96 protein-coding genes, 2 pseudogenes and 2 riboswitches (2 of these 100 only partly in view) are annotated in these 115,343 nt (G+C 73.9%); of the genes and pseudogenes, 44 read left to right on the top strand and 54 right to left on the bottom strand.

All coding sequences use genetic code 11. The annotated features are described in order from the left end of the window. From ACZ6X9_RS08010 to ACZ6X9_RS07955, 12 genes are all read right to left on the bottom strand, one after another. Window positions 1-1,053, bottom strand: partial view of an MFS transporter gene (locus ACZ6X9_RS08010; RefSeq protein ID WP_469777083.1) — the 5' portion only. 321 nt of this gene lie to the left of the window's left edge; the window shows 1,053 of its 1,374 coding nt (coding positions 1-1,053); its start codon is at window positions 1,051-1,053; the stop codon falls past the left edge of the window. A gap of 104 nt (window positions 1,054-1,157) precedes the next feature. Continuing rightward, entirely contained in the window at window positions 1,158-1,475 is a 318-nt protein-coding gene (locus ACZ6X9_RS08005; RefSeq protein ID WP_469777082.1) for an STAS domain-containing protein, read from the bottom strand. Between the two features lie 16 nt (window positions 1,476-1,491). After that, a complete protein-coding gene (locus ACZ6X9_RS08000) occupies window positions 1,492-2,841 on the bottom strand; it encodes a PP2C family protein-serine/threonine phosphatase (RefSeq protein WP_469777081.1) in 1,350 nt (449 codons plus the stop codon). Further along, window positions 2,838-3,641 carry an alpha/beta fold hydrolase gene (locus ACZ6X9_RS07995; RefSeq protein ID WP_469777080.1) on the bottom strand — a complete coding sequence of 268 codons (804 nt, stop codon included), beginning with the start codon at window positions 3,639-3,641 and terminating at the stop codon, window positions 2,838-2,840. The genes ACZ6X9_RS08000 and ACZ6X9_RS07995 overlap by 4 nt, the downstream gene beginning before the upstream one ends. A gap of 83 nt (window positions 3,642-3,724) precedes the next feature. After that, window positions 3,725-4,288: a phosphatase PAP2 family protein gene (locus tag ACZ6X9_RS07990; protein WP_469777079.1), complete on the bottom strand. Its 564-nt coding sequence runs from the start codon at window positions 4,286-4,288 to the stop codon at window positions 3,725-3,727. Between the two features lie 111 nt (window positions 4,289-4,399). Further along, window positions 4,400-6,931: a SpoIIE family protein phosphatase gene (locus tag ACZ6X9_RS07985; RefSeq protein ID WP_469777650.1), complete on the bottom strand. Its 2,532-nt coding sequence runs from the start codon at window positions 6,929-6,931 to the stop codon at window positions 4,400-4,402. 119 nt (window positions 6,932-7,050) lie between these two features. Next, on the bottom strand, window positions 7,051-11,301 hold the full coding sequence (locus ACZ6X9_RS07980) for a HAMP domain-containing protein (protein ID WP_469777649.1): 4,251 nt from the start codon (window positions 11,299-11,301) through the stop codon (window positions 7,051-7,053). Between the two features lie 837 nt (window positions 11,302-12,138). Next, the gene (locus tag ACZ6X9_RS07975; protein WP_469777078.1) at window positions 12,139-12,927 is read right to left on the bottom strand and encodes a hypothetical protein; all 789 of its coding nucleotides are present in this window, start codon (window positions 12,925-12,927) and stop codon (window positions 12,139-12,141) included. A gap of 422 nt (window positions 12,928-13,349) precedes the next feature. Continuing rightward, a complete protein-coding gene (locus ACZ6X9_RS07970) occupies window positions 13,350-13,616 on the bottom strand; it encodes a hypothetical protein (protein ID WP_469777077.1) in 267 nt (88 codons plus the stop codon). 64 nt (window positions 13,617-13,680) lie between these two features. Continuing rightward, entirely contained in the window at window positions 13,681-14,265 is a 585-nt protein-coding gene (locus tag ACZ6X9_RS07965; protein ID WP_469777076.1) for an isochorismatase family protein, read from the bottom strand. A 96-nt stretch (window positions 14,266-14,361) separates the two neighbouring features. Next, a complete protein-coding gene (locus ACZ6X9_RS07960; protein ID WP_469777075.1) occupies window positions 14,362-15,732 on the bottom strand; it encodes an MFS transporter in 1,371 nt (456 codons plus the stop codon). Window positions 15,733-15,792: 60 nt separating this feature from the next. Then, on the bottom strand, window positions 15,793-16,227 hold the full coding sequence (locus ACZ6X9_RS07955; protein WP_469777074.1) for a MarR family winged helix-turn-helix transcriptional regulator: 435 nt from the start codon (window positions 16,225-16,227) through the stop codon (window positions 15,793-15,795). Window positions 16,228-16,642: 415 nt separating this feature from the next. Between ACZ6X9_RS07955 and ACZ6X9_RS07950 the strand changes: the two genes are divergently transcribed. Beyond that, window positions 16,643-16,885, top strand: a complete 243-nt coding sequence (locus ACZ6X9_RS07950) for a hypothetical protein (RefSeq protein WP_469777073.1) — start codon at window positions 16,643-16,645, stop codon at window positions 16,883-16,885. Window positions 16,886-17,617: 732 nt separating this feature from the next. On the opposite strand, the gene ACZ6X9_RS07945 is transcribed toward ACZ6X9_RS07950, so the two are convergent. From ACZ6X9_RS07945 to ACZ6X9_RS07915, 7 genes are all read right to left on the bottom strand, one after another. Beyond that, the gene (locus ACZ6X9_RS07945; protein ID WP_469777072.1) at window positions 17,618-18,448 is read right to left on the bottom strand and encodes an MBL fold metallo-hydrolase; all 831 of its coding nucleotides are present in this window, start codon (window positions 18,446-18,448) and stop codon (window positions 17,618-17,620) included. Further along, entirely contained in the window at window positions 18,441-19,313 is an 873-nt protein-coding gene (locus ACZ6X9_RS07940; RefSeq protein WP_469777071.1) for an NAD-dependent epimerase/dehydratase family protein, read from the bottom strand. The genes ACZ6X9_RS07945 and ACZ6X9_RS07940 overlap by 8 nt, the downstream gene beginning before the upstream one ends. Before the next feature lie 74 nt (window positions 19,314-19,387). Then, on the bottom strand, window positions 19,388-20,440 hold the full coding sequence (locus ACZ6X9_RS07935) for a helix-turn-helix domain-containing protein (protein WP_469777070.1): 1,053 nt from the start codon (window positions 20,438-20,440) through the stop codon (window positions 19,388-19,390). Between the two features lie 347 nt (window positions 20,441-20,787). Further along, window positions 20,788-21,210, bottom strand: a complete 423-nt coding sequence (locus ACZ6X9_RS07930; RefSeq protein WP_469777069.1) for a nuclear transport factor 2 family protein — start codon at window positions 21,208-21,210, stop codon at window positions 20,788-20,790. Window positions 21,211-21,375: 165 nt separating this feature from the next. After that, window positions 21,376-21,642 carry an SDR family NAD(P)-dependent oxidoreductase gene (locus ACZ6X9_RS07925; RefSeq protein WP_469777068.1) on the bottom strand — a complete coding sequence of 89 codons (267 nt, stop codon included), beginning with the start codon at window positions 21,640-21,642 and terminating at the stop codon, window positions 21,376-21,378. A 216-nt stretch (window positions 21,643-21,858) separates the two neighbouring features. Next, entirely contained in the window at window positions 21,859-23,052 is a 1,194-nt protein-coding gene (locus ACZ6X9_RS07920) for an MFS transporter (protein WP_469777067.1), read from the bottom strand. After that, window positions 23,049-23,624 (bottom strand): SgcJ/EcaC family oxidoreductase, encoded by a 576-nt coding sequence (locus tag ACZ6X9_RS07915; RefSeq protein WP_469777066.1) that lies wholly within the window; start codon window positions 23,622-23,624, stop codon window positions 23,049-23,051. The genes ACZ6X9_RS07920 and ACZ6X9_RS07915 overlap by 4 nt, the downstream gene beginning before the upstream one ends. Window positions 23,625-23,889: 265 nt before the next feature. On the opposite strand from ACZ6X9_RS07915, the gene ACZ6X9_RS07910 reads away from it, so the two are divergent. Beyond that, on the top strand, window positions 23,890-24,777 hold the full coding sequence (locus ACZ6X9_RS07910) for a LysR family transcriptional regulator (protein WP_469777648.1): 888 nt from the start codon (window positions 23,890-23,892) through the stop codon (window positions 24,775-24,777). Window positions 24,778-24,912: 135 nt separating this feature from the next. On the opposite strand, the gene ACZ6X9_RS07905 is transcribed toward ACZ6X9_RS07910, so the two are convergent. The 5 genes from ACZ6X9_RS07905 to ACZ6X9_RS07885 form a co-directional block, all read right to left on the bottom strand. Further along, window positions 24,913-25,914 carry a terpene synthase family protein gene (locus tag ACZ6X9_RS07905; protein WP_469777065.1) on the bottom strand — a complete coding sequence of 334 codons (1,002 nt, stop codon included), beginning with the start codon at window positions 25,912-25,914 and terminating at the stop codon, window positions 24,913-24,915. A gap of 2 nt (window positions 25,915-25,916) precedes the next feature. Beyond that, window positions 25,917-26,924 (bottom strand): terpene synthase family protein, encoded by a 1,008-nt coding sequence (locus tag ACZ6X9_RS07900; protein WP_469777064.1) that lies wholly within the window; start codon window positions 26,922-26,924, stop codon window positions 25,917-25,919. A gap of 377 nt (window positions 26,925-27,301) precedes the next feature. Continuing rightward, entirely contained in the window at window positions 27,302-28,195 is an 894-nt protein-coding gene (locus ACZ6X9_RS07895; RefSeq protein ID WP_469777063.1) for an SAM-dependent methyltransferase, read from the bottom strand. 871 nt (window positions 28,196-29,066) lie between these two features. Beyond that, window positions 29,067-29,660 (bottom strand): class F sortase, encoded by a 594-nt coding sequence (locus tag ACZ6X9_RS07890; RefSeq protein WP_469777062.1) that lies wholly within the window; start codon window positions 29,658-29,660, stop codon window positions 29,067-29,069. Between the two features lie 22 nt (window positions 29,661-29,682). Then, the gene (locus tag ACZ6X9_RS07885; protein ID WP_469777061.1) at window positions 29,683-30,405 is read right to left on the bottom strand and encodes a DUF4142 domain-containing protein; all 723 of its coding nucleotides are present in this window, start codon (window positions 30,403-30,405) and stop codon (window positions 29,683-29,685) included. 449 nt (window positions 30,406-30,854) lie between these two features. Here ACZ6X9_RS07885 and ACZ6X9_RS07880 point away from each other — a divergent pair, with 449 nt between their 5' ends. Both ACZ6X9_RS07880 and panD read left to right on the top strand, forming a co-directional pair. After that, complete coding sequence (locus ACZ6X9_RS07880) at window positions 30,855-32,090, top strand: PP2C family protein-serine/threonine phosphatase (RefSeq protein WP_469777060.1); 1,236 nt, start codon at window positions 30,855-30,857, stop codon at window positions 32,088-32,090. Window positions 32,091-32,303: 213 nt separating this feature from the next. Further along, window positions 32,304-32,720: an aspartate 1-decarboxylase gene (gene panD / locus ACZ6X9_RS07875; protein WP_469777059.1), complete on the top strand. Its 417-nt coding sequence runs from the start codon at window positions 32,304-32,306 to the stop codon at window positions 32,718-32,720. 33 nt (window positions 32,721-32,753) lie between these two features. Here panD and ACZ6X9_RS07870 read toward each other — a convergent pair whose 3' ends face one another. Then, entirely contained in the window at window positions 32,754-33,506 is a 753-nt protein-coding gene (locus ACZ6X9_RS07870; RefSeq protein ID WP_469777058.1) for an alpha/beta hydrolase, read from the bottom strand. Between the two features lie 483 nt (window positions 33,507-33,989). Here ACZ6X9_RS07870 and ACZ6X9_RS07865 point away from each other — a divergent pair, with 483 nt between their 5' ends. The 4 genes from ACZ6X9_RS07865 (at window position 33,990) to ACZ6X9_RS07850 (ending at window position 37,729) form a co-directional block, all read left to right on the top strand. Beyond that, window positions 33,990-34,733, top strand: a complete 744-nt coding sequence (locus ACZ6X9_RS07865; RefSeq protein ID WP_469777057.1) for a class I SAM-dependent methyltransferase — start codon at window positions 33,990-33,992, stop codon at window positions 34,731-34,733. Between the two features lie 310 nt (window positions 34,734-35,043). Further along, entirely contained in the window at window positions 35,044-36,312 is a 1,269-nt protein-coding gene (locus tag ACZ6X9_RS07860; RefSeq protein ID WP_469777056.1) for a cytochrome P450, read from the top strand. Window positions 36,313-36,590: 278 nt separating this feature from the next. Continuing rightward, on the top strand, window positions 36,591-37,373 hold the full coding sequence (locus ACZ6X9_RS07855; protein ID WP_469777055.1) for a sigma-70 family RNA polymerase sigma factor: 783 nt from the start codon (window positions 36,591-36,593) through the stop codon (window positions 37,371-37,373). A gap of 107 nt (window positions 37,374-37,480) precedes the next feature. Further along, window positions 37,481-37,729 (top strand): hypothetical protein, encoded by a 249-nt coding sequence (locus tag ACZ6X9_RS07850; protein ID WP_469777054.1) that lies wholly within the window; start codon window positions 37,481-37,483, stop codon window positions 37,727-37,729. A 55-nt stretch (window positions 37,730-37,784) separates the two neighbouring features. On the opposite strand, the gene ACZ6X9_RS07845 is transcribed toward ACZ6X9_RS07850, so the two are convergent. Continuing rightward, window positions 37,785-38,024, bottom strand: a complete 240-nt coding sequence (locus ACZ6X9_RS07845) for a chaplin (RefSeq protein ID WP_469777053.1) — start codon at window positions 38,022-38,024, stop codon at window positions 37,785-37,787. A 298-nt stretch (window positions 38,025-38,322) separates the two neighbouring features. Between ACZ6X9_RS07845 and ACZ6X9_RS07840 the strand changes: the two genes are divergently transcribed. Beyond that, window positions 38,323-39,804: an SDR family NAD(P)-dependent oxidoreductase gene (locus tag ACZ6X9_RS07840; RefSeq protein ID WP_469777052.1), complete on the top strand. Its 1,482-nt coding sequence runs from the start codon at window positions 38,323-38,325 to the stop codon at window positions 39,802-39,804. Between the two features lie 348 nt (window positions 39,805-40,152). Here the strand turns inward: ACZ6X9_RS07840 and ACZ6X9_RS07835 are convergent, their stop codons facing one another. Then, window positions 40,153-40,572, bottom strand: coding sequence for a hypothetical protein (locus tag ACZ6X9_RS07835; RefSeq protein ID WP_469777051.1), 420 nt, complete (start codon window positions 40,570-40,572; stop codon window positions 40,153-40,155). Between the two features lie 65 nt (window positions 40,573-40,637). Then, window positions 40,638-41,693, bottom strand: coding sequence for a tRNA (adenosine(37)-N6)-threonylcarbamoyltransferase complex transferase subunit TsaD (gene tsaD / locus ACZ6X9_RS07830; protein ID WP_469777647.1), 1,056 nt, complete (start codon window positions 41,691-41,693; stop codon window positions 40,638-40,640). Window positions 41,694-42,329: 636 nt separating this feature from the next. Between tsaD and cbiE the strand changes: the two genes are divergently transcribed. After that, window positions 42,330-43,805: a precorrin-6y C5,15-methyltransferase (decarboxylating) subunit CbiE gene (cbiE, locus tag ACZ6X9_RS07825; protein ID WP_469777050.1), complete on the top strand. Its 1,476-nt coding sequence runs from the start codon at window positions 42,330-42,332 to the stop codon at window positions 43,803-43,805. Between the two features lie 33 nt (window positions 43,806-43,838). Continuing rightward, window positions 43,839-44,603 carry a precorrin-4 C(11)-methyltransferase gene (gene cobM / locus ACZ6X9_RS07820; RefSeq protein WP_469777049.1) on the top strand — a complete coding sequence of 255 codons (765 nt, stop codon included), beginning with the start codon at window positions 43,839-43,841 and terminating at the stop codon, window positions 44,601-44,603. Window positions 44,604-44,612: 9 nt separating this feature from the next. Here the strand turns inward: cobM and ACZ6X9_RS07815 are convergent, their stop codons facing one another. Next, on the bottom strand, window positions 44,613-44,879 hold the full coding sequence (locus tag ACZ6X9_RS07815; RefSeq protein ID WP_469777048.1) for a dsRBD fold-containing protein: 267 nt from the start codon (window positions 44,877-44,879) through the stop codon (window positions 44,613-44,615). Between the two features lie 161 nt (window positions 44,880-45,040). Here ACZ6X9_RS07815 and ACZ6X9_RS07810 point away from each other — a divergent pair, with 161 nt between their 5' ends. The 3 genes from ACZ6X9_RS07810 to ACZ6X9_RS07800 all read left to right on the top strand — a co-directional run bounded on the left by ACZ6X9_RS07810 (window position 45,041) and on the right by ACZ6X9_RS07800 (window position 49,894). Beyond that, a complete protein-coding gene (locus tag ACZ6X9_RS07810; RefSeq protein ID WP_469777646.1) occupies window positions 45,041-45,862 on the top strand; it encodes a MerR family transcriptional regulator in 822 nt (273 codons plus the stop codon). Window positions 45,863-46,147: 285 nt separating this feature from the next. Beyond that, complete coding sequence (locus ACZ6X9_RS07805; RefSeq protein ID WP_469777047.1) at window positions 46,148-46,756, top strand: hypothetical protein; 609 nt, start codon at window positions 46,148-46,150, stop codon at window positions 46,754-46,756. 384 nt (window positions 46,757-47,140) lie between these two features. After that, entirely contained in the window at window positions 47,141-49,894 is a 2,754-nt protein-coding gene (locus ACZ6X9_RS07800; RefSeq protein WP_469777046.1) for an AAA family ATPase, read from the top strand. 96 nt (window positions 49,895-49,990) lie between these two features. On the opposite strand, the gene ACZ6X9_RS07795 is transcribed toward ACZ6X9_RS07800, so the two are convergent. Then, a complete protein-coding gene (locus ACZ6X9_RS07795) occupies window positions 49,991-51,196 on the bottom strand; it encodes a cobalt-precorrin-5B (C(1))-methyltransferase (RefSeq protein WP_469777645.1) in 1,206 nt (401 codons plus the stop codon). A gap of 89 nt (window positions 51,197-51,285) precedes the next feature. On the opposite strand from ACZ6X9_RS07795, the gene ACZ6X9_RS07790 reads away from it, so the two are divergent. Both ACZ6X9_RS07790 and ACZ6X9_RS07785 read left to right on the top strand, forming a co-directional pair. Then, complete coding sequence (locus tag ACZ6X9_RS07790) at window positions 51,286-52,044, top strand: cobalt-precorrin-6A reductase (protein ID WP_469777045.1); 759 nt, start codon at window positions 51,286-51,288, stop codon at window positions 52,042-52,044. A 359-nt stretch (window positions 52,045-52,403) separates the two neighbouring features. Further along, window positions 52,404-53,717, top strand: a complete 1,314-nt coding sequence (locus tag ACZ6X9_RS07785; RefSeq protein ID WP_469777044.1) for an NDP-hexose 2,3-dehydratase family protein — start codon at window positions 52,404-52,406, stop codon at window positions 53,715-53,717. Window positions 53,718-53,819: 102 nt separating this feature from the next. On the opposite strand, the gene ACZ6X9_RS07780 is transcribed toward ACZ6X9_RS07785, so the two are convergent. The 3 genes from ACZ6X9_RS07780 to ACZ6X9_RS07770 form a co-directional block, all read right to left on the bottom strand. Then, window positions 53,820-55,439 (bottom strand): precorrin-2 C(20)-methyltransferase, encoded by a 1,620-nt coding sequence (locus ACZ6X9_RS07780; protein ID WP_469777043.1) that lies wholly within the window; start codon window positions 55,437-55,439, stop codon window positions 53,820-53,822. After that, on the bottom strand, window positions 55,436-56,062 hold the full coding sequence (locus ACZ6X9_RS07775; RefSeq protein WP_469777644.1) for a precorrin-8X methylmutase: 627 nt from the start codon (window positions 56,060-56,062) through the stop codon (window positions 55,436-55,438). The genes ACZ6X9_RS07780 and ACZ6X9_RS07775 overlap by 4 nt, the downstream gene beginning before the upstream one ends. A gap of 234 nt (window positions 56,063-56,296) precedes the next feature. Then, complete coding sequence (locus ACZ6X9_RS07770; protein WP_469777042.1) at window positions 56,297-57,643, bottom strand: cobalamin biosynthesis protein CobG; 1,347 nt, start codon at window positions 57,641-57,643, stop codon at window positions 56,297-56,299. Window positions 57,644-57,978: 335 nt separating this feature from the next. Continuing rightward, window positions 57,979-58,057: riboswitch (cobalamin riboswitch) on the top strand. 50 nt (window positions 58,058-58,107) lie between these two features. On the opposite strand from ACZ6X9_RS07770, the gene cobN reads away from it, so the two are divergent. From cobN to ACZ6X9_RS07730, 8 genes are all read left to right on the top strand, one after another. Beyond that, on the top strand, window positions 58,108-61,737 hold the full coding sequence (cobN, locus tag ACZ6X9_RS07765) for a cobaltochelatase subunit CobN (protein WP_469777041.1): 3,630 nt from the start codon (window positions 58,108-58,110) through the stop codon (window positions 61,735-61,737). A gap of 99 nt (window positions 61,738-61,836) precedes the next feature. Continuing rightward, window positions 61,837-62,541 (top strand): Crp/Fnr family transcriptional regulator, encoded by a 705-nt coding sequence (locus ACZ6X9_RS07760; RefSeq protein WP_469777040.1) that lies wholly within the window; start codon window positions 61,837-61,839, stop codon window positions 62,539-62,541. Window positions 62,542-62,694: 153 nt separating this feature from the next. After that, entirely contained in the window at window positions 62,695-63,597 is a 903-nt protein-coding gene (locus ACZ6X9_RS07755; RefSeq protein WP_469777039.1) for a hypothetical protein, read from the top strand. After that, window positions 63,594-65,819, top strand: coding sequence for a hypothetical protein (locus tag ACZ6X9_RS07750; protein ID WP_469777038.1), 2,226 nt, complete (start codon window positions 63,594-63,596; stop codon window positions 65,817-65,819). Before ACZ6X9_RS07755 ends, ACZ6X9_RS07750 begins: the two co-directional genes overlap by 4 nt. 32 nt (window positions 65,820-65,851) lie before the next feature. Then, a complete protein-coding gene (locus tag ACZ6X9_RS07745; RefSeq protein WP_469777037.1) occupies window positions 65,852-66,706 on the top strand; it encodes a hypothetical protein in 855 nt (284 codons plus the stop codon). Between the two features lie 73 nt (window positions 66,707-66,779). Further along, window positions 66,780-67,544 carry a hypothetical protein gene (locus tag ACZ6X9_RS07740; protein WP_469777036.1) on the top strand — a complete coding sequence of 255 codons (765 nt, stop codon included), beginning with the start codon at window positions 66,780-66,782 and terminating at the stop codon, window positions 67,542-67,544. A 167-nt stretch (window positions 67,545-67,711) separates the two neighbouring features. Next, on the top strand, window positions 67,712-68,980 hold the full coding sequence (locus ACZ6X9_RS07735; RefSeq protein ID WP_469777035.1) for a VWA domain-containing protein: 1,269 nt from the start codon (window positions 67,712-67,714) through the stop codon (window positions 68,978-68,980). Continuing rightward, complete coding sequence (locus ACZ6X9_RS07730) at window positions 68,980-69,720, top strand: hypothetical protein (RefSeq protein ID WP_469777034.1); 741 nt, start codon at window positions 68,980-68,982, stop codon at window positions 69,718-69,720. Before ACZ6X9_RS07735 ends, ACZ6X9_RS07730 begins: the two co-directional genes overlap by 1 nt. 90 nt (window positions 69,721-69,810) lie before the next feature. Here the strand turns inward: ACZ6X9_RS07730 and ACZ6X9_RS07725 are convergent, their stop codons facing one another. Both ACZ6X9_RS07725 and ACZ6X9_RS07720 read right to left on the bottom strand, forming a co-directional pair. After that, window positions 69,811-70,158, bottom strand: coding sequence for a hypothetical protein (locus ACZ6X9_RS07725; RefSeq protein ID WP_469777033.1), 348 nt, complete (start codon window positions 70,156-70,158; stop codon window positions 69,811-69,813). A 124-nt stretch (window positions 70,159-70,282) separates the two neighbouring features. Continuing rightward, entirely contained in the window at window positions 70,283-71,224 is a 942-nt protein-coding gene (locus ACZ6X9_RS07720; protein WP_469777032.1) for a serine protease family protein, read from the bottom strand. Window positions 71,225-71,538: 314 nt separating this feature from the next. Between ACZ6X9_RS07720 and ACZ6X9_RS07715 the strand changes: the two genes are divergently transcribed. The 4 genes from ACZ6X9_RS07715 (at window position 71,539) to ACZ6X9_RS07700 (ending at window position 75,451) form a co-directional block, all read left to right on the top strand. After that, window positions 71,539-72,024, top strand: a complete 486-nt coding sequence (locus ACZ6X9_RS07715) for a helix-turn-helix domain-containing protein (RefSeq protein WP_469777031.1) — start codon at window positions 71,539-71,541, stop codon at window positions 72,022-72,024. Next, a complete protein-coding gene (locus ACZ6X9_RS07710; protein WP_469777030.1) occupies window positions 72,021-72,671 on the top strand; it encodes a hypothetical protein in 651 nt (216 codons plus the stop codon). Before ACZ6X9_RS07715 ends, ACZ6X9_RS07710 begins: the two co-directional genes overlap by 4 nt. Then, window positions 72,664-73,878, top strand: a complete 1,215-nt coding sequence (locus tag ACZ6X9_RS07705; RefSeq protein ID WP_469777029.1) for an MAB_1171c family putative transporter — start codon at window positions 72,664-72,666, stop codon at window positions 73,876-73,878. Before ACZ6X9_RS07710 ends, ACZ6X9_RS07705 begins: the two co-directional genes overlap by 8 nt. 370 nt (window positions 73,879-74,248) lie before the next feature. Then, window positions 74,249-75,451, top strand: coding sequence for a cytochrome P450 family protein (locus ACZ6X9_RS07700; RefSeq protein ID WP_469777028.1), 1,203 nt, complete (start codon window positions 74,249-74,251; stop codon window positions 75,449-75,451). Between the two features lie 167 nt (window positions 75,452-75,618). Here the strand turns inward: ACZ6X9_RS07700 and ACZ6X9_RS07695 are convergent, their stop codons facing one another. Both ACZ6X9_RS07695 and ACZ6X9_RS07690 read right to left on the bottom strand, forming a co-directional pair. Next, a complete protein-coding gene (locus ACZ6X9_RS07695) occupies window positions 75,619-76,209 on the bottom strand; it encodes a YIP1 family protein (RefSeq protein WP_469777027.1) in 591 nt (196 codons plus the stop codon). 95 nt (window positions 76,210-76,304) lie between these two features. Next, a complete protein-coding gene (locus ACZ6X9_RS07690) occupies window positions 76,305-77,813 on the bottom strand; it encodes an APC family permease (protein ID WP_469777026.1) in 1,509 nt (502 codons plus the stop codon). Between the two features lie 306 nt (window positions 77,814-78,119). After that, window positions 78,120-78,346, top strand: a riboswitch (cobalamin riboswitch). Between the two features lie 33 nt (window positions 78,347-78,379). Between ACZ6X9_RS07690 and nicT the strand changes: the two genes are divergently transcribed. Together nicT and ACZ6X9_RS07680 are read left to right on the top strand one after the other, a co-directional pair. Beyond that, window positions 78,380-79,510: a Nickel transporter NicT gene (gene nicT / locus ACZ6X9_RS07685; protein ID WP_469777643.1), complete on the top strand. Its 1,131-nt coding sequence runs from the start codon at window positions 78,380-78,382 to the stop codon at window positions 79,508-79,510. Between the two features lie 122 nt (window positions 79,511-79,632). Next, on the top strand, window positions 79,633-80,466 hold the full coding sequence (locus tag ACZ6X9_RS07680; protein WP_469777025.1) for a class I SAM-dependent methyltransferase: 834 nt from the start codon (window positions 79,633-79,635) through the stop codon (window positions 80,464-80,466). 160 nt (window positions 80,467-80,626) lie between these two features. Here ACZ6X9_RS07680 and ACZ6X9_RS07675 read toward each other — a convergent pair whose 3' ends face one another. Beyond that, window positions 80,627-81,871, bottom strand: coding sequence for an alpha/beta hydrolase family protein (locus tag ACZ6X9_RS07675; RefSeq protein ID WP_469777024.1), 1,245 nt, complete (start codon window positions 81,869-81,871; stop codon window positions 80,627-80,629). Here ACZ6X9_RS07675 and ACZ6X9_RS07670 point away from each other — a divergent pair. Beyond that, the gene (locus ACZ6X9_RS07670) at window positions 81,852-83,078 is read left to right on the top strand and encodes an ArsR/SmtB family transcription factor (RefSeq protein ID WP_469777023.1); all 1,227 of its coding nucleotides are present in this window, start codon (window positions 81,852-81,854) and stop codon (window positions 83,076-83,078) included. The genes ACZ6X9_RS07675 and ACZ6X9_RS07670 overlap by 20 nt on opposite strands. Before the next feature lie 146 nt (window positions 83,079-83,224). Here the strand turns inward: ACZ6X9_RS07670 and ACZ6X9_RS07665 are convergent, their stop codons facing one another. Then, window positions 83,225-83,371, bottom strand: a complete 147-nt coding sequence (locus ACZ6X9_RS07665; protein WP_469777022.1) for a hypothetical protein — start codon at window positions 83,369-83,371, stop codon at window positions 83,225-83,227. A 70-nt stretch (window positions 83,372-83,441) separates the two neighbouring features. Between ACZ6X9_RS07665 and ACZ6X9_RS07660 the strand changes: the two genes are divergently transcribed. After that, complete coding sequence (locus ACZ6X9_RS07660; protein ID WP_469777021.1) at window positions 83,442-84,305, top strand: Fpg/Nei family DNA glycosylase; 864 nt, start codon at window positions 83,442-83,444, stop codon at window positions 84,303-84,305. 9 nt (window positions 84,306-84,314) lie between these two features. Here the strand turns inward: ACZ6X9_RS07660 and ACZ6X9_RS07655 are convergent, their stop codons facing one another. After that, window positions 84,315-85,757 (bottom strand): amino acid permease, encoded by a 1,443-nt coding sequence (locus ACZ6X9_RS07655; protein ID WP_469777020.1) that lies wholly within the window; start codon window positions 85,755-85,757, stop codon window positions 84,315-84,317. Between the two features lie 212 nt (window positions 85,758-85,969). Next, entirely contained in the window at window positions 85,970-88,369 is a 2,400-nt protein-coding gene (locus ACZ6X9_RS07650; RefSeq protein WP_469777019.1) for a GH92 family glycosyl hydrolase, read from the bottom strand. 727 nt (window positions 88,370-89,096) lie between these two features. Between ACZ6X9_RS07650 and ACZ6X9_RS07645 the strand changes: the two genes are divergently transcribed. Together ACZ6X9_RS07645 and ACZ6X9_RS07640 are read left to right on the top strand one after the other, a co-directional pair. Next, window positions 89,097-90,662 carry a prenyltransferase/squalene oxidase repeat-containing protein gene (locus tag ACZ6X9_RS07645; protein ID WP_469777018.1) on the top strand — a complete coding sequence of 522 codons (1,566 nt, stop codon included), beginning with the start codon at window positions 89,097-89,099 and terminating at the stop codon, window positions 90,660-90,662. Window positions 90,663-90,816: 154 nt separating this feature from the next. Then, window positions 90,817-91,560, top strand: coding sequence for a (2Fe-2S)-binding protein (locus ACZ6X9_RS07640; protein WP_469777017.1), 744 nt, complete (start codon window positions 90,817-90,819; stop codon window positions 91,558-91,560). 17 nt (window positions 91,561-91,577) lie between these two features. On the opposite strand, the gene ACZ6X9_RS07635 is transcribed toward ACZ6X9_RS07640, so the two are convergent. Continuing rightward, window positions 91,578-92,177 (bottom strand): helix-turn-helix domain-containing protein, encoded by a 600-nt coding sequence (locus tag ACZ6X9_RS07635; protein ID WP_469777016.1) that lies wholly within the window; start codon window positions 92,175-92,177, stop codon window positions 91,578-91,580. Between the two features lie 443 nt (window positions 92,178-92,620). Continuing rightward, on the bottom strand, window positions 92,621-93,274 hold the full coding sequence (locus ACZ6X9_RS07630; protein WP_469777015.1) for a TetR/AcrR family transcriptional regulator: 654 nt from the start codon (window positions 93,272-93,274) through the stop codon (window positions 92,621-92,623). Window positions 93,275-93,404: 130 nt separating this feature from the next. Here ACZ6X9_RS07630 and ACZ6X9_RS07625 point away from each other — a divergent pair, with 130 nt between their 5' ends. From ACZ6X9_RS07625 to ACZ6X9_RS07615, 3 genes are all read left to right on the top strand, one after another. Beyond that, window positions 93,405-94,364: an alpha/beta hydrolase gene (locus ACZ6X9_RS07625; protein ID WP_469777014.1), complete on the top strand. Its 960-nt coding sequence runs from the start codon at window positions 93,405-93,407 to the stop codon at window positions 94,362-94,364. Window positions 94,365-94,375: 11 nt separating this feature from the next. Beyond that, complete coding sequence (locus ACZ6X9_RS07620; protein WP_469777013.1) at window positions 94,376-95,353, top strand: aldo/keto reductase; 978 nt, start codon at window positions 94,376-94,378, stop codon at window positions 95,351-95,353. A 201-nt stretch (window positions 95,354-95,554) separates the two neighbouring features. Beyond that, complete coding sequence (locus ACZ6X9_RS07615) at window positions 95,555-96,700, top strand: MalY/PatB family protein (RefSeq protein WP_469777012.1); 1,146 nt, start codon at window positions 95,555-95,557, stop codon at window positions 96,698-96,700. A gap of 366 nt (window positions 96,701-97,066) precedes the next feature. Here the strand turns inward: ACZ6X9_RS07615 and ACZ6X9_RS07610 are convergent, their stop codons facing one another. After that, window positions 97,067-97,759, bottom strand: a complete 693-nt coding sequence (locus ACZ6X9_RS07610; RefSeq protein ID WP_469777011.1) for a TetR/AcrR family transcriptional regulator — start codon at window positions 97,757-97,759, stop codon at window positions 97,067-97,069. 161 nt (window positions 97,760-97,920) lie between these two features. On the opposite strand from ACZ6X9_RS07610, the gene ACZ6X9_RS07605 reads away from it, so the two are divergent. The 5 genes and pseudogenes from ACZ6X9_RS07605 to ACZ6X9_RS07585 all read left to right on the top strand — a co-directional run bounded on the left by ACZ6X9_RS07605 (window position 97,921) and on the right by ACZ6X9_RS07585 (window position 102,201). Beyond that, on the top strand, window positions 97,921-99,399 hold the full coding sequence (locus ACZ6X9_RS07605; protein WP_469777010.1) for a carboxylesterase/lipase family protein: 1,479 nt from the start codon (window positions 97,921-97,923) through the stop codon (window positions 99,397-99,399). A gap of 84 nt (window positions 99,400-99,483) precedes the next feature. Then, window positions 99,484-99,882, top strand: coding sequence for a DUF4180 domain-containing protein (locus tag ACZ6X9_RS07600; protein ID WP_469777642.1), 399 nt, complete (start codon window positions 99,484-99,486; stop codon window positions 99,880-99,882). 36 nt (window positions 99,883-99,918) lie between these two features. Beyond that, window positions 99,919-100,137 (top strand): annotated as a pseudogene (locus ACZ6X9_RS07595) (DUF5403 family protein); the annotation flags it as partial. An 11-nt stretch (window positions 100,138-100,148) separates the two neighbouring features. Beyond that, a pseudogene (locus ACZ6X9_RS07590) lies at window positions 100,149-100,562 on the top strand (phage tail termination protein); the annotation flags it as partial. 1,288 nt (window positions 100,563-101,850) lie between these two features. Beyond that, a complete protein-coding gene (locus tag ACZ6X9_RS07585) occupies window positions 101,851-102,201 on the top strand; it encodes a hypothetical protein (protein WP_469777009.1) in 351 nt (116 codons plus the stop codon). A gap of 204 nt (window positions 102,202-102,405) precedes the next feature. Here ACZ6X9_RS07585 and ACZ6X9_RS07580 read toward each other — a convergent pair whose 3' ends face one another. The 10 genes from ACZ6X9_RS07580 to ACZ6X9_RS07535 all read right to left on the bottom strand — a co-directional run bounded on the left by ACZ6X9_RS07580 (window position 102,406) and on the right by ACZ6X9_RS07535 (window position 113,898). After that, entirely contained in the window at window positions 102,406-102,624 is a 219-nt protein-coding gene (locus tag ACZ6X9_RS07580) for a dodecin (RefSeq protein ID WP_469777008.1), read from the bottom strand. Between the two features lie 139 nt (window positions 102,625-102,763). Continuing rightward, window positions 102,764-104,464: a hypothetical protein gene (locus tag ACZ6X9_RS07575; protein ID WP_469777007.1), complete on the bottom strand. Its 1,701-nt coding sequence runs from the start codon at window positions 104,462-104,464 to the stop codon at window positions 102,764-102,766. Then, entirely contained in the window at window positions 104,457-105,161 is a 705-nt protein-coding gene (locus ACZ6X9_RS07570; protein WP_469777006.1) for an ABC transporter ATP-binding protein, read from the bottom strand. Before ACZ6X9_RS07570 ends, ACZ6X9_RS07575 begins: the two co-directional genes overlap by 8 nt. Before the next feature lie 179 nt (window positions 105,162-105,340). Beyond that, the gene (locus ACZ6X9_RS07565; protein WP_469777005.1) at window positions 105,341-105,832 is read right to left on the bottom strand and encodes a universal stress protein; all 492 of its coding nucleotides are present in this window, start codon (window positions 105,830-105,832) and stop codon (window positions 105,341-105,343) included. Between the two features lie 171 nt (window positions 105,833-106,003). Then, complete coding sequence (gene egtD, locus ACZ6X9_RS07560; RefSeq protein ID WP_469777004.1) at window positions 106,004-106,963, bottom strand: L-histidine N(alpha)-methyltransferase; 960 nt, start codon at window positions 106,961-106,963, stop codon at window positions 106,004-106,006. Window positions 106,964-107,149: 186 nt separating this feature from the next. Next, window positions 107,150-107,890: an ergothioneine biosynthesis protein EgtC gene (gene egtC / locus ACZ6X9_RS07555; RefSeq protein ID WP_469777003.1), complete on the bottom strand. Its 741-nt coding sequence runs from the start codon at window positions 107,888-107,890 to the stop codon at window positions 107,150-107,152. Beyond that, window positions 107,890-109,182, bottom strand: coding sequence for an ergothioneine biosynthesis protein EgtB (egtB, locus tag ACZ6X9_RS07550; protein WP_469777641.1), 1,293 nt, complete (start codon window positions 109,180-109,182; stop codon window positions 107,890-107,892). Before egtB ends, egtC begins: the two co-directional genes overlap by 1 nt. A 149-nt stretch (window positions 109,183-109,331) precedes the next feature. Next, on the bottom strand, window positions 109,332-110,576 hold the full coding sequence (gene egtA, locus ACZ6X9_RS07545; RefSeq protein ID WP_469777640.1) for an ergothioneine biosynthesis glutamate--cysteine ligase EgtA: 1,245 nt from the start codon (window positions 110,574-110,576) through the stop codon (window positions 109,332-109,334). A 526-nt stretch (window positions 110,577-111,102) separates the two neighbouring features. Continuing rightward, the gene (locus tag ACZ6X9_RS07540; protein ID WP_469777002.1) at window positions 111,103-111,858 is read right to left on the bottom strand and encodes a bestrophin-like domain; all 756 of its coding nucleotides are present in this window, start codon (window positions 111,856-111,858) and stop codon (window positions 111,103-111,105) included. Window positions 111,859-112,254: 396 nt separating this feature from the next. Then, the gene (locus tag ACZ6X9_RS07535; protein WP_469777001.1) at window positions 112,255-113,898 is read right to left on the bottom strand and encodes an acyl-CoA dehydrogenase family protein; all 1,644 of its coding nucleotides are present in this window, start codon (window positions 113,896-113,898) and stop codon (window positions 112,255-112,257) included. A gap of 258 nt (window positions 113,899-114,156) precedes the next feature. On the opposite strand from ACZ6X9_RS07535, the gene ACZ6X9_RS07530 reads away from it, so the two are divergent. Next, window positions 114,157-114,852 (top strand): response regulator, encoded by a 696-nt coding sequence (locus tag ACZ6X9_RS07530; RefSeq protein ID WP_469777000.1) that lies wholly within the window; start codon window positions 114,157-114,159, stop codon window positions 114,850-114,852. After that, on the top strand, window positions 114,849-115,343 hold the start of the coding sequence (locus tag ACZ6X9_RS07525) for an ATP-binding protein (protein ID WP_469776999.1). 1,032 nt of this gene lie beyond the right edge of the window; only the first 495 of its 1,527 coding nucleotides appear in the window; it begins with the start codon at window positions 114,849-114,851; its stop codon lies off the right edge, out of view. Before ACZ6X9_RS07530 ends, ACZ6X9_RS07525 begins: the two co-directional genes overlap by 4 nt.

Genomic DNA, 115,343 nt, shown 5'->3' with positions numbered 1-115,343 from the left:
GCACAGCGCCGACAGCAGCCACATCGGCGCGTGCGCCCCCGGCCAGCCCAGCACCGCCGCCCAGGTCAGCGCGGTCGCGGCCACCGTGCCGAGCGCCACTGCCGTACGGGCGGCGGGACGGCGGGAGATCACCTGGCCGTACACCGGTCCGACCGCCATCGCGGACACCGCGGACAGGGCGAGCAGCCCGCCGGCCGCCTCCCGGGACAGGCCCTGCGCCTGGACGAGGAAGGGCAGCCCCCACAGCAGCATGAACACGGTCGCCGGGAACTGGGCCGTGAAGTGCACCCACATGCCCAGTCGGGTGCCCGGCTCCCGCCACGCCGCGGTGATCTGCCGCCGCACGGACGCGACCCCCGCGGCGGGCGCCGGCGCCGGCGCCTGCCCCTCCGGGTGGTCCCTGAGGAAGAGCAGGGTCAGCAGCAGCACCACGGCACCGGCCGCCGCGCTGCCCGCGAAGGTCACGGTCCAGCCGAGACCGTGCAGCGCCCGGGGGATGACGAGCGTGGAGATCAGGTTGCCGACCGTGCCGAACAGGGCCGCCACCTGTGAGATCACCGGCGCCCGGTGGGCGGGGAACCAGCGTGAGCCCAGCCGCAGCACACTGATGAACGTCATGGCGTCGCCGCAGCCGAGCAGGGCGCGCGACGCCAGCGCCGTGCCGTACGTCGGGCTCAGCGCGAAGCCGAGCTGGCCGGCGGTGAACAGCGCGGCGCCGAGCATGAGGACCCGCTTGGTGCCGAGCCGGTCGATCATCAGCCCGACGGGGATCTGCATGGCCGCGTAGATCAGCAACTGGAGGATCGAGAACGTCGAGAGCGCGGACGCGTTGATGTGGAAGCGGTCCGCGGCGTCGAGCCCCGCGACGCCGAGGCTGGTCCGGAAGACGATCGCGACGAGGTACACGCACACGCCGACGCCCCACACCGCCATGGCCCGCCGCCCGCCGGGAGCCCCCTCGCCGGAAGCCGGAGCGAAGGAAGGTGAAGCAGGAGAAGAAGTGACGGGAGTCGGAACGCGGGCAGGGCGGGGCAGGGCGGGGGCGGAGGGCATCCATACAGCTTAAGGTGGTCAATAAGCTGAAAAGTCCGTTTTGGGCGGTGAGTTCGCTCACGCGACGGCGGCCGTGCGGTCCGCTCCACGCCCCGGCCCGCCCCTCAGCCCTCCCGGATCGTGAACACCCGGTCGAGCCCGACGACGCGCAGGACCCGCAGGGTGTTGGCGGGAACGCCGCTCAGGGCGATGTCGGCGCCGGCGGCGAGGGCGCGCTGGCGGGCGGCGAGGAGCGCGGTGATGCCCGTGGAGTCGCAGAACTCCAGGCCGGACAGGTCGACGACCAGGCACTGGCCCGGCCGCAGGTCGAGACCGTCCGCCTGGCGGCGCAGGCCGGGGGCCTGCTCGTAGTCGAGGTCGCCGGCCACGTGCAGGACGGGGCCGGTGGCGGTGTCGCGTCGGGTGATGTGCAGAAGGCTCATGGTGTGTGCGGAGGACTCACGAAGCGGTGGACGGAGCGGGTCGGGTGGGGGCGGGGGAGACGGCGGGGACACCAAGGGCGAGGAGCGCGGTGTCGTCGTCCAGGCCGTCGCCGAAACTCTCCAGCAGCCCGGTCAGCGCGGTGATCGTCTCCTGGGGCGAGGCCGGTGCGCAATCGGCGGCGAAGGCGCGCAGGGCGTCCTCCCCGTACAGGTCGTCACGGCCGGCCCCGGTGCGCGCCTCGGTCAGGCCGTCCGTGTAGAGCAGGAGGGTCTCGCCGGGCCCGAGGACGGTCCGGGCGGTGCCGACCGGGGCGGTGGGCAGGATGCCGACGAGCAGCCCGCCGGGGGTCGGCAGGTAGTCGGCGCGGCCGTCGGCGCGCAGCACCAGGGCCGGGGGGTGGCCGCCGGAGGCGAGGTGGACGGCCGCGCCCTCGCCGTCGGCGCCGGGTTCGACCACGCCGAAGATCGCGGTGCAGTAGCGGGGGTCGCCGCCGCCCGAGTACCGCTCGTGGAGGACGGCGTTGAGCGTGGTCAGCGCCGCCGCGGGGTCCGGGTCGTGGAGGGCGGCGGCGCGCAGCGTGTACCGGGTGAGCGAGGTCAGGGACGCGGCCTGCGGGCCCTTGCCGCACACGTCGCCGAGGAAGAAGGCCCAGCGTTTGCCGTCGAGCGGGAACAGGTCGTAGAAGTCGCCGCCGAGCCGGTCGGCCGAGGCGGTGTGGTAGTAGACGGCCGTCTCCAGCCCGGGGACCGCGGGCAGGGAGTCGGGCAGCAGCGACCGCTGGAGCACGGCGAGCGCGTCGGCCAGCCGGGCCCGGTCGGCCTCGGCCTGCCGGCGGGCCTCCTCGGCCTCCGCGCGGGCGCGCTCGGCCTCGGCACGGGCCCGCTCGGCGTCCTGCCGGCGGCGCAACAGCTCCTCTTCGTACGCGCGCCGGTCGCGCGCGTCGAAGACGGTGGTGCGCACCAGCAGCGGCTGGCCCGCGCTGCCGAACTTGATCACGGAGGAGACCAGCACCGGCAGCCGGCCGCCGTCGGCGGTCTTCATCTCCAGCGCGATGCCCCGGAGTTCGCCCTGCATCCGCAGCAGCGGCGCGAAGTGCGTCTCGTGGTACAGCTTCCCGCCGACGGTGAGCAGATCGGTGAAGCGCCGGCGCCCCACCACGGCCTCCCGCTCCAGGCCGAGCCAGTTCAGCAGCGTCGTGTTGACCTTGGCGATCGTGCCGTCCATCAGCGTCGACAGGTAGCCGCAGGGGGCCGACTCGTAGAGTTCCTCCGCGCTGTCCTCCAGCAGCGCGCTGAACACCGCGTCGGTGTTGGCCCGGTCTCCGGCGCCGGACCGGTCCGGGCCCTCGCCCCTGGGGCGGTTCACGCCAGGTCCGCCAGGAAGCCGAGGATGGCCTCCGCGGTGGCCTCCGGGGCGCTCAACTGCGGGCAGTGCCCGGTGGCGTCCAGGGTGACCAGACGGGACGACGGGATCGCCGCGTGCACGAAGGCGCCGACCTCGCGCGGCGCGATGACGTCCTCGGAGCACTCCAGCACCAGCGTCGGGACGTCCACACCCTTGAGGTCCTCGCGGCTGTCGGACAGGAAGGTGGTCCGGGCGAAGACGCGGGCGATGTCCGGGTCGGTGGCGCAGAAGCTGTTGGTCAGCTCCCGGCCCAGTTCCGGACGGTCCGGATTGCCCATGATCACCGGAGCCATGACGGAGGACCAGCCCAGGTAGTTGGACTCCAGCGAGGCCAGCAGCTCCTCGATGTCCTCCGCGCCGAATCCGCCGCGGTAGCCGTCGCCGTCGACGTAGCACGGCGAGGGGCCGACCATCACCAGCGCCCCGATCCGCTCGGGAGCCGCCCGCGCCGCCAGCACCCCGACCATGGCGCTGACCGAGTGCCCGACGAACACCGCCCGCTCCAGGCCCAGCTCCTCGCACACCTCGACGACGTCGCGGGCGTAGCCGTCCAGCGAGGAGTACCGCTCCTCGCTCCAGGCGGACAGGTCCGAGCCGCCGGAGCCGACGTAGTCGAACAGCACCACCCGGTACCGCTCGGCCAGGGCCGGCACGATCAGGCGCCACATGTTCTGGTCGCACCCGAAACCGTGCGCGAGCACCACCACCGGCCCGTCGGCCGGGCCGGTGGTCGTCACGTTGTTCCTGCGCTGGATGTGCATACCAACCATCTTCACATCCCGTCGCAGACGTCCGTCCGGCGGGACCGGCGGAACGGTGCCCGCGCCGCCTTCCGCCGGACCCGTCAGAACGGGAGCAGGTGCCGCGCCAGGCGCACCGAGAGCCTGGGCAGCCGGCCCAGGGCCCAGGCGGAGGCCGCGCCCAGGGCCGCGCCGGCGGCGACGTCGCTCGGATAGTGCGCGCCGCTGTGCACCCGCTCGACGGCGACCAGCGCGGCCGGAACGGCGCACAGCGCGCCCGCGCGCGGCCAGGCGCGGGCGACGGCGGTGGTGAAGGCGACGGCGGCCGCGGTGTGCCCGGAGGGGAACGACGAGCTGTCGGGACGGTCGTCGACGTCGTCGTGCGGGATCAGTTCCCTGGGCGGACGCCGCCGCCGGCCCAGCGGTTTGACGACGCCGTTGGAGAGCAGCTCCGCCGCCCCCATGGCCGCCAGCCCGGCCACGGCGGCCCGCCGGCCCCGCCGACCGCCGCAGGCGGCCATGGCGAGGGCCGCTCCCCACCACAGCTTGGTGTGCTCCGCCGCCTCGCCGACGACGGGCCGGGCCCGCTCGACGAGGGGATGGCGACAGGCGGCCGCGCGGTGGGTCAGATGCCGCTCGACCGCGCTGAGGTCTTCCACGTTTCCCATGGTCCCACGGTTGCCCGCGCCGGCCCGGCGCGATGCGCGGTCGCCACCGGCGCGGGCCCGGCCGCCGGACGGGCGGCGTCCGGGGTCCGTCAGCTCGCCGGATCCGGCCCGTCAGCTCACCGGATCCGGCGAGCGCAGCCGCACACCGACCACGCACGTGTCGTCGTCGGTGTCCGAACCGCTGTGCGTCAGCAGGCGGTCCAGCCGCTGCTCCAGGGTGGCGCCGCCGCGGGCCGCGGTCGCCACCAACTGGTCCAGGCTGTCCTGGAGGGAGCGGTCCTTCCGCTCGATCAGCCCGTCGGTGTACAGCAGCAGGATGTCGTCCTGTTCGAGCTGGATCTCGCCCTCCTCGTACTCCGTCTCGCCGATGGCACCGAGCAGCAGCCCCTGTACCAGCGGGACGGTCTCCGCCCGGCCCCCGCGGATCAGCACCGGCGGCAGGTGGCCCGCGCGCGCCCACTTCAGCACCCGGGTCTCCGTGTCGTACAGCGCGCAGATCGCCGTCGCGGTCACCTGGTCGGTGAGGTGGTGGGCGACGAGGTTGAGCCAGCCCAGCAACTGGGCCGGACCGGCGCCCGTCGTGGCCAGGCCCCGCAGCGCGTTGCGCAGGGCCACCATGCCCGTGGCCGCCTCGATGCCGTGCCCGGCGACGTCCCCCACCGACAACAGCACCCGCTTGGACGGCAGCACGATCGCGTCGTACCAGTCGCCGCCGACCAGGCTCTCGTCCTCGGCCGGCCGGTAGCGCACCGCGATGTCCAGGTCCGGGGCGTCGATCGGGCCGTGCGCGGGCGGCATGATGGCCTGCTGGAGCTGGCGCGCGAGCCGGTTCCGCTCGGCCGTCCGCTGCTCGCTGTACGCGAGCTGGTCGCGGGTCGCCGCGAGCGCCACCTCCGTCCAGTGCTGGGCTGAGATGTCCTGGAACGCGCCGCGTACCGCGACGAGCCGGCCGTCCGCGTCCAGCACCGGCTCGGCGACGACGCGGATGTGCCGCGTGATGCCGTCGGCCCGCTGCAGGCGGAACGCGGTCGATCCGGGCCTGCGGTGATGCAGGACGGTCCGCAGGAAGCGGCCGATGGCGGCGGTGTCGTCGGGGTGGGCCAGGCCCGCGAGCTGCTCCAACGGGACCGCGGGCGCGTTCGCGGGCAGCCCGTGCAGGGAGAAGAGCTGCTCGCTCCAGAGGATCCGGCCGGTGACGTGGTCCTCTTCGAAGCCGCCGATCCGGCCCAGCCGCTGCGCGTGCCGCAGCAGGTGGGCGAGACGGGCCGGCTCGCCGGCGGGCCGCCAGACGAGCAGCACCTCGCCGCCGTGCCGGCTGATGCTCACGTCCGTCGTGGTGGGCACCCGCACCTGCCCGACGATCGCGGTGAACGGCATGCCCTCGGCACGGAACGGCTCGCCGGTGGCGTGGACGTGCTCCACCTTGGCGAACAGCCCGTTCTCCTCGGCCGCGAGGGGATACGCCTCCAGCAGCAGCGCACCGGCGACCGCGCCGCGCGGCCGGCCGGCCGGGTCGGTGAAGCGCGGATTGGCGTGCCGGATGCGGAAGTCGACCAGGCGCCCCTGCGCGTCGGTCTCGGCCCGCAGCACCAGCGCCGGGTCGTAGAGGCTGTCGGCCAGCTCGGTGAGCTCGGGGCCGTGGCCGGCGGGCACCGGCTCCCGTCGGCCGGCGGGAACGGCCGGCAGCGTCTCCAGGGTGTGCGCGACGAGCTCGGCGAGCGCGTCGATCTGCCGCCGGACCGCGGGCAGGCGCCGGCCCGGTGCGCCGGGCCAGCAGATCTCCAGCACGCCGAGGATGCGCCCCTGCGTCTCGACCGGCACCACCACCCGGCCGCCGCCCGGCAGCAGGCGGTGGGCCACGGACGGCAGCCCGGTGGCGGACAGGTCCTCGAACCACAACTGGTCCCGGGCGGCGAGCGCCCGCCGGGCGGGCGTCGCCACCCCCGGCGGTACGTAGTGCCAGCGCACGGCCTCGTCCGCCGGGATGCCCGCGTACCCCGCCAGGTGCAGGGCACCGCCGGAGCCGGTCGTCCAGATCGCGACGGCCGTCGCGCCGAGCGGCGTCAGGGCGTGCTCCAGCAGCGAGTGGGCGACGGCCTGGGTGTCGCCCGCGGCGAGCGCGCCGCTCTCGGCCGTGCGCAGCCGCACCGCGACCGAGGCACCGGCCGCGTCACCCCCCGCCTCCCCGGCGTTCCTGGTGTCCCCGACGGTTTCGGCGTCCCCGGCCGTCCGGGTGAGGAAGTCGTGGGCCGCCTCGGAGAGCCGGTCCCGCGCCGCCTGGTTGACGATGTCGGCGGCGAGCTCCAGCGGGGACACCCCCGCGGCCCCGGCGAGCTCGACCAGTTGCCGCGCGGCCTGGACCGGGCTCAGCCGCAACCGCTCGACCAGCACGCCCTTGGCCATCTCCAGCAGCGCCCGCCCGTCCGCCTCGGCGTGGGCGCGCCGCACCTCCTCGCGCAGCCGCGCCACCGTGGCGGCCAGCCGCCCGAGCTCCGAGGCGCTCTCCGCGTCGTCCCCCTCGGGCGCCCGGGCCGCGTAGGACGCGGGCACGAGCGCACCCGGGCCCCCACCCGGCACACCCCCGCCGCCGGGCGCGGACCCGACGGCGGGCAGGGGGCCCGTACCGGACCGCGGTGCCGGCACCGGACCGGCCGGAGCGGCGCCGCTCGGGGGCGGGCCGTCGTCGCGGGAGTCGACGTCCCCTCGGTGACTCTCCACTGACGACGCTCCTCGCTGACGGGACGGGCGGTGGGGGCCGGGCCTCACGGCGCCAGCCGGCGGCGGATACGGGCGACCAGGTCGTCGGCGTCGACCGGCTTGGTGACGTAGTCGCTCGCCCCCGACGCCATGGTCTTCTCCTCGTCGCCCGGCATCGCCTTGGCGGTGACCGCGATGATGGGCAGCTCCGCGTAGGCGGGCATGGCGCGGATGGCGGCGGTGGCCGTGTATCCGTCCATCTCCGGCATCATCACGTCCATCAGCACGATGTCCACCTCGGGGTGGGTGGTGAGCGCCTCGATGCCGGCCCGCCCGTTCTCGGCGTGCAGCACCGTCATCCCCTGCAGTTCGAGCATGCCGGTGAGCGCGTAGAGGTTGCGCGCGTCGTCGTCTACGACCAGGGCCGTCCGCCCGGCGAGCACCGGGTCCTGGGCCCGGGTCCCCGCGATGGCCGGGCGCGTCCCCCGGCTCGCGGACGCCGGCGGCGGGACGTCGCCGGGCCGGTCGGCCGACAGGTGCAGGGCGATCCGCTGCCGGAGCTCGTCGAGGCTGGACAGCAGGTCCAGCGGACGGCCGCCGAACCGCTCCTGGAACTCGCGCTCGCGCGCCGCCCCCACGGTCCTGCTGTTGTGCGCCAGCACCGGCACCGTGCGCAGCGCCGGGTCGGCGCTCAGCGCCTCCACGAACCGCAGCACCTCCTCGTCCGGCATGTCGAGGTCCAGCACGACGCAGTGGCAGACCTCCGTGGCGAGCACGGTCGCCGCCTCCTGCGCGCCGACGGCGCTGATGATGTCGACCGTGTCCGGCGCCGTCCCGCCCTCGGCGGGCACCAGACCGGCGCGGGCGCTCTCGGCCACCATCGACAGCAGCCCGCGCGGCTGCTGTTCGATGACCAGCAGCCGCCGGTGGCGCGGTACGGGCGGGGCGCTGTCCGGCAGGGCGGGCCGCGTCCCGTCCGCGTCCGCCGCGCCGGCCCCGGCGGACGGCTCGCCGTCGGGGGAGGGGGCCGCCAGCTCATGGAAGTCGGGCCGGGCGACCGGCAGGTAGAGGGTGAACGTACTGCCCTCGCCCGGCACGCTCTGGGCGGTGATCGAGCCGCCGAGCAGGTACGCGATCTCCCGGCTGATCGACAGGCCGAGGCCGGTCCCGCCGTACTTGCGGCTGGTGGTGCCGTCCGCCTGCTGGAACGCGCCGAAGATGGCCTCGAGCTGGTGCTCGGCGATGCCGATGCCGGTGTCCCGCACCCGGAAGGCGACCGCCGCGCCGTGGCGCCGCACGGCGGGCGGCAGTTCGGAGCCGGTGACGGGCTCGATGCTCAGCTCCACCTGGCCGGTCTCGGTGAACTTCACCGCGTTGGACAGCAGGTTGCGCAGCACCTGGCGGAGCCGCGAGTCGTCCGTCAGCAGGGCGACGGGCACACCGGGCTCGGTCAGCACGTCGAAGCCGAGCCCCTTCTGGCCGGTCATCGGGCGGAACGTCGACTCCACGTAGGCGAGCAGCCGGGGCAGCGGCACCCACTCCGGGGAGATGTCCATCTTCCCCGCCTCGACCTTCGACAGGTCGAGGATGTCGTTGATGAGCTGGAGCAGATCGGAGCCGGCCGAGTGGATGATCTCCGCGTACTCCACCTGCTTGCCGGTGAGGTTGCCGCTCGGGTTCTGGGACAGCAACTGCGCGAGGATGAGCAGGCTGTTGAGCGGGGTGCGCAGCTCGTGGCTCATGTTGGCCAGGAACTCCGACTTGTACTTGGAGGCCAGCGCGAGCTCCTGCGCGCGGGTCTCCAGCTCCTGGCGGGCCTGCTCGATCTCCAGGTTCTTGGTCTCGATGTCCCGGTTCTGGCGGGCGAGCAGCGCCGCCTTCTCCTCCAGCTCGGCGTTGGAACGCTGGAGTTCCTCCTGCCGCACCTGGAGCTCCTCGGAGCGGGCCTGCAGCTCCGCCGTCAGCCGCTGCGACTCGTCGAGGAGCTCGTCGGTCCGGGCGTTGGCGACGATGGTGTTGACGTTGACGCCGATGGTCTCCCGCAGTTGCTCCAGGAAGTCCCGCTGCACGGGCGTGAACCGGTGGACGGAGGCCAGCTCGATGACGCCGAGCACCTGGTCCTCGACCACGATCGGCAGGACCACCAGGTGCGACGGCTCGATCGTCCCGAAGCCGGACGGCACGGTGACCGACCCGGGCGGCAGGTTCTCCACCGCGATCGTCCGGCGTCCGGCGGCCGCCTGCCCGACGAGCGACTGCCCGAAGGCGAAGCTGGGTTTGTCGCCGCCCTCGGGATGCCCGTACGAACCGATCATGCGCAGCGACGGGCCGTCCTCCGCCTCCTCGGCGAGGTAGAAGCCGCCGTACTGGGCGCCGACGAGCGGAGCCAGCTCCTCCATGATCAGGCGGGCGACCAGGGTCAGGTCGCGGTGCCCCTGCATCATCCCGGAGGTACGGGCCAGGTTGGACTTCAGCCAGTCCTGCTCCTGGTTGGCCCGGGTGGTCTCGCGCAGCGAGCGGACCATCGCGTTGATGTTGTCCTTCAGGTCGGCGACCTCGCCGGACGCCTCGACGGTGATCGACCGCGTCAGGTCGCCCTCCGCGACCGCGCTGGTCACCTCGGCGATGGCACGCACCTGACGGGTCAGGTTGCCCGCCAGCTCGTTGACGTTCTCGGTAAGCCGCTTCCAGGTGCCCGAGACGCCCTCGACCTCCGCCTGACCGCCCAGCCGGCCCTCGCTGCCGACCTCCCGGGCGACGCGGGTGACCTCGGCGGCGAACGACGAGAGCTGGTCGACCATCGTGTTGATGGTGGTCTTCAGCTCCAGGATCTCGCCGCGGGCGTCCACGTCGATCTTCCGGGTCAGGTCACCGTTGGCGACGGCCGTGGTGACCTGCGCGATGTTGCGGACCTGGCCGGTGAGGTTGTTCGCCATCGAGTTGACGTTGTCGGTGAGGTCCTTCCAGGTGCCCGCGACATTGGGCACCCGCGCCTGGCCGCCGAGCATCCCCTCGGTGCCCACCTCGCGGGCGACCCGGGTGACCTCGTCGGCGAACGCGGACAGCGTGTCGACCATCCGGTTGATCACGTCGGCGAGCGCGGCGACCTCGCCCTTCGCCGCCACGTCGATCTTCTGTGACAGGTCGCCCCGGGCCACCGCCGCCGCCACCTGGGCGATCGAGCGGACCTGGCCGGTCAGGTTGGACGCCATCACGTTGACGTTGTCGGTGAGGTCCTTCCAGGTGCCCGAGACACCGCGCACGGTCGCCTGGCCGCCCAGGTTCCCCTCGGTGCCGACCTCGCGGGCGACGCGGGTGACCTCGTCCGCGAAGGAGGACAACTGGTCGACCATCGTGTTGATGGTCTCCTTGAGCTCCTGAATCTCGCCCCGGGCCCCGACGTTGATCTTCTGGGAGAGGTCGCCCTTGGCCACCGCCGTCGTGACCTGGGCGATCGACCGCACCTGCGCGGTGAGGTTGTCGGCCATCACGTTGACCGACTCGGTGAGGTTCTTCCACGTCCCCGAGATGCCCTTGACGTCGGCCTGGCCGCCGAGGCGTCCTTCGGTGCCGACTTCCCGGGCGACGCGGGTGACTTCGTCGGCGAAGGCGGAGAGCTGGTCGACCATCGTATTGATGGTGTTCTTCAGGGCGAGGATCTCGCCCCGGGCGTCGACCGTGATCTTCTGCGAGAGGTCGCCCTTGGCCACCGCGGTCGCCACTTGGGCGATCGACCGCACCTGCGCGGTGAGGTTCCCCGCCATGAAGTTGACGGAGTCCGTCAGATCACGCCAGGTGCCCAGCACCCCCTTGACGTCGGCCTGGCCGCCGAGGCGTCCTTCGGTGCCGACTTCCCGGGCGACGCGGGTGACCTCGTCGGCGAAGGCGGAGAGCTGGTCGACCATCGTATTGATGGTGTTCTTCAGGGCCAGGATCTCGCCCCGGGCGTCCACCGTGATCTTCTGCGACAGATCGCCCCGGGCCACCGCCGTGGTGACCTGCGCGATGTTGCGGACCTGGGCGGTGAGGTTGCCGGCCATGAAGTTGACCGAATCGGTCAGATCCCGCCACACCCCGCCCACGCCCGGCACCTGCGCCTGGCCGCCGAGCCGTCCCTCGCTGCCGACTTCCCGGGCGACGCGGGTGACCTCGTCGGCGAAGGCGGAGAGCTGGTCGACCATCGTGTTGACGGTGTTCTTCAGCTCCAGGATCTCGCCCTGGGCCGCCACGTCGATCTTCTGCGACAGGTCGCCCTTGGCCACCGCGGTGGCCACCTGCGCGATGTCGCGGACCTGCGTGGTCAGGTTGCCCGCCATCGCGTTCACCGAGTCGGTGAGGTCCTTCCAGGTGCCGGACACCCCCGGCACCTGCGCCTGACCGCCGAGCCGTCCCTCGCTGCCGACCTCGCGGGCGACCCGGGTGACCTCGGAGGTGAACAGGGAGAGCTGGTCCGTCATGCCGTTGAAGACGGTCGCGATCTCGCCGAGCAGCCCGTCGGCGTCCTCGGGCAGCCGGATGCCGAAGTCGCCGTCGCGCACGGCGGTCAGGCCGGCCAGCAACTGCCGCAGCTCGGCGTCGCCGATGTCGGGCCCCTCGCCGTCGCCCCGCCTGCGGCCCGGTACCGCGGTCATCGCCGCTCCGGCCGTGGACTCGCTCATCTTGCCTCTCCCACCCGCCGGCACACCATGGGCGGCACACGCGGAGGTACCGCCCGCGCTGCCTGCCGCCCGTAGTCGGCCGTTCGCCTGTTGCCCGGCACGTCGATCCGCTTCGTCGCTCCGTACAGGGGCTGTACGGCCGTGGGGAAGGATACTCGGACCGCGTCAATCCCGGTCGACCCGGCGGGGGCTTCCGTACACGGGGGCGTGCGCGGGGGCGGCGCGGAGGCGGGTGGCGCCGCTGCCGGCACTCGCTGTCCGAGGAGTCCGACGTGTCCAAAAGTGTCGGATGTCTCCGGCCCACGGCGCGCGGCCCTCGGCGCGCGGCGGTGGGAAACCGCGCCTCGGGGGGGCGTCACCCGAGCCGCCGGACGGTCGGGTGAGGGGCGTGTGGCCGGTGCGGCCGGCCAGGGGCAAGCCGGCCACCTGCCCACCGGGACACCGTCGACCGCCGGGGCACCGCCGCCCACCGCTACACCGCCGATCACCCGGCGGTCAGCACAGCCACTGCAGCACGCCGGTCATCCCGTTGTGGACGAGGGTGACCACGCGCAGCGGGTGGTCTTCGGGCGCCTTGTCGTCCACCGCCATGACGTGGTGGAACACGGCACGCTCCGACGCCCCGGTGGAGCGCAGCGGCGTCACCCACAACGAGACGCCTCCGGCGGTGACCGGACGCCCGGTGGCCTCCACCACGCCTGACGCGTCGAGACAGCCTCGGTCGAACGCCGCGCGTACCCTCCTGCCGGCCCGGTTGTTCTGTTTCCGGTCCTGTCGGAAAACGGTGTAGAGGCCGACGCCGGGGAGGAACACCCGGGGATCCGCCGGAGTGCGGTGCACGAACCAGTCGGTGGGTTCGGTGACGGCGACGCTGCGCACGGGCGGGACGGCCCGGGTCAGCCACTTGGGGTGGGCCGGTTCGGTCGTCGGAGCTCCGCAACTGCCCTGGATCACGGCGAGTTCGAAGTTCCGCCGCACGCCGTCGTAAAGGAAGTGACGGGTCCGTTTGGGGTCGGTGCCGTCGACCCGGGTGTTGGCCGCCTCGATGAAGTAGACGGGACCCCGGACCTCATCGCCGACGGTCAACGGCGTCACGGCGAACCGGAACCCCGCCTCCTCCGTCAGGCACCTCTCGGCGGGAACCTCTCCCCGCTCGTCGAGCACCGCCTGATGGAAGAGGAGGCGAACGGCCTTCGTCGCCTCGATGTCGTCGAACCACTCCCTGACGGCGTTCTGTACCAGCTTCTGCGCGACCATCGTGCCGACGAACTTGGCGATCCCCACCCAGCCCATGCCACACCCCCGTGGGTTACCTGGTGGACAGGTGTCCAGTGGGTTGTGAGATTACGGGGAGTGAAGCTCGGCCCGTCAGGGCGCTTTTCAGTACACGGGAGCGCGAGACCGCCCCCCTCGCAACCCCCGCTCCGCCCTTCCCTCAGGCCCGGCGTGCAGGTCCCTCAGGACCCGGCGTACAAAGCCCGTCGCCCTGGTTGGGAGCCCCGGCCGGCTTCGGCGGGCGTCGCGGGCATCACGGGCACCATGCGGAGGCTGTCGAGATCCCGGGCGATCGGTGAGCCGGTCGACCATGGGAGCGAAGGCGGGCAGCGCGTCCTTTGGGCGGGACGCGGAGCGAACAGGACCGCCGGCGTCCATGCGACACCGCGCCCTGCCGACGGGAACGCCCGCGCGCGCCGCCCCGGCTCCCGTCAGACGCCGGAACGCCGTTCGGCGGACCGCGCTCGGGCGCCCGCGGGGATGGCCGAGCGCGGGACGGCCGGGCCTGGCGCGGCCCCGGCGCCGGCCGGGGTGCCGTCGCCGGGCACCGGTGCGGCCGGCTCGGGGAAGGCGGCCGCCGCCCGTCGCCTGCCGCCTGCCGACCGGTGGCCTGGTGGCCTGGTGGCTTGGTGGCCGGGTGCGGCGGCGTCCTTGAGATCGACGACCGCGGCGTCGACGACCACGGCGTCGATGACCACGGCGTCGGTTCCGCCGGTGAGGGCCGTGACGAACCCACGACAGTCCGAGGTGCCGTGGACGCGCTTACTTCCGCGTGGACTCGAGTGCGGCGAGCACCGAGGCCGTGGTGTCGACACGGGCGATGAGCGGCAGGATCCGCTTGGTGGCGAACTCCTGGTGCTCCGCGGAGAAGGTGCTGGTCGCGTCCTCCGCGACGATGACGTGGTAGCCGTGCTCGTAGGCGAAACGGGCTGTGGACTCCACCGCCAGGTTGGTGGCGACACCGGTGAGCACGAGCTCGTCCACGCCCCGGCGGCGCATCTGGAGGTCCAGTTCGGTGCCGGTGAAGGCGCCCCACTGGCGCTTGGTGATCAGCAGGTCGTCGGGGTGCGGCTCCAGCTCGGGAGCGAGCCGGGAGAACTCCGGGTGGAGCGCCGGCGGGTTGTGGGGGACGTCGGCGCGGGGCCGGAGGGCGGCACCGCCGTCGGGGCCGTGGGCCACGTTGACGAGCACGACGGGCAGCCCCGCCGCGCGGAAGGCGCGGGCCAGAAGGGCGCTGTTCTCCACGACCCGCGTGGCCGGGTGCGGCTGGAGGGGCAGGCCGAGGATGCCCTGCTGGAGGTCGAGTACGACCAGGGCGGCCTTGGGGCTGAGTTCCACGACGGGCATGACGGGTTCCTTTCCGGCGTGCCGCGCGGGTGCGCGGCACACGATGGGCGGGGCGCGCGAGGGCGCGGCCCGTGGGGGGGGGATCGGGTGGTGAGGTCAGCCGTGTTCGCCGGCACCGCGCAGGTGCCGGGAGGTGGCGGCGTTGAGGAGGAGCACGAGGCTGATGCCGGTGATCACGACGGCCAGCAGCCGGAATCCGGGGCCGTCGGCGTCGCGGCCGACCGCGATGCCGACGAGCGCGGAGGCGAGGTTCGCGCCGATGTACTGGGCGGTGCGGTAGAGACCGGAGGCCGTGCCGATCTGCTCCGCGGGCGCCGTGCGGTACATCAGCGTCTGGTTGCCCAGGCTGTTGAAGCCGTTGGGCAGTCCGAGCACCGCGGCGATGAGGAGCACTTCCCAGATGGGCACGTCCGACCCGAACAGGGCCAGCGCGGCGCTGCCGACGCAGAGGGCGCCGGAGCCTACGACGAGGACGGTGCGCAGCCTGCGTTCGACGAGTCGGGTGGCCCACATCGTGGTGACGAAGCCGAGGGCCGCCACGGGCAGCATCACCAGGCCCGCCTGGGATTCCGAGAGGCCGCGGCCCTGTTCGAGCCACTGGGGCAGGGCGTAGGTGACGGAGTAGAAGACCACGTAGGTGGCCATGCAGCGCAGATAGGTCGCGGCGAGCGGCCCGTTGCGGTAGATCATGCGCAGGTCCACGAAGGGCCGGCGGGCCCGCAGCTCGCGCCGGACCAGTGCGGCGGTGAGCACGGCGAAGGCCGCCAGGGCCCACCACCGGGGGTGATCGGGGAGCGAGAGCAGGAAGAGCATCAGCCCGGACAGCTCACCGGTGAACAGGGCCATGCCCCACAGGTCCAACTGCCGCACCGCGGTGCCGGCCTCGCGACCCACCGGCTTGTCGGCGGGCAGCCACACCAGGGCCATGGCCAGGGCCGCCAGGGTGAGCGGTACGTTGACCCAGAAGATCGCCCGCCAGCCCGCGAGCTGGACGAGCACCCCGCCCAGCGGCGGACCGAGGGCGACGGCGGCCTGCGACGCGGCGGAGATGGCGCCGAGCCCGCCGGTGGGGGCGGAACCGTCCGGGCTGTGGGCCGTGGCCCAGGCCCGGATCATCGACATGCCGGCCGGGTACGCGGCCGAGGTGCCGATGCCGAGCACGACCCGGGCGGCGATCAGCCAGCCGAGGGTCGGAGCGAAGGGCGCGGCCGCGCCCGACACCAGGACGAGCACCAAGCCGAGGCAGAAGACCCGGCGGGCGCCGAACGCGTCGGCCAGCCGGCCCATCGTCGGCTGGGCGACGGCGGTGGCCAGATAGAGGGCGGACACCAGCCAGATGACCTCGGCGCCGGCGTGGAACGCGTCCTGGACGGAGAGCAACGCCACGGCGATCATCGAGGAGTTGAGGGCGTTGAGCAGGGTCCCCAGGACGATCGGGGTGAGGAAACCGAGTGGGACACGAGGCACCGCGGCCCGCGTGGTCGCGGTCTGCGTGGACTTCAAAGGCAAGGTGCCCCCCGGGGTTCCCTAGGTTTCGGACAGCAAATCCAGCAATTTGTTCGCGGCGGCGAGGACTTCCCGCTCGACCGGCGTCAGGCGTTCGGCGATGGCCTGGGCGAGCCACGCGTCGCGCGTCCGCCGGTCGTCCTCCACCAGCCGGCGGCCGGTGTCGGTGATCTCCATGAGGACCTGGCGGCCGTCACGGTCGTGCGGCCGCCGCGTGATGAGCCCGCGTTCCTCCAGGGAGGCGAGCTGACGGGTCAGCGACTGCGGCTGCACGCCCTCGTGGCCGGCCAGTTCCTTGGGACTGAGGGCTCCCACGCGGTCCAGCCGGCTCAGCACCGAGGTGCTGGTCAGCCCCAGACCGTGGGCGGGGCGTTCCTGCCGCATGCGCCGGGCCAGTGCGGACACGCTGTCGCGGGTCTGCGTGGCCAGGTCGACGAGGTCTTGATTGTTATCCACGAACGCAGCGTAGCTTACAAGCTCGGCTTACTATCCTGTCAAGATCCAGAGTGGGCCATGGGTTCGGTGGTGGAGTGTCCGCTCTCGATAAACGCCTTGATGTGGGCGGTTTTGGTGTGCCGTCCCAGACGCGGCGGTCAAGGGTTCGGCAGGCCCTCTTGTGTGTGACACGGCGCGCATTTACTTCGCTGGGCTTAGTAATGTTCCCTGTGAGGCATGACCCTCAAGACCGCCCCGCCGCGTCCCCGGCGCGCTGGACACCGTGCGCAGGCCTGGCGTCACCTGCCGCCCCTCGGCCCCGGGGCCGTATGTCGGCCCCGCTCTCGGCTGGGCGGGCAACGCGCGGCACACGTCCTCGGCTCCTCGGCTCCGCCGAGACGCTCGCCGTGGCAAGCTGCGAGCGTTCAGCACGGTTGTGCGCCGCACGACCGGCGAGCCGGCAGCGGGCCGACGCCGCTCCGGCTGGTTCGACGGCTTCACCGACGCCGCCGCGCGGGACCCGGCCCGCAGCGCGCTCGCGGTCGCCGCCCGCCGCGTCCCCGGCCCGGACCTCGACCCGCGGCTCCCCACTCCCGGCTGCCGGCGCCCCTCCGGGTACGCACCGGCGACGACGAGACGCATGAAGTGCGCGTCGACCCCGGCAAGGGGGCCCGGATGAGCCGCTCACCCGCATCCGCCGTCAACGGAAGTTGCGCCTTCCGGCCGGCCCCGCGCCCCCGCCGGGGTACGTCGAGGAGGTGCCGAGCACCGTACGGTCCCCGACCGAGGGCGCCCCCGCCGTGACGTTCCGGCCCGGTCAGGCGGCGGACACCTCGACGACGCCCCCGGCCGCCTGACCCGGCGGGGCCCGACCGGCCCGGACGACAGCGCCAGGCCGTGCCTTCCCCCTTCGCTTCCGGGGGAGGGAACGACCTGACCATGGGGCCCGACGGAACCGCCTGCCGCACCGACTCCTTCGTCCCAGCGATTTACAGATGCACCCCGCGGCGGCTCGCCACCGCGGGAACCCCGACACGGCACCGGCAACCCGGCGCGGCGTCACCCGGATCCCAGCCGCCCACACTCAACCCCGACGGCACTCACCACCTACGGCACTCAACGCCTACGGCGGCGGCGTTGCCGGCCGACGACACGCACCCCCGCCCCCTCACCCTCGCCAGGGCCGACGGCTCCCGATCCCCGCCGGTACCACCCTGTTCAGCGGCGCCGAAGGCGGGTGACCGTGGCCCACGAGGCTTCGGCCCGCCGGTCGGCGGCGGCCGGGCCCGCCGCACCGCCACCGACCGCACGTCCACCCGCACCGGCCCCGAGCCCGGCGGCCGAACTCATCGGCCTTGCCGAGCGCCTCGCCCCTCGCGCCGCACAGGTCGGCGGGCGGGTGCGGAGGCGGTCACGAGCCGCTCTTCTCCGGCGGTCCCTGTGTGAAGCGCAGGTAGCGGTCGACGGACCGGGCCAGGACCTCGTTGCCGTCGGAGGTGACGACGCGGTCCCACCAGGCGCCGTAGATGCGGTCGAAGCGGTAGCCGGCGAGCAGTTCCCCGGCGGCGCGGACGGCGTCGGGGCGCTCGGGGATGTGGTTGGCGTAGCTGTACATGACGGTGACCCAGCGGCGGTCCGGGCAGACGTTGACGACGTCGCCGGTGAACAGGGCGCCCCCGTCGACGTTCCGGTGCATGACCGTGCTGCCCGGGAAGTGGATGCCCGGGTTGATCAGCGTCAGCTCGTCGGTGAGCCGGTGCGTCCGTCCGCTCCAGAAGCGCAGGGCGGGGTCGGGGCGGCCGACCCAGCGGCGGTCCGCCTCGTGCAGGTACACGGGGGCGTCGAAGGCGTGCGCCCAGTCGACCATGGCGGAGTAGAAGTGCGGGTGGCTGACGGCGATCGCGGTGATGCCGCCGAGTTCCCGTATCTCGCGGATCATCGCGTCGTCGAGGTAGGGCACGCAGTCCCACAGCACGTTGCCGGCGGCCGTGCGCAGCAGCAGGGCGCGCTGGCCGATGGCGAACTCGGGGGTGCAGCCGATACCGAGGACGCCGGGACCCTGTTCCTCGAAGCGGCCCTGGTGGCCTTCGACGCGCAACTCCGCGAGGCTGGTCCACCGCTGGCCGCCGGCTCCGACGTACTGGCGCTCGTCCAGACAGACCGGGCAGTCGGGGCGCGGGGCGGCGTACTGGGTGCCGCAGACGCGGCAGATGGGCAGTGCCGAACCGGTGAGGTCAGCCACGGTCGCCTCCGGCGAGCTCGGAAAGGACGTACGGACGGCTGGGCAGCCAGCCGAGTTCGGTGACGGCACGCCGGCCCGACACCACCTGGTTCAGCCCCAGGGCCTCGGCGAACGGACCGCCGAGCGCCTCGGCGGCCTGCTCCGGCGGCCAGGGCTCGGCCCGGCCGTCGCCGCCCGCGGCGACGTCGGCGGCCGCGGCCAGCGCCGCCACCGGCACCGCCTCGTGCGCCACGCCGTGCAGCACGCTGCCCGGACCGGCCTTGGTGACCGCCAGTACGAACAGTTCGGCGAGGTCGTCCACGTGCACCATCGGCCAGCGGGTCGCCGCGGAGCCGACGTAACGGCCCGTGCCGTGCTCACGCGCCCAGTCGGTCATCAGGCCGGGAATGCCGCCGCCCCGCCCGTACACGATGCCCGGCCGCACCACGACCGCTCGCACATCGTCCCCGGCCGCGTCCAGCACCCGCCGCTCGATCCGCGGGCGGTAGCCGACGATGGTGATCGCGTTCGTCGGCGCGTCCTCGTCGACCGCCGCGTCGCCGGTGGCGCCGAGCACCCACACGCCGCTGGTGTAGACGAAGGCCCGTCCGGAGCCGCGCAGCCGCTCGGTCAGCGCGTCCACGGCCGCCGCGTCCACCGCCTCGTCGCCGGTCGGCGTGGCGAGGTTCACGACGGCGTCGACGTCATCGGTGACGGCCGCCCGCAGCGAGGCCGGGTCGGCCAGGTCGGCCACCAGCCCCGCCGCCCCGGCCGGCAGCCGGCTCGCGTCCTTCACCAGGTGGACCACCCGGTGGCCCTCCGCCGTGAGCCGCCGCACCACGGCCGACCCGATGTAGCCGGTCGAACCCAGCACGAGTACCTTCACGTCCACTCTCCTTCGTTGCTCTGGTCCATCGGCGAACGCAACGGATGCTTCCCGTCCCGCCGACGGCAGTGAATCTAGGCGCGCCCGGCCGGCGACAGTCGTCGCGGCGTGCACGGTTCCTCGACTCCCCGTGCAGAGCCGACGCCCAGCGCGTGGTGGCGGTACTCGCCCGGAGTGAGGCCGTAGGCCTGGCGGAAGGCGCGGCCGAAGACGGTGGGGTTGGGGAAGTTCCAGCGGGCGGCGATCACCTGAACGGGCAGCGCGCGCAGTTCCGGCCGGGCGAGGTCGGCGCGGCAGCGTTCGAGGCGGCGGGTCCGGATGTGGCCGGCGACGGCTTCCGGCTCGTCCCGGAACAGCGCGTAGAGGCCGCGCAGCGAGATGTTGTGGTGGTCGGCGACCGCTCGGGGGGTCAGCTCGGGGTCGCCGAGATTGCGTTCGATGAAGACCTTGGCCCGCTCCAGGAGTGCGCGGGAGCGGATCTCCGGCGGCGTGGTCTCGATGACACCGAGCTGCTCGGCCAGGTAGGCCGTGGCCATGTCGAGAGCCACCCGCCCGAGCGTCGGGAGCTCCTCGCCGCGGCACGCCGGGCCGTTGTCGCGAAGGCTCGTCAGGAAGTCGGCCAGGACCGCGCCGAGGCCGGTCCGGGGGAGCCGGCGGGCGACGAGATGGTCGGTGCGCCCGGCTCGCAAGGGCAGCTCCGATCTCGGGATCCGGAGAACCACCGCGCGGACCGGTCCACCGTCGCGGTCGGTGTCGCACTCCAGCGGGACCGAGGTGTTGGTGAGCAGGAAACCGTCCCCGACCGGGCCGGAATCCCGGCCGAACTGGCGGGCCTTCATCGCGTTCCCCCGCACGAGCGTGAGCTGGTGCTGCTCCGGGTCGCCCCGCCTGATGTGCGCCGGGGTCCGGCGCGACCATACGGGCGAGAACTCGAACGTCGACACCGCGACCGCGCCCAGCTCGATCTCCCCGACGCCGGCGTGGAAGTCATCCTTGCGATCGGTGTGGATCGCCACGGGCATGAAGTCCGTGCACACCGTCTCGGTGAACCAGTCGAACCTGTCGGCCGCCGGCACCTCACGGCCGGACACGCGCGTCCACATCCGGCTCCCCGCGTTCACAGACATTTTTTGATGGCTCATCCGATGTGATCGATCTTCGAAACTGAGACGTGATGGATGCGAAGGGGCCCGGCTTGTTCAGTGCACTGTCCTTGAGGACGGGAGGCCGGCCCCGGCCGGAACCGGGGCCGGGGACTGGTCTCGCCCTCGGGTGTACTCGTCGTGGTGCGAGCCGGTGACGCATGGGTCCACGGGCGTGTGGTTCACGGTGTCCGCCATGCTCGGCGTGTCCGACGCCTCGGACGCCGGCGCCCCGCCGTGAAGCCGGCCCTTCCGGCCCCTCGGCGCGACGGCCGGGGCGGGGGCCGGCGCACGGTGCCGCCGGGGCGGCGCCCGCGCGCGTTTCCCGGGAGTCAGGGCGACATCACGGGACCTCCTCCGCTCTCCGTGGACGTGGTCCCGGCCGGCGCGGCGTCGTCCGGGGTCTTCCCGTAGGCGAGGGACTCGACGATCAGTCCGTCCCGTACGAGTACCAGGCTCACGCCGCGGACCGAGTCCGCCGGCCCGTCGCCGAAGCGGTACCGCCAGCGGACCGTCGCCCGTTCACCGGTGACGACGACGGCCTCCGGGTCGAACCGGCCCGTACGGTCCTCGACGAGCGCCCGGCAGAACTCCAGGCACGCGGCGCGGCCTTCGTAACGGGCCCCGTCGGGAGCCGGCTCCTTCGCCTCCATCACGCAGTCGTCGGCGATCAGGTCGGCGAGCGAGGAGGCGTCATGGTCGATGAAGGCGCGGTTGAAGCGGTGGACGATCTCGGCCGTGGTGCGGAATGACATGCCGGACCTCCTAGGAGCGTAATGAGCGGTTCGCCGTTTCCCGTCCGGGCCCGGACGGACGGCCGGCCGTCGCGGCCATGCGCGTGCCGCCCCGCCGGCGCCGGCCGGGCGCCGTCCCCGGTGGCCCATAGGGACCAGTCCGGCCGGGCACCCGGGGCCGCCGGGTCACCGCGTCTCCCCGAGCCGGCCGAAGTGGCCGGTCGCCTCGGCGACGGCGGCGAACACCGCGGCGCGGTCGGTCACGTCCAGCCGGAGGGGCAGCACCCGGCCGGGGTGGGCGGCGGCGAGTTCCTCCAGCGGGGCCGTGGTGCGGGCGGCGACCGCGACGCGGTCACCGGCCGTCAGCGCCGCCTCGGCGAAGGCCCGGCCGAGGCCCCGGCCGGCACCGGTGACGAACCAGACGCGGCTCGGGGGTCCGGGTGGGGTGTGCATGTGCGGTACTCCTGTCTGAGAGATCGAGATCCCGAGAGGTCCCGAGAGATTCCGATGGATGAGGTATCCGGCGCTCGGTCCGCCGGGGCTCGGGGTCCGGGGCTTGGGGTGCGGGTGCGGGTGCGGCGGGTCCGGGCGGGTGCGGCGGGTCCGGGCGGGAGGGGCGCGTGTGGCGGGCGCCCCCGGCCTGCCCGCCGGCTTCCGCGCTCGCGGCGGTCAATCGCGGCCCGCGCTCCGGACGGCCAGGGCGGTGAGGAGGGTCAAGCCGGCCCCGGTCGTCAGGACGCCGTCGAGGGAGAGGTGGGTGGCGACGAGTCCGCCGAAGAGGGCGCCGAGGGCGATGGCGAGGTTGTAGACGGAGGTGTTCAGGGCGGTGGCCGCCTCGGTCGAGTCGGGTGCCGCCTTGAGGATCCACGTCTGGACGGCGACCGGGACGCCGCCGAAGGCCAGCCCCCACCCCATCAGCAGCAGGGTGCCGCCGACCGGCGTGCGGCCGGCGAAGGGGAACGCGGCGAGGACAGCGGTCAGCAGGACACTGATGGTGAGGATGGTGGTACGGACGTTCCGCTCCGCGGCCACTCCGGCGAGGAAGTTGCCGAGGATGCCGGCGACGCCGAAGCCGAGCAGAAGCGGGCCGATCATCCCTTCGCCGATCCCGGCCGTGGTGCGGAGGATCGGGCTGACGAAGGTGAAGGCGGCGAAGTGGCCGCCGACCAGGAGGAACGTGGAAAGGACGCCGGCGCGTACCACGGGGTGCCGGAACTGCCTGGGCAGTGTGCGCAGTCGGACGACCTGCCGGGCCGGCACGGGAGGCAGCAGGAAGAACAGGGCCACCAGGACGACGAGACCCAGGGCGCCCGCGGCCGCGAAGGCCACGCGCCAGTCCGCGAGCCCGCCGATCAGCGTCCCGGCCGGTACGCCGAGGACGTTGGCCGCGGTCGCGCCGCCGAAGACGAGCGAGACGGCCCGGGGGATCGACCGTTCCGGCACCAGTTGTACGGCGAGGCCCGCGGCGAGTGCCCAGAAGCCGCCGATGCTGATGCCGACGAGGAAGCGTGAGACCAGCAGGACGGTGAAGTCGGGTGCCACGGCAGACAGCCCGTTGGCCAGCACCATCAGGCCGATCAGGGCGATCAGCGCGGTCCGCCGGTCGAGCCGGCCGATCGCCACCGGGAGCAGTGGCGCCGTGATCGAGGCGACCAGGCCGGGGACCGTCACCATCAGTCCGGCGGTCCCCTCCGAGACGTGGAGGGACCCTCCGATGAAGGGGAGCAGCCCGACGGGCAGTGATTCGACGGTCACCAGCGCGAACGTCCCGACCGCCATGGCGACGACGGCGAGCCATCTCCTGAGCGGCACCCGCTCGTCGGCGTACGGGGTGGGCGTCGCCGCGGTGTCGGCAAGGGTCACAGGTGTGCTCCGGTCTGCAGGGCTCGGTCCGCCTCGAAGGCGTCCTGATCGATGGGTGTGGTGCTCTGGGCGACGGCGATCCGCCACCGGCCGTCGTCCTTGGCCAGGACGTACACCGGGGTGCCGGGGGCCACGTCGGGGTGGGCGGCCACCACGGACGCCCACCGGCGCTGTGCCGCGCTGGGGCCGTCGCACCGCCTGCCGTGCCGGCCCTGGCCGTCGCGACCGCGGAGCACCTCGTCGAGGCGCCGCCCGTCCCGGGTGATCGGCCGCTGACGGATCTTGACCGCCGCGAGGTCGGGCCGGATGAACACGATGGCCTCGGCCTCACAGGTGACGGTCAGCGGCCGGTGGACGGTGCGGGGCAGCGCGCTGCGGGCGAAGGCGCGGATCGCCTCCACTCCGGTCAGCGGGTCGCCGTGCGGGATCGTCCACAGCGCCTCCTGGCGGAACAGCTCCGCGAACGCGTCCGGCAGTCCGTTCTGCTGGGCGTGCTCGACCTGGGCGACGAGCCGGACGACGGCGCGTACGTCGTCCTGCGGAACGGTGACACCGGCGACGAGCGGCTTCATGAAGGGATTCCTCTCTTGGGGGGGGATGGCCGGGCCGACGCCCTGGGGCAGCGGCTGATTCCCGTCCGCCACGCTCCGGCGGTCGCGGGCGGCCCGCCGGGTGGCGTGATGTCGCCGGTACGGGCCCGCCGCACCGCTCGTGGGCCACCGGGCTGCGGTCCCGGCCCGCTGTCGATCTTTCAGCTTCCCGCGGCGACCATCAACGCCGAAGATCAGTAGGATCCGATAACTCATGCTTATGACGGGGGTCGGACCGCACGTGGAAATGCGTGACATCGAGATATTCCTGACGCTGGCCGAGGAGCTGCATTTCGGCCGGGCGGCCGTACGGCTGCACCTCACGCAGGCGCGGGTCAGCCAGGCGATCGGCCGTCAGGAACGGCAGCTCGGGGGCCTGCTCTTCGACCGCTCGAACCGCCGCCAGGTCCGCCTGACCCCGCTCGGCCGGCAACTGCGTGCCGACCTGTCGCCGGTCTACGCGAATCTGCGCGACAGCCTCGAACGCGCCCGGATGACGGCCCGCGGCAAGACCGCCCGCCTGCGCGTCGGCATGATGCCCTTCAACGTGCTCGACCTGCACCACTTCTGGAAGACGTTCCAGGCCCGCCACCCCCAGTGGGAGCTGCAGATCCGCAGGGCGCCCTACGTCGACCCCTTCACGAGACTCCGTGAGGGCGACATGGACGTGTTCATCACCTGGCTGCCGGTGGACGACCCCGACCTCACCACCGGCCCGGTCCTCTTCCACGACCGTCGCGTCCTGGCCGTCTCCGCGGTCCACGAGCTCGCCGACAACCATGTCGTCCCGGTCGAGGCCCTGGCCGACTTCGGCCACGCCATGCCGCCCGGGATGCCGGACTACTGGGAGTACGGCTACCTGTCGTTCCACACACCCCGGGGCAAGCCGCTCGAACGCGTCGAGCAGGTCACCAACGCCGACGAACTGATCCACCTGGTGATCACCGGCGAGATCGTCCACCCCTTCCCGTCACACGTCACCCGCTACTGGTCCACGCTGTCCCACGTGCGCTTCATCCCCCTCCCCGACATGGGAACCTTGCCCTTCGCCCTGGTATGGCGCACGGACGCCGAGAACGACCTCATCCGCGCCCTCGCCCAGACCGTCCGCGACATCGGCCCCGTACGGTTCTGACGACGCCCGCACACGACCACCCGCACCCGGCTCCGCCTCCCTTCCGGTTTCCGCTTCCGGGCGGCAGCGTCTTGTCTCCGGCGACAGCGCCCCACCCGGTTCCGTGGCGCGGACGCGTGTACGCCCCCCCTCGCCTCACAGTCGGCAAGACCGATGCATGCCGGGTGGTTGCGGGAAGGCGCCGGGGACCCGGTACCGGGTGGAGCGCGAATGCCGGTACCAGCGCTCGAGCCCGGTGACCATGAGCTGCATCTGGCGGAAGTACTCCCGGACCCGCTCCTGATGAGGGCCGAAGTCGGGGAGCTGCCGGCCCAGGGCCGAGATCTCGGCGGAGAAGGAGCCGAGCATGCGCACCGCCTCCGCGAGCGCCTCGTCGCGTGTGCAACCCAGTTCATGCCGCAGCACAGGGACGATGTTGACGCACTCCGACGGCCGGGCTTCCTCCTTGGTGAGGGAGTGCACATCGTTCTGAACGGACATCAGCCGGCAGATCAGCGAGCGGAGCCGCTGGATGACCGGGTGGCGGAAGACGGACTCGGGCAGCGCGGTTCCCATGGCCGGTTCGACCAGGTCCCCGTAGGGGCGCATGGCGATGGAGTACTCGTGGATGAGGAGGTAGTGGGCCAGGGACGGCGGGCCGGTCCTCTTCCCGAGCTTGTACGGTGCCTCCTCCATCAGTCCGTAGGTGAAGAACTCGTGGAAGGAGTGCGCGAGACGCTCCAGCCAGAAGGAGGGCATGAACTCCCGGAACTCCTCGCGCATGCGGGCGAGGAAGTGCAGGAACCCGAGCTCTCCGGCGCGTGGTTCCTCTCCCGCCAGGATGTCGCAGACCCGGTCGCGCACGGCGACGAGTTCGGGAACGGTGTGGAACTCGTGGTAGTCGTCGATCTGGGTGAGGAAGACGAACCATCGGGCCATGGGCCGCATACGGGAGGCGTCGGTGACGGTGGGCGACATGTAGGCCGCGCCCCGGGCGAGATCGTGCTTCTTGTACTTGGCACGGTCCTCTTCGGGAAGGAAAGCGTAGTAGGTGTCGTACCACCCGTTTTCGTCGTGGAACGACTCGTCGGCCTCGAAGGGGCTGACCACGGTCGGGAACGGGTAGGTCAGCTCCGGGACCGATAGCCCACCGGACATGGTCATCCTTTCGTTTCGGGCGCGGAGACGCGGGCCGCCGATGCCAGCCTGTGGTGATCGGTGTACGTCCCGGGGTCATAGCGGGAGATCTTCGCGTCCACGCCCCGCCAGCCGGACACGATGAAACCGAAGTGGTGGATGTGGTTCTCGACGGCGTCGTGCCATGCGCCGAAGTCGGGCAGGTTCCGCTGGAGCCGCACGAATTCCCGCACATCGTCCGCGTGCAGCCGGAACACCCATTCGCGAGCGTCCGTCAGCGAACAGGAGCGTTCACGCCGGACCACGTTGATGAGGTTGAGGTTTCCCATGCCGGTCCGCATGTCCTTGTCGTAGGACTGGAATTCGTTGAACCAGCCCGGGAGCCTGACGGCCAGGGACTTCAGCCTCCTGATCGTGGGGTGATCGTGGACCTCCGCCGGCAGCACGACCCCCGTCTCGACCTCCTTCAAGGCGAAGAAGGGGTGGAGCATCAACGCCCGTTCCCTGATGTGCAGGAACTCCTCCACCGACGGGCAGGAGCCCGCCCGCAGGTGGGCGACCTCCGCCTCCAGCCCTTCGAAGTAGAGATCGAGGTCGTCCGCCCACCGGCCGACGGACGAGGCGGGGAGGAACCGCAGCAACTCGCCGCGCACCGTCTCGACCTGCGTTCCCAGGAGGATGTCGGCCTGGCGGGCGGTGGCGTGCCCGCGGGCCACCGCCACCGTGCGCTCGCGGACGGCCCGGACGACCTCCGGAGTGGCCCGCTCGTAGATGTCGTCGTGATACAGGGAGAAGAGCAGCATCCGCGCCAGCGGCTTGAGCCGCTCCCAGGAGGCCATGGGGTAGAAGTACGAGGCCATGTAGGCGGTGCGGGCCTTTTTGAACCGCTCCGCGATCTCGGGTGGCAGGATTCCCGCCCATTCGCGGTCGATCCAGACGCGGTCGGTGTACTCCTGCATCCGTGCCGCGTGCGGATTGACCAGCGTGGGAAACGGATACCGCAGCCTCGCGGACGTCTCGCTGTCCAGCATGAGAACGACTCCCCTCTGATCTGATCCCCTCTGACCGGCAGGTGCGTCGGCGGTGGACGGACGGTGGTGTGGGCTGCCGGTGGTCGGTACCCCCGGGCGGGAATCCGGGCGCGTGGCATGGCGGTGGGACCGCACGCGCGGACCACTCCCCGCACGCCTTCGGCACCTCATGGGTCGTGCGCGGCGCTGGAGTCGTCCACGATCCGTGTGCCCGGCCTCCACCTGCCCGGATGCGGACAAACAGGTGCACTGCCCGGCGAAGGGAGGCACGGCGGCGCATGGTCCGGGGCGGCCGTGCGCGGGTCGGCGGGCGCGGCGGCGCCGTCGTACGGCCGTGTGCCCCCTGCCGCTGCCGGAGGGGGCCGGGGCAGTGGGCGTCACGAGACCGCCTGTTCCGCGGTCCTGGCCCGTTCGGCGACGATCACCAGGTAGTTGAGCCGGTTGGAGCGGTACCCGTCGAGAAAAGAGGCCTCGACACCGCTGCGCAGGTCGCAGCGGGAGCGCAATTCCCAGTAGGGGATGGCCTCGGCGGTGAGGTCACGGACGGTGGAGGGGACCAGGCCGTGGGCGGCCAGAGCGCGGAAATACGTGCTGCGCGGGTGGATGTGGCAGACGTAGTGCTCATTGATGGCGTGAATCTCGGGGCCGGTGCCGGGGGCGGCGGCCGCGTCGTTCTCGCACCAGGTCACCAGGACGTACCGGCCGCCGGGTTCGAGCAGTCGGCTGAACTCCCGGAACGCTTCGAAGAGATCCACGTACATGGTCGTCTCATTGGTGATCACGTACTGGAAGGAGGCGTCGGGGAAGGCGGTGGCGACCATGTTCGCGTAGTGGAAGCGGACGCGGTCGGCGCAGCCCCTGCGTTCGGCCAACTGCCGGGAGAAGGCCAGGTGGTGCTCGCAGAAGTTCACACCGTCCACCCGGCACCCCAGGTGGTCGTGGACCATGAACGCGGTACCGCCCCGGCCGGAGCCGGCGTCCAGGACGCGTGCGTCCGCGGACACCGTGCCCAGCCCGTCGAGGACCAGCCGGACCTGCTCGCTCTCCATGCGGTGCATCTCCCGCAGGATGAGCCGCTGCCGCCGGTCGGGCGCGGCCGTCAGCACCGTCCGGTCGAACTCTCCCACGGCGTAGTGGTGGTGGTAGAGACCGTCCTCCTCTCCCAGCAGCAGATTGATGTCGTCGTGCCGCTTGGCCTCCCAGTGATCATTGAGCCGGTGCTCGTACGCGTCTCGTACGACCTCCGGCACACGACGTGGCAGGGCTGTCACAAGTCCTCCTCCGGCCGACGGGCGGCTATCAAGGGCGGGCGCGGTCACGCCTCGCGGGTGACGATGAACCGGAACAACCCCGTCGGCGCACGGCGCGCGCCGACCGGGGCGGAAAGGCGCTCAAGGTGTACGGGGGCCGAGGCGGGCTTCTCCTGAGCGAGGCGTTCGGCGAGGGCACGTCCGCCGGCGTGAACCGTCGGCTCTGCGGACGCCGTCGGCGGTGGTCTGCCATGCGAGACCCAGGCAGGCACAGGCGGCCGGCGGGCCGTCACCCCGTCCGCCCCGGCCCCGGGCAGGGCCTATCGTTCCCGCGGACCACCGGACGTCCTGCGCATCACCGATCGGTCGGAAGAGACCGGTGCGTCGGCTGTATGTGCGTGGCCATCGGCGAATACCTCTCGTGAAGAGGAGGAGCGCCGGAAAGAGGACGAACGTGCCCTCCGCGCAGGCATGTTCCGGCTCGCTCGCTCGGCGACTCTCTCCATCAAAGACACCGGTGGCACGGCTGGTCCAGGGGGCCGGGGATCCCTTCGGCGGTATCCGGCTCCCTTCGGGAGCACGCGTCGGCGCACGCCCTGCCCGGCGGACCACCGCGTCGCCGGGAGCCGCCTTCGCCGGTTTCCGCCACGCTCACAGGCACGCCTGAGCTCCGGCGCGCGGGTCCGTCGGCGGGCCGGGTGGTGCGCTCCGCCTCGCCGCGCGCCGCGAAACCCCGACTCCCTCCGGGCCACCCCCCGTCGATGCCGTTCCCGCCCACCTCGCGGACCGGCGCCACCTGACGGTCACCCCGGAGGGCGCCTCCCCTGCCGGCTGCCGACGGCTGTCGAGCTGCGGGAACGCACCCCGTCACGGCGCACGGCGCTTCGCCCGCTCAGGGGCCGGCAGGCAGCGGGTCGCCGAGCAGGACCAGGTTGTCGGCGTACCGGTGACGTCGGCGGTCGTACTCTCCCGAGCAGGTGACGAGGGCCAGCCGGGCGCGGCCGGTGTCGGTGAACCACCGGGCGGGCACCGCGCTTTTGGGGTACGAGCGGCGTTCGGTGATGAGGTAGGGATACGAGCGTCCGTCGGCGCCGGTGAGGGTGGCGCGGGTGCCGAGAGGGATGTCGCGCAGGGCCGCGAAGGCACCCGGTCCGTACTCCCGGGTGTCGACGTGCCCGGCCAACAGGACCGTGCCCTCGCGGGCTCCCAGCTCGGCGCCCAGGGGCCACCAGCCGACAGTGTCGGGTGGCCGGGGCAGCTCCAGTGCGCCGTCGGCGTCGGCGGCCACCGGCACCACCACGGCGTGGAGGTGCCCCGGCACCTCCACGGCCACCGGCGGCGAGGCGTACGTCTCCGGTGGCGCCGGCTGATGGCGGGCCGGCCGGACGGTGGCGGGGACGCTTTCCGAAGGAAGGGCCCCCGGCGCCAGGGCCAGGGTGAGCGCACCCGTGAGGCAGAGTGCCGCGCGTCCCGTCAGGCCGGCCATGGTGATCCGCCGGGTGCGCCGGTCAGCGGGGCCCGGGTGCGGTCCGGGCGCGCCGACGGCGCACGCCCCAGGTGAGTGCTCCGCTCAGGAGGAGCCCGCCCAGCGCCGCGGTGCCCACGGTGACGGGGGCGGCGCCGCCGGAGTCCGTACCGGCTGCCATGCCGCCGTCACCGGCGGGGACGGAGTGCGAGGGCGCCTGCTCGTGGCAGGTGCCGCCGCTGACCCGGTCCAGGTGCATGGCCACCACCGGGCGAGCCGCCTTCGCCGCCGCGGTGATCTCCGCGTTCCGGCCGGAGGCGATCTGGCCGTCGATCAGGGCGAGGGTCTTGCGGTGGCTCGCGTCCTGGGCCGACAGCCAGGCGCTGTCGTAGTCCTTGGTGCCGGCCTTGGCGCGTACGGAGGCGAGCTGCTGCTTCTGTTCGGCGGACGGCCCGGCCGGCAGGGTGACGTTCAGCTTCCCCGCCAGTCGCTTGGCGTCGCCGTCGAGTTTGCCGTGGTCACGCACCAGCATCCGGGCGACATCCTTCACGCAGGCGCCGACCGCGTTGGTCCGGGCGTCGTCGCCGGCCGCGATCTCCGCGAGATTGCCCTGGTGCACGGTCTTGAGGAAGGCGCTGTCCGTCACCGCGCCGTCGGACGCACCGCCGCCGTCGTCGCCGTCGGCGCAAGCGGGGGCGTACGCCGCGAACGACGCGCATATCACCGTGCCGGCCGCCACGACGGCCATTCGCTGTCGGTTCCTCATGGGAGCTCCTTTCGGCTCCGGCGGCCGAGCACCGCACATCCGTGCTGCCGCCGCGGGACGCGCCACCCAAGGCCGGGAGGCGTCGTCGACCGGTTCCGAGTGCCATCACCGAGCGTCGTCAAACGCTGACGCCACGGAAAAGACCCGTTCGGCGCAGCACGTCATTCCTGCGGCCCACCCTCGCGCGCGGCCGTCGCGCCCGCCGTCGTCTCCGGCGTCCCGAGCGGCGCACTCGCGGGCCGGCCGACGCCGATGTTCGGCCGGAGTCGTCGGCGCGGTGGCCGCCGCCGCCCGGCGTGCGGCCGGTCAGGACCGCCGCGGGCATGGCCCACGAAAGCCGGTCCCAGGCCCGCCGCACCGCCCGGAGCGGTGCCGCACGTCGCAGGGGCGGCAGAGTGGCGTCGGCCGGTCGGGGGAAAAAGGGACGAACGACCGGGGAGGTGTGTGCGGTGGACGGCGGACGTCTGGAGCTGGATGAGGTGCTGCGCGCGGCGGAGGAGGCCGCGCCGGTGGAATCGGTGGACGTGGTGGCTCGGAACCTGGAGAAGCGGTTCGGTGCGCGCGTGGTGTCCTTCTTGTTCGTCGACCTGATCGGCAGGGAGATGGTCCGGCTGCCACGAGCCGGTGATCCTCCCAGGGACGGCGGACCGGAGCGCAGTGAGTTGCGCGGCAGCGTGTACGACCGGGTCCTGCGCAGCCAGCGTCTTCACGAGCAGGCGGACGGCGAGGGCGGGATCTGCCTCATCGCACCGGTCACGAACCGGGGGGACTGCATCGGCGTCCTGGAACTGTCACTGTCCTTCGTGGACGACGAGGTGCGGGAGCAGGTGGCGCAGGCCGCCCACGCGCTGGCGTACATCGTGGTCACCGACCGGCGCTTCACCGATCTGTACCACTGGAGCAGACGGACGACCCGGACCAGCCTCGCCGCGGAGATCCAGCACCAGTTGCTGCCGTCGGCGCCCTGCTGCGAGGCGGCCCAGTTCACTCTGGCCGGCGGACTGGTACCGGCCGACGACATCGGCGGTGACACCTACGACTACGCCCTCGACCGCGACACCCTGCACCTGTCGATCACCGACGCCATGGGTCACGACACCGACTCGGCGCTGCTGGCCACCCTCACCGTCAACGCCCTGCGCGGCGCACGCCGCGTCGGATGCGACATCACCGAACAGGCGCGGGCCGCGCACGAGGCCGTGCTCACCTACGGCCGGGGCACGACCACCGGCCAGCTCTTCCGCATCGCCCTGGAGACAGGCGCCTGCCAGTTGGTCAACGCCGGTCATCCCTGGCCGCTGCGGTTGCGGCGGGGCCGAGTGGAAGAGGTGTCGCTGAGGGTCAACCTGCCCTTCGGCATCCACGCCCCGGTCCGGTACGAGGCCCAGGAGCTGGAGCTGCTGCCCGGTGACCGCCTGGTGTTGCTGACCGACGGCATGCAGGAGCGCGGTGCCGGCGCCGTGGACCTGCCCGCTCTCGTCCGCGCCACCCGCGAAGAACATCCGCGCGAGGTGGTACGGGCGCTGGCCGAAGCGGTACACGACGCCTGCGAAGGCCGTATGCCCGACGACGCGACCACGCTGGTACTGGACTGGCACGGCACCGACTCCTGGGAACGCACCACCACCTCCGCCGGATCGAACGCGTACGGCCACTCGTCCCCGGCTGTCACCGACACCGATTGAGCGCGAGCACGAGACGTGAGCGCGAAGACGGGACATGAGCGCGAGGACGGGACGTGAGCGCGGGGACGGGACAGGGGGACCGCGCGCGGGGGGCGCGGTCCGTCCCGGAGGGCACGTTCCCAGCCGGCCGGTCCACGGGCTTGTTGTAAAGTAGGGAAACCGCCCTTGACCTGCAAAAACGCAGGCAGGGAGCCTAACTTCGGGAGTACCTCCATGTACCGCACCCTGATGAAGTCGAAGATCCACCGCGCCACCGTCACCCAGGCCGACCTGCACTATGTGGGATCCGTGACCGTGGACGCCGATCTGATGGACGCCGCCGACCTGCTGCCGGGGGAGAAGGTGGACATCGTCGATATCGACAACGGCGCACGGCTCTCCACCTACGTGATCGAGGGGCCGCGTGGGTCGGGTGTGATCGGGATCAACGGTGCGGCGGCCCGGCTGGTCAGCCCCGGGGATCTGGTGATCCTCATCGCCTACGGGGTGATGGACGACGCCGAGGCCAGGGCCTTCGAGCCGCGGGTGGTGTTCGTCGACGAACGGAACGCCGTGGTCGACCTGGGCGCCGACCCGGCCGCGGTGCCGGAGGGGGCGGGGCTGGTGCGCGGGGACCGCGTCGCCGGCTGACGGCGACACGGTCCGGCCCGCGGCCCGTCCGGGTCAGTGTGACGAGGGTGCGACGGCCGCCTCCGTCAAGGCCCGGACGGCCGACCGGCCCCGGGCGCGCACCCGTTCGTCCTTCGACGGGTGGCAGCGGCCGGTCGCCGGGTCGAACTCGGCCATGATCACGCCCGCGTGGTCCGCCGCCGGTTCGTCCAGTCGGGCCGGCCAGCCGCGGCCGGTGAGCGCGTCCAGTGCCTCGCGGGAGTGTTCCGGGCCCATCAGGGTGTCCTCGGTCCCGTGCACCAGCCGTACGGGTACCGGTGCGGCCGGGCAGTCGGTGGCCGGACCGGCGAGGTCGGTGAGCGGCGGCGTTCCGGTCGTCCGCGCCGGCAGGTCGTAGCGTGACGCGATGGCGACGACGGCCGCGGGGCGCCAGCCGTCGACGACCTCCGGGCGGAGGGCGACGCCGAGGGCCGCCGAGGCGCCGGCGGACCAGCCGGCCAGGACGATCCGGTCCGGATCGCCGCCGTACGCCGCCGCGTTCGCCCGGCACCACGCCACCGAACCGAGCAGCGCGGCCCGTCCCGCGTCGGCCGCGTCCGCCCGCCAGTCCGGGACGGCCACCACCACACCGCCCGCGGCCACTTCCCGTGCCACCGGGGCCAGCACACCGCGGTCGTCCGGACTCGTGCCGTGCCACAGCAGTACCACCGGCAGCCCGTCCCCCGACCGCTCCGGGCGGTGGACGTCGACCTCCTTGCCCTGCGGCGTGCGGGCGAGGAGCTGATGTGTCGGGGGAAGCGGGGGCATGGCGGCCTCTCCGGGGTGGGTGAGGTGGGCGGGGTGCGGGGAGTGACTTGTGCGACTGCTGCGGCGTTTGCGGACGTTACCAGCCGGTCGGGTGAACGGGCGGTCGGGTGGGCAGCGGTGAGGGGCGGGGTGCTGTGGAGTCCGTGGCCGCGGTGTGGCGGGTGCCGCAGTCGGCCCTCGGGCGGCTACCCACTGTCATGTCATCATCCCGCAGGGCTGCGGCCGGTCCGGTAAGAAGACGGTGGTGAGCCGGTGGTACGCGGCGCACTGAGGAATAGACGTGACCGCGCCCTCGATTACTCAGAGTCATCCTTTCGAGGGAGGGGCGGTATCGGCGCCCCTGCGCATGGGCAGACACGGCTTACACGGCCCGGCCGCGCGGAAGCGACGCGAGGGGCGAGTGACCGCAGGCGGGGCGTTGTGGTGGCGGAGGCCGGCAGGTCCGGTTCCGGGGCGCCGGTTCCACGAGTTGGGGGTGTTGTCGTGCTGACACCGGAAGGTACCCGGGTGGCGCGCCTCTTCGACGAGCTCGGCATGGACTTCGAGCACGCGTATGCCGGCCGGAAACAGGCGCAGATCGACGCCGTGGAGGAGCTGACCGCCCGTCTCGCACCCGGTGCGCGCGTGCTGGACGTCGGGTGCGCGACGGGACGCCCCACCACGGAACAGCTCTGCGCGAAGGGCCTGGACGTCACGGGCACCGACGTGTCCGAGGTCATGCTGGCCCACGCGCGGCGCCAGGTGCCCCAGGCCCGCTTCGTTCTGGCCGACCTCTTCTCCGACGCTCCCGTCGGCCTCGGCCGGTACGACGCCGTGGTGTGCCTGTTCTGCCTCGTCCACCTGCCCGAGCACGCCTTCGTGGACGGGCTGCGGCGGCTCGCCGCCCTCACCGTTCCGGGCGGCACCATCCTGGTGGCGGTGCCCGAGCACCAGGCCGACGAGGAAGTGCGGTTCCTCGGCCGGACCTACCCGCCCGCGCGCTGTCTGGGTGAGGACGTCGACCGTTACGCCCGGCTGGCCGGCCTGGAGGTCGAACGGGTGGAGGTGCGGGCCGAGCCCTCCGCGCGCGAAGGCGTCGGTCCGGAACTGTCCGGTGCCGGTCAAGTGCCGCTTGCCACCAGTCGAGTTCCGTCGGAAAGGAGTGTGTTCCTGTGGGCGACGGCCGTGTCGGCCGCCCCCCGCGCATCGGCGCCGGACGCCGGCGGCACCCCGCCCTCGGAGGCGTGAGGAGCAGGACTGCTTCCCACGGCGTCCCACGGCTTCCCACGGCTTTCCTCAGCGGCGACGCTTGCGGGCGACCATTGCCGCGGTGGGTGCGGAGAGGTGTGCCGCGACGGGTGGTGCCCCCCTCGGCCCCGCACCCCCCGGCCCCCGCGCCCTGGGTCCCCGCCCCCGGCTGCCGGCCCCCGCGGCCGTCGTGCCGTGGACCGGTGTGACGGTGCTCGCGCGCCGAAGCGCCCTCCGCATACGGCGTGTTCACGCCCGCGGACGCCGCGGGCGCTCCCAGCCCTTCCCTCTCGCACGTGAAGGAACCGTCATGAGTACAGAAGCGAGTCCCGACGGCAGGACGACGAGCCCGGAGGAAACCCGGCGGGTGGCCGCCACCTGCCCGGCCGGGGCGGTGGACGTGGAGTGGCCGCTGGCACGGCGCGGTGACGTCGTCCCCGAGGTGTGCGCGTGGCTGCGCGAGCACCGGCCCGTCGCCCGGATCCGTACCCTCACCGGCGCTCCGGCGTGGCTGGTCTCCACCCACGAACTGGCCACCCGGGTGCTGCAGGACGCCACCTTCAGCATGTCGGCCCTGGCCGAGCCGGGAGCGCGGCTGCAGTACGCGCCGCTCTTCCCGGCGTCGAACCGCAGCAGCGTCAAGGACATGGTGGGCGTGGGGCTGCGGGAGACGGTCATGCAGGCGATCTCACCGCACGTCGTGAAGCAGGCGGCCGGCGGTTTCCGCCGGCGGGCCGACGAACTCCTCGACGAGCTGATCGCCGAGGGCCCGCCGGTCGACATCCGGGCCCGCTTCACCCAGCCGTATACCGCGTCGGTGATGTCCGCCGTGCTGGGCCTGTCGGAGGACCACGGGCGCCTGCTGATGGACGGGTTCGACATCAGCATCATGACCGTGCCGCGGTCGTTCGAAGGGGCGCGGGTCAACCTGGACAAGTGCGTGGCACGCACCCGCGCGAGTCTCCTCGCCCCCGACGCCGTCGACCGGCCCGGGCTGTTGGGCGCGCTGGCCCGCCTGCGGGCCGAGCGGGGGAGCACGGACGCGCTCGACGACGAGATCGCGCTGATGGTCAACAACCTCTTCGTCGCCGGCGGGCTGAGCACCGCCGCCTTCCTGGTGCTGGCCCTGCTGATGCTGATGCTCAACCCCGACCAGGCGCGGTGGCTGCGCGACCACCCCGAGGGCATGGACTCGGCGGTGGAGGAGCTGCTGCGCTGCAGCCTGGCCATCGGGGACGGGCTGCCGCGCATCGCCACCCGGGACACCGAACTGGGAGGGCAGGCCATCGCCAAGGGCGACCTCGTCCTCGTCCTCGTCGAGGGCGCCAACTACGACCCCGCGGCCTTCCCTCACCCGCGGAGGCTGGACCTGACGCGCAAGGCGAAGGCCCACCTGACCTTCGGCGCGGGACGGCACTACTGCTCGGCCACGCATCTCGCGCGGGCCCACGCGAGCATCGCGCTGTCCGCCGTCCTGGAGCGCATGCCCGGCCTGCGCCCGGCCATCCCCGTGGAGGAGATCGACTGGCGTTCCGGCTGGATCAAACGCACTCCCGAACGGCTTCCCGTCCTCTGGTGATACGGCGCGGCTCCTGGTGCCACGGGCGCCCCCGCGGTGACGGTGACCACGGGCGGCCCCCCGGGGATTCGGGCACGAGCCGCCGGTGAGCGTCCCCGCGCGCCCCCCCCGTCACCGTCACCTCGCCCCCTGGCCGTTCCGCCCCTCCCGTCACCGTTCCGCCCCCGCCCACTCGCCGTCCGTGACCGGGTGGCTGCGCCGAGTCGCGCATCCGGAAGGGCCGGGTCATGCTGAAACCGCCGGCAGCACTCCTTGGCGTACGAGCGAGGGCGGTGACCATGACTGAGACAGCTCTCCGGCGGCGTACGCGCCAGAGCCCCGGGACGGCCGGGCTGTTCGCACGGCTCGCGACACTGCCCGACGGGCCCGAGCGGACCCGGTTGCGGCAGGAACTGATCGCGGCGTGGCTCCCCATGGCCGAGCGCATCAGCCTGCGGTACCGGTCCAGCGGGGAGAGCCCGGCCGATCTCCGCCAGGTGGCGGCGCTGGCGCTGGTCCGGGCCGTCGACCGGTTCGACCCGGACCGCGGCTTCGCCTTCGAGTCCTTCGCCGTCCCCACCATCAACGGCGAGCTCAAGCGGCACGTACGCGACCACGTCTGGTCGCTGCACATCCCCCGGCGCGACCAGGAGCTGCGGGCCGCGGTCCGCGCCGCGCGGTCGCGACTGGAGCAGAAGGGCGCCGGGACCCGCGTCACCGAGGCCGCCCTCGCGGAGGAGGCGGGGCTCACCGAGGCGGAGGTCCGGCGCGGCATCGACGCGGACGGGGTGCACCACACCCTGTCGCTGGACCACCCCATCGACGGCGCGGGCGAGCTGCCGCTGGCCGACACCCTGGGCCGGGTGGACCGCGCGCTGGACCTGGTGATCGACCGGCAGTCGCTCCGGCCACTGCTCGACGCGCTCCCCGAACGGGAGAAGTCGGTCCTGTACTGGCACTTCTTCGGCAATCTCACCCAGCAGCAGATCGGCGCCCGGCTGGGGGTCTCGCAGATGCAGATCTCGCGCATCCTCAGCCGCACCTGTGCCCATCTGCGCCGGCAGTTGCTGGCACCCGTCTGATCCGGACGGTCGCGGGGCACACGTACGTCATCGAAATCGAACGGCCGGCCCCGCGGGCCCCGCCCCGGGCCGCGCCCGGGATCCGTACCGAAACGAGGTTCACCGTCATGACGTCACAGCACACGCATCTGACCCCCGACCTGCCGCCCGTCGTCGAGGTGCCGGATCTCCCCGGCGCGTCGGGGCCGCGCCCGTCCGGCGCCGTGCGGCGGCGCGTGGAGCGGGACGACGCGGGGGACGACGGGAGCGGCGCCGGGTCCCGGTCCGGCGAGCGGGAGCGGAACGGAAAAGAGCGTGGCGCCCATCACGAGGGTGATGGGCGCCACGAGTGCGCGGGGGAGGGTTCCGGCGGCTGACTGTGACCCGCCCCGCGCGGCTTGCGGTCCGGTGTACCGCGGTCCGGGAAGGAAATCAGTCGGCGACGCAGGTGTTGCCGAAGGTGGGGTTCAGCAGGGCGATGATGTCGATCGAGTTCCCGCACAGGTTGATCGGCAGGTGGATCGGCACCTGGATGGCGTTGCCGGAGATGACGCCGGGGGAACCCACGGCCGCCCCACTGGCGTGGGAGTCGGCGGCTGCGACGCCCGAGGCGCCGGAGACGACAGCGCCGGCAGCGGCGGTCATGAGGACTGCCTTGGCGATACGCGACATGGCTGAAGCCTTTCTAAGGGGTGTTGAGCGTCAATTGTGACCGGGGTTTCCGGTGGGGATGCACCAAAATGGGCCGCTGAAGCACTAATTAACCCGTTGAGGGCAATAAGTCAGATGTGATGCACGGGAATTGAGAGGGCGCTCGATACGTGGGAGCATGGCGGGCCGCCGTGGGCGGCCCGCTTTCCGGCGTGGCGGCGCCTTGCGTTCGCCCGGGCGGGTTTGGTATTGGAGCGGAGCTTCCGTACAGTTTCCCGGAAGCCTCAATCGAACGTATGGACTGGAAACAACAGCGGCTATGACGGTCACAGAAGAGAGCCGCGGCGACGCCCGGGGCACGGCCGAAGGGGTGGGCATCGACCCCGAGCGTCTGGCGATCTGCCTGGACGTGCTCAAGGAGCTCGACGAGCTGCCGGTCGACCACCCCGACGCGATCACCGTCCGCCGGGCGACCTCGGGCATCTACCGCACGGTCAAGCAGCGCCGCCGCCAGGAGCGCCGGGCCGCCAAGACCGCCCACGACCGCCAGGTCACCGAGGCCACGGCCACCGGTTCCGCCGACCGCATCGACGACGAGACGCAGGGCATCCTGCCCAGCTCCTCCGTCCTCGGTGAGATAGCGGGCGTCCTGGAGCGTCCGCGCGCCTGCTACATCTGCAAGACCCGCTACATCGAGGTCGACGCCTTCTACCACCAGCTCTGCCGGGAATGCGCGGCCGAGAACCGCGCCCGGCGCGACGCCAGGACCGACCTCACCGGCCGCCGGGCGCTGCTCACCGGCGGACGGGCGAAGATCGGCATGTACATCGCGCTGCGGCTGCTGCGCGACGGCGCGCACACCACCATCACCACCCGGTTCCCGAACGACGCCATCCGCCGCTTCAAGGCCATGCCGGACAGCGACGAGTGGATCCACCGGCTGAAGATCGTCGGCATCGACCTCCGCGACCCCGCGCAGGTCGTGGCGCTCGCCGACAGCGTGGCCGCCGAAGGCCCGCTCGACATCCTGATCAACAACGCGGCCCAGACCGTCCGCCGGTCGCCGCGCGCCTACAGCGAGCTGGTCGCCGCCGAGTCGGCGCCGCTCCCCGCCGGCGCGCTGCCGGCCGCCCAGGTGATCGGCGCGTTCGGCAGCGGCGCCGTGGACGCGGTCGCCGCGCTCCCCACCGGCCGCGGCGAGGGCCTGACCGCGCAGGACGTCACCGACCTGGCGCTGGTCTCCGGCTCCGCCTCGCTCGCCCGGATCGAGGCCGGCACGGCGATCGACGCGGGCGGCCTGGTCCCCGACCTGGACGCCACCAATAGCTGGATCCAGACGGTCTCCGAGGTCGACCCGGTCGAGCTGCTGGAAGTCCAGCTCTGCAATTCGACCGCGCCCTTCATCCTGATCAGCCGGCTGCGCCCGGCGATGGCCGCCTCCACGGCCCGCCGGAAGTACGTCGTCAACGTCTCCGCCATGGAGGGCGTCTTCAGCCGCGGCTACAAGGGCGCGGGCCACCCGCACACCAACATGGCCAAGGCCGCGCTCAACATGCTCACCCGCACCAGCGCGCAGGAGATGCTGGAGGCCGACGGCATCCTCATGACCGCCGTCGACACCGGCTGGATCACGGACGAGCGCCCGCACCCCGACAAGGTGCGACTGGCCGAGGCGGGCTTCCACGCCCCGCTCGACCTGATCGACGGCGCCGCCCGCGTCTACGACCCGATCGTGCGCGGCGAGGAGGGGGAGGACCTGTACGGGTGCTTCCTCAAGGACTACCGGCGCTCCGACTGGTAGGCCGCGTCCGGTTGTGATCGACGGTGATCGGTCGCGACCGGAGTGGACGGACTGGTGGACGGACGAACGGACGGGTCGGTGCGCGAGAGGCGCCCGGCCCGTCCGCGTTCCCGGTCGGTCCGGGGCCGGGTTCGGTGCGGATCCGCCTCCAGGCCGGGGGCCGGGGTCTGCCTTGGCTGAGGTCCGGGTTCGGGCCTGGTCAGGCCCTGGTTCGGGTCCGGGGCCCCAGCCCCGGTTCCGGCCCCGCTTCGGCAGGCGCGCGTACCGGCGTACCCCCGAACCGGCATGTCGGTATGGGGCTACGGCTATGGCCACGGCTATGGCCACGGGGGAGCGGTGGCGGGGGCGTCAGTCGTCCCGGGCTCCCCGGGCGAGCGCCGGAGCGAGCGGGACGGCGGCCCGCAGGGCACGGCCCGGGCGGGCGGGGCCCCACAGCGCCGCGCACGACAGCGCGCCCCAGCCCACGGACACCGCCACCGCGCCGGCCCGGCGTGCCGGGCCCGGCAGGGAACGGCCCAGCAGTACCGCGTCGCCGAAGTCCGAGGCGATGCGCAGCAGCGTCGCCGTCCGCAGGGCGGGGCCCTCGGGGGCGAGCAGCATCGCCAGCCCGGAGGCCGCGTCGCGCCAGGCCAGCGGGGCCAGTGCGATGCGGACCGCGGCCGTGTCGGGGAGGCCCGAGGGGTCGCCGAGCAGCCGGGGGCGGCGGGTCACCGCCAGGCCGTAGACGGCGGTCGTGGCACCGATCAGACGCAGGAGTCCGGTTCGCATGCGGCCAGTCTTCCCCGGCGGCCGCCGTCCGGCACCCGGGCGCGGTGCGACGGTGCGCCGACGTGTCAGGCGGCGCGGACGGTCCGGGCGACGGGGTGCAGGGCCGCGTACTCCAGGGGCGCCGACGGGTCGATGGACACGTCCGGCGGGGCGGGCTCCGCGCCCGCCCGCACCAGCAGGTCGCCGACGGCCGCGATCATCGCGCCGTTGTCGGTGCAGAGCCGCAGCGGCGGGACGCGCAGGTCCACGCCGGCCGCGGCACAGCGTTCCTCGGCCAGGGCGCGCACGCGGGAGTTGGCGGCCACGCCGCCGACCACCACCAGTGTGCCGACGCCGTGTTCGACGCACGCGGCGACGGCCTTGCGGGTGAGGACGTCGGCGATGGCCTCCTGTAGCGAGGCGGCGCCGTCCGCGACGGGCAGCGGTCGGCCGGCGGCCCGGTGCCGCTCGGCCCAGCGGGCGGCGGCGGTCTTGAGGCCGGAGAACGAGAAGGTCCACGGGTCGTCTCGGGGCCCGGTCATCGGGCGGGGGAAGGCGACGGCGCGCGGGTCGCCGTCCCTGGCCGCCCGGTCCACGGCGGGGCCGCCCGGGTAGGGGAGGCCGAAGACCCGCGCGACCTTGTCGAAGCACTCGCCCGCCGCGTCGTCGAGGGTGTCGCCCAGGTGTGTGATGGGATCCCGGGCCAGATCCCGGACCAGCAGCAGCGAGGTGTGGCCGCCGGAGACGATCAGCACCACGCAGGGGTTCGGCAGCGGCCCGTGCTCCAGGGTGTCCGCCGCCACGTGCCCCGCCAGATGGTGCACCCCGTACAGCGGGACCCCGAGCGAGTAGGCCAGGCCCTTCGCCGCGGCCACTCCCACCTGGAGGGCCCCGGAGAGCCCGGGGCCGGTCGTCACGGCGACCGCGCCGACGTCCGCCATCGACAGCCCGGCCTCGGCCAGCGCCCGCAGAACCACGGGCGTGGCGGCGTGCACATGGGCGCGGGCCGCGATCTCCGGGACCACGCCCCCGTACCGCGCGTGCTCGTCCATGCTGGACGCCACCGCGTGGCCCAGCAGCCTCCCGTCCCGGACCAGCCCGGCGCCGGTCTCGTCGCAGGACGACTCGATGCCCAGCACCACCGGTGAACGTCCCACGCCTGTTCCTCCTGCCGATCTGCGGTAGTTGCACATCGTACGCAATAGCGGGCATCGGCTGTGCCGCGCAGGAAGCGGGGCGGCGGCGCGGGCGGGGAGACGTGACCGAGGAGGTGGCGGAGGCAACGGAGGCCCCCGGGGGGCTGGCTGCTTCGCCCGCGCGAGGCGTGCCCCGGCGCCCACGCCGCCGGTCTCGACGGCGCGCCGAAGGCGACGGGACGGGCGGCTAAGCCCCTCCCCGCCCGCTCACCGGCTCCCGGCGGACACCGTGGACCGGTTGCACTCCCGGCTCTCCCTTCAGCGTCCGGGCTCCTCGGCAGGGCCGGTACAGGAGGCGGGCGCGGTCGTCCGAGGGCTCAGTGACCCTCCCTCGACGGAGCGGGGGCGTGGACGCGACGTACCGACGGTCACGCCGCCCGGGCGGGGCGCGTGACGGGCCGCCGGAGAGAAGGTGTCGTACCGAAGGCCCGCAGGGGGCGGGCCCTGCCGTCCGCCGCGCCTCGGTGCCGCGTGCCCGCCCGCGGGGCGGGGAGGCATCCCCGGTGCCGGGTGTACCGGAGTCCTCGCAGGTCAGTAGAGTTCCGTTGCCGCCTGTCCGCCGACCGTCCGAGGTGTCCGTCCGTGCCCCCCGAGTCCCTCACGCCACCCGCCCCCGTCACCGTCGTGGGCATCGGCGCCGACGGCTGGGCCGGGCTCGCGCCCGTCGCCCGGGAGGCGCTGCGGGCGGCCGAGGTGATCGTGGGCGGGGCGCGGCAGCTCGGGCTCGTGCCGGACGAGTGCCCGGGGGAGCGCGTCGCGTGGCCCTCGCCGCTGCGGCCCGCCGTGCCGCGGCTGCTCGCCGAGCACGCCGGGCGCCGGGTGTCCGTGCTGGCCAGCGGCGACCCCATGTTCTTCGGCATCGGCCGGACCCTCGTCGACGAGGTGGGTCCCGATCGGCTGCGGGTGCTGCCGCACCCGTCCTCCGCCTCGTACGCCTGCGCCCGGCTGGGCTGGCCGCTGGACGGCACCGAGGTGGTCAGCCTCGTCGGCCGGCCGCTCGACGCGCTCACCGCCGCCCTCCAGCCCGGCCGCCGGCTGCTGCTGCTCAGCGCCGGCGCCGACACCCCGGCCGAGGTCGCCGCGCTGCTGCGCGAACGCGGTTTCGGGCCGAGCGCGATGACCGTCCTGGAGCAGCTCGGCGGCGACCGCGAAGCCCGCCGCGAGGGCACGGCGGACGCGTGGGAACACCCGGCCGGCGACCCGCTGAACGTCGTCGCCGTCGTCTGCCACCCCGTGCCGGACGCCCTCCGGCTGCCGCTCGTCCCCGGCCTGCCGGACGAAGCGTTCGACCACGACGGGCAGTTGACGAAGCGTCACGTCCGCGCGGCGACCCTCGCCGCCCTCGGGCCCGCCCACGGGGAACTGCTGTGGGACATCGGCGGAGGGTCCGGCTCGATCGGCATCGAGTGGATGCGCGTCCACCGGTCCTGCCGGGCGGTCACCGTCGAGCGCGACCCCGTCCGGGCCGGCCGGATCGCCCGCAACGCGGCCGCCCTCGGCGTCCCCGGGCTGCGCGTCGTCAGCGGCGCCGCGCCCGCGGCGCTCGACGGACTGCCCGCCCCCGACGCCGTGTTCATCGGCGGCGGGCTCACCGCCCCCGGCCTGCTCGACGCCTGCTGGGCGGCGCTGCCCGAGGGCGGACGGCTGGTCGCCAACACCGTCACCCTCGAGTCCGAGGCGCTGCTCGCCGACCGTTACCGGCGGCACGGAGGCGAGCTGGTCCGGCTCGCCGTGGCGCACGCCGTGCCGGTCGGCGGCTTCACCGGGTGGCGGCAGGCGATGCCGGTGACGCAGTGGTCGGTCGTCAAACGGGGCGGCGGAGCCGGGGCGTCAGGCCGCCACGCGGTCGTACCGGCCCAGCAGACTGCCGGAGCCGCGGGGTCCGTGCGAGCTGCGGAATCCGTGCGAGCCGCGGAGTCCGCCGGAGCGGCGGGGTCCGCCGGAGCGGCGGGGTCCGTCGGAGCCGCCGCGTCCGCCCGAGCCGCCGGAGCCGTCGGATCGCCGGGTCCGCTCGAGCCCCAGGAGCCGCTGAAGCCGCAGGATTCGCTCAAGCCGTGAAGCCGTGAAGTCGTAGAAGGAGCCCACCCCGCCATGACCGTCCATTTCATCGGCGCCGGCCCCGGCGCCGCCGACCTCATCACGGTGCGCGGCGCCCGTACGCTAGCCCGGTGCGGCGTCTGCCTCTACGCCGGCAGCCTCGTCCCGCGTGAACTCCTCGCCGACTGCCCGCCCGGCGCCCGGCTCGTCGACACCGCCAAGCTGGACCTGGACGAGATCACCGCCGAGTTCGTCCGCGCCCACGAGGCCGGTCAGGACGTCGCCCGGCTGCACTCCGGCGACCCGTCCGTCTTCAGCGCCGTCGCCGAGCAGATGCGCCGGCTGGACGAGCACGGGATCCCGTACGAGATCGTGCCCGGCGTCCCCGCGTTCGCGGCCGCCGCGGCTTCCCTCGGCCGGGAGCTGACCGTGCCGACCGTCGGCCAGACCGTGATCCTGACGCGCGTCGCCCAGCAGGCCACGCCCATGCCGCCCGGCGAGGACCTGGCCACGCTCGGCCGCAGCGGCGCCCTCCTCGTCCTGCACCTCGCCGCCCGTTACACGGACCGCGTCGTCGCCGAACTGCTGCCGCACTACGGGCCGGACTGCCCCGCCGCGGTCGTCGCCATGGCCAGCCGGCCGGACGAGATCGTGCTGCGGGGGCCGCTCGCCGGCATCGCCGACCAGGTGCGGGCCGCGGGCGTCGTCCGCACCGCGGTCATCCTCGTGGGGCGGACGCTGGGCGCCGAGCAGTTCCCCGACAGCCATCTGTACTCGACGGAGCGCTGCCGCGACGAGGCGGGACGCTCGACGTTCTAGCCCGGCCCTCTAGCCTGCCGTGGCGGCCTCCGCCCGCAGGTCGGCAGCCTCGTGGCCGCCCTTCGCGGCGAGCTGTTCGGCGAGGTCCACGAGTGCGCGGGCGCCCGCCAGTTCCTCGCCCACCCGGGTCTCGCCCGGGTCGGCCGGGTGCCGGGCCGCCCTGCCGCGCGCCCGCACCTCGGTGCCGTCCCGCAGCCGCAGCAGGGCGGCGGCGCGGACGTGCCGTTCGTCCTCGTCGAACTCGACTTCCACATGCCATCCGGCGACGTGCTGCACCGTCCTCACCTCCGCACTCAGCACCCGGCCCGGCGGCCGTACCGGCGAGCCCTCGTCCCACCCAGGCTACGGCGGCCCCCGGGGCGCCGCACCCGCGCCGGACCACGCCCGTCACGCCTGTTGACCCTCACACCGTGTCAGCCGCTTTCCTGAGGGGCGTCATGTTCATCATCGGAGATTTCGCCCGGTACGGACGCGTGTCCGTCCGCATGCTGCGCCACTACGACGCGACGGGGCTGCTGCGTCCCGCCCGCGTCGACCCCGTCACCGGCTACCGCTACTACGAGGCCGGCCAGCTCACCCGCCTCAACCGCGTCATCGCCCTCAAGGAGCTGGGGTTCACCCTCCTGCAGGTCCGGGCGATCGTGGACGAGGAGGTGGGCACCGACGAGCTGCGCGGCATGCTGCGGCTGCGCCGCGCCGAACTGGAAGCCGCCGCCACCGCGGCGGCGGCCCGGCTGGTGCAGGTCGAGGCGAGACTCCGTGGCATCGAGAGCGAGGGAACCATGAGTACCCACGACGTGGTCGTCAAGAGCGTCCCGCCGGTGCGGGTGGCCGAGCTGAGCGCCGTCGCGGCCGGCTACGCGCCCGAGGAGATCGGCCCGGTCGTCAGCCCGCTGTTCGAGGAACTGTGCCGCCGCCTGGCGGAGGCCGGGGTCACCCCGGCGGGCCCGTCCATCGCCTACTACGAGGACGACCCCGCCGGCTCGGGCGGCATCCTCGTCCACGCGGCCTTGCCCGTCGGCTCCGGCGTCACGGCCACCGGGTTCGACACCGTCGACCTCCCCGGCATCGAGACCGCCGCCACCGTCGTCCACCGCGGCCCGATGGACGACGTCCTCCCGACGGCCCAGGCACTCGCCCGCTGGATCGACACCAACGGTTACCGGTCGGCGGGGTACGCGCGGGAGCTCTACCTGGAGTGCCCGGAGGACCGTTCCCGGTGGGTGACGGAACTGCAGGAGCCGGTGCGCAAGGCGTAGGGCAGGGGCTCGGCCCACGGGGTCGGGCCCCCGCCCGGGGCCCGGCTTCCGTCCTGTGGGGCCGCCCGCGCACCGCCGTCCGGCGGAGCGCGGGCGGCCCCGTACCGCGCTCGCGCGGACCGGGATCCCGCGCGGAGACGGGCGTTCGCGGCCGACCGTCAAATGACTGATGTGCGCCTGGGCGCGGATCGGCGAGAGTCGGGGGCGCCGGGTGTTCCCGGTGGTGGACGCGGGGAACCAAGCCCCCGCGTGCTTGTCGGATATACGGATACGAGGAGTGCCGGGATGGCAACCAGTCAGCGTCCTGCGGTGAAGTGGAAGTCGGTTGTGGTCGCCGCGGCCGCGGCCCTTGCGGTCACCGGGGGTGTCGTCGCGCCGGCCGGCGCCGCGCCCGGACAGGGAGCGGCGGCGGACCGCCTGAGCGCCGGAAACCAGAGCCGGTACAGCGACGTGCGGCTCGGAGATCCGGCCCGGCCCCGTGACCACCCGGCCGGCCGTCCGCTGATCAAGCACTACTGGATCGCCAACCTCGGGTACGCCGCCGTGACCGCCCTGAACCAGCGGACCCGCTACGCCTGGCAGCGCAACTACAAGGACTGGACGGTCGCCATCGTCGGCAACAACATCCAGGGCAAGGAAGTCACCGTCTACACCAAGATCACCAACTTGATCTACGGTGAAGGCGGCGTCATCGGTGCCCGGACCGCGCCGACTTCACAGGTGGCGGTGGCCCACAACACCATCGTGGCCCAGGGGAACGTCAACATCATCACGGAGATCGTGAACGTCCACGTCGTCAGTCCCAAGTGGGAAGACGTCTACAACGCCGACTGCCGCGCCCAGGAGGACCTCCGTAACGCGGTGAAGGCACAGCTCGCCTGCACGATGGGCTGAGCCGCGGCCGGACGGCACAAGGGCGCCGAAGGGCATCGGGAAGGCAGCGCGCAACCGGAACGGCCGGTCGGTCCCAGCACCGACCGGCCGTTCGCGTCGCCTGATCCACGCCCCGACGCGGCATCGTTTCCGCCCTGACGCGATGCCCTCTTTCCCTCTGCGGCACTCAGCGTCACATCCGTCATCGGCCACCCCGTAGGCCGCACGTGCCCCACCGGCCGACGGCACCCCTCAACTTCTTCTCCCCCCGCCGAACATTCCGCAGGACGACGGCCTCGGCGAACCTCACGGTGCACCGGGCTGGCATGCTACGGCGTGTACATGAGGATCTCCGTGCGGCCGTCCGGAACACACCGGGCGGTCGCACGCGAACGTGGGGGAAGCATGGAACCGGCGGAAACGCCCTTGATCGGCCGAGGGCGCGAGCTGGCCCTGCTGTCGGCGTTCGTGACCGCGCCCGGGGGGCGGGCCCTGGTGCTGCGCGGTGAGGCGGGTGTGGGCAAGAGCGCGTTGGTCGACCGCGCGGCACGGTCGGCGGCCCGGGCGAACCACGTACTGGTCCGGGCCACCGGGGTGGAGGCCGAACAGGAGCTGCCGTTCGCCGGGCTGCACCAGTGCCTCTACCCCCTGCTCGGCCGCACCGCCCGACTGGACAAGCGGCAACGCGCCGTACTGGACGTGGTGTTCGGCGGTGGCATGGGCGATCCGCCGTCCGTGATGGCCCTCGGCATCGCCGTGCTGGACCTGCTGTCGTCGGCCGCCGCCGAACGGCCGTTGACGCTGCTGGTCGACGACGGGCAGTGGCTGGACGACGCCAGCGCCGAGGTGTGCGGTTTCGTGGCGCGCAGGCTGGCGGCCGTGCCGGTGAAGATGCTGATCGCCCTGCGGGCCGAGGCGCGTTCCGCCTTCGACCACGCCCGGCTCGCCGAGCTGCCCGTCGCGGCCCTGTCGGAGGAGGACGCCGGACGCCTCCTGGCGCTGCGCCACCCCCGTCTCGACGAGCGCGTCCGGCGCGCCGTCCTCGACCACGCCCAGGGCAACCCGCTCGCCCTCCAGGAACTGCCGCCCCACCTGGCCGCGCCGCACCCGGCCGGTGACCCGCTCGCCGTCCCCGGGGTGCCGCTGCCCCGACGCCTCCAACAGCTCTACAGCACGCGAATAGAGCGCCTGGCCCCCGCCGTCCGGGCGGAACTGCTGCGCGGCGCCCTGGACGGCGCCGCCGCCGGCCGGCTCCGGGGGCGCGTGCACGCCACGCGGTACCGGATGCGCGAGGTCGAACCGGCCGTCGCGTCGGGCTTGCTCGACATCGACACGGCCACGGGCGACTTCGTCTTCCGGCATCCGCTGGTCCGCTCCGCCGTCATCCAACTGGCGACGCCCGACCAGCGGCGGGCCGCCCACGCCGAACTGTCCCGGGTGCACCGCGCCGACGCCGAGCGGCACGCGGGCCATCTGGCCGCCTCGGTCGTCGACCCGGACGAGACGGTGGCCGCGGTGCTGGAAGCGGCGGCCGACTCCGCGACGCGGCGTGGCGGCGCGGCGGCCGCCGTGGCCTGGCTGACGCGCGCCGCGGAACTGAGCGAGCGGCCCGCGGACCGCTCCCGGCGGCTCGGCGACGCGGCCTACCTCGCCGGCCAGGCCGCGCTGCTGGACGAGGCGCAACGGCTGCTCCACCGCTCGGACCCGGAGCCCGGTACGGCCGGTTCCCTGGCCGCCGTCCTCACCTCGGCCCATGCGGACTTCGTCCGGGCGGGAGCGGTCCGGCCCGCCTTCCAGCGGCTGGCGGCGGCGATCGAACGGTGGCCGGAGGACGCGGCGCGGGCCGATGGCGGGACCCTGGCCCGGGCGGCCGACGCGCTGGTCACCATGGCCCACTACGCGGGCGACCCCGCCCTGTGGCAGCGCGCCGAGCGCATCCTCGACTCGCTCGGCGACCGGGTCCACCCGCTGACGGCGCTGTACCGGGACGCGAGCGCCGTGGCACGCGACGGCGCGGGACTGCGCGGGCGCCTGGAGCAGGCGTTCGCCGCCGAGGCGCACCTCGCGCCGTGGGACCTGGCCCGGCTGGGCGTCTGCGCCTCCCACGTCGACGTGCTGAGCCAGTACCGCGCACAACTGCGGCGCGCCGTCGAACGGGAGCAGGAGGCCGGCGCCGTGTCGAGCGTGATGATCATGCTGCGGATGCTGATGCTGGACCAGATGTACTCCGGCGAGTGGGACGCGGCGGAGCGGACCGGGCACCAGGCGCTGGAACTGTCCACCGCGCACGGCCACGTCCTCCTCGCGTACCACACCCGGGCCGTACTGGGGCAGTTGGCGGCCCGGCAGGGGCGGCTCGGCACCGCGCGGGAGCTGCAGTCGGCCGTGGACGCCTGGGCCCGCCCGCGCGGTGTCGGCCTCCTCACCCAGATCACGGAGGCGATCGCCACCGGAGTGGCGCTCACCGAAGGGAACTTCGAGGAGGCGTACCTCTACGCCATCGGGATGACGCCGCCGGGCAGCTTCGACCGGCACGCCCACCAGATCGCCCCGCGCGCCCTGCTCGAACTGGTGGAGGCCGCGCTGTACAGCGGCCGCCGCGAGCAGGCACGGCGGCACGCCCTGGCGGCGTGCGAGGCGGGCCTGCCGGAGGCGTCCCCGCGACTGGCTCTCTCCGCCTACGGCGCCCTGGCGATGACGGCGGACGACCTGGCGGAGGCGACGACGATGTACGCGCGCGTCGAGGCCTACCCGGCGGCCGGCGACTTCCCCTTCGAACTGGCGCGCATCCGCCTGGCCTACGGCTTCACCCTGCGGCGGCTGAAGCAACCGCGCGCGGCCCGGCAGGCCCTGGCGCCGGCCGCCGAGGCCTTCGACCGCCTCGGCTGCACGGCGTGGGCGGACCGGGCCCGCGCCGAACTACGGCTCGCGGGCCGGCCCCCGGCCCCGTCGGGCCCGGACGCCCCGGCCCTGACCTGGCAGGAACGCCGCATCGCCGAGCTCGCCGCGACCGGGCTGACGAACAAGGAGATCGGCGAGCGGACCCGGCTGTCCCCACGGACCGTCAGCTCCCACCTCTACCGGGTCTTCCCCAAGCTCGGCATCACCTCCCGCGCCGCCCTGCGCGACGCACTGAGCAACCACGCCGGCGAGGGGTGAGGCGCCGCCGCGGCCGGTGTGGCCACATGCGCGGTCTGGCCGGCGACCGGGACGCCGTCGAACCCGTCGAGAGGCCGTGAGCCGCACGAAGCCGCCCTACGTCGCCCCGCCGGAGCGGGCCCACCCCTGCCCCGGCCCCCTGGGCTCGGCGCGGCCGACGATCGTGCCCGCCCGGTCGATGCACAGGACGTCGACCGTGACGGGTGCGCCGCGCAGCACGGCCAGGGCCTCGTCGCGGGCCCTCGCCGCCACCGCGTCGCCCAGGGGGACGCCGCGCGCGGCGCAGCGCTGGAGGGCGTCCAGGCCGGTGTTGGCGGAGGCGACGTCGGCGGCCAGGAGCTCGTCGGCCCCGGCGTGGCGGGCCAGGTCCGCGAGGAAGTCCTTGTCCACCTGGGAGCGGGACGAGTGGAGGTCAAGGTGGCCGGCCGCGAGTTTGGAGAGCTTGGCGAAGCCGCCGGCGATGGTGAGGCGGTCCACCGGGTGGCGGCGGATGTACTTGAGTACCGCGCCCGCGAAGTCGCCCATGTCGAGCAGGGCGTCCTCGGGCAGCCCGTGCACGGCCACCGCGACCTTCTCGGACGTCGAGCCCGTACAGCCGGCGACGTGCCGGCGGCCCGCCGCGCGGGCCACGTCGACACCGCGGCGGATGCTGTCGATCCAGGCGGAACACGAGTACGGCACGACGACGCCGGTGGTGCCGAGGATGGACAGGCCGCCGAGGATGCCCAGCCGGGGGTTCCAGGTGGAACGGGCGATCTCCTCGCCGTGGTCGACCGAGACCTCGATCTCCACGTCGCCCGTCCCGCCGTGCCGGGCCGCGACCTCGGCCACGTGCTCGGTCATCAGCCGGCGCGGCACCGGGTTGATCGCGGGTTCGCCCACCGGCAGCGGAAGCCCCGGACGGGTGACCGTGCCGACGCCCGGGCCGGCCCGGAAGACCACGCCGGAGCCGGGCGGCAGCAGCCGCACGGTGGCGCGGACCAGGGCGCCGTGGGTGACGTCCGGGTCGTCCCCCGCGTCCTTGACGATCGCGGCCATCGCGTGCCCGGCGGCCAGCTCCTCCGCCGCGAGGGCGAAGGCCGGGGTCTGTCCCTTGGGCAGGGTGATCGTCACCGGGTCGGGGAAGTCCCCGGTGAGCAGGGCGGTGTACGCGGCCGTGGTGGCGGCCGTCGCGCAGGCGCCCGTCGTCCAGCCGGACCGCAGCCCGGTGTGCGCGAGCTGCGCGGCACGGCCGCCCGTGGCACCGCTCCCCGGCCCCTTCGCCGTCGCGTCGGCGGGCCCGCCCGGCGTGGTGTCAGCCACGTCGGCCACCGGCCTTAGGGTGGGCGTCCGGCCCCACGAGGGGAACGGACGTATGAGACGTATGAGACGTGTGAACGGAAAGGCGGCTGGTGAGCGTGAGCGCCGAGCGCCACATCCTGATCCTGGGCGGCACGACGGAGGCCCGCCGGCTCGCCGCCGCGCTGGCCGGCACGCCGGCCCTGCGGGTCACCAGCTCGCTCGCCGGACGCGTCGCCGCACCGCGACTGCCGGCGGGGCAGGTGCGGATCGGCGGTTTCGGAGGCCCGGAGGGGCTGGCCCGGTGGCTGCGCGAGCAGCACGTCGACGCGCTCATCGACGCCACGCATCCTTTCGCCGACACGATCAGTTCCAACGCGGCGAAGGCCGCCGCGGAGACCCGGGTACCCCTGCTGGCCGTCCGCCGCCCCAACTGGACGGCGGGTCCGGGTGACGACTGGCGTCCGGTCGGGTCGCCGGCCGAAGCGGCGGAGGCGCTGCCCGGCCTGGGGAACCGGGTCTTCCTGACCACGGGCAGGATGGGACTCGCCGCCTTCGCGCACCTAGAGAATATGTGGTTTCTGGTGCGCTCGGTCGACGCCCCCTCGCCACCGATGCCGCCCCGTGCCGAAATCCTGCTGGCCCGGGGACCGTTCACGGTCGAGGGTGAGCGCGAACTGCTGCGCCGGCACCGCATCGACGTCCTGGTGACCAAGGACAGCGGTGCCGCGGCGACGGCGGCGAAACTGGCCGCCGCCCGCGACGCGGGCATCCCCGTCGTCATGGTCCGGCGCCCGCCCTGCCCGCCGGGCGTCCCCGCGGTGGGCACGCCGGAGGAGGCGGCGGCGTGGGTGGGGCGGACGCTGGGCTGAGCGGACGGCCGGTGGGCGGGCGGCCGGCGGGTGGATGCGCCGGGCGTACGCCCTGGACGGCGGGTCGGCCTGCCGCCGGTGACGCGGTTCGGGCGGCGCCGTCCGGAATCGCCCCGGACGTGCTGTGAGCCCGTAACTCCGCCTGACTTGGCATCCGTTGAGGGCGCGGGGGTGAACGCGGCGCCGATGAGCCGCCCTCCGGACCGCACCCGCCCGGCGTCCCCCGCCCCGTCCGCGTTCAACTGCGCATCCGGGCCCGCGCCCGGGTGCGGCAGGCTGTCCCCGAAACGTTCCGAGTACGTCCCGCAAGCGTCCCGGGGCCGGCCCCCGGGTGCCCGGCTCCAGGGAGTGTCGCGACGGTGCCCACGGATCTCGCCGAATTCCACCGCTGGTTCGAGGAACGCCGCGCCGCGCACGCCTACCGGGTGACCCGGGTGCCCCTGACGAAGCTCGACGGCTGGAGCACCGACCCGGAGACCGGCGACCTGCGGCACCGCAGCGGACGCTTCTTCGGGGTCCACGGGCTGGACGTCCGCGTGCCCGGACGCGAGGTGGACCACTGGCGGCAACCCATCATCGACCAGCCGGAACACGGTGTGCTCGGCATCCTCGTCCGGGACTTCGACGGCGTCCCGCACTGCCTGCTCCAGGCCAAGATGGAGCCCGGCAACGTCAACGCCCTCCAGTTGTCGCCCACCGTGCAGGCCACTCGCAGCAACTACACGCGGGTCCACCAAGGCCGCGCGGTGCCGTACCTCGACCTGTTCACCACGCTGGGCCGCGGCCGGCCGCTCGCCGACGCGCTGCAGAGCGAGCAGGGCGCCTGGTTCCTCGCCAAGCGCAACCGCAACATCGTCGTCCGGACCGACGAGGACGTACCGGTCCTGAACGGCTTCCGCTGGTTCGGCATGGAGGAGATCGGCCGGCTGCTCGCCGTGGACGACCTGGTCAACATGGACACCCGGACCGTGCTCTCGCACCTGGCCGCCGGTGCCCCGCCCGCCGCCGCCCGCTTTCACGGACGCTCCCTGCACACCCTTCCCGAACTGCTCAACTGGCTCACCCACCACAGGACGGCCGAACCCACCGTCCGCCGCCGCATACCGCTGCGCGAGACGACCGGCTGGCGGGTGACCGACGACGAGGTGCGCCACGAGGAGGGCCGCTACTTCCGGATCATCGGCGTCGACGTCCGGGCGGGCAACCGGGAGGTGACCGCCTGGTCGCAGCCGTTGCTGGCCCCCTGCGGCCAGGGCGTCGTCGCCTTCCTGGTGCGTGACATCGGTGGGACCCCGCACGTCCTGGTGCGGGCCCGCGCGGAGGCCGGCACCCTGGACACCGCCGAGATCGGGCCCACCGTGCAGTGCGTCCCCGCCAACCACGCCCACCTGCCCGCCGACCGGCGACCACGCCACCTCGACACCGTCCTCGCCGCCGCCTCCGGGTCGCCCGGCCGGATCCTGTTCGACGTGGTGCACTCCGAGGAGGGCGGCCGCTTCCACCACGCCCGCAACCGCTACCTGGCCGTACGGGTCGCCGACGACGTCCCCTTGGACGAAGGAACCGGCTTCCGCTGGGCGACCTGCGGCCAGCTCGCCGTCCTCAACGACTACGGCGGCCTCCTCAACGTGGAGGCCCGCACGCTGCTCGCCTGCATGGGGTTCATCCCGTAAGGGCCGTCAGTGACGAGTGGCGGTCGGCAGGGGCCGGGGCAGGGGCGGGCCCTTGGGGGCAGTCCCTGCGGACCCGCCCCCGGGCCCGCCCCTGCGGGCGCATCACCGCTCCGGATACCGCCGCGGCGTCCAGACGATCTCCGCGCCGCCGGCCCGGCCGTCACCGCCGCCGTCACCCTCGCCGCCGCCCGGACCGCGCCGCACCGCCCGTGTCTGTGTCGAGCCGACGATCAGGATCGTCCGCATGTCGACCTCCTCCGGGACGAGCGCTCCGAGCCGGACCACGCGGACGCTCTCCTCCGGTCCGCCCACGTCCCGGCCGAGCACCACCGGGGTGTCGGGGGAGCGGTGCTCGAGCAGCAGGTCGCGGGCCTTGCCGACCTGCCAGACGCGGCTGCGCGAGCCCGGGTTGTACAGGGCGAGCACCAAGTCGGCCGCGGCGGCGGCGCGCAGCCGCTCCGCGATGACCTCCCAGGGCTTGAGCCGGTCGGAGAGCGACACCACCGCGTAGTCGTGCCCGAGCGGCGCGCCCGCCTTGGCCGCCGCCGCGTGGGCGGCCGTCATACCGGGGATGATCCGTACCGGGATGTCCCGGTACGGGCCCTCCGAGGCGACTTCCAGGACGGCGCTGGCCATCGCGAAGACGCCCGGGTCGCCCGAGGAGACGACTGCCACCCGGCGGCCCTGCCGGGCCAGGTCCAGGGCGAACTCGGCACGTTCCGACTCCACCTTGTTGTCCGAGGCGTGCCGGCGCTGCCCGGGGCGGACGGGCACCCGGTCCACGTAGGTGGTGTAGCCGACGACGTCCTGGGCGGCGGCCAGTTCGCCGCGCGCCTCCGGCGTCAGCCACCGCGGCCCGGCCGGGCCGAGGCCCACGACCACGACCTCACCGACCTCACCGGCCTCGCCGACACCTGCGCCGTCCCCGCCGTCCCCGCCGTCCTCCTGGAACGCGGCGGGGTCCTCGGCGGGACCCGTGGCGGCGGCCACCCGGCTGGGCAGCACGGCCACCGAGAAGTACGGGACGGACTCCGGGTCCACCTCCGCCACCCGCCCGGTGCGCTCGCCGGGCATCGTGGCCCGCTCGACGTACCGCGCCTCCGCCAGCCGGCCGGAACGCTGCAGCGCCCCGCGCACGGCGGGGAAGGTGCGGCCGAGCTTCATCACCACGGCGGAGTCGGTGGCCGCGAGTCGCGCGGCGAGTTCCTCCTCGGGCAGTGTGCCCGGCAGGACGGTCAGCACCTCCTCGCCCTCGACGAGCGGCTCGCCCAGGCGGGCCGCGGCGGCGCTGACCGAGGTCACCCCGGGGACCACCTCGGTCGGGTAGCGGTGGGCCAGCCGCTTGTGCATGTGCATGTAGGAGCTGTAGAAGAGCGGGTCGCCCTCGGCGAGGACCGCCACCGAGCGCCCGGCGTCCAGGTGCGCGGCCAGCCGCGCCGCGGCCTCCTCGTAGAACTCCTCCATCGCGCCCCGGTAGCCGCCCGGGTGGTCCGTGGTCTCGGTGGTGACCGGGTAGACCAGCGGTTCCTCGATGTGGTCGGCGCGCAGGTGCCGTTCGGCGATGGAGCGCGCGATGCTGCGGCCGTGACGGGCGCTGTGGTACGCGACGACGTCGGCCGCGGCGATGCACTCCACCGCCCGCAGGGTCATCAGCGCCGGGTCGCCGGGACCCAGCCCCACGCCGTACAGCCGGCCGGTGACCGTGGACTGCTGCTCGCTCATTCTTCCTCGCTCGCCATCGCGTTGATCGCGGCGGCGGCCATGGCGCTGCCGCCGCGCCGCCCGCGCACCACCAGGTACTCCAGCCCCAGCGCGTTCTCCGCCAGGGCGTCCTTCGACTCGGCCGCGCCGATGAACCCGACGGGTATGCCGAGCACCGCCGCCGGACGCGGCGCGCCCTCGGCCACCATCTCCAGCAGCCGGAACAGCGCCGTCGGCGCGTTGCCGACGGCCACCACGGCCCCGTCCAGCCTGTCCCGCCACAGCTCGAGGGCGGCGGCGCTGCGCGTCGTGCCCATCCGGGCGGCGAGCTCCGGCACGGCCGGGTCGGCGAGGGTGCACAGCACCTCGTTGTCCGCCGGCAGTCGCTTGCGGGTGACGCCGCTGGCCACCATGTTGGCGTCGCAGAGGATCGGCGCGCCCGCGAGCAGCGCCTCGCGCGCCGCGGCCACGACGCCCGGGGAGTACGCGAGGTCGCGCACCAGGTCGGTCATCCCGCAGGCGTGGATCATGCGGACCGCCACCCGGGACACGTCCGGCGGCAGACCGCCGAGGTCCGCCTCGGCACGGATGGTGGCGAAGGACTGGCGGTAGATGGACGCGCCGTCCTTGTCGTAGTCGAACACAGTGCTGCCTCTGCCTCGCTCGCTGGGCTTGCTGGTCGCGCTCACGCGCTCGGGGACCGGCCGACCGGCCGGAGCCGGGGCGCGCCGGGCGGCACACGGGCCGGCCGGGGACGTCCCGGGCGGCGGCGCGGTGCGGTCGTCGCTGTCGTCAGGTCGATACATCTATACATGGGCCGGTGCCCGGGCCGTACCCCGGCGGTACGGTGCGTCCGGCCGCGGCGGTCCGCCGGGCCGTCAGGGTGCCCCGTCGCCGTCCGGCCCGGGGCGGCGGGCGGTGGCCACCGCGCCGGGGAGCTCCGGCGCGGCCACGGTGACGGCGTGGACGCCGTCCTCGTCCTCCGTCGTGCGGCCGCCCGCCCGTACGGTCACGCGGTAGCCGCCGTCCGTCGCCAGGACGTCGACCCACCGGCCCCCGGGATGTCCGCAGCGCCGCTCGCACCCGGACCAGTAGACCGGCAGGCCGCCGCTGTCGCCAGGGCGTGTTCCGGCGAGCGCGGCGGTCGCGTCGGCGCGCACGTCCGCGCGCGACTTGACGCAGCCCGGACGCCCGGCGCAGGCGCCCGCGCCGTGCCAGGGGGACGCGGCGGAGACCACCAGGCCGGCGTCCGCGAGCCCGGCGAGCCGGGCGGCGGCCCGGTCGCCGGCCAGGCCGGGGACGACGACGCCCCGCCAGGGCGTCACCCGCAGTTCGCCGGAGCCGGCCCCGGCGGCGTCGACCAGCAGCCGCCACTGAGCGGACGTCAGCCGGCCCAGGGGAGCGGCGACGGAGAGCGCGGTACGGCCGTCGGGACCCCGCACCGGGCCGAGGGCCGGAGCTCCGGCGCGTGCCGGGGGGACGGGCGCGGGCGCGGCGGTCAGCCCCGCGCCGTCGAGGCGGGCCGCCAGCGCGGTGACGTCCGGGCGCCCGCCGGCGGGGAGTTCCGTCACCCGCCACGCCGTGCCGCCGTGCGCGGCCAGGAAGTGACGGGCCGCGAGCACGGCCGCGCGGGGCGCGTCGGCGGCGGGGATCCGCAGGCCGGGGCCCTCGGCGGCGTAACAGAGCACGGCGGTCCGGCCGTCCGGCTCTGCGATCAATGTCACATCGGGCACGAGGGCCGCGATGTCGCCGCGGCCGTCGTCCAGGCCGAAGAGGAAGCGCCCCGAGAGGGCCGTGACCTCCTCGTCCGCGCAGAGCAGACGGTCCAGTTCGCGGGCCCACGCGCCGGCGTCCGCGTGCCCGGTGCCGTCCAGGCCGTGCAGGGGGGACGCGGCGATGTTCCGGACGCGCTCGTGGCGGTCGGAGGGGAGGAGGCCGGCGGCGCGGAGGCGGCCGCCGAGCTCGCCTCCGGAGCCGGCGGGCAGGGCGCGGAGCTGGATGTTGCCGCGGGAGGTGATGTCGAGGTTGCCGTCACCCATCTCCTCGGCCACTGCGGCGAGTTCCTCCGCCTGACGGGCCGTCAGGAGCCCTGCCGGGAGGCGTACGCGGGCCAGTGCGCCGTCGTCGGCGGCGTGCAGGCGGAGGGCGCCTGGGCACGCGTCGCCGCGGTCGCGGACGCGGTCGCGGACGCGGTCGCTGCCGGGGGGTGTGGGGGTGACGGGCATGGCGGCGAGCATACCGACGGGGTCGGGGGGTGGGTTTGCCCCGGTCCCACCCTTTCACCGTTTCCTGGGGCTGTGCCCAGACCCCGCTTTTCGCGGCTTCGCCGCTCGTCCTCAAGCGCCGGACGGGCTGAAGTGTGCGCTCGGCGCGCTATCCAGCCCGTCCGGCGATTGAGGACAACCGCGCGGAGCGCGGTTTCGGGGGTGCGGGGGCGCAGCCCCCGCAAGAAACGGGAAGGGGCGGGACAGGGGCAAACTCCCCCTCGGCCCTGACCGCGCAGGTCGCTACTATGGCTGATCGGCGGAGCCATCCGCCGACGCCAGCGACGGCGCCAGGGGAGGAAGCCGGTGGAACTCCGGCACGGTCCCGCCACTGTGAGCACGGCAGCAGCAAGCCGCCGCGCGAGTCAGGAACTCCTGCCGTCCTCCCAACCGCCCGGGGCGCGGACCCCGAGGAAGGCCGTGCCGTGATCCTTCTCCTGTCGACCTCCGACACCGACCTGCTCAGCGCCCGAGCGGCCGCCGCCCAGGGCAGCCCGGTCCCGTACCGGCTCGCCAACCCCGCCCGGCTGCCGCTGGACACCCTCCCGGAGCTGCTGGAAGGCGTCGACCTCGTCGTCGTCCGCCTCCTCGGCGGTGTGCGTGCCTGGCAGGAAGGGCTCGACCGGCTCCTCGCGACGGAGAAGCCCGTCGTCGTCCTCACCGGCGAACAGGCCCCCGACGCCCAGTTGATGGAGCACTCGACCGTGCCCATCGGCATCGCCGCCGAGGCGCACGCCTACCTCGCGCACGGCGGGCCCGCGAACCTGGAACAGCTCGCGCGCTTCCTCTCCGACACCGTGCTGCTCACCGGCCACGGCTTCGAGCCCCCGGCCGCCGCCCCCACCTGGGGCGAGCTGGAGCGCACCCCCAAGCCCGGAGCGAGCGGCCCGACGGTCGCCGTGCTCTACTACCGCGCCCACCACATGAGCGGCAACACCGCCTTCGTGGAGGCCCTCTGCGGTGCCATCGAGGACGCCGGGGGCCGTGCCCTGCCGCTGTTCGTCGCCTCGCTGCGCGCCCCCGAGCCCGAGCTCGTCGAGGCGCTGGGCGCGGCCGACGCCGTCGTCACCACCGTCCTCGCGGCCGGCGGCACCAAGCCCGCCGCCGCGTCCGCCGGCGGCGACGACGAGTCGTGGGACGCGGGCGCGCTGGCCGCCCTCGACGTGCCCGTCCTCCAGGCGCTCTGCCTCACCGGGCCGCGCAGCGCCTGGGAGGAGAACGACGAGGGGCTCTCGCCGCTGGACGCCGCCACCCAGGTCGCCGTTCCGGAGTTCGACGGCCGCATCATCACCGTCCCGTTCTCCTTCAAGGAGGTCGACGAGGACGGCCTGCCGGCCTACGTCGCCGACCCCGAGCGCGCCGCCCGCGTCGCCGGGATCGCCGTCAAGCACGCCCAACTGCGGCACGTCCCCGCCGCCGAGAAGCGGATCGCGCTCGTCCTCTCCGCGTACCCCACCAAGCACTCCCGCATCGGCAACGCCGTCGGCCTCGACACCCCCGCCAGCGCCGTCGCCCTGCTGCGCCGGCTCCGCGAGGAGGGCTACGACTTCAGCGACGAGCCCGTGCCCGGGCTGGAGTCCGGCGACGGCGACGAGCTGATCTATGCCCTCATCGAGGCCGGCGGCCACGACCAGGAGTGGCTCACCGAGGAGCAGCTCGCCCGCAACCCCGTCCGCATCCCGGCCGCCGACTACAAGCGCTGGTACGACCGGCTCCCGGCCGAACTGCGGGAAGCCGTCGAGGAGCACTGGGGGCCCGCCCCCGGTGAGATGTTCCTCGACCGCAGCCGCAACCCCGAGGGCGACATCGTCCTCGCCGCCCTCCGCCGCGGCAACCTGCTGATCCTCATCCAGCCCCCGCGCGGCTTCGGCGAGAACCCCATCGCCATCTACCACGACCCGGACCTGCCGCCGTCGCACCACTACCTCGCCGCCTACCGGTGGATCGCCGCCTCCCGCGAGGACGGCGGCTTCGGTGCCGACGCCATGGTCCACCTCGGCAAGCACGGCAACCTGGAGTGGCTGCCCGGCAAGAACGCCGGCCTCTCCGCCGCCTGTGGCCCCGACGCCGCTCTCGGCGACCTCCCGCTCGTCTACCCGTTCCTCGTCAACGACCCCGGTGAGGGCACCCAGGCCAAGCGTCGCGCCCACGCCACGCTCGTCGACCACCTCGTCCCGCCGATGGCCCGCGCCGAGTCGTACGGCGACATCACGCGCCTGGAGCAACTGCTCGACGAGTACGCGCAGATCTCCGCCATGGACCCGGCCAAGCTCCCGGCCATCCGCGCCCAGATCTGGACCCTCATCCAGGCCGCCAAGCTCGACCACGACCTCGGCCTGGAGGACCGGCCCGACGACGACGGCTTCGACGACTTCCTGCTGCACGTCGACGGCTGGCTGTGCGAGGTCAAGGACGCCCAGATCCGGGACGGCCTGCACGTCCTCGGCGGCGCCCCCACCGGGCCCGAGCGCGTCAACCTCGTCCTGTCCATCCTGCGCGCCCGGCAGATTTGGGGCGGCACCTCCGCCCTGCCCGGCCTCCGCGAGGCCCTCGGCCTGGACGAGTCCGCCGCCACCCGCACCACCGCCGACGAGGCCGAGGCACGCGCCCGCGCCCTGGTCGAGGCGATGGAGGAGGCGGACTGGAACCCCGAGGCCGTGGCCGGCGTCTGCGCCGGACTGCCCGACGGGCAGCGCGACGGCGTCGCCGCCGTCCTGGCCTTCGCGGCCGGCGAGGTCGTTCCCCGCCTCGCCGGCACCACCGACGAGCTCGACCACGCGGTGCACGCCCTCGCCGGCGGCTTCGTCCCGGCCGGCCCGTCCGGCTCGCCGCTCCGCGGCCTCGTCAACGTCCTCCCGACCGGCCGCAACTTCTACTCCGTCGACCCCAAGGCCGTCCCCAGCCGGCTCGCCTGGGAGACCGGCCAGGCCCTGGCCGACTCCCTCCTGGAGCGCTACCGCGCCGACAACGGCGAGTGGCCCACCTCCGTCGGCCTCTCCCTCTGGGGCACGAGCGCGATGCGCACCGCAGGCGACGACGTCGCGGAGGCGCTGGCGCTGCTGGGCGTCCGGCCGGTGTGGGACGAGGCGTCCAGGCGAGTAACGGGACTCGAACCCGCGACACTGGAGGAATTGGGCCGGCCACGTATCGACGTCACCTTGCGCATCAGCGGATTCTTCCGCGACGCCTTCCCGCATGTTATCGGTCTCCTCGACGACGCGGTACGGCTCGTCGCGTCCCTCGACGAGCCCGCCGAGCTCAACTTCGTCCGCGCCCACGCCCAGGCCGACCTCGCCGAGCACGGCGACGAACGCCGCGCCACCACCCGTATCTTCGGCTCCCGCCCCGGCACCTACGGCGCCGGCCTGCTCCAGCTCATCGACAGCCGCGACTGGCGCACCGACGCCGACCTCGCCGAGGTCTACACGGTGTGGGGCGGGTACGCCTACGGCCGCGGCCTGGAGGGCCGCCCGGCCCGCACGGAGATGGAGAGCGCCTACAAGCGGATCGCCGTCGCCGCGAAGAACACGGACACCCGCGAGCACGACATCGCGGACTCGGACGACTACTTCCAGTACCACGGCGGCATGGTGGCCACGGTGAAGGCGCTGCGGGGCAAGGCGCCGGAGGCGTACATCGGCGACTCCACCCGCCCGGAGACCATCCGCACCCGCACCCTCGTCGAGGAGACCTCGCGCGTCTTCCGCGCCCGCGTGGTCAACCCCCGCTGGATCGAGGCGATGCGGCGCCACGGCTACAAGGGCGCCTTCGAACTCGCCGCCACCGTCGACTACCTGTTCGGCTACGACGCCACCACCGGCGTCGTCCCCGACTGGATGTACGACAAGCTCACGCAGGCGTACGTCCTCGACCCCGAGAACCGCGCCTTCCTCCAGGAGGCCAACCCCTGGGCGCTGCACGGCATCGCCGAGCGGCTGCTGGAGGCCGAGAGCCGCGGCATGTGGGCCAAGCCCGACGCCGAGACGCTGGCCGCCCTGCGCCAGGTGTTCCTGGAGACGGAGGGCGAGCTGGAGGGCGGGGCGGAGGAGGAGTAGTCCCGGCCGTACGGGCCCCGGGGTGACCGCTCGTCCCGGGGCACGTCCGTCTTCCTCATCTCGCGCCGCTGTGACGCCCGTTACATTTAAAGTCCTGTCATGGACGGAAAGAGGGAGCGGCTCGACCCGGCGCTGGGCGTCACCTTCACCCGGCTGGCGGGCGAGTCGTTATGGAAGCGGCTGCTCGACGAGGGGCGGACGCGCCGGCACCGGGCCGGCGAGACCCTGCTGCGCCAGGGCGACACCGGCACACATGTACTCGCCCTGATCGAGGGCGTGGTCAAGGTGACCCGGGTCGAACGGGACGGCCGCATACGGGTGTTGGCCTTCCGGGGCGTCGGCGACGTGGTGGGCGAGGCCGCGGTGCTGGAGGAGAGCGAGCGGCGACTGGCGTCCGTGTCGGCCATAGGGGACGTCACGGTCGTCGTGGTGGAGGGCCGGCGGTTCCGGGGTTTCGTCGAGCGGCACGACCTGTCGCCGGTCCTCACCCGGCACGCCCTGACCCGGCTGCGGCAGTCCGACCGCGCCCGCGGCGGCTGCTGTTCGCGCGAGCGGGTCGCCCAGGCGCTGCTCGCCCTGGCCGAGGCGGCGTACGGCGGGCGGACCGGCGACGGGGCGCACCTGTCGGTCACCCGCACCGAACTCGCCCAGTACCTCGGGGTGTCCCGCAACACCGTCAGTACGGCCCTGTGCGAGATCGGCGACCGGGTGGTCGGCGCCGAGCGCGGCGGTGTCGTCGTGCACGACCTCGACGCCCTGCGGGCGGCGGCCGCGGTGACGGACGGGCCGTACGCGGACGCGTGACGCCCGTCACGTCTCCTGTGCACTCGTGGTGCACACCGAGCGACGCGACTCCAGAAGGATCCGAGGCGAGCCCGGCACCCCTCCGGGGGGAACGGGGTGCCGGGTGCCACCCCAGCGGATCGTTCCGCACACCTCACCACCGAGGAGTCGCCCATGTCCGTCACGGACACCCCCGCCACCGGCCCGGCCCCCTGGAGCGTCAGCCGCGACCTGCCGCCCTACCGGGGGATCCTCGCCGTGGACGCGAAGGACTTCACCGGCCGGCCCGCCGCCGAGCACGCGTCCCTCACCACCGTCATCCCCCAGCTCCTCGGGCAGGCGTTCGGCCGTGCCGGGCTCGAACAGCTCTGGCGGGAGCGGAAGTTCGCCGACAACACCGGCGACGGCTACGCCATGGGCTTCGAACCCACCGCCCTGCCCAGGGTCATCCACCCCTTCCTGCACGAGCTCCAGGAAGTCCTCACCGACTACAACATCCACGCCACCGCGACCGGCCGCGTCCGCCTCCGGGCCAGCCTCCACGTCGGACCGCTGCCCGACTCCGGCGGCCCCGGCGACGGCAACGGCACCCCGCGCAACGACACCCACCGGCTGCTGGACTCCCGGCCCGTCCGCGCCATCCTCGCGGCGTCCAGCGAGAGCATCACCCAGGTCGCCGCGATCCTCTCGCAGCGCGTCTTCGAGGACGCGGTCCTCTCCGGCTACACCCGCCGCCACCCGGACCAGTTCATCGAGGTGCCGGCCACCGTCGCCGGCAAGAACTTCCAGCAACTGGCCTGGCTGTACGTCCCGGCGCCGTCCGGCAACCTCTACGACCGCCGGATCCTCGGCGAGCGCCCGGAGAACACACCGGACCCCGAGCGGGACGCCCCGGCCGCCACCACCGCCCCCGTGCCCCGGGACCGGCCCGCGCCCGCGCCCGCCGCGTCCCGGCACACCACCACCATCAACAGCCAGGGCAACCGCGGCTTCCTCAACAACGGCGCGGTGGAAGGCGGCCAGCACGTCTCGTTCGGGGCCGACCCCCGGGACGACGCGCGGGGAGCGGGCCGGTGACGGACGCCCTCGCCGACGCCCTGCGGGACCTGCCCGCCCCACCCGGGACCGTCCCTCCCACGTCCGGCACCGCGACGCCCGGCACCGCGTCCGCCGACACCACACCGTCCGACACCGCGAGGCCCGGGACCGCGACGCCCGGCATCGCGCCGACCGACTGCGGCCCCGACCTCGGTGAGGTCGCCGCCGCCGAGTTCAGCCACCGCTTCCAGACCATCAACATCTGGGGCAACCGCGGCTTCCTCAACATCTCCGACCTGGTCCGCGGCGGCCAGCACTTCGACACCACCGGCGACGGAGAGTCCGCCGCCCAACGCGACGACGGCGTCGAGCCGCGCGAGGGCGACATCCCCGCCGAGCGGACCGCCCTCGCCCTGGAAGGGTTCGCGGAACCCGCCTGGTTCCCGGCCGCCCTCGCCCGGCTCCGCGACGACCGCCTCCTCTTCCTCACCGGCCAGGACGGCACCGGCCGTCGCACCGCCGCCCTCAACCTCCTCCACCGGCAGACCGCCGGCTTCGCCCTCCGGGCCCTCGACTCCGACACGGACCTCACCGTCTGGGCCCCCGGCGCCGCCTCCGCCCGTGGCTACCTCGCCGACGGAGTCCTCGAACCGCGCCTCACCGCGCTCGACACCATCGCCCTGGACGGACTGCGGGCCCACCTCGAACGGTCCGACGCCCGCCTGGTCGTCGTCGTTCCCGAGACCCCGGCCGTCGTGGCCCACCTCGCCGACACCCTGCACACCCCACCGGTCCGGGCCGTGCCACCGGAGCCGCGCGCCGTCCTCGACGCCCGGCTGGCCGCCGTCCTCGGCGGACCCGCCGACGTCGGACCCGCGCTGGCCGCCCTGCCGCCCGGACTGCTCGACGAGATCCTGGCGCCCGGCCTGCGCCCCGCCCAGGTCGTCGAGATCGCCGCCGAGATCGTCCGGGTCGTCCGCCGGGGCGCGGACCCGGAGAGCGTCCGGGAGCACCTGAGCTTCCACGCGGCCGACCGGGCGCCACGGTTGCTCGACGCGCTGCGCGACAGCCCGGAGGACCTCGCCCTGCTGCTGTCCGCCTGCGTCTTCGAGCACTTCGACCAGACGCTGGTGGAGGAGGAGGCCGAGCGCCTGCTGCGCGTGGCGGACGGCCGGCTCGGCGGCCCCGCCCCGGGCCCCGAGGCGGAGGAACCGCCCCCGTGCGTCTTCCGCCGGTCCCGCAGCGAACGGCTCGCGGCGATCGGCGCGTACGCGGCCCCCGCCGAGGTACGGACCACCTCCGCGTACAGCTACCTCACCCGGCCCGTGGTGTTCACCCGGCACCTCCAGGGCCGCGCGGTCCTGGAACACGTCTGGCGCGAACACCCGGAGGCGGGCGAGCTGCTGGTGGAGTGGCTCGGCACCACGCCGTCGGAGCACGGGCGCGGCGACCGCGCCGGGTTCGTGCTCGGCCGGTGCGCCCAGTGGAGCTCCGGCCGCCGGGCGCTCGGCCCCGTCGAGGACCTGGCCGCGTCCGCCCGCCCCGCCGACTGGCGGCTCGCCGCCCGGGCCCTCGGCGCCGCCTCCACCGACCCCGTGCTCGCCACCGTCGTCAAGGCCCGGCTGCGCAACTGGAGCCGGCAGGCGTCGGTCTCCCGGCGTTGCACGGTCGCCCTGGCCTGCGCCACCGAGTTCGGCCTCGCCCGGCCCGGGACCGCGCTCACCCTCCTGCGGGCCGTCTGCGACGGGCCCCGGGACGGAACGGGCGCCGTCGCGTCCGCCGTGCGACGGGCGCTGCTCTCCCTGTTCGCCGAACCGGCGGGCCGGGGCGCCCTGCTCGCCGGGTTGGTGCCGTGGACCCGCGCGGGCGGCCCCGCCCGGCAGGCCGCCTGCACCGCCACCGTCCACCTGCTGCGCACCGCCGCGGCGGCCCGCGAACCCGCCGAGTGGTGGACCCGCCACCTGCTCGGCGCCCGCACCGGCGACCGCCCCGGACAGGACCCGCCCGGCCTGGAACTGATCCGGTGCGCGCTCGCCGAACCCGAGACCTTCCCCGCCGTGCGCGCCGCGCTCCTGGACTGGCAGCGCCGCGCCGCCGACGACCCCCGCCGCGCCCCCTTCGTCGAACACCTCGCCGGCCGGCTGGGCGCCGCGCCGCGCGGCGGCGTGCTGCGGCTGCTCAGCGCGTTCGAGGCGGCCCGGCCGGCCCCCGGCGGCCGGCAGGCGGCCGAGGCCCTCGCCGCCTGGCGCACCACCCTTTAGGACCACGAGACACCAGCAGGAGAGAGACCGGCATGACCCTCACCCCGTACCCGGCCCCCGTGACGGACACCCCGCCGTGGCGCCGGGGGACCCGCAACCCCTTCGGCGAACTCCTCCGCTTCCGCCTCGCGCAGCCCGGGCAGCAGGCCCTGGTGCTGCTGGACGGCGAGGGCGGGACCGTCTGCGAGCCCGGCGGTCGCGGTTCGCTCGTCCGCGCCGCGTTCGGCGGCTACCGCGAGACGTACCTCGTCGACACCGCGCCCCGCAGCGGCACCTGGGCACTGCCGCCCGGCTCGACGCCCGCCACCCTCCAGGTCGCCTGGTGGGTCGCCGACCCCGCCCGGGCGGTGCTCGGCGGCGGCCCGCCCGAGGGCTGCTGGGCGGCCGTCGTCGCCCACCTCGACCGGTGGTTCCACACCCTGGCGGCTCGCGCCGAGACCACCGGTGAGCAGGCGTCGGCCCGGCACCTCCTCGAACTGCTCGTCCAGCCGCAACCGGTGGACGCCACCGGCCTCGCCTGTTGCCTCGCCGCCGCCCAGCCGCCGGCCGAACCGCCGCGCCCGGCCGACAAGGGCGCCCCGCCGCTGCTGTGGTCGCCGCAGCGGCGCGAGGAGTACGAGTTCTACCTCCAGGCCGTCCGCACCGGCCCCGACGCCCTGGCCGCGCTCTGGCTGCTGCACCGGCCCGAGGAGGTGCGGCAGGTGCTGGACTGGGTGACCGCGCACCCCGCGCCGCCGGACCGGCTCGGTACGGACGGACGGGACGTCACCCTCGCCCTGCTGGACGGCCTCTCCGCCGAGGAACGGGAGCAGCTCGCCAAGGCCGTCACCGAGCGGGTGCACGCCATGGCCGCGCCGGAGCCGCCGTCGTGGGCGCCCGGCGCGTGACCGTGTCGTCGGTGCCGGGCCGTAAGGTGTGTGCCTTCGACGAGACACGAAGAGAAAGCACGAGTGGCATCGAATGAAGCGTAAGCACGGCATCGCCATGACCGCCGTCGGCATGGCGGCGGTCCTGGGACTCTCTGCCTGCGGCAGTGAGAAGAGCGAGAAGAAGGGCGACGACAAGAAGTCCGTCCAGGACGCGGCGGCCGGCAACGGCGTGGAGAAGCTGCCCGGCAAGGAGATATCCGACAAGGCCAAGAAGGAACTCCAGACCGCTACCTCGCTCCGTTTCAAGATGTCGGGGGCCGAGGACGGGGAGCGGATGGACGTCGACCTCGCCCTGGACAAGCAGGGCAACTGCGCGGGCACGGTCAAGACGGCCAGCATGGGAACCATCGAGCTGATCAAGCTCGGCGACCGGGTGTGGATGAAGGCCGACGAGAAGCTGTGGCGGGCGAAGGCCAACCCGCAGGCGGCCGAGCTGTTCAAGGGCCGCTACGTCACCGGTCCCACCAGCGAGCCCAGCCTCGGCAGCATGACGAAGGGGTGCGAGCTGACGGCGCTGCAGGCCAAGGTCGGCAAGGATGACGACGGTTCCGAGACGATCACCAAGGGCGCGCTGACCACCGTGGACGGGCAGCAGGCCGTCCCGATCAGCGCCAAGGGCACCACCATCAGCGTCGCGACCACCGGTCGGCCCTACCCGCTGAGGATCGACGACAGCAAGGACAAGACCTCCGTCACCCTGACGGACTGGAACAAGCCGGTCCCGGCGAAGGCCCCGCCGGCCGACCAGAGCATCGACATCACCAAGCTGAAGAAGTCCCAGCAGCAGGGGCTGTGACCGCCGCCGGCTTAGCCCGCCCCCTGCGGGCCGGACCGCGAGACGGGACGAGGGCACCGGGACGCGCTCCCGGTGCCCTCCGCGTGCTCCCTGACGCCCCCGCGGTGCTCCCCGCTCCCGCAACTCCCGTTTTGAGTCGGCCGCCTGTGGGTCACTAGGATCCTCGGATGATCATCACAAGACGGCTGGCGGCGGGCGCCTGCGCTCTGCTCGCCGCACTGGCCGGAGGTGTCGTGCCGGCGCAGGCCGCCGACGGGCCCTCCAAGGATTCCCCGAAGGTCGAGCTCGTCCTCGACGTCAGCGGTTCGATGCGCGCCCGCGACATCGACGGACAGTCCCGCATGGCCGCCGCCCAGCAGGCGTTCAACGAGGTCATCGACGCCACCCCGGAGGGCGTGCGGCTCGGCATCCGGACGCTCGGCGCCCACTACCCCGGGGACGACAAGGCGATCGGCTGCCGCGACAGCAAGCAGGAGTACCCGGTCGGCCAGGTCGACAGGACCGAGGCCAAGGCGGCCGTCGCCACCCTGCGCCCCACCGGCTGGACGCCCATCGGCTACGCGCTGCGCGGCGCCGACCAGGACCTCGGCGAGGACGGCGGCACCCGCCGCATCGTCCTCATCACCGACGGCGAGGACTCCTGTGGTCAGCCCGATCCGTGTGACGTGGCGCGCGAACTCGCCGCCAAGGGCACGCACTTGACCATCGACACGCTCGGCCTGGCGCACGACGACAAGACCCGCGAGCAGCTCACCTGCATCGCCGAGGCCACCGGCGGCACCTACACCACCGTGCGGCACACCAAGGAGCTCTCGGGCCGCATCAAGCAGCTCGTCCGCCGCTCCGAGACGCCCGTCGACGACACGCCCAAGCCCACGAAGGGCGCGGACGCCTGCTCCGCGGCGCCCGAGATCGGCGCCGGCGTGTGGAGCGACCGTGCGACCTTCGGCGAGCACCGCTGGTACAAGGTCAAGGTCAAGCCCGGCCAGGAACTGCGCGCCGCCGCGAGCGTCGGCGCCGACCGGCCCGTCGACCGTGACTACGGCATCCTCGTCAGAGCCGTCGGCGACGGTGGCCAGGAACTCGTCCGCGGCTCCGACGCCGGCAACGGGCGCACCGACGTGATGGCGTCCGGCCTGCGCTACCCGGTGGGCAAGGGCAAGAAGGACTCCAAGGACGACGCCGACGCCCGGACGGTCTGCCTGGAGGTCTCGCACTCCTTCTCCGCCCCGGCCTCCGTCAAGCGCGACCCCGGTCTGCCCGTCGAGCTGGCCGTCGACCTGGTGAAGTCCCCGGACAAGCCCTCCGACCTGGCCGCCTTCGGCCTGGGCCGGGGCTGGGTGCTGCTGCTCGTCCTCGTCGTCACCGGCCTGGTCGCCGGTCTGCTGTGGGGCTGGCTGGCCCGCTGGCGCGTCGCGATCTGGAGGGCCAACTGATGCGTATCGCACGAATGCTGACCGCGGGGCTGCTCGCGGCCGGCGCGCTGTTCACCGTCTCCGGCGCCGCCGCGGCCGACGCCCCCGCCGGCACGAAGGGCCAGAACGGCGACCCGACCGAGGCGGGTACGTCGTTCCGTACCGCCACGGCCGTCAAGCAGGACCAGAAGGCCACCGCCGACGGTACGACCGGTGACTACCTCTACTGGCAGTTCCCGGCCGGAGCCGGCCAGCGGCCCACCGCCAAGGCCACCGTCAAGCTGCCGGAGGCGAGCGCCCGGCACGGCGCCGCCACCTGGCAGCTCGACGTCTTCGACGGCCTGCGCCGCCGCCAGGCCTGCGCGGAGGGCGAGCGGACGAAGCGGGTGTCCCAGCAGGACGCCACCGTCACGCTGAGCTGCACCCTGCGCGTCGTCCGCCCGTACGCCGAGCGCTGGTCCAACGACCCGCTGCCCGGCGCGTACTACGTCCGCCTCACCGTCGCCGACGGGCCCGACCAGGACATGGGTCTGCCGGTGCACGCCGAGGTGGAGGCGACCGCCGAGGACGCCGGCGGCAAGTACGCCGAGGGCGGCGAACTCGGCGCGCCGCTGCACGCCGGGGCCGTCGCCGAACCGGAGGACGGCTGGAACGGCGGCTGGTGGTCCGACCGTTGGGTGTGGACCGTCGGCGGCGCGGTGCTCGGCGCCCTCGCCGCCATCGGCGGCTACACGCTGACGCGGCGGCCGCGCGGCGCGTGACGCGGCCTCCGGCCCCGGGCACGGAACGGCGGCACCCCCGGAATCCCACCGGTGGTGCCGCCGTTCCGCCTTTCCCCGGAGCCGGTCGCGTCAGGAGAACCGCACCGACCGCACCTTGAGGCGCTCCCCGCCGTAACCGGTGTTCGGACGCAGCCGGAACGAGTCGCCCGTGCAGTCCGGCTCCGTGAAGACCTCGGCGTACTCGTCCGTCCGGTTGCGCGGCGAGTGGGCCGGCGAGCTGCTGCCCGGGTCGGCCACCTCCGGCAGCGTGACGCACTCCCCGGTCGGCGGGTTCTCCAGGACCGCGGTGGCGGGCCTGCCGTCCAAGCCGGTGTACGTGTACTCGAACCGGCCCTCGGCCGCGGCGGCCGACGTGGGCAGGGTGACGATCAGGGCCAGGGCACCCGCGGCGGCGGCCAGGGCGGCACGGAAGCGCATACGCGTGGTCCTCTCGGAGAAGGGCGACTGCCACGACGGGCTGTCGCTACCCCCGCGCCGATCCGCCCAGTCCGGGAGTCACCCGGACGAGTGGCCCCCGGTCCGGGCCGCGGGCCCGGCGTCCTCAGCCCGCCGGCGGCTCCCCGTGCACCGCGTCGACGTACAGGTCCAGCAGGTCCTCGGTGAAGTAGGAGCTGTAGGAGACGTCCGGGGTGTCACCACCGGTGTGGTAGCCGCCGATCACCCCGATCAGCGTGTATCCGCCCCGGGAACCGGGGAGCAGGAACGGCCCGCCCGAGGTGCCGCCGACGTATCCCGCGCACGGGATCTCCAGGAAGTCCCCCGGGGCCTTGGGGTCCGTGCTCGTGTAACGCCGGGTGGCGGAGCGGCAGTCGAGCGGCTTGGGGTACTTGGCGTCGCTGTTGCCCGGGTAGCCGATCAGCCGGACGTCCGGGTGCCGATAGCCGGGGTGGAAGGCGACGTCGAAACCGCCGGTCACGCGCTCGACCGGGCTCCCGTCCGAGCGGTCGCCCAGCCGTACGACGGTGTAGTCCCAGCGGGCGCCGCCGTCGGTGCCCAGGTCGTAGTAGCGCTGATCGATGTAGATCGCCTCGACCGGGAAGACGCCGTGCGGTTTCAGCCCGTCGTGGTACTGCGGCACGAACGACAACTTCCGCTTGGGGTCGGGGCGGCGCAGGCAGTGGGCCGCGCTCACCACCAGATTCCGGTACGGGCTGCGGACCACCGTCCCGCCGCAGAACCGGCCCTGACCCTGGCCGTCGGTCCAGAAGAAGGTGCCCACCTGGGGCAGCCCGTCGAACGGGTGGCTCGGGGGGACGGGGGCTTTGCGGGCGTCGGGGGTGTCGGGGACGCCCGGGCCGGTCACCGGTCGCCGCGCGGCCTCGGCGGGCAGGGCGGCGGCCATCCGGTCGGGGGTCCAGTAGGCGTCGGCTTCGACGGCCAGGGCGCGCTGCCCGGGGTCGGCGGCGGCCGGGCCGCCGGGGGAGAGGGCCGTGAGGCCGAGGAGGAGGGCGGCGAGAGCGGTTGCGGCGAGGGGTCTGCGCATGGGCGGGTTCCTCTCCGGTGCGCGGGGGCACATACGAGGTGAGCGTGTCATCCTCCACCGGGCGGGAGGGCTGTGGCGAGAGGCGGACGCGACAGGATTCACCACGATGCCGGAGCCCGCCCGCCCGGCCCGGCCACTTGGACCGGACCTTCCTGACCTGCCATCAACCGACGGTTAAGTCCGTCATCCGCTCGTAATCCGGAACGGACTAGTGCTCCGCGTCCGCGCGTGACAGGATGCCCCTCGCGACCTCTCAGGGCTTAACCGGCCGTGAGGCGGCCGTGCGAAACCAGGCACCTGGAACGGGGGGACACATGGCGGTCAGGGGGGACAGAGCGACGGGAGATCAGGGCAGCCCATTGGCGGGGCGGCTCAACTACCTGTTCGCCAACATGCACCCGCCGGGTGCGCCGTACACCAACGCCCATGTCGCGGAGGAGATCAGCCGCGGCACGGAGGAGTACGGCGGGGTCACGCTCACCGAGCAATACCTGTCGATGCTGCGCAACGGGAAGCGCGCCAACCCCAGCCCGGACGTGCTGCGGGCGCTGGCGAAGTTCTTCGCGGTGCCGGTCGGCTACCTGATGGGCGACCTGTCCGCACCGCAGACCGCCCGGGTGGAGGAGGAGGTCCGTTTCCTCGTCGCGATGCGCGACCAGCGGGTACGGGCCATCGCCCTGCGCTCGGTGGGCCTGCCGCCCGAGGTCCAGGACAGCCTGACCACCATCATCTCCCAGTTCCGGCAGCAGATGAACCTGCCGTCGGACCCGCCGGGGGCGGGGGGTGAGGAGCGCCCGTGACCGTCGCGGCGGACGACCGGCTCTTCACCCACTGGCGGCGTACCGAGGACGAGGACGGTGCAGTCATGCGGGTGGGGCGGATTCGCCGGAGGTGCAAGCAGCTCATCGCCGAGCTGGCGCTGCCGGCCTCCACCGATCTCCGTGGTCTGTGCGACGTCGTCGCCCGCCGCGTGGGACGGCCGATCCATCTGGTGCCGATGAGCCTCGACGGCGTCGTCTCCGGCATGACCGCCACCACCGACGACGGTTACTGGGTCGTCTACGAGCTCAAGACCTCCCCCTGGCACCAGGTCCACATCGTGCTGCACGAGATCGGCCACCTGCTGCTCGGCCACGACCAGGACCCGACCGTCACCGAGGACGCCCTCAAGGTGTGGACGCCGTCCGTCGACGTGGCCACCGCCATGCGCCGGATGGGGCTGACCATGGGCCTGGCCCGGCACCACTGCTACGACAACCTCACCGAGCGCGAGACCGAGATCCTCGGCACCCTGCTGATGGAGAAGGTCGTGCCGCCCCCGCCCGGCCAGGAGCAGCCGCTGGAGGGCCCGGCCGCCGAACTGGCGGCCTCCCTCGGCCCCGCGCTCCAGCACGTCCGCAAGGTCCGGGACGACGGCGGCGGGACGGAGGGCGGGGCCGGTGTTTGACGCCCTCTACCTGACCTTCTCCGCCGTCACCTGGGTCATCGTCGCCTACAAGGCCCGCGCCTGGTTCCGCGACCGCGGCAACACCGACCTCGGCCTGACCGCGCTGATGACCGCCGGCGTACCCGTCGTCTTCCTGTTCTCCGCGCCGAGCGTCTACCGCGCCTTCGACCGGCTCACCGGCGTGGCCAACCTCGCCATGGTCTTCCTCTACTCGGCCGTCGTGCTGTTCGCCTCCGGCGCCACCGTGCTGCTGCTCCGCTGGACCAGCCGCGGCGACGCGGCGGCGCACGCCCGCGCGGTCGGCCGGTCCCGGCTCGCGGTGGCCGCCGTGGCGGTCGCCTGGACGGTTGCGATCGTCTGCTTCGCCGTCGGCCGCCCGGACGCCGTCGAGCACCCCCGCGACTTCAGCACCGCCTACGCCGACGCCCCCGGCATCGTCGCCTTCCTGACGCTGTACCTGGCCATCTTCGGCACGAGCCTCGCCGGACTCGGCGTCCTCTGCCCCCGCTACGCCGCCACCCTCGGCCCGTCCTGGCTCTCCAAGGGGCTGCGGACGCTCGCCGCCGGCTGCTGGCTGGGACTGCTCTACTGCGCCTGCAAACTCGTCGGGTTCGTCCTCACCTGGGCCGGCCGCGACGTCTACTGGCTCTCCAACGGCGTGGCCCCCATGAGCGCCTCGGTGGCGGCCCTGCTGGTCCTCCTCGGTTTCTCGCTGCCCGCCGTCGGCCCCCGTGCCACCGCCTGGCGCCGGCTGCGCCGCCTCCACCCGCTCTGGGAGGAGGTCACCGCGCACGTCCCCGAGGTGACCATCGGCACCTCCCGTTGGGCCTCCCGCTGGCCACTGGCCGACCTGGAATGGCGGGCCAACCGGCAGATGGCCGAGATCCGCGACATCCAGCGCGGCGTCCGCCGGCACGTCGAGCCCGCCGCCCTGGAGATCGCCCACCGCCGGGCGGACGCCGCCGCGCTGGACGAGCGCCGGCTCGCCGCCGTCGTGGAGGCCGCGGCCTTCCGCCGGGGCCTGGCCAACCAGGCGACCGGCCACGTCCCGGTCCCGCACGCCGACAGCGTGGTGGTGACCGTCAGTTCCGACCCGGCGGCCGAGCACGAGCACCTGGCGCTCGTCGCCGACGTCTTCCACGACGAACTGGTCGACGCCGTGCTCGAGGAGTTACGGGAGACCAGTGCGGAGCGCCGTCCCCACTGAGGACGCGCGTCCCACAGACGTGGCGGCCATGGACGGGGGTCACGGCCGCCCGCGGCGCGGGCCGGCGCCGGTGCCCGTACTCACGGGACCGGTGCCGCCCGCGCCGAATTCGTCCACCGGGCCGGAAACGGTCGCGCGCCGGACCCGCATCGGGCGTACGCCGGGCCGGAATGGTCGCTCACCGGGCCTGCATCGGGCGTACGCCGAACCGGAAACGGTCGTACACCGAACGGGAACCGGGTGCCGTACGCCGGACCGGGAACGGGACTTGTCCACCGTGCTGGGAACGGGTTTCGTACGCCGGACCGGGAGCGGGTGAAAACGCGGCCCCCCGACCCCCGCCCGCCACCGCCCCCCTAGGGTCGGAGCCATGCGACCCATCGACACAGCGTCCCTCATCGCCGACCCCTACGGGACCCTCGCCGCGCTCCGGGAAGCCGGCCCGGTCCACCGTGTCCAGGGCGCGGACGGCAATCCCGCCTGGCTGGTGACCCGTTACGAGGACGTCCGCCGATCGCTCGCCGATCCGCGGCTCTCCCTCGACAAACGTCACGCCAAGCCCGGCAACTACGCGGGTTTCTCGCTGCCTCCGGCTCTCGACGCCAACCTGCTCAACATGGATCCGCCGGACCACACCCGCGTCCGGCGCCTGGTGGTCAAGGCGTTCACGCCCGGGCGGGTGGAGAAGCTGCGGGAGCCGGTGCGCCGCCTCGCCGACGGCCTGCTGGACGCGGTCGAACCGGCGGGCGGCGCCGACCTGCTGGCCGTGTACGCCGGCCCGCTGCCCATCCTCGTCATGTGCGACCTGCTGGGCATCCCGCAGGACCACCGCCGGGATTTCCGGAGCTGGACCGACGCCCTGATCACCCCGGACCCGGCCCGCCCGGAGGCGGCCCGCGAGGCGATCGGGAACATGATCCGGTTCTTCACCGGCCTGCTCGCCGCCAAGCGCGCCGACCCCGCGGACGACCTGCTGTCCGACCTCATCGCCGTGCGGGACGGCGGCGACCGCCTGTCCGAGGACGAACTGACGTCGCTCGTCTTCCTCCTCCTGTTCGCCGGCTACGAGAACACCGTGCACCTGATCGCCAACTCGGTGCTCGCCCTGCTGGACCACCCGGAAGAGCTCCGTGCCTTGCGAAAGAATCCGGACGGACTCGCGGCGGCCGTGGAGGAACTGAACCGCTACGACGGACCCGCTCCGCTGGCCATCCGCCGCTTCCCGCTGGAGGACGTCGAGATCGGCGGCGTCACCGTGCCGGCCGGCGAGACCGTCCTCCTCTCCCTGGCCTCCGCCAACCACGACCCCACCCGCTTCCCCGACGCCGACCGCCTTGACCTGCGACGCAGTGATTTCGGTCACCTCGCCCTCGGTCACGGCATCCACTACTGCCTGGGTGCCGCCCTCGGCCGGACGGAGACCGAAATCGCCCTCGCGGCCCTGCTGGAGCGCTTCGACAAGCTGGAACTCGCCGTTCCGCGAGAGGAACTGAAATGGCGTCCGTCGATGCGCGCCCGTGGCCTGATTTCGCTCCCCGTGCGCTGGTCGACCGCAAGCCGAACACGTTTTTGATGCATAACCCATCCTTGATGAGGTAGAACTGTCTTCGAGCCCGCCCGGTGTGCATCCCCCGTCGCACCGGGCGGGCCTTCGCGTGCCCGGGGCCGGGCGCATGACGAACCGGCCCGCCGCGATGACGGGCCGGAGGGGCCGGGGAGATTCCGGTGCGGGGAGGCCGCTCAGCCGCTGCCCGGGGGGAACTTCAGGAGTGCCGCCGCCGCCAGCATCTGGACGCTGACGGCCGCCGCCGCCTTGTGGGTCGGCAGGTGGTGCTGGCCGCGGATCAGGAGGGTGGCCAGAGCGCAGCCGAAGGCGGCGGTGACCGAGGCGGTGGCGCGGACCGGGATGGACGCGGTCGGGAGGAAGGAGTCCAGGACCAGCCGGGGGAGGTCGGTGGTCCAGAAGACGAGGACGAACAGGCTCGCCGTCGGCCCGGGCCGGCCGTTGCCGCCGAGCCTGCGGGCGATGGCGTGGGTGACCAGGCCGAGCAGCAGGCTGGCGAGCAGGACCACGCCCGAGCCGATGGCCATGGCCTCCAGGGCGAGTGGGGGACTGACGTCCCACTGGGCCCAGAACGAGTCCTTGGCCAGGGTTCCCAGCGCCCCGCACAGCAGGCAGAGGAACATGGCGGCGCCCCAGACGCTCCGGTCCCGGGCCTCGTCGAGCACTTCGACGGGCCGGTACCAGAGCCCGAATATGAGCCGGTGCCAGAGCAGCTTGCGCCGTCCGGAGTCCGGGGGGCGGGGGGAGGTCGTGGTGGTCAGGGGCATGGGGGCGATTCTCTCACCGCCCGGGCGGGCCGCCCGGGCCGGTCGGTGACGGGGCGTCGGGCGGCCCGGCCGCCGAGGCGGGCGCGGACGCTCCGTCAGGCGGGCGTGGGCTCCACCGGGCCGGTGTCGGCGTCGGGTTCCGGCGCGGCGTTCCCGCCGGGTCCGCCGTCGGCTCGCGGCAGGTACTCCTCGCTGATCTCCCGGGGACCGAACGGCCAGACCCGCTCGACGCGCGCCCACAGGAGGAAGGCGAGGCACCCCGCGCCGAACCAGGCGAGCGACCACTCGATGGGGTGCCGGCCGGGCGAATTGCGGTCGGCGTAGCCGTAGATGACGAGCCAGCCGACCAGTGCCACCAGGCTCGGCAACGGGTAGAGCCACATCCGGTACGGGCGCGGCAGCGTCGGCTGGCGGCGGCGCAGCACGGTGACGGCCGCGATCTGCCCGAGCGCCTGGACGAGCACCATCACCGTGGTGAGCAACTGGATCAGCGTCGCCAGATCCGTGTGACGGCCGATCAGAAAGCCGACGCAGCCGATCGCCCCCATGCTCAGCAGGCCGAGGACGGGGAAGCGGTGGCGCGGGTGCAGGGTGCCGAACGCCCGGAAGAAGACCCTCTCCCGGGCCGCGTTGTAGGGGATGCGGGAGGCGCCCAGCAGCCCGGTGAAGACCGACGCCACGGCGGTGATCAGGACCAGGACCGTGACGGCGTCGGCGGCCCCCGTCCCCCAGGTGCGTTCCAGGACGGCGGAGGCCACGGAGGACGAGGCGGCGTTGTCCGGGTCGAGCATGTCCCGCCAGTCCACGACGCCCAGGGTGCCGATCTGCAGCAGCAGGTAGATCGCCATGATGCCGAGGATGGAGTAGATGATGGAGCGCGGAATGGTGCGTCCCGGGTCCTTGATCTCGGCACCCATGTAGGCGGTGGTCCAGTAACCGCCGTAGTCGTAGATGCCGATGGTCAGGCCGGCCGCGAAGCCGATCCAGAAGTGATGCGCCGTCAGGTCGAAGGCGTGCGACGGATAGGTGAACGCCCGGTCCGGACTGAAGTGGGTGAACGCGGCGGTGATCACCAGCACCACGGCCGCGATCATCACGCACCAGAGGACCGTCGTGATCCGGGCCATGTTCTCCACCCGTCCCCACAGCAGCGCCACCACGACCACGATGAGCGCCAGCCCGGTCAGGTCGCCCTGGGCCGGGGTCATGCCCGGCCAGAGGTACCCCAGGTACTGGACGAAGCCCATCACACCGCTGGCCATGGCCAACGGCACGTAGAGCATGGCCGTCCAGACGAACAGGAACGGCATGAGCCGGCCCGTCCGGTACTGGAACGCCTGCCGCAGGTAGACGTAACTGCCGCCCGCGCCCGGCAGCGACGCGCCGAGCTCGGCCCACACCAGGCCGTCCGCGAGGGCGAGCAGCGCGCCCGCCAGGAAACCGATGACGGCCTGCGGGCCGCCGAAGGCCGCGACCATGAGCGGGATGGTGACGAACGGGCCGATGCCGCACATCTGGCTCATGTTGATGGCGGTGGCCTGGAACGGCCCGACACGGCGGACGAATCCGTCCCGGCCGTCCGGCGCGTCCGCTTTCTCTCCCATGGGGCCGCCCTTCCCGTTGGCGCGTTACCTGCACTCGTAGCACCGGCCCGCCCGGCCCGTCCATCACCCCGCACGAGGCGGCACGGACCGTGACGCGGGCATCGCCCGAACAGCGCACGGGAGTTGGGGCCGGTGCGCCGGACGGGGTGCTGGGCGACTCTGGCCGGGCGGTCCGCACCGCGTCAAGACCCGGGGCGCACGGGGCCGGAGCGCGTCAGGGGGCGGGAGCCGTCACCGGAACCGGAGCGCCCCCTGAGGCAGGACATGACAATCGCCACTCTCGGTGCATCCGTACTGGCAGGGGCGTTACAGTGACCCGGCCGTGGTGTTCGGGAAGACCGGTGCAGGACCCTCCCCCGGGGGGCGTCCGATTCCGGAGCGGCCCTCGCCACTGTGATCGGGGAGTGACCGTCCCGTTCCACGCGGCCCGCCGGGGCGCGTGGAGCCACTGGCCGCAGCCGGCTGCCGGGAAGGCGGGGGCGGGCGCGAACGAACCCGTCAGCCAGGAGACCGGCCACGGCATCTCAGTGAACCGATCCACGAGGTGCTGGAGCGTGAACCCCAAGATGACCCTGCCCATCGATGCGCCCACCGACGCGCCCGCCGGGCCGTCCGCCGCCTTCCGCTGGCGCCGCCAGGACACCGTGCGGACCGCCGGCCTGCTCGCCGTCATAGCCGCCCTGCACGTCGTCGCGTTCGGCGTGCTCTTCCTGCTCGTCGCCCCGAACCACTACGAAGTGGGCTCCAAGGTCTACGGCGTCGGCCTCGGCGTCACCGCCTACACCCTCGGCATGCGGCACGCCTTCGACGCCGACCACATCGCCGCCATCGACAACACCACCCGCAAACTGATGGCCGACGGCAAGCGCCCGGTCTCCGTCGGCTTCTGGTTCGCCCTCGGCCACTCCAGCGTCGTGGTCGTGCTGACCGCCCTGGTCGCCGGCGGCACCCACATGGCGAGCACGCTGATGGACGAGGACTCGGCCACCCACCAGACGCTCGGCATCATGGGCACCAGCATCTCGGGCGGCTTCCTCTACCTCATCGCCGCTCTCAACCTCGTCGCCCTCGCAGGCATCCTGCGCATCTTCCGCGCCATGCGCGAGGGCCGGTACGACGAGGCGGAGCTGGAGGAACACCTCGACTCGCGCGGCTTCATGAACCGGATCCTCGGCCGCTTCACCCGCTCGATCAGCCGCCCCGGCCAGATGTACCCGCTGGGCTTCCTCTTCGGCCTGGGCTTCGACACCGCCACCGAGGTCACCCTGATGGTCATGGCCGGCAGCGGCGCCGCCGCCGGTGTGCCCTGGTACGCGATCCTCTGCCTGCCGCTGCTGTTCGCCGCCGGCATGAGCCTCTTCGACACCCTCGACGGCACGTTCATGAACTTCGCCTACCAGTGGGCGTTCTCCAACCCGGTCCGCAAGGTCTACTACAACCTCACCATCACCGGCCTGTCGATCGCCGTCGCCTTCCTCATCGGCACCATCGAACTGGTCGGCGTACTCCACGAGAAGCTGGAACTGGACGACGCGGTCACCGGCTGGATCGCCGGACTGAACCTCGACAACGTCGGCTTCGTCATCGTCGGCCTGTTCGTCGTCGTCTGGGCCGCGGCACTCGCCTACTGGCGGCTGGCCAAGGTCGAGCAGCGCTGGGCCGCCCGGGGCGCGTCGGTCCCGGCGGCGGAGGGCTGACGCGGCGCCCCGGCGGCGCCCGCCCCGCGCCCCCGCCCGGCGGCTTCGCCGGAGCCGGGACGGGCGGGGGCCGCCGGGGCTACGGTGAGAGGGGAAGCGTCCGTTCTTCGACGAGGAGGCACATGGACCGCCAGCAGATCACCCTCACCGGTGTCCCGGAAACCCTGCTCGCCACCCTCCACGGCCGCGCCGTAGACAGCCGCTCCTGCCACTCCCTCCTGCACGACCGGACCGCTCTGGAGACCGTCCGGCGCATCGACTACGACTTCCGCAGGACGGGCATGACGTCCGTGAACGCGGCCGGCGTCGCGCTGCGCGCCCGCTGCCTGGACGACTGGACGGCCGCGTACCTGGCCCGTCGGCCCCGCGTCACGGTCCTTCACCTCGCCTGCGGGCTGGACACCCGGGCGCACCGCCTCGCCCGGTCCCCGGAGACGCGCTGGATCGACGTCGACCTGCCCGAGGTCGTCGCCCTCCGCGACCGCCTCCTCCCGGACCCCGGCGGCGACCACCGCACCCTCGCGGCCTCCGTGACCGCCGACGGCTGGCTGGAGGAACTCCCCGCCGACCGGCCGGTGGTGGCGGTCTTCGAGGGGCTCTCGATGTACCTGCGGCGGGCCGAGGGCGAACGCCTGATCCGCCGGATCACCGCTCACTTCCCGGGCGGACAGCTCCTGTTCGACTGCCTCAGCGGCCTGGGCGTCCGCATGCAGCCGCTGATACCCGTCCTCCGCAGGACCGGCGCGACCCTGCACTGGGGCATCGACGACCCGCGTGACCTGGAACGCCTGCACCCCGGCCTGACCTGCCTGGACGTCGTCCGCGGCTGCGGCCTCCCCGACGTCCGCCGGACCCCGCCGCTCGCCCGGCTGGAGGCCCGCCTGACGAGCCTCGTCCCCGGACTGCGGGACGTGTTCCGGCTGGTGCGGTTCGAGTTCCCCGCTGCCGGGGTGTAGCGGGGGACCGGGCGCCGGAGGACCGCGGGCGGCCGTCGGATGGCCGCTCCCGGCCGGGCGGTCGCGGGCGCCCGGAGTCGGCGGGGGTCAGGGGCCGGCGGGCGGCCGTCGGAAGCCGCCCCCGGCCGGGGTGACAGCGGGTCGCCAGGGGCCGGCGGGGTCAGGAGTCAGCGACGGCCGTCGGGACCCGCCCCCGGCCGCGCGGCGCCAGCCACCGGTCGAAGAACGAACGCACCAGCCCCCGCACGGCCGGAACCGACCGGTCCGGCGCGGCGGGGCCGACGAGCGCGTCCCGGTCCCGGGCCGGCATCAGCCCCGCCGCCTGCAAGCGAGGCGCCAGGGCGGCGTAGTCGGTGAACACCCAATGCCCGGCGTCGTCGAGCCGGCACCGCCTGGCCCGCCCGGCCGAACGGGACAGCACGGCCGGCCAGGAGCGCTCGAACCGTTCGTTCCGGAAGCCGTCCGTACCGGCCAGCAGCAGCGGCCGGTCCGTGCCCTCCAGTGCCACCGGGAACAGCTCACCGGGCCGGCCGTCGCCGCCCGGCGGCCGGTCCAGATACCCCTCCAGGTCGACCGCCGCCCCGATCCGCCGGTCCCGGCGCATCGCCTCGGTCACCGCGGTGCCGCCGAGGGAGTGCCCGAACACGCCCACCCGCCGCAGGTCCAGGGCCGCGCCGAGCCCCCGGGGCAGCGGGCGCCCCAGCGCGTCGGGGGAGCGGCCGGCGGCCAGGTCCGCCAACCGGTCCAGGACGAAACGGAGATCCGCGATCCGGGTCTCGACCAGGACGTCGAAGAGGCCGGGGCCGGGCTCCCCGGTGAGAACGGTCGGCCGCACCCGCTCCCGCCCGTCCATCGCGGCCGGGAACTCCACCTCGCCGGCGTCCCCCGGGTGGTCGACGGCCACCACCACGTACCCGTGGCTCGCCAGGTCTTCCGCGAGCCCGGTGCCCATGGTCCGCGGATCGCCGCCCCCGGGGCTGTACAGCAGCACCGGCCGGCGCCCCGCGAGGGCGGGGGCGTCGACGTACGCGTGGGTGCGCGTGGCCGCCCAGTCCACCCCCGCCGCCGGCAGACGGTGCACCCGGACGTCGATCTCCCTGAAGAAGGCCGCCGCGCCGGGCGTCATCTGCCGCGCCCGGGGCCGGCCCCCGACCGCGCCGACCGGGTGGAACACGGTCACCATCACCTCCCGGACCGGGATGCCGGGCGTCAGCGGGTCCGGCCGGGAACGGTCCACCAGGTACAGCACCGTCGCCCCGACCCGGTGCGGGCCGGACGGCGCGGGCAGCCGCAGGACCACCGGCCGGGCCCCGGCGGCCCCCGCCGGGGCGACGGCCGCGCCCCCGGCCAGGAGCACTCCCGCGGCCCCGGTCGCGGTGGCGGCGATGACGGATCGTCTGCTCACGACGCTTCTCGAGTACGGCGCGGCGCTTCTCGAGTCGGGCGCGGCGCTTCTCGTGTTCGGCGCGGCGCTTTTCGCGTATGGCAAGTTGCTCTCCCTCGCTCCGGCCCCCGCGTGCGCCGCGGCGGCCACCACCGGCATGCTGGCCGTCGGCGGCCGGTCCGGACGAACGTTCAGGCCGTGGCCGAAACGATGGCGCCGCAACCTCGGCGCCGAAACGATGGCTCGCGCCCCGCGCGCGGGCCCCGGGGAGGGGAAGACCGTGTTCCGCGTCCACCTCACGGCCGACGACCTCGCCCGGGTGCGGTTCGCGCCCCGCCCGGCCCCGCTCCAGGAGCTCAACGCGGCCCTGAGCACGCTGGTTTCGCCGCGTGACGCCCTGCTGTTCGGCCGGTGGCGGCGCCGACTGCTCCGCGCCCTGCCGCCCGCCGCCGAACCGCTCGCGGACCTGGTGCCCGCCGGGGTGGCACCCCGTTTCCTCGACGTCTTCCACGACACCCTCGCGGACGGGCTGACAGCCGTCCGGGCCGCCCCGGAACCGGTCCGCTCGGAGCTGGAACGCGTCCACGGCGGACGGCCGCCGGCCCCCTGGGTCCGCCGGCTGCACGCCGACGACCCCGACGCCTGGCGGCTCCTGCGCCGGGCCCAGCGGGCGGCCTTCGACACCGTCCTCGCTCCCGTGTGGCCCCTGGTCCAGGACCTGCACCGGGCCGAGTTCACCCGCCACGCGGTCACCGCCGCCGAGCACGGCACCGGCGCGGCGCTCGCCTCCCTCGTCCCCGGAGGCCGGCTGCGCGGCACGGTCTGGGAACTGCCGGCCCCCACCGACCGGGACCTCCACCCGGCCGGACGCGGCCTGCTGCTCCTGCCCACCTTCCACTGGACGGGCCATCCCCTCGTCGCCGACCTCCCCGACGGCCCGCTCGGCCTCACCTACCCGGCCGGCCCCGGCCGCCCGCTCGACCCCGCGGGCGCCGGAGGGCCGGCGGAGCCGCTCACCGCCGTACTGGGCCGGACCCGCCACGACGTCCTGCTCCTGCTGGCCGACGAGCACACCACCACCGGCCTCGCCCGCCGGCTGGGCGTCAGCAACGCCACCGCCTCCGCCCACGCCTCCGCCCTGCGCGGCGCGGGCCTCGTCACCTCGGACCGCCGGGGACGTGCGGTGCTCCACCGCCGGACGGCCCTGGGGGACCTGCTCGTGCGGTGAAGGGGCTTCCGGGCCGCCCCCTGGGCGCGGACGTCGGGCGTCGGCCGATGGGTGCCGGACTCCGGGCGTCGGCCGGCGGGTGGGCCGATGGATGCGGGCCGACGAATGCCGGCCGACCCATGCCGACGGGCGTGCCGGCCACCGGGTCACAGGCGGCGCGGCGCCGCGTACCGCAAGGCCGCGAAGCCACCGGCCACCAGCCCCCGCAGGACCGCCCACACCGTGCCGGCCGTCGTGGCGCCGAGCCGGCCCGTCGCGGGCCAGGACGGCCGCCCCGCCGCCCCGCCGCCCACCGGCCCCGGTCACTCCGTCCCGCCTGCCCCCACGACTTGCCTCCCCCCTCACCCCCGTCACACTGGAACCATGCCCGAACTGCCGGAGGTCGAGGCACTCGCCGCCTTCCTGGGCGAGCGGCTGGGCGGCCGTACGGTCGAGAAGGTGCTGCCGGTGGCGGTGAGCGTGCTCAAGACGTACGATCCGCCGCTCACCGCCCTGGAGGGGCGGCCCGTGGCCGGGGTCGGGCGGTACGGCAAGTTCCTGGACGTAGCCACCGAGGACGGCCCTCATCTCGTCCTCCACCTCGCCCGGGCCGGCTGGCTGCGCTGGCACGACGCCCTCCCCGCGACCCCGCCCCGCCCCGGCAAGGGGCCGCTCGCCCTGCGGGTCCGACTGGCCGGCGGCGCCGGCTTCGACGTGACCGAGGCGGGTACGCAGAAGCGCCTCGCCGCCTACTGCGTGCACGACCCCTCCGACGTGCCGGGCGTCGCCCGCCTCGGCCCGGACCCGCTGGCCGACACGTTCACGCCCGCCGTCTTCACCGGGCTGCTGCGCGGCGAGCGCCGGCAGGTCAAGGGCTTCCTCCGGGACCAGAGCGTGATCGCCGGCATCGGCAACGCCTACTCGGACGAGATCCTGCACGCGGCCCGGATGTCCCCGTTCAAACCGACGTCGAGCCTGACGGACGAGGAGGCCGGCGCCCTCTACGAGGCGCTGCGGACGACGCTCCGGGACGCCGTCGAGCGCTCGCGCGGACAGGCGGCCGCCGGGCTGAAGGCCGAGAAGAAGAGCGGCCTCCGGGTGCACGGACGGACCGGCGAACCCTGCCCGGTCTGCGGCGACACCGTTCGCGAGGTGTCGTTCAGCGACTCCTCGCTCCAGTACTGCCCCACCTGTCAGACGGGCGGGAAGCCGCTCGCCGACCGGCGGCTGTCCCGGCTGCTGAAATAGCCCGCGCGCTCAGTCCCGCGGCACCCCGCGCGCGTCCGCGTGGGCCAGCTCGGAGTGCCGGTAGGAGTAGGCGAAGTACACCGCGAGCCCGATCACGAACCACACCGCGAACCGCACCCACGTCTGCCAGGCCAGATACGTGATCAGCCAGATCGAGGCGGCCACCCCGAGGCCCGGCACCACCGGCACGCCCGGGCAGCGGAAGCCGCGGGGGAGCTCCGGCCGCTTGTACCGGAGGACGATGACGGCGGTGCAGACCACCGCGAAGGCCAGCAGGATGCCGATGTTGGTGAGCTCCGCGGCCTCCCCGATCGGCACGAACCCCGCGATGAGCGCCGAGGCGACGCCCACGATCCAGGTGACCCGGGTGGGCACGTGCCGGGTGGGGTGGGTGTGCGCGAACCACTTGGGAAGCAGCCCGTCGCGGCTCATCGCGAACCACACCCGCGTCACGCCCAGCATGAACGTGAACATCACCGTCAGAATGCCGATGATCGCCCCGACCGCGACGACGTCCGCGATGCCGCCGAGCCCGACCGACTTGAAGGCGGTCGAGAAGCCGCTCTCCTTGTCGATGTCCCGGTAGTTCTGCATCCCCGTCAGCACCAGGCACGCCAGCACGTACAGCACCATCGAGATGCCCAGCGAGTACATGATCGCCCGGGGCATGTGCCGCTGCGCGTCCTTGGACTCCTCGGCCGCCGTCGACATGGCGTCATAACCGAACACGGCGAAGAAGACGGTGGCGGCCCCGGTGAACGCGCCGCTGACACCGAACGGGAAGAACGGGTGGTAGTTGCCGCTCTTGACGTGGAAGAAGCCGACGATCACCACCAGCAGCACCACCAGGATCTTCAGCCCGACGACGACCGTCTCGAAGCGGGCCGCGTTCTTCATGCCCAGGGTGAGCAGGTAGGCGATCACCAGGCAGAGCAGGGCCGCGAACAGGTCCACCCGGTGGCCGTCCCCGGTGCCGGGCGCGCCCAGCATCCAGTGGGGGAGGTTGGCGCCCGACTCCGACACCAGGAAGTTGACGTACCCGGAGATGCCGATGGCGACGACGGAGACGATGGCCGTGTACTCCAGCAGCAGGTCCCAGCCGATGAACCAGCCGCCGATCTCGCCGAGTACCGCGTAGCCGTAGGTGTAGGCGGAGCCCGCCCGCGGGATGAGGCCCGCGAACTCCGCGTACGAGAAGGCCGCAGCCGCGCTGGCCACCCCCGCGATGAGGAACGAGACGAGCACCGCGGGCCCGGCCGTGCCGTTGGCGATGGTCCCGGCGAGGCTGAAGATGCCGGCGCCGATGATGCCGCCGACGCCGATGGCCGTGAGCTGCCACAGGCCGAGGGTGCGGGTCAGGTGCTCGCCGTGCGCCTCCGCCGTCTCCGCCTCTTCGATGGTCTCGATGGGTTTACGGCGCAGGATGCCGTGACCGGCCCGGAGCCCTGCCATGTCCAGTCCTCTCGTCGCCCAGTCCTCGTGTCGCCCAGTCCTCGTGTCGCCCGGTCCTCGTGTGGGCGGGACGCTGACGGCGGCTCATGATGGTGCACCGGGACCGGCGACGGAAGGCGCCGCTCCGGTGGCGTCCGGTGTGTCAGCCGATCCGGTTGGGGACCGGCGGCCGATCCGCTCCGTTGTCGTCGGCCGGTGTCCCCTCCCGCACGTCAGCCGGCCCGCCTCCCGCCGACGGGGGGCACCGCGGCCGACCGCCCGGTGCCCCAGCGGCCGGGCTTCGGGCCGACGGTCAGCTCCAGGCGCTCCCCGTGCCGCAGGGCCGCGGTCGTCAGATAGGTGCGGTCGAAGGCCGTGCCGTCCAGTCGGGCCGTCTGGATGTACCGGTCGGCGGCCGAGGTGCCGGGCGCGCTCACGGTGAACCGGCCGTGCGGGTACCAGCGCCGGTCCAGGCGCAGCTCCACGCGGTCGAACACCGGGGTGCTCAGCCCCCACACGTCCGTCCCCGGCCGCACCGGGTAGACGCCGATCGCCGAGAGGACCATCCAGGACGACATCGTGCCCAGGTCGTCGTTGCCGGTCATCCCGTCGGGCGCGTCCGTGAACAGGGTCAGCGCGGCGTGCACGACGTCCGTGGTCTTCCAGGGCCGGCCGGTGGCCAGGTAGGTGTAGGGGGCGATGAGGTCCGGCTCGTTCTGCGGGTTGTACTTGTCGGCGTTGTAGTAGTCGTACGGGCCGTGCACCCACACCTCGCGGGCGGTGCGCGCCGGATCGGCGAGCAGCTTGTCGTAGGCGAAGAAGGAGTCCAGCCGCTTCTCCGCCGCCTCCCGGCCGCCGATCAGTTCGATCATCCCCGGCAGGTCCTGGGGGACCAGCCACTGGTACTGCCAGGCGGTTCCCTCGTGGAAGCCGGGGCTCTTCGCCGGGTCGGCGGAACCGGTGAACGCGCCCTTCGCGTCACGGGGCCGGAAGAAGCCGGTCGCCGGGTCGAACAGCTTCCGGTAGTTGCGCGACCGGTCCGCGTACCGCTTGGCGTCGTCGCGGTGGCCGAGCGCCTCCGCCATCTCCGCCAGCACCCCGTCGGCCAGCGCGTACTCCAGGGTGGCGGAGGCACCCTGCCGGAAGTCGGAGTCGCCGGGCTTGTGCCGGGACAGCTCGGGTGCGAGCGGGACGTAACCGGCCGCCAGGTAACGCTCGTTGCCGTCCCGTCCCAGGTACGGCGAGTCGGCGGGCGGCACCCCGTCCGCGTTCCGCTTCAGCGCCGTGTACGCCTCCTCCTCGTGGCCCGCGAGCAGGCCCTGCCGGTAGGCGTTGGTCAGGTACGGGGTGACGGGGTCACCGGTCATGATGTTGGTCTCGACCGGCCCGTACCCCCACTTGGGCAGCCACCCGCCCTCGGCGTCGATCCGCAGCACGGACAGCGCCATGTCCCGGGCCTCGGCGGGCGCCAGCAGGGACAGCAACTGCGCCTGGGTGCGGTAGGTGTCCCACAGCGACCAGTTCTGGTAGTACGTGAACCCCTTGGCCTGGTGGACCTTCCCGTCCCAGCCGGTGTAACGGCCGTCGGTGTCGCTGCCGGTGTTGGGGGAGAGGAACGACCGGTAGAGCGCGGAGTAGAAGGTGCGGCGCAGCGTCCGGCTCCCGCCCTGCACGGCGACGTCGCCCAGCCGCTTCTCCCACGCGGCGCGCGCCGCCTCGGCCGTCCGGTCGAAACCGGCCTCCTCGGCGGCCAGATTGCGCCCCGCGCCGTCCGCGTCCACGTAACTGACGGCGGTGGTCGCCTCGACGCGCTGCTCGGCGCGGGTGTCGAAGCGCACCCAGGCACCGTTCCGGCCGGTGCCGGAGGACGCCCGGGAACCGTTGCTCACGCGGTCGCCCTCCCAGGTGCCGAAGGCGGAGAACGGCCGGTCGAAGCGGGTCAGCGTGTGCACGGTGTACGGCCGGGTGTCCTGGCAGAAGCCCCGCCCGGTGACCGTGGCCCGCACGGTGCGGTCATCGACGACCTCCACCTTGCTGGAGACGCCCTTGTGCAGCGACTGCCCGGCGTTCAGGAGCACGTTGGCGTGGTCGGTGGCCGGGAAGGTGAAGCGCTGGCGTCCGGTGTGCGTGGTGGCCGTGAGCTCCGCGGTGATGCCGGAGCCGAGCCTCACCCGGTAGTACCCGGGACGGGCCGACTCGTCGGCGTGGGCGAAGGCGGCGGCGTACTTGGCGTTGTCGGTCTCCGTCACCTCGCCGGTGGTCGGCAGGACGGGCAGATCACCGCCGATCCGGCAGCCGACCCCGGAGAGATGGACGGTCGAGAAGCCGCGGATACGGGTGTGCTTGTAGTCGTACCCCATGGGGTGCCCCGTGTCGGGCGAGAGCTGCACCATGCCGAAGGGAACGGCGGCGCCGGGGAAGGTGTTGCCTTCGTTCTTGGTGCCGATGAAGGGGTTGACGAGATCGGTCAGGCGCTCGGGGGCGGCGCCGTCCCGGCGGATGTCCGCCGACCCGGCGGCGGGGGCCGGGGGCGCGAACACGGCCGGCCCGCCGAGGGCGGCCACCACCAGGGCCAGAAGCGCGGCGCGGGCGCGCCGCGGCCGCTGGTGTCGTCCCGTGCGTCTCCGTCTCATCGTCCACGTCCCTCGGGTGCCGGCGCAGGACCGGCGGGGTCGGCGGGGTCGGCGGAACGGCCGATCGGAGCGGGTTCCGGGCCGACATCGTTGTCAGGTGGAGGCTCACCCGGACGGCACGGGGTGTCAAGGATGCGGCGGGTGGTGGGCGTGGTGATCCGGCCGCTTGGGCTGTCGCGTTCCGTCACGCGAAATGGACGGCCAGGGGCACAGAATGACGCCACCTCAGATGCATGCCTCGGTGTACAGTACGGGCGTTCGGATCGAACAGTTGACGGGTCGAAGGCCTTTTCGCAGGGCAACGGCACGAGCGGTCCACTCGGGGGGAAACCGGCCGGAACCGGCCCCTCCCCGCGACCGCACACGGACCCGTCGACAAGTAGCGGTACCACTTCCCGCGCCGGCCTCGGGGGCGGCAGGCCGGGGTTTCCAGGGGAACGGCGGGGCTGGCAGTGGGGGGACGACGCACGCGCCCAGGGGGCGCGCGGGGGCCGGGGGCGGAGGAAGCCACCGGCTCGGCTGTGGCGTGCTCTGGACTCTCCGCCCATGGCGGCCCGCCGTGCCGGTGCCCCACCGCCCGCCACGGGCTCCGGCACCACCGCCGCCTCATCTGCCGTACCCGCCGACCGCACCGCACCGCACCGCACCGCACCGCGTCCCACCGCCCGCCGGGCGACGCACGACGCGCCGGCCTCTCGCCGCCTGACCTCCTGAGGAGAGAAACCGCATGTCACAGTCCGTACGCCCGAGAACGGCCGTCGCTCTGTCCGGCGCCCTGCTCGGCACGGCACTCCTGATTCCGACGGTGAGCGCTGCGCCTGCGGGGGCGGAAGAGAAGGGGGCTGTTTCGACGGCGCCGCTCGACTCGCCGGACAAGGCGGCCGTGGCCTGGGCGGTGTCCCAGCTTGTCATGGATCGGGGTACGAGTCCCGACCGCAGCCAAGGCAACCACGTGCGGGACGACGCCGATCTGACCGCCGATGTCGTGATCGGCGCCGCGGCCACGAAGAGTGCGGAGGACGCGGGCAGTCGCATCACCGACTGGCTGCAGAACAACGCCGGGACTTACCTCCACCCCGATGGTGGAACGGCCACGTCCGCCGGCGCGGCGGCCAAGCTCATTCTCGTGGCGACGCTGGAGGGGCGTCACCCGACGGCTTTCGGTCCCGATCCGAAGGGCGGCAGCATCAACTTGGTCGAACTGCTGCTGAAGACCCAGCAACAGGAGAGCGGCCTGTTTTTGGACAAGACGCTTGATGCCGACAAGGACAAGGCCGGGCGGTTCGCGCAGTCGCTCGCGATCCTCGCCCTGGAAAAGTCGCGACCGAAGGTCGCCAACGATCCGAACCTCGTCAAAAGGCTGGACGAGGCCCTGGGCAAGGCGGTCCTGTACCTCCACGGCACCCGGTGCGCCATGGATGGCGGGTTCACATCCGAGGCGCACCCCGATCCCAAGAAATGCGTGTCGGACGTCGAGTTCACGGCGATGGCGGTTCAGGCCCTGACTTCCACCCCGGCAAATAACACACGGAACCTGGCGCTGCAGGGCGCTCTCTCCTGGCTCAAGCGCAACCAGGACGAGGATGACGGATTCTTCACGGACGCCAAGGAAAACAAGAGCGTCCGTGCTACTGCTCTAGGGGTGCAGGCGCTGTCGGCGGGCGGCGAGGGGCCCAGGGCCGAGCTGGGCGTTCAGTGGCTGCGGACGTTGCAATTCACCTGCTCGGCCCCCAAGGCTGATCGCGGAGCCCTCCGCCGTGCGGAGGGGGAGGCCAGAGGTTCTTTGGTTTCCACTGTGCATGCGATTCCCGGTCTCGCCGGGGTGCCGTACACGTCGATCGCAGAAATCGGCGAAGCAAGCAATTTCCGCCCGACGCATGTGATCAAGTGCGCGGGCGACGGAAGCTCGACCGGTACCTCCGGTGGCACCGGCGGCACCACCGATCCCGGTGGTGACACCAGTGGCAAGGGCAAGCCCAGCAAGAGCCCCAGCCCTTCGACCAGTTCGCCGGCGCCCGGACAGACCTCGTCGGAGACGGCCTCGCCGTCGCCCTCGGCCTCGACGACGTCCACGGCCGACACGACCACCGGCGGGACCGGATCCGGGGGGACCGGCTCGTCGTCCACCGGCTACGGCTCGTCGGGCGGTAGCGGCGACACCGGCAGCAGCGGCAAGCTCGCGGCCACCGGCGCCGACCGGACCGTTCCGCTCGCCGTGGGTGCGGGCGCGCTCGTGGTCGCCGGTGCCGGAGCCGTCGCCTTCGCGCGCCGGCGCAAGGGCGACCGCGCCTGACGCGGCCTCGCGGGCACCCTCCGATCGCGGATGGGAGGATGCCCTTCGGCCCGCACCGGGCAGGCGGCGGGTGCGACCGCACCCGGGAGCCCGCAAGGGTGCGGGCCGACTCGTTCCCACCCGCCCCTGCTGCTCACCGAGGACCGTCCGCCCCATGTCCCTCTCATCTCTCCCGTCCCTCCCCGAACTCGCCGCCGCGAACCCCTTCTTCGCCCTCCGCACAGGCGGCGACGGACGCGAGGCGGCCGGCGGCTGTCTGCCGCTCGGCGGGGAGGCCGTGCGGCTGCGGGTGGAGACCGTGGGGCGGCGGTTGGGGACGGGGGAGTGGCGGGTGGCCGCGTCCGTGGCGTTTCAGGGGATCGCCGGGCGGCTGTTGTCGGTGGCGCTGGGCGCGGCCGTCCTCGGTGGGCGGGTGCCGGACCTCGCCGGTGACGCGCTCCGGTGGAACCCCCTGCTGTCGGCGCCCGACGACCTGTGGCTGCCGGAGGCGCCGCCGCTGCCGTCCGGTTTGGATCCGGTGGCCGGGATCGTCGCCACGGTGGTCGAGGGGCGTCTCGTGACGCTGCACGATCTCGTCCGGGACGAGGTTCCGGTCTCGTCGCGGGTCCTGTGGGGGAACGCGGGCTCGTCGCTCGGGGGCGCGCTGCGGGCGCTGTATGGCTGGTGCGTGGAGCGGGGGCGGCCCGCGGAGGCCGCCCGGGCGCTCGCGTACGCCCGTGAGCTGCTGGAGCACCCGCTGCTGGCGGGGACCGGCCGGCTGGCCGTCACCCCGGCGGCGGGGCCGGAGTTCGTCCGCACGACCTGCTGTCTGTACTACCGCGTGCCGTCCGGCGGCGGCATGTGCGGCGACTGCGTCCTCCGCCACCCGCCCCGGGCCGCGCGGCACCGGGCTGGCTGACGGGCCGCCACCGCGCGTCATTCACCGTTCGCCTCGCGGGCGCGCGGTTTGGCGCGGACGTGCATCCGCTCGCCCTGCCGCCCGAAGATGCTGAGCATTTCGACCGGCCCCTCGCCCGTGGTGCCGAACCAGTGCGGCAGCCGGGTGTCGAACTCCGCCGCCTCGCCCGGGCCGAGGACCAGGTCGTGGTCGGCCAGCACCAGGCGCAGCCGGCCGGAGAGGACGTACAGCCACTCGTACCCCTCGTGTGTGCAGGGCTCCGGCGTCGTCCTGCTCGCGGGCAGCACCGACTTGAACGTCTGGAGGGAGCCCGGTTGCCGGGTGAGGGGTACGACGACGGTCCCGTTGACGTGCCGGGGCGTCATCCGGACGCGGGGGTCACCGACCTCAGGGGCGCCCACCAGCTCGTCCAGCGGTACTTGGTGCGCCTGCGCGATCGGCAGCAGGAGCTCAAGGCTGGGGCGGCGCAGACCGGACTCCAGGCGCGAAAGGGTGCTCTTGGAGATGCCGGTGGTCTCGGACAGGGCCGACAGGGTCACGCCGCGCTCGGTGCGCAGCCGCTTGAGACGCGGGCCGACCTCCGTGAGGGCGCGGGCGATGGCGGGTGAAGGGTCCACGCTGACATTGCACCCGGTCGTGCCGGAAATGGCAACAGCGGTTGCCGGGGCGGCGACCGGGTCGCGCGGCGGGGAGGAACGGACCGGGCCGGACCTCCGGCGCCGACGCGGCGAAGGGCTGTGCCGGAACGGACGGACCGGAAACAATCGTCCTCGTCCGACACCTGTCCCATCACAGGCGACCGGCTGGCCCACCACCGGCCAGTCCACCACCGGCTGGTCCACCCACTTCCGCAGCAGCCCTTCCCGCTCCGCCCTGCGGGGCGAACCGCCCTTCCACCGGCGGCCCCGGCTCCCCTCGCTCCGGTACGACCACATCGACTTCCTCGGCCGCTGCTCTTGCACCCAGCCTGCGGACCGGGCCTGCGGCACCGGGCTGCGGCAGGGGTGCGACCCGGCCGCATGGCACGGGAGCGCAAAGAGCCCTCCGCGTGTCCGGCGTGTCAGGGGATCCGGGCCTCGATGTGGGCGAGTTGGGCGGCGAGGATTTCCTCGAACGCGGCGCGGCGGTCCGCGCCGAGGGGGCGGATGTCGCGGGCGAAGTGGGCCAGGGCGGGGAAGCGTTCGGGGTCGGCGCCGAGTACCGCGACGCGGAACTGCTCCATGGCCTGTTGGTGATCCTTGGGGGTGATGGTGCTGATGCCGGCCTCGGAGGCGATCAGCGCGGCGAGGAGGATCACGATGCGGTGGTATCGCGCCGGGATCTCCTCGTCGGGCAGGCCGGATGCGCGCAGGGCCTGTAGCAGTTCCTCCATGACCAGTCGGGATCCGGTGCTGCTGGATCCGTAGCGTCCCCACACCGTGGCGAGATGGGGTTGCTCGCCGAATGCCTCGCGCAGGTGCAGGGCAAGGGCGGTGATGCGCTGCTTCCAGTTGCCCTGGGGGCGGTAGCCGTCCATGGCGGCCAGCAGGATCCGGTCGGCAACCGCACGCACCAGTTCGGTCTTGTTGCGGAAGTGCCGGTAGAGGCTGGAGGAGTCGGTCCCGAGCGCCGAGGCGAGTTTGCGCACGCTGAACGACTCGGCGTCGCTCGTGCGCAACAGTTCCGCCGCCGCGTCCAGGATCTCCTCGGTCGACCATCGCCTTCGGCCAGTCATCTCGCCCCTCTCGTCGGACTCAGCCTAACTTATGCACTTGGTGATGCACGCACCGCGTGCATAATGATCGGCAACGCACTGTCCGGCCAGAACGGCATACCCGGCGTCCGGCCGGGGGGGAGAAGGACACATGAGTGAGACCACTGCGACACGGCCGCCGGAGCCGGACTTCTCGGAGATCACGGCCGAGGAACTGCGCGCCTACCGCGACGCGGAGAACGGCTGGCGGGCGTCCGGCACGGCTTGGGACATCCTCGGGGAACCGCATCCCGGCGCCGCGATCGCCTGGCAGCATGTGGCGCTGCCCGGCCGCGACCTCCCGGTCCGGGTGTACCGGCCGGCGCCGACGGGAGACGGCGAAGCCGGCACCCGAACCGACCTGCCACTCGTGATCCATGTCCATGGAGGCGGCTTCGTGGGCACGGCGGCGCAATGCGACTGGCCCAACAGCCACCTCGCCGTGGGACTGCCCGCCCTCGTCGTCTCGGTCGAGCACCGCCTCCTCGCCCCCGGCAGCCCGCTCGCGGACGCCGCCGACGACGGCTGGGACGTGCTCCGGCACGTGGTGCGGCACGCCGCGCAGTGGGGCGTCGACCCGGCGCGCGCGGCCGTCTTCGGTGAGAGCTGCGGCGCGTTGATCAGCGCGCTGACGGCCATCCGGGCCAGGGAAGCCGGCTTGATGCTCAAAGCGCAGGTACTGGTCAACCCCGCGGTCGACGTGACCGAGACGATGTTCGACCACCCCTCGATCGCCGAGTACGCGTACAGCCCGACCCGGGCCCTGCCGCAACTGCGGCTCATCCAGCGGCTCGCCGTCCTGCCGGGAGGCGACGCCGGCGCGGTCTCGCCGCTGTACGCGGACGACCTGAGCGGGCTCGCCCCGGCGCTCGTGGTGGTGCCCACCCAGGACGCGCTCGCCGACCACGGCCGCCGCTACGCCGAGCGGCTGCGCGCGGCAGGGACGCCCGTGCGGCTTTCCGAATACCCGGGAGCACAGCACGCGTTCCTCACCTTGCCCGGCGTGGAACCACAGGCCGAGGCCGCCCAGGCGGAGATCCTCGCGTTCCTCCGCGCGGCCCTGGCGAAGTGACGGAGGAAACGATGCACCCCACCCTCGGACCCGACGGCCCGGCGCTCTCCCGACTCGGCCTCGGCTGCATGAGCATGACCGGCACCTACGGCCCCACCGACCCGGACGAAGCCGCGGCCACCGTGCTGGAGGCCCTCGAATCGGGCGTCACCATGTTCGACACCGGCGACTTCTACGGCGACGGGGCGAACGAGGAACTCCTCGGCCGGACCCTCGCACCGCACCGCGGCCGCGCCGTGCTGGCCACCAAGACCGGAGTCCGCCGCACCGCCGAGGGCCTGGTCCCCGCCGGCTCTCCCGACGACCTGCGGCGTGCCTGCGAAGCGTCATTGCGTCGGCTGCGCACCGATCACATCGACCTGTACTACCTCGCCCGCGTCGACCCCGCCGTCCCCGTCGAGGAGTCCGTCGGCGCCCTGTCCGACCTGGTCGCCCAGGGCAAGGTGGGCCACATCGGCCTGTCCGAAGTCTCGGTCGCCACCCTCGCCCGCGCCCACGCCATCCATCCGATCAGCGCAGTCCAGACCGAGTACTCGCTGTGGGAACGCCACGTCGAAAACGACATCCTGCCCGCGGTCCGCAGTCTCGGCGCCACCCTGGTCGCCTACAGCCCGCTCGGCCGCGGCCTGCTCACCGGGGCCGTCCGCGCCACCACGCGCTACGCACCCGGCGACTTCCGCGCCACCGCTCCCCGCTACAACGGCGACGACCTCACGTCCAACCTGGCCATCGTCGATGCCCTCACCCGCGTCGCCGCCGCCAGGAGCGCCACCCCGGCCCAGATCGCCCTCGCCTGGCTCCTCACCCGCGGCAGCGACGTCGTCCCCATCCCCGGCAGTTCCCGCCGCCTCCACCTGCGCGAGAACCTGGCCGCCCTTGACCTGCCCCTGAGCGCCACCGACCTCGTCGACATCGACGATGCCGTCCCCGGTACCGGTGCCCAAGGGGCCCGGTACGGCGACAACGGCATCGCCCTGATCGATCGATGACGAGAGAAGCACCCTGGCGACGAACCCACCCCACGCCCGAGCACGGCTCGGAGCGACGCACGCGGGCCTTGCGCTCACTGTCCTCGCGACGATCGCCACGTACGTCGACCGCGGCACCGCCCACCTGCCGGCCGACCCCGTCTTGTCGCGTGGTTGCTGACCAAACGCACCTCTATCGGCCCCTGAGGGACAGGAGAAGCCATGTTCGACGACCTCGATCTTTCATCGTTGGCCCGTCGCCCCGGAGTGAAGTGGAGCCGGGCCGAGCCGGGTGTGCTGCCGGCATGGATCGCGGAGATGGACTTCCCGCCGGCCCCCGCCGTACAGGAGGCCCTCATGCGGTGTGTGCGGGAAGGCCTGGGATACCCCTCGTGGGACGGGCACCCCGAGCGGATCCCCCTGCGGGCCGCCTTCGCCGAGCGCATGCGCGAACGCCACGGCTGGGTGCTCGACCCCGGCCACGTCCGGGAGTTCACCGACATCAACCAGGGTCTCCAGGCCGTCCTCCGCGTCGCCACGCGCCCCGGCGACGGCGTCGCCCTGCACACTCCGGCGTATCCGCCCTTCCTGGAAACGGTGACGGGCATGGAGCGGCGCCCGCACCCCGTCCCGTACGTCCTTCAGGACGACGGCTGGGTCTTCGACGCCGAGCGGCTCGACCGGGAACTGGCCGGTGGCGGCTGCCGGGTGCTGCTGCTGGTGAACCCGCACAACCCGACCGGGCGCGTGCTGCGCCGCCAGGAGCTGGAGACGGTCGCCGAACTGGCCCTGCGCCACGACCTGCTGGTCATATCCGACGAGATCCATTCCGACCTCGTGCACCGCCCGCACCGGCACATCCCCTTTGCCTCCCTGTCGTCCGAGGCGGCCGCCCGGACGGTGACTCTCACCTCCGCGACCAAGGCGTTCAACGTGCCGGGGGTACGCTGCGCCGTCGCGCACATCGGCGCGGCCGACGTGCGCACGGCCCTGTCAAGCCCGACCCATCTGTACGGCGAGCCCAACACCTTCGGCGTAGCCGCCACCTTGGCCGCCTGGCGGGACGGTGACTCCTGGCTCTCACAGCTACGGCCGGTCCTGGACCGGAACGCCGCGCTGGTCCGTGAGGGGCTGCCACGCGGCATCGGATACCGCGTCCCCGAGGCAGGCTTTCTCGCCTGGCTGGACTGCCGCGCCCTCGGTCTCCCCACCGACCCGCACACCTTCTTTCTGGAGAAAGCCCGTGTCCTGCTGAACGACGGCCGGACCTTCGGGCCCGGCGGCGAGGGCTTCGTCAGGCTCAACTTCGGTACGCCATCGGGCCTCCTGCGGGACATCCTGGGGCGTATGCGCGAGGCCGTGGGCTGATCGCGCCCTCCGCGACAGCCCTGGACGGCCTCCTGGCCGATCCGAAGCAAGAAGAGCGTCCGGCTGGGACGTGCGTCCAAACCGGGAGCGGCGACTGCACGCCTGTCCGAAGTGAGACGCCCAGCCCGGCTCGTCGTGCCGCTCGCGCGGCGGTGCGGTCGCCTCCGCCTACCCCACCCGCCGCTTCACGATGATGCCCCGGCCGAAGAAGGCGCTGCGGGTGCCGACCCCGGCCGACCGGGGTCGGGCCGACCGTGGCGGCCGGGCACCCCGCCCCCCCCCGCGCCGATCGACCCGGACCTGCCGAGCGCGGACACCGGCCGGGTCGCGGGTCGCGAACGGTGAAGTGTGGGGTGGGGAGTGTGGTCAGGCCGGGCCGGCTCCGCCCGGGAGCCGCTCGCCGTCGTGACCGGCCTCCTCGGCCGCCCTCGCCCTCGCGCCCGCTCCCGCGTCCCCGCCTCCGCCTCCGGCGAACAAGCCGTCCAGGTGCCGGTCGACGGCGGCGAGGGTGGCCTCGGGGGTCGTCACGCCCAGTTCGATGAGCGTGGTGAAGCCGGTGAGGGCGAGGAGCAGGTCCGTCTCGACCACCGGGTCGCGGTCGGCGGCGATGTGGCCGTCCGCGATGGCCTGGCGGATCAGGCGTTCCACCATGTCCCGCCCCTGGAGCAGGCCGTCGCGTGCCTGTGCGTGGACGTTCTCGTCGTGCAGCGCTTCCACGAAGTAGGCGGCGCTCATCCGGCTCGTCGCGCGGGCGTCGGGGCGGAGGGGGAGGGTCTCCGTGAGCATCGCCCGGAGGACGTCGCGGGGGTGCGGCCGGTCGCCCAGTTCCGTCAGGCGCCGCCCGACGCGCAGCGCCGTCTGCTCGGACGCGAAGTCCATGGCGAACGAGAGCATCGCCGCGCGGGAGGCGAAATAGTGCTGGAGCGAGCCGTGGGAGATGCCCGCTTCCTGGGCGACCTCGCGCAGCGTCGCGTGGGCGACGCCGCGCCGTTCCACCACCCGCCACAAGGCGCGGGCGATCGTCTCGCGGCGTTCGCGGTGGTCGACTTGCTTCGGCATGGTGCCGTATCTCCCCTTCATTTTTTTCTTACGGTTGACATAATACAAGTGGCAGATAACGCTGGAGTCCGAGCGGACTCGTCAGTGCGCAGGTGTGCCGACGTGCAGACAGTAGGCGCTGGAGCGAAGGGGAGAGCAGCGTGGTGGAAGAACGGCCCAGGGTGCGTACGGCGGAAGGTGTGCTGGAGGGCCGGTGGCGGCGGCGGGGGCTCGCGGAGTTCCGTGGCATTCCGTACGCCGAGCCGCCGGTGGGGGCGCTCCGGTTCGCCGCGCCCGTCCCGGCGCGCGGCTGGGACGGGGTGCGGCAGGCGGCGGAACCCGGTCCGCCCGCGCCGCAGTCGGGGCCGGTCCGCACGCGGTCCGCCGGGGGCACGGACTGGCTGACACTTGACGTCCGCACCCCCGACCCGGGGGCGGCGGGGCTGCCGGTGCTGGTGTGGATCCCCGGCGGCGGATACCTGATGGCCGACGCGAGCGACCCGATGTACGACCCGGCGGCGCTCGTCCGGACCGGCCTCGTCGTCGTGAACGTCAACTACCGTGCGGGCGCCGAGGGTTTCACCCTGCTGGACGGCGCCCCGGCCAACCGCGGCTTCCTCGACCAGATCGCCGCCCTGCGCTGGGTCCGGCGCAACATCGCCGCCTTCGGCGGGGATCCCGGGCGGGTCACCGTCGCCGGGCAGTCCGCGGGGGCGGGCTCGGTCGCGGCCCTGCTGACGATGGAACCCGCGCGGGGCCTGTTCCGGCGGGCCATCGCCCACTCGGTGCCCGGCAACCACTGCACCCGCGCGCTGGCGGAAGAGGTCGCGCGGACGCTCGCCGGCCGGCTCGGCGCGGCACCCACCGCCGCGTCCCTGGCCGGAGTCGACCCGTGGCGACTCGCCGATGAGGTCACGGCCCTCGGCGCCGGGCTCCCCGGCCCGTACGCGGGGTGGGGGCGCCTCGCGCGCACCGGCGTCGCGGTGTGTCCCGTCGTCGACGGGGAGGTTCTGCCCGAATCACCCTGGGCCGCGCTGTCCGGCGGCCGGGCGCCCGGGACCGAGCTGCTCGTCGGTCACACCCGCGACGAGTTCCGGCTGTTCAGCGCCATGAGCGGACGGGCGGGCACCTTCACGGAGGAGGACGCGCGCACCGCCCTGGACCTGTTCGCGCCACGACCGGACGGCGCCGCCGCCTACCGCGCGGCGTTCCCCGGAGCCGGCCCGGGCGACCTGCTGGAGACGGTGTACTCGGACGCCCTGTTCCGCATGCCGTCCCTGCGGCTGGCCCACGCCAACGACGCGGCGGGCGGTACCTCGTTCCTCTTCGAACTGTCCCTCGCCGCCGGGGGGTTCGGCGGCGCCCTCGGTGCGTGCCACAGCCTGGACGTCCCCCTGGCGTTCGGCACCCTGGACAGCCCGACCGGCGTCGGACTCCTCGGCGAGCACCCCGCGCCCGAGGCCCAGGAGGTGTCACGCGAACTCCGGCACGCGTGGACCGGATTCGTCACCTCCGGCGACCCCGGCTGGGAACCCGCGCGCCCCGGCACCCGGCTCACCCGCGTCCTCGACACCTGCTCCACGACCCGGCCGTACCCCGAGGCGGCCTCCGCCCGCATCTGGGAGGGCCACGACCCGACACCGTTCGACCTGGGCGCGTAACCGGGGGCGCCCCCCGGCGCCTCCCTCTTCGCCCCTGAGCCCGCTGCCTTCACCCCACGCCCCTGGAGGATCCCCATCATCCCCATACGGACCATACGGACCATCCACGACGTCCCCGTCTTCCTCTGCGCCCCCGACGGCGCGCCGGTACGCAGCGAAGCCGACGTCCTGGACCTCGTGGGCGACGCCGGCCACCACGGTGCCGAGTGGGTCGCCCTCCCCGCAGGACGGCTCGACGAATCCTTCTTCCGGCTGCGCACCCGCTTCGCCGGCGACGTCGTGCAGAAGTTCGCCACGTACCGCCTCGGGCTGGCCGTCATCGGCGACATCTCCCGTCACACGCAGACCAGTTCGGCGCTGCGCGACTTCGTCCGCGAGTGCAACCGCGGGCGCCAGGTCTGGTTCCTCGCCGACATGGGGGAGCTGGAGGAGCGGCTGGGCCGCCGGCGGCCCGGGCGGGCCGGTTCGCCGCCGATGCCCTGAGGGCTCCCGACAGAGCGGAGCCGGGCAGGGAGAAGCGAGCTCAAGGCCGTGGCCGCGCCGCACCGCAAGACCGGGGCGTTCGAGCAGGGCATCAAGGTCCGCCGGCTCCGCAAGGGCTACGCCGTCAACCTTGAGGACCGCAACAGCGCCTCGATCAACTACGGCCACTTCACCAGGGGCGGCACCTGGGTCGACGGCATCCACGCCGTCGAGCTCGTGGTGGGCGCGGGGCGCGGCTTCCGGAGCCGGAGGTGAACGTGTACGTCCTGCCCGACTCCGACTCCGACTCCGACTCCGACGCCCTCGTCCTGAAGGCGTTGCGCGCTTACCTGCCCGCCGGCACGGCGGTGCGGGTGGCCATGCCGCAGCACTGGGCCGGCGTCCTGCCGCTGGTGGTGGCCCGCCGGGTCGGCGGCAAGGCTCGCGACCCGCGCTTCATCGGCTCCGGCATGTTCACCGTCGAAGCCCTCGCCGGCACCCGCCCGGCCGCCTCGCTCCTGGCCCGCCAGGCCCGCGGTGCGCTGCTGGCCGCGTGCCGCGATCAGCACCGGGGCCCGGACGGCTATCTGAGCCGGTTCACCGAGGTCACCGGCCCGTTCCTGACGGGCGACACCCTGACCGCCGGCAACCCCGAAGTCTACCGCTTCACCGCCACCTATCAGCTCAACGCCCGCCCCCTCGCCCCGCGCGCGCCGCTGACGCTGGCACTCGCACCCGGCAGCGGGAACGGCAGGTACTACCGCGCGCAGGTCGCCGGCCCCGCGCGCCTGGATTGGGGAGACGGCCACATGGCCGACATCACTCTCGGAGCCGACCCGGTCGTGGTCGAGCACGAGTACAAGACGCTCGGCGCGCACACGGTCACGGTCACCGACGGCAACACCAAGACCGTGACGACCGCGCCCGTCCTGCCCGTGGAAATCTCCTGGGCCATGGACGCCGGCTCGAACTTCGAGGGCGTCCCGTCGGCCACCGGCGTCAAGCCCGGCGTAAGCGTGGACTGGGGCGACGGCTCCCCGCCGGCCACCCCAGCCGTCTCGGCCGGCAAGCTCACCGAGCGCCACGCGTTCACCGCCGAGGGCGAGAGGACCATCACGGTCACCGTGCCCTCCTGGAAGGACGCCGGTTTCGAGGGACACACCGCCACCACCGCCGTGACCGTGCGTCTGCCGCGCGACCTGAACGTCCAGCTCGGCTACTTCGAGGACGACCCGCGCAAGGTGTCCGCCACCATCCGCAACGCCGTCGCGGGCAAGGGCCGGATCACCTGGGGTGACTGATGACGGCGGACATCGTGGATATCCCCGGAGCCGACTCCGCGGTGACCTGCCACCACACCTACGCCGGGCACCACCCCGCGCTTCGAAGGCTTCTTCGAGGACCGTGTCGGCCGGCACTTCACCTTCACCGGGACCCTGCCGACACCGGCGGTCGAGGCGCCCAAGGACGTGTAGGTCCGGCGTGACGGCGGCGCACCCAACGAGGTGCACGTGATGTGGCTGCCCGTCGAAGGAGCGGAGGACTACACCATCCGCATCCTCAAGAACGGCGACGTCATCCGCACCGTCACCGCCCCCGGCCGGCTCCCGAACGACAACGGCTACCGACAGGCACACGTGGCCCCGGAGCCTTACCCCGTGGTGGGCCAGATCTACGAGTACGACGTCTCCGTCAAGGGCACGGACGCGTGGTCGACACGCGTCGCCCACCAGTGGGCGGGCTCCCAGGTTCTGTGTCGCCGCGACGAGGATGGCAACGGCGCGTGGCACAGGTCTTTCACCCCAGGGGGCCGATCTGAATCAGGCCGAGGCGCAGCGAGGCTGGGCCCCGCTCATGGCTTGATTCCGTTCTCTTGCCCTACCAGCCCCCCAAAGGGGGTAACTCTCTCCTCCTGTATTGAATAGCCCCTGACAAGGCGGGACTCTGCGAAGGAAGCGCGGTAAATCCCGATTCGAAAGGGATACGGCCATGGCTTTACGACGTAGGACGCAGCGGCTGTGCGGGACCGTTCTGCCCGTCGCTGTCGCGTTGGGGCTGCTGGTGGGGTTGCCCACGAGCGCGCAGGCGGCAACCGGCCAGTTCACATACGTACGGTCTGACACGGGGGCGATGGACTCGATCTCCAACCCGCCGAACGACCGGTGCCTGCCGCTTTCCGGCGGCGCGAGCAGGGCCGCCAACTCCACGGACACCACGGCGTTGGTGTACGCGGACTCCTCCTGCCAGCAGCCCCTGGCGGTCGTCGGTGCGGGGACGACCTGGCAGTCGTCCGGACCGTCGGTGCCCGCCCGGAGCGTGCGCTTCGGCAACTCCCCCTAGACCGACACCACGGGCTGGGGGACGCGGGAAAGACCAACCCGGGCGGCTTGACCAGCGCACCCACACCCGCGTCTACCTCATGGGCCGCCGCGCCGAGCCCGTTCAGGGACTTCACGGACGCCTCGCCGCTCTCCAGGGCTGACGCCAGGCCCCGCCTTCCGCGCTGTGCGACGGAGGCGGGGCCTACCCGTGCTTCAAGCGCCTTCAGTCGCCGTCCTCCAGGCGGAAACCGACCTTCAGGCCGACCTGGTAGTGGCCGACCCCGCCGTCGTCGGCGAAGTGACCGCGGACCTGGACCACTTCGAACCAGTCAAGGTTCCTCAGCGTCTGGGACGCGCGGGCGAGGCCGTTGCGGATGGCCTGGTCCACGCCGTCGGGGGACGAGCCGACGATCTCGGTCACGCGGTACGTGTGGTTCGACATGGGCGGGTGCCTCTCCGGACGACTCGGCGGCCTGTCCCTTCACCGTCGTCCCGTCGGCGCTCCGGCGCCAGGTGGAGGCCGCCGTTGGCGTGGTGGCCGCAGCGGTGCGTCGTCGCAGGCGGCTCCTCGGAGGGGGCGGTCAGGTGCGGTGGAGGCGTCGGGCCGTGTGGTGGGCCCATGCGAGCTGGGCGGCGCCCGCTGCCGTGAGCCAGCCGGCCAGGGCGGCCGGGGCGGGGGGCCGGTGGAGGAGGGTGAGGGCGAGGGCCGGGGCGGTGGTGGCCAGGGCGCCGAGGGGGCCGCGGAGGTACCAGCCGGCCAGTTGGAAGACGGCGGTGTTGCCGAACGGCGTGTCCGTCCCGACCACCGCCTGCGGCGGCAGCGCTCCCCGGTACGCGCTGACGAGGGCCGCGCCGACGAGGGCGGGGGCGCTGCCGACGAGCACCGCGAGGCCGGCGTCGCCCCGGCCGGCCGCCACCGCCACCGCCGCGCCGGCCGCCAGACCCGGTACCAGCAGGGCGGCCGGAACTACGGCGTGCCACAGGGCCAGGGCGCCGGAGGAGTAGGGGAGCTGGGCGCGGCGGCGGAGGTCGTCGCTGTCCAGCCGGGCGGGCTCGACCAGGTGGGCGGCCGACAGGTACGCGGCCGTCAGCGCGCACACGGCCAGGACGACGCGTGGGGTGGTGCGGGTGACGGACGGGGCCAGGGAGACCAGCGAGACCGCCACAGCGAGCCAGACCGACGCCCGTACCGTCCGGGCCGGTGCCCGGAGCAGTGCCGTCGCGTCCCGCCACGGTACGAGCAGCCCACGGTGGCGCGGCATCGGCAGCCGCAGGGCGGGGCGTGACGCGGACGCGGGGCCGGTCCGGGTCGCCAGCCGCGCCTGCCGCAGTTCCAGGGAGAACAGGGACGCGGTCATCCGTTCCGCGATCGTGGCCCGGGCGCGCAGGGCCGACGCCGGTATGCCCGGCACCGCCCGCACGGCGGCCACCAGCACCGCCCCCGTCGAAACCGCCGACAGCGCGAGAGCGACGGGCCACCCCGGTGCCGGACCGTCCACGGCCGCCACGAGCGGCTGCGCCGACCAGCCCCACGGGCCCGACCACAGCAGCACCCGCCCGGGCCAGGGGCCCGTGTCGTGCCCGGCCGTCGCCGCCGCGGACAGCGCGAGGCCCGCGAGGAGCGCCGACGCCGCCACCACGCTGAGGACCCGGGGGAGGCGCCCCCGCCACCGCCCGTCGTACCGTTCGACGAGCGCGCCGCACCCTGCGGCGGTGAGCGCGACGGCCGCGCCGCCCCACGCGCCCGCCCCGACGGTCCACGCACGGTCGGCGGCGCCGGACGGGCGGGGCGTGGCACCGGCGGCCGCCACCGTCAGTACGGCACCCAGCACCGCCCCCGCCGCCGCCCCGACGGCCCCGGTGAGACCGGCCGCCTTCGCGAACCGGGGCAGCAGCAGCCGGCCCCGGTCCACCGGGTGTGGCAGCGCCCATCGGACGGTGGGCAGGTCGAGCAGGACCGGTCCCCGCCAGGCCGCGCCGCGGACCAGCGCGTGGAGCGCGGCGGCGCCGAGGACGGGGGCGGTCACCGGCAGGCCGCTCACGAGCCGTTCGCTCAGCACGCCGTGGGCGGACGCGGCGTTCGCCGCCCGGACGACGGCGAGCAGCGCCGGCACCCAGACGACGGCCGTCAGGACGATGCCGTAGAGCGTGACCGCGCCGTCGCGCCGGCGCCGGCGGCTCTCCTCGCGGCGGGCCCGGCGCAGGAACGCCAGCGCGGGGCGGGAGTCCGGCGGACCGGCGGGCGCCGTGGCAGGCGGGATGTTCAGGGGCGTGTCAGACACCGGGCACCGCCTCCGCCGCCGTCGCCGCGCGGACCGTGCCGGAGGCCAGGTCCAGGACGCGGTCGGCCACCGCCGCGGCCACGTCGTCGTGGTGGGTGACGAGCAGGATCGCGGTGCCCGCCAGCTTGTGGGCGCGCAGCCGGCGGCCCAGCTCGGCGCGGGCCGCGACGTCCAGGCGCTGCTCGGGCTCGTCGAGCACCAGCAGGTCGTGCGGGCGCAGGAACGCCGCCGCCAGCAGCATCTGCTGTGTCTGCCCGGAGGACAGCGCGTCCGGCGGCACGTCCGCCCGTTCCGTCAGCCGGTGGGCCGCGAGGACCCGCGCCACCGCCTCCTCCGCCGTTCCGCCCAGGCCGTGCGCCAGCGCGACGAACATCAGGTGCTCACGGACGGTCAGGTCGGGGTAGAAGGAGGCGGGGTCCATGACGGCCGCGAGCCGGCGCCGCACGGCGGGGTCGTCCTCCCGCACCGGCACGCCGTCGAACAGCACCTCGCCCGTGGCGGGCCGCTCCCGGCCCGCGGCCAGCCGCAACAGCGTCGACTTGCCCGAGCCGTTGGGGCCGGTGACGGCGACGCACTCGGCGCGCGACAGCGTGAGGTGCACGGAACGGAGCACGGTGCGGTCGCCGTAACCGTGGCCGACGTCCGTCATCCGGAGGATCGCTGTGCCGGTGCCGGACGGGGACTCGGTCTCGGTCATGGTGGGGTCCCTCCCCTGGGTGGTGCTGGTGGTGCGGGTTGTGCGGGCTGTGCTCGTGAGGCGGCAGGGGAGCGGGGCCTGGGCATGGCGGATCGCGGTGACCGCGTACGGCCCGCCTCCGCGGTACGTGTTCGCCGTACGGCCCTCGCGAGGCGGCCCTGGTGCCGTCGCCGGTGGGCCTACGGGACCACCGTCACCGGCCACCGCCCCGCCTTCACCAGGCGGACCGCGACCGAGCCGACGATGCGGTGGCCCGCCTGCTCCGACGCGCCGACGACGACCGCGTCGGCCTTGAGGTCGTCGGCCGCCTGCACCAGGCCCGAGAAGGGATCACCGCGGAAGGTGTGGAACTCCCAGCGCATGGCGTGCGGGTAGAGGCCGCGCAGCCGCTCGGTGGTCGCGCGGATCTCCGCGAGCAGCTCCTCGGCGACCTCCTCGGTCACCTCGGCCACCGGAGCGCCGAACGCCGCACCGCCCACCAGGACCGGCTGGACGTAGACGATGGCGAGCATCGCGTTCTGCCTGCGGGCCAGCCCGGCGGCGTAGGCGGCGGCGCGCCAGGACGACTCGGAGCCGTCCACCCCGACGACGATGACCTTGGGCCCGTCGGTGCCGCGTTCGAAGCCGGTCGGCAGGCTGCCGTGTTCGGGGGTGGGCTGCTCTTGGTTCACGGGCTCAGGTTACCCGGCGGTGTTTCGCCCCGACCCCTCCCCCGGAGGGGGTGCCCCCACCTTCACCGTTTCTCGCGGGGGCGAGCCCCCGCACCCCCGGACAGGCTGACCGTTCAGCCCGTTGGGGTGCCCCCTCCGGGGGGACCGGGGCACCGCCCGCCGCAGGCGCCCCTACGGCACCGCCAACGACAGCGCGAACCGCCCCGCCGCATCCGTCCACCACCGTCGCAACTCCAGTCCGGCCGCCGCCAGTTCCGTCCGTACCCCCTCCCGCCGGAACTTCGCCGACACCTCCGTACGCAGCTCCTCTCCGGCGGCGAAGTGCACGGCCATGTCCAGGGCCGGGATCTTGGCCAGGACCGGCCGCCGGGCCCGCAGCCGCATCTCGATCCACTCGTGGTGGGCGTCCCACAGGGCCACGTGGGCGAAGTCGGCGGGGTCGAAGTCGGCGCCCAGCTCCCGGTTGACGACCACGAGGACGTTCTTGTTGAAGGCCGCCGTCACCCCCCGCGCGTCGTCGTACGCCGCGACGAGCTCCCGCTCGCCCTTCACCAGGTCGGTGCCGAGCAGCAGGGCGTCGCCCGGGGCCATGCCGGCGCGCAGGCCGGCCAGGAACTCGGCCCGCTCCGCCGGCAGCAGGTTGCCGATGGTGCCGCCGAGGAACGCGAGCAGCCGCGGCCCCGGCGTGTCCGGCAGCGCCAGGCCGTACTGGAAGTCGGCGACGAGGGCGTGCACCCGCAGATCCGGGTGTTCGTCAAGCAGGGTCGCGGCGGCCCCGGACAGGGCGCTCTCGCTGACGTCCACCGGTACGTAGTGGTCCAGCAGGGGCAGGGCCCGGATGAGGTGGCGGGTCTTCTCCGAGGAGCCGGAGCCGAGTTCGACGAGCGTCCGGGCGCCGGTGGCGGCGGCGATGGCGGCCGCGCGGGTGCGCAGGATCTCGCGTTCGGCGCGCGTCGGGTAGTACTCGGGCAGCAGCGTGATCTCGTCGAAGAGCGCGCTGCCCCGCGCGTCGTAGAACCACTTCGGCGGGAGCTCCTTGGGCGACCGGGTCAGCCCCTCGGCGACGTCGGCGCGCAGGGCGGCGGCGGTCGCGTCGGACGGGAGGGTGCGGGAGAGGACGAACTGGCTCACGGACGGCGCTCCTTGCGCGTGCGGCGGGGCGGGGGAAGGCAGAGCTGGGACGAGCAGGGATGGGACGAGCAGGGACAAGAAGGGACACGGCGGGAGGGGAGGGGAAAGGCGGGGGACGAGAGGGAACGGAGGGTCGACGGGATCAGGAGAAGCGGGAGGCAAGCGGGTGGCCAAGGGGGAGGGGCGTCACAGGGACGAGAGGGCGATCCGCGTCCGGTCGGCCGACAGCAGGGTGCCGTCGGGCACCTCGGTCCAGCGCGGGTCGTCGTCGTACGGCTCCGACGCCACCGCGATCCGCTCGCCCGGGCCGGCCAGGTACCACAGGGAGTCCCCGTGCGCCGTGGCCGTGACCGACGAGCCGTCGGTGAGCAGCAGGTTCAGCCGGGAGTGCGGCGCGGCCTGGGCCAGGGCGGTGACCGTGGACGCGAGGGCCCGGTCCGGCGGCTCGCCCCCGTCCAGCCGGTGCGCCACCAGCGCCCAGACGAACGCCGAGTCGCAGCGCGCCTCCAGCCGCAGCAGGGCGGCGGCGGGCAGCAGCGGAGCGAGCGGCGCGGCCGATTCCGGCCAGCCGGTCAGGGCGCCGTTGTGGCTGAACAGCCACGGGCCCGCGGCGAAGGGGGCCGCGGCGGCCTCCCCGTCGGCGCTCGGCCCGGTCGCGTCCCGCACCGCCGCCAGCAGCGCCCGGGACCGCACCACCCGCACCAGATCGGCGAAGGACGGATCCGCCCACACCGGCCCGGCCCGGCGGTACCGGGCGGGCCGCGGGTCGCCGTCCGCGTACCAGCCGATGCCGAACCCGTCCGCGTTCACCGTCCCGTACCGCTGTCTGCGCGGCGCCCAGGACTGCCGGACGAGCGCGTACGGCGGATCGGCGACGGACGCGCCGAGCGGGGCCTCCGGGCCCAGCACGGCCAGGTGCCGGCACATCAGCACGGCTCCGGGTCACGGGCGGTGCGGAAGCCGGCGAGGATCTGCCGGCGCACCGGCAGGTCCCAGTTCCGGAACGTGCCCCGGCAGGCGACCGGGTCCACCCCGAACGACCCGCCCCGCAGCACCTTGTACGCGCTCCCGAAGAAGACCTCCGAGTACTCGCGGTAGGGGAACACCCGGAACCCCGGATACGGCAGGAAGTCGCTCGCCGTCCACTCCCACACGTCCCCGATCAACTGCCGTACGCCCAGCGGCGAGGCGCCGCGCGGGTAGGCGCCGACGGGAGCCGGCCGCAGGTGGCGCTGGCCCAGGTTGGCGTGGGCGGGTGTGGGGTCCTCGTCGCCCCACGGGTAGCGGCGGGAGCGGCCGGTCGCCGGGTCGTACCGGGCGGCCTTCTCCCACTCGGCCTCGGTGGGCAGCCGCCGCCCCGCCCAGGCGGCGTACGCGGCGGCCTCGTACCAGCTCACGTGCAGCACCGGCTCGTCCGGCGGCACCGGCTCCACCACCCCGAAGCGCCGCCGCAGCCAGTTGCCCGGTGCCCCGCCGTCGCGCCGCCAGAACAGCGGCGCGGACAGTCCGTGCCCGCGCACCTGCGCCCAGCCCTCGGGGTGCCACCAGCGGGGGTCGCGGTAGCCGCCGTCCTCGATGAAGTGCGCGTACGCCCGGTTGCTCACCGGCAGGGTGTCGAGGAAGAAGGGGGCCACCACCTGCTCGTGGGCGGGCCGCTCGTTGTCCAGTGCCCACGGCTCCGTCGAGGTGCCCATGGTGAACGGGCCGCCCTCGACGAGCACTTCGACGGGCAGCGCCTCGGCGTCCGGCCCGGCGGGCGGCGGCTCCGGCGCGGTGAGCGCGGGCGGCCCGGCGCGCAACTGGTGGGTGATCAGCATGGTCTCGTCGTGCTGCTGCTCGTGCTGGGCGATCATCCCGAAGGCGAACGCCGCCCGCGCCAGCGGGTCGCCGCCGTCGACCGGTACCCGGTCGAGGACGTCCAGCACCCGCCCGCGGACGTCCGCCACATAACGGCGTGCCTCGTCCGGGGGCAGCAGCGGCAGCTTGGGGCGTTCGGCGCGCGGGTGCTCGAACGCGTCGTAGACGCGGTCCAGTTCGGGCCGCAGCGCCGCGTGCCCGCCCACGGCGCGCAGCAGCCACAGCTCCTCCTGGTTGCCGATGTGGGCCAGGTCCCATACCAGCGGTGACATCAACGGCGAGTGCTGCGCGGTGAGTTCCGGGTCCGGTACGCAGCCCGTGAGCGCGGTGGTGCGCTCACGGGCCGCGAGCAGGACGTCCACGGCGCGCCGCCGGAGCGCGCCGGGATCCGTGCCGTCGGGTTCGGGTCCGGGGCCGGTCGCCGGGGAGGTCGCCTGACCGGGCGCGAGCCCGGTTCGCCGCCCGGTTCCCGGTCCGGCCGCCCGCCCGGCGGCTCCGCGTCCCGCGGCGGTCACGAGCCACACTCCGCGCCGACGGGCCGGTCCGCGACCAGGTCCAGCAGGTCGTCCGCGGGGCAGCGGCCCCGCGCCACGTACCTGGCGGTGAACTCGTCCACCGCCTCCAGCACCCGGGCCGATGCCCCGAGCCGGGGGAGCGCCTCGCGCGCCGCCGCGAAGCAGCCGGTGGCGGCCGCCCGCAGGTCCGGGTCGGCCAGGCCGAGCCGGGCGGCCCTGCGCCACAGCGGGTTGCGCGGAGTGGGCTCCCCGCCGGCCGTGTCGGCCAGCGGCTTCACCGCGCGGTACGCCGTCTCGGCGGCCGTCGGGTCGTCGAACAGCGCCGCCGTCACCGCGAGCGGCACCAGCCAGCCGTCCTCGCCCGGCTGCGCGTCGATCATGCGCATCTCCAGGTGGCCGCGCGGCCGGATGGGCGGGAACAGCGTGGTCAGGTGGTAGATCACATCGCCCGCGGTGACCGGCCGCGGCTCGCCCGTGCGCAGCCACTCGCGCAGCGGCAGGCCCTGTACGGGCTGCCACGGTCCTTCCTCGCGCCGGATGAACATCACCTCCGCGTCCAGCGCGTACTCGGCCCAGGCCGCTCGCGGCTCCATGTGCTCGGCGGGGGCGAGGGTGCGGCCCGGGTCCATCCGGGCGTAGGTCGCCTGGCGGGTGGAGCGCCAGCCGGTGGGACGCCCCAGGTGCAGCGGCGAGTTGGCGAACGCGGCGGCCAGCACCGCGCCCAGCAGGTGCGCGTACCGCCAGCGGCGGTCGAAGCCGAGCGGGCCGGGGCCCTCGCCGCCGGCGTCGACGCACACCTGGACGGACGCCGTCCGGCACATGATCGTGCGGCCGGCCCCGTTCCAGCGGTCGTAGTAGACCTCCATCGCGTCGTAGCGGCGGGTCTCCACCACCCGGTCGGGATGGGTCCAGGGTTCCTTGCCGTAGCCGGCGAGGAAGAGCCCGAGCTCCTTCAACTCCGCCCTGGCCAGGTCGAGATCGGCGGCGACCTCGTCCACGCAGGCGGCGAGGGAGTCGGCGGGCTGTGAGCTGAACTCGATCTGGCCACCGGGTTCGACGGTGAGCAGCGAGCGCAGCGGGAGCTTGCGGAGCCGGTCGGCGGCGGCGTGCAGCCGGGCCGCTTCGACCGGGCGGGTCGGTTCGCGCAGGTCGTGGACGAGCCATTCCAGCTCGACGCCGAGGAGACGGGGTGGTCCGGTCTTGAAACAGATGCCGCGGACCAGCGCCTCGGCCTCGTCCATGTTGACCGTCCGGGTCGCGCCTTCGCCGTAGGCAATGCTCTCGTCGGTCACTCCGGGTGCCCTCCTGTCGGTCAGCCCCCTTGCCCTGTACCCCCAAACGGAGGGCGAAACGCGCGGGCCGGCGCCGGGAACCGGTCATGCCTGGAGGGCGCACCGAGAGCCGCCCGGGAAAGGCGTAGACCATTGGGGCGCGGGCGACGGGATCCTCCCGACCGGCTTCCCGCGGCCGGTCCCGGCGCGGGGACCGGCCGCCGCGTCCGCCCCGGTGCGCCGGGCGGGCGGCCGGGTGCTGGGACGTCGTGCGCGCGTCCGCTCCGGCCGCCCCCGCCCGGCGTTCCTGTGGGTGGGCGGGGGAGAGGGCATGCCCCGTCGGCGGGGCGGCCGCCGCCGGAGGCTGGCCGGAAAAGGGCGGCCGGCGGAGGGTTCGGGAGGAGGACGCGAGGAGGCGGTGCGGGAAAAGGGTGCGGGAGGCCGTGGGGAGCGGGCGTGGGAAGAGGGCGCGGGAGGACGCGGGCGGGGGAGCGGCTCAGACGCTGAACAGGTCCGTGAACGCGTCCGTGGAGTCGGCGACGTCGTGCCCGAACGGCGAGTTGAAGTCCCAGATGAGGAAGAGCAGGAAGGCGATCAGCGCGCTGTACAGGCCGGCGAGCAGCAGCTCGCGCGGCGACCGCCGGATCTGCAGGGTGTAGATCAGCCCCACCGCCACCAGCGCCCCGCCGATCAGGCCGAACCACACCACCCCCGGCATGGTGTCCCCGGCGTTGAGCGCCCGGGCGTTCCGGGCCGCGTCCGCCGCCCCGGCCTGGTCCAGCAGCGGCTGGTACGACTGGCTCTCGCGGTCGTCCCGGGGCTGGTACGAGGTGATGTCCGCCCGTACCTTGTCGAGCAGTCGCTTGCCCTCGTCGGTGAGCTGCCCGTCGTCGAGCATGCCCGGCCACTCCTTGTGGACGACGTACTTCACGTACGCGTCGACGTCCGCCCGCACCTGCTCGCGCGTCGCCGGCGCGAACGCCTGCACCCGCTCGTACACCTCGTGCAGCGCCTGGGCCTCGGCCTGCACGGTCGCCTGCGCGGAGTTCCGCGCCTCCCACACGCCGGCGATGGCCAGACCGAGGACGATCGCGTAGACCACGCCGATCATCATCGTCATGTACTCGATGACGTCGGGCGTCTCGGAGGGGTCCTCGGTCGTCCCCACCCGCCGCCCGCGCAGCAGGATCACGGACACGACGACCGCGATCACCGCGACCATCGCGAGAACCAGCATCACCCACTCGTCCACGGCATCCTCCGGTTCGCCCCGACGGCGCGAAGGAGCGCGCCACGGAGATACTGCGGCGTGGTTCACCCGTTCAGCCGGGATCCGGGGTGGTTTCCTCCGATGGGATGAGGGCGTTCGAGCAGGTGGGAGAGGTATTCGTACGAGGGGGAGACGCGGGGAGGCGCTGGCGGCGGGCGGTCGCAGGACGGCCGTTGACCCGATGGCGCCGGGCGAGCCGCGGTCCCGTGGACGGGGGCCGCGGCTCGCGCACGCTCGGGCCCGCTACGGCGCGTACGACATATCCCGTCCGTGAACGACGTGTCAGTCACGCCCCGCACGTCGCGCCTTGCCCGCCTTGCCCGTCATGCCCTGCTCTCACACCTCGCGCGTCACGCCCTGCCCTTACACCTCGCCCCGTCACCCCGCGTCCTTCGCCACCGCCCGTTCCAGCACCGCGCCCAGGTCCGTCCCGGGCGGGAGGGTGCCGAAGGCGCCGCCCCGGTCGCCGTCCAGACGCGAGGCGCAGAAGGCGTCGGCGACGGCCGGGACGGAGTGCCGGACGAGCAGGCTGCCCTGGAGGACCAGGGCGAGCCGCTCGGCGAGGCGCCGGGCCGTGAGCTGGGCGCGGTGGGGGTCGTCGAGCGTCGTCAGCAGGGTTCGCAGGTGGGCGGTGGCGGCGTCCAGGCGGGCGTCCGCGCCCGCGGCGGCCTCGACCTCCGCGAAGTAGGCGTCCAGCGCCTCCGGTTCGCGGGCGAGGACGCGGAGGACGTCCAGCGCGGCGACGTTCCCCGACCCCTCCCAGATCGACAGCAGCGGTGCCTCCCGGTAGAGGCGGGGCATCCCGGACTCCTCGACGTAACCGTTGCCGCCCAGGCACTCCAGCGCCTCGGCCGCGTGGGCGCTGCCGCGCTTGCACACCCAGTACTTGCCGGCCGCCAGCGCCAGCCTGCGCAGGCCGCGCTCGCCGGCGTCCCCGGCCTCGGACCGGTCCAGGGCCGCCGCCAGGCGCATCGCCAGGACCGTGGCGGCCTCCGACTCGACGGCGAGGTCCGCCAGGACGTTGCGCATCAGCGGCTGGTCGATCAGCTCGGCGCCGAACGCCCGGCGGTACGTGGTGTGGTGGAGGGCCTGCCGCAGTCCGGCGCGCATGCCGGCGGCCGAGCCGATGACGCAGTCGAGCCGGGTCATGTTGACCATCTCGACGATCGTCCGCACCCCGCGCCCCGGCTCGCCCACCGGCCAGGCGACGGCCCGCTCGTACTCGATCTCGGCGGAGGCGTTGGAGCGGTTGCCGAGCTTGTCCTTGAGCCGCTGGAGACGCATGGCGTTGCGGGTGCCGTCGGGCAGGACGCGCGGCATGAGGAAGCAGGTGAGGCCCTGTTCAGCCTGCGCGAGGACCAGGAAGACGTCGCTCATCGGCGCCGAGGTGAACCACTTGTGCCCGGTGATCACGTAGGTGCCGTCGCCGGCCGGGACGGCCGTCGTGGTGTTGGCGCGGACGTCCGAGCCGCCCTGCTTCTCCGTCATCGACATGCCGGCGATCAGACCGCGCTTGCCCAGCGGCGGCCGCAGCCCGTAGTCGTACACCGGCGAGGCCAGCAGCGGCTCGTACACGGCGGCCAGTTCGGGCTGGGCGCGCAGGGCGGGGACGGCGGCGTTGGTCATCGAGACCGGGCAGCCGTGGCCCGGCTCGGCCTGCGCCCAGACGTAGAACTTCGCCGCGCGCAGCAGGTGTGCCCCCGGGCGGCCGTCCGCCCAGGGCGCCGCGTGCTGGCCGCTCTCCACGGCCGCCGCCATCAGGTGGTGCCAGGCGGGGTGGAACTCGACCTCGTCCACCCGGTGGCCGTACCGGTCGTGGGTGCGCAGCACCGGCGGGTACGCCTCGGCCTGCCGCGCCCACTCCTGCACCTCCTCGGAGCCGGCCCGCGCCCCGAGGGCCCGGACCTCCGCCTCGCCCCGGCCGCCGCCGTCCCGGCGGAGCGCCTCCAGCAGCGCGGGGTCGTCGGCGGTGGTGAAGCCGGTCAGGGGCGGTGCCTGGTTGAGGACCTCGTGCGTGCTCACGGCGACCTCCGGATCGCTGTCGGGGCGGAGCTTTCGTCGGGGCTTTGATGGCGTACGGACAACCAACGGGCCATTATCCCGCCGCGTCCCCCCTGCGGGGCCTCCTCTCGGGAAGAAAGTGAGGTCAGACGTGGTGCGGGGGCAGAGGTGACGGAAGTGCCGAAAGGGGAGGGAGGGGAATATGAGCAATCGGTGACAGTTCCCCGGCTGGAGCCCCATTCGACGCGTCAGTGTGATGATCCGACCGATACTGTCCGTATGTCACGCGTGCTTCTGATCGAGGACGACCGAGCCGTACGGGAAGGGGTCACCCTCACCCTGCGCCGCCGCGGCCACGAGGTCGAGGCCGCGGCGACCGGGGAGGCCGGGCTGGCCGCGCTCGGCGCCTTCCGGCCCGACCTGGTCCTGCTCGACCTGATGCTTCCCGACGTCAGCGGCTTCGAGGTCTGCCGCCGGATCCGCGCGACCCAGCAGCTCCCGATCATCATGCTCACCGCCCGCGGCGACGACATCGACGTCGTCCTCGGCCTGGAGGCGGGCGCCGACGACTACATCGTCAAGCCGGCCCGCGGCGAGGTCCTGGAGGCCCGCATCCGCGCGGTCCTCCGTCGCGCCGCGCCCGCCGACGGCGGTCCCGAGGCCGCCACCCGGCCCGCCGAGGTCCACGGCGACCTGGTCGTCGACCGCGCCGGCCTGGTCGTCACCAAGCACGGCAAGGACCTCGCGCTCGCCCCCTCCGAGATGAAGCTGCTGCTCCACCTCTCCGCCACCCCCGGCCGCGTCCACAGCCGCCAGCAGCTCCTGGAGCACGTCTGGGAGCACAGCTACCACGGTGACGCCCGGCTGGTGGACGCCTGCGTGATGCGGCTGCGCACCAAGGTGGAGGACTCCACGCGCTCGCCCCGCTACATCCAGACCGTGCGCGGCTTCGGCTACCGGTTCGGACCGCTGTGAGACGTCCCTCCGCGCGCCTCCGCCCGGAGGGCGCAGGGGACCGGCCGGCGGCACCGGCGCGACGGCCCGCCCTGCGCACCCTCGTCCGCGGCCTGCGCGCCCGGCTCGTGGTGGCGTTCCTGCTCGTCGCCGCGTTGAGCGCGCTGGCCACCGCGGCGCTCACGTTCCGCGAGGCGCGCACCGCGATCCTCCAGCGCACCCAGGACACCGCCGTGGACGCGCTGCGCGGACAGGTCAACTCCCAGGCGCCGGACCTGGACTTCCCGCCCGGCACCGCGGACCTCGCCCGGTTCGCGGCGAACCTCAACCGGGCGGGCGAGGCGGCCCAGCACTGGGTCGTGCACACCCGCTACTCCGGCGGGCCCATGGTCCCCGCCCTCCGGCCCGGCGAGGACACGGCCATCGGCACCGGCGTGCGCGAGAAGGTGCGGGCCGGGATCCCCGCCGTGCAGCGCGTCGAGACCGGCGGCCGCCCCTGGCTCGTCATCGGC

The sequence above is a fragment of the Streptomyces sp. NPDC052910 genome (genome assembly GCF_055585605.1).
This window is presented reverse-complemented; position numbering and strand designations above follow the sequence as displayed.

Coding starts and splice junctions, on each gene's coding strand:
- ACZ6X9_RS07630 (WP_469777015.1), bottom strand. CDS start 93,274: ATGACTGGCCGAAGGCGATGGTCGACCGAGGAGATCCTGGACGCGGCG.
- panD (WP_469777059.1), top strand. CDS start 32,304: ATGTACCGCACCCTGATGAAGTCGAAGATCCACCGCGCCACCGTCACC.
- ACZ6X9_RS07720 (WP_469777032.1), bottom strand. CDS start 71,224: ATGCGCAGACCCCTCGCCGCAACCGCTCTCGCCGCCCTCCTCCTCGGC.
- ACZ6X9_RS07930 (WP_469777069.1), bottom strand. CDS start 21,210: ATGTCATTCCGCACCACGGCCGAGATCGTCCACCGCTTCAACCGCGCC.
- ACZ6X9_RS07805 (WP_469777047.1), top strand. CDS start 46,148: ATGGCAACCAGTCAGCGTCCTGCGGTGAAGTGGAAGTCGGTTGTGGTC.
- ACZ6X9_RS07755 (WP_469777039.1), top strand. CDS start 62,695: ATGTCCGTCACGGACACCCCCGCCACCGGCCCGGCCCCCTGGAGCGTC.
- ACZ6X9_RS07850 (WP_469777054.1), top strand. CDS start 37,481: ATGACGTCACAGCACACGCATCTGACCCCCGACCTGCCGCCCGTCGTC.
- ACZ6X9_RS07740 (WP_469777036.1), top strand. CDS start 66,780: ATGAAGCGTAAGCACGGCATCGCCATGACCGCCGTCGGCATGGCGGCG.
- ACZ6X9_RS07670 (WP_469777023.1), top strand. CDS start 81,852: ATGACGGATCGTCTGCTCACGACGCTTCTCGAGTACGGCGCGGCGCTT.
- ACZ6X9_RS07530 (WP_469777000.1), top strand. CDS start 114,157: ATGTCACGCGTGCTTCTGATCGAGGACGACCGAGCCGTACGGGAAGGG.
- ACZ6X9_RS07730 (WP_469777034.1), top strand. CDS start 68,980: ATGCGTATCGCACGAATGCTGACCGCGGGGCTGCTCGCGGCCGGCGCG.
- ACZ6X9_RS07925 (WP_469777068.1), bottom strand. CDS start 21,642: ATGCACACCCCACCCGGACCCCCGAGCCGCGTCTGGTTCGTCACCGGT.
- ACZ6X9_RS07935 (WP_469777070.1), bottom strand. CDS start 20,440: ATGTCTGTGAACGCGGGGAGCCGGATGTGGACGCGCGTGTCCGGCCGT.
- ACZ6X9_RS07650 (WP_469777019.1), bottom strand. CDS start 88,369: ATGAGACGGAGACGCACGGGACGACACCAGCGGCCGCGGCGCGCCCGC.
- ACZ6X9_RS07840 (WP_469777052.1), top strand. CDS start 38,323: ATGACGGTCACAGAAGAGAGCCGCGGCGACGCCCGGGGCACGGCCGAA.
- ACZ6X9_RS07885 (WP_469777061.1), bottom strand. CDS start 30,405: ATGAGGAACCGACAGCGAATGGCCGTCGTGGCGGCCGGCACGGTGATA.
- ACZ6X9_RS08005 (WP_469777082.1), bottom strand. CDS start 1,475: ATGAGCCTTCTGCACATCACCCGACGCGACACCGCCACCGGCCCCGTC.
- ACZ6X9_RS07890 (WP_469777062.1), bottom strand. CDS start 29,660: ATGGCCGGCCTGACGGGACGCGCGGCACTCTGCCTCACGGGTGCGCTC.
- ACZ6X9_RS07700 (WP_469777028.1), top strand. CDS start 74,249: ATGCGACCCATCGACACAGCGTCCCTCATCGCCGACCCCTACGGGACC.
- ACZ6X9_RS07780 (WP_469777043.1), bottom strand. CDS start 55,439: ATGAGCGAGCAGCAGTCCACGGTCACCGGCCGGCTGTACGGCGTGGGG.
- ACZ6X9_RS07810 (WP_469777646.1), top strand. CDS start 45,041: ATGTTCATCATCGGAGATTTCGCCCGGTACGGACGCGTGTCCGTCCGC.
- ACZ6X9_RS07640 (WP_469777017.1), top strand. CDS start 90,817: ATGTCCCTCTCATCTCTCCCGTCCCTCCCCGAACTCGCCGCCGCGAAC.
- ACZ6X9_RS07735 (WP_469777035.1), top strand. CDS start 67,712: ATGATCATCACAAGACGGCTGGCGGCGGGCGCCTGCGCTCTGCTCGCC.
- ACZ6X9_RS07965 (WP_469777076.1), bottom strand. CDS start 14,265: ATGCCCGTCGTGGAACTCAGCCCCAAGGCCGCCCTGGTCGTACTCGAC.
- ACZ6X9_RS07980 (WP_469777649.1), bottom strand. CDS start 11,301: ATGGCGGGCAACCTGACCACGCAGGTCCGCGACATCGCGCAGGTGGCC.
- ACZ6X9_RS07770 (WP_469777042.1), bottom strand. CDS start 57,643: ATGCCCGTCACCCCCACACCCCCCGGCAGCGACCGCGTCCGCGACCGC.
- cobM (WP_469777049.1), top strand. CDS start 43,839: ATGACCGTCCATTTCATCGGCGCCGGCCCCGGCGCCGCCGACCTCATC.
- ACZ6X9_RS07655 (WP_469777020.1), bottom strand. CDS start 85,757: ATGGCAGGGCTCCGGGCCGGTCACGGCATCCTGCGCCGTAAACCCATC.
- ACZ6X9_RS07900 (WP_469777064.1), bottom strand. CDS start 26,924: ATGCTGGACAGCGAGACGTCCGCGAGGCTGCGGTATCCGTTTCCCACG.
- ACZ6X9_RS07725 (WP_469777033.1), bottom strand. CDS start 70,158: ATGCGCTTCCGTGCCGCCCTGGCCGCCGCCGCGGGTGCCCTGGCCCTG.
- ACZ6X9_RS07660 (WP_469777021.1), top strand. CDS start 83,442: ATGCCCGAACTGCCGGAGGTCGAGGCACTCGCCGCCTTCCTGGGCGAG.
- ACZ6X9_RS07690 (WP_469777026.1), bottom strand. CDS start 77,813: ATGGGAGAGAAAGCGGACGCGCCGGACGGCCGGGACGGATTCGTCCGC.
- ACZ6X9_RS07610 (WP_469777011.1), bottom strand. CDS start 97,759: ATGCCGAAGCAAGTCGACCACCGCGAACGCCGCGAGACGATCGCCCGC.
- egtC (WP_469777003.1), bottom strand. CDS start 107,890: ATGTGCCGGCACCTGGCCGTGCTGGGCCCGGAGGCCCCGCTCGGCGCG.
- ACZ6X9_RS07870 (WP_469777058.1), bottom strand. CDS start 33,506: ATGCCCCCGCTTCCCCCGACACATCAGCTCCTCGCCCGCACGCCGCAG.
- ACZ6X9_RS07620 (WP_469777013.1), top strand. CDS start 94,376: ATGCACCCCACCCTCGGACCCGACGGCCCGGCGCTCTCCCGACTCGGC.
- ACZ6X9_RS07835 (WP_469777051.1), bottom strand. CDS start 40,572: ATGCGAACCGGACTCCTGCGTCTGATCGGTGCCACGACCGCCGTCTAC.
- ACZ6X9_RS07995 (WP_469777080.1), bottom strand. CDS start 3,641: ATGCACATCCAGCGCAGGAACAACGTGACGACCACCGGCCCGGCCGAC.
- ACZ6X9_RS07905 (WP_469777065.1), bottom strand. CDS start 25,914: ATGTCCGGTGGGCTATCGGTCCCGGAGCTGACCTACCCGTTCCCGACC.
- ACZ6X9_RS07615 (WP_469777012.1), top strand. CDS start 95,555: ATGTTCGACGACCTCGATCTTTCATCGTTGGCCCGTCGCCCCGGAGTG.
- ACZ6X9_RS07855 (WP_469777055.1), top strand. CDS start 36,591: ATGACTGAGACAGCTCTCCGGCGGCGTACGCGCCAGAGCCCCGGGACG.
- egtA (WP_469777640.1), bottom strand. CDS start 110,576: ATGGACGAGGCCGAGGCGCTGGTCCGCGGCATCTGTTTCAAGACCGGA.
- ACZ6X9_RS07915 (WP_469777066.1), bottom strand. CDS start 23,624: ATGAAGCCGCTCGTCGCCGGTGTCACCGTTCCGCAGGACGACGTACGC.
- ACZ6X9_RS07800 (WP_469777046.1), top strand. CDS start 47,141: ATGGAACCGGCGGAAACGCCCTTGATCGGCCGAGGGCGCGAGCTGGCC.
- ACZ6X9_RS07760 (WP_469777040.1), top strand. CDS start 61,837: ATGGACGGAAAGAGGGAGCGGCTCGACCCGGCGCTGGGCGTCACCTTC.
- ACZ6X9_RS07580 (WP_469777008.1), bottom strand. CDS start 102,624: ATGTCGAACCACACGTACCGCGTGACCGAGATCGTCGGCTCGTCCCCC.
- ACZ6X9_RS07585 (WP_469777009.1), top strand. CDS start 101,851: ATGGCTTTACGACGTAGGACGCAGCGGCTGTGCGGGACCGTTCTGCCC.
- ACZ6X9_RS07645 (WP_469777018.1), top strand. CDS start 89,097: ATGTCACAGTCCGTACGCCCGAGAACGGCCGTCGCTCTGTCCGGCGCC.
- ACZ6X9_RS07990 (WP_469777079.1), bottom strand. CDS start 4,288: ATGGGAAACGTGGAAGACCTCAGCGCGGTCGAGCGGCATCTGACCCAC.
- ACZ6X9_RS07625 (WP_469777014.1), top strand. CDS start 93,405: ATGAGTGAGACCACTGCGACACGGCCGCCGGAGCCGGACTTCTCGGAG.
- ACZ6X9_RS07680 (WP_469777025.1), top strand. CDS start 79,633: ATGGACCGCCAGCAGATCACCCTCACCGGTGTCCCGGAAACCCTGCTC.
- ACZ6X9_RS07695 (WP_469777027.1), bottom strand. CDS start 76,209: ATGCCCCTGACCACCACGACCTCCCCCCGCCCCCCGGACTCCGGACGG.
- ACZ6X9_RS07845 (WP_469777053.1), bottom strand. CDS start 38,024: ATGTCGCGTATCGCCAAGGCAGTCCTCATGACCGCCGCTGCCGGCGCT.
- ACZ6X9_RS07860 (WP_469777056.1), top strand. CDS start 35,044: ATGAGTACAGAAGCGAGTCCCGACGGCAGGACGACGAGCCCGGAGGAA.
- ACZ6X9_RS07715 (WP_469777031.1), top strand. CDS start 71,539: ATGGCGGTCAGGGGGGACAGAGCGACGGGAGATCAGGGCAGCCCATTG.
- nicT (WP_469777643.1), top strand. CDS start 78,380: ATGACCCTGCCCATCGATGCGCCCACCGACGCGCCCGCCGGGCCGTCC.
- ACZ6X9_RS07570 (WP_469777006.1), bottom strand. CDS start 105,161: ATGACCGAGACCGAGTCCCCGTCCGGCACCGGCACAGCGATCCTCCGG.
- ACZ6X9_RS07910 (WP_469777648.1), top strand. CDS start 23,890: ATGCGTGACATCGAGATATTCCTGACGCTGGCCGAGGAGCTGCATTTC.
- ACZ6X9_RS07745 (WP_469777037.1), top strand. CDS start 65,852: ATGACCCTCACCCCGTACCCGGCCCCCGTGACGGACACCCCGCCGTGG.